At 57.6% G+C, this 111,451-nt stretch carries 116 protein-coding genes and 10 pseudogenes (1 of these 126 cut by a window edge); 70 read left to right on the forward strand and 56 right to left on the reverse strand.

Going from position 1 to position 111,451, the window contains the following annotated elements; all coding sequences use genetic code 11:
- Positions 1–54 precede the first annotated feature (54 nt).
- The 3 genes from D8896_RS16305 (at position 55) to D8896_RS16315 (ending at position 2,557) form a co-directional block, all read left to right on the forward strand.
- Positions 55–921 carry a cbb3-type cytochrome c oxidase subunit I gene (locus tag D8896_RS16305; protein ID WP_205596876.1) on the forward strand — a complete coding sequence of 289 codons (867 nt, stop codon included), beginning with the start codon at positions 55–57 and terminating at the stop codon, positions 919–921.
- Positions 922–998: 77 nt separating this feature from the next.
- Positions 999–1,232: a YgaP family membrane protein gene (locus tag D8896_RS16310; protein ID WP_121823190.1), complete on the forward strand. Its 234-nt coding sequence runs from the start codon at positions 999–1,001 to the stop codon at positions 1,230–1,232.
- 401 nt (positions 1,233–1,633) lie between these two features.
- Positions 1,634–2,557 carry a sulfite exporter TauE/SafE family protein gene (locus tag D8896_RS16315; protein WP_121823191.1) on the forward strand — a complete coding sequence of 308 codons (924 nt, stop codon included), beginning with the start codon at positions 1,634–1,636 and terminating at the stop codon, positions 2,555–2,557.
- A 51-nt stretch (positions 2,558–2,608) separates the two neighbouring features.
- Here D8896_RS16315 and D8896_RS16320 read toward each other — a convergent pair whose 3' ends face one another.
- The 6 genes from D8896_RS16320 to D8896_RS19560 all read right to left on the reverse strand — a co-directional run bounded on the left by D8896_RS16320 (position 2,609) and on the right by D8896_RS19560 (position 6,300).
- On the reverse strand, positions 2,609–3,004 hold the full coding sequence (locus tag D8896_RS16320) for a hypothetical protein (protein ID WP_121823192.1): 396 nt from the start codon (positions 3,002–3,004) through the stop codon (positions 2,609–2,611).
- Positions 3,004–4,044, reverse strand: a complete 1,041-nt coding sequence (locus D8896_RS16325) for an NAD(P)/FAD-dependent oxidoreductase (RefSeq protein WP_121823193.1) — start codon at positions 4,042–4,044, stop codon at positions 3,004–3,006. The genes D8896_RS16320 and D8896_RS16325 overlap by 1 nt, the downstream gene beginning before the upstream one ends.
- The gene (gene trxA / locus D8896_RS16330; protein ID WP_121823194.1) at positions 4,045–4,404 is read right to left on the reverse strand and encodes a thioredoxin; all 360 of its coding nucleotides are present in this window, start codon (positions 4,402–4,404) and stop codon (positions 4,045–4,047) included.
- A 154-nt stretch (positions 4,405–4,558) separates the two neighbouring features.
- Positions 4,559–4,963: a helix-turn-helix domain-containing protein gene (locus D8896_RS16335; RefSeq protein WP_121823195.1), complete on the reverse strand. Its 405-nt coding sequence runs from the start codon at positions 4,961–4,963 to the stop codon at positions 4,559–4,561.
- A gap of 150 nt (positions 4,964–5,113) precedes the next feature.
- Positions 5,114–6,148, reverse strand: a complete 1,035-nt coding sequence (locus D8896_RS16340; protein ID WP_121823196.1) for a sulfite exporter TauE/SafE family protein — start codon at positions 6,146–6,148, stop codon at positions 5,114–5,116.
- Complete coding sequence (locus D8896_RS19560) at positions 6,148–6,300, reverse strand: DUF7512 family protein (RefSeq protein ID WP_162991606.1); 153 nt, start codon at positions 6,298–6,300, stop codon at positions 6,148–6,150. The genes D8896_RS16340 and D8896_RS19560 overlap by 1 nt, the downstream gene beginning before the upstream one ends.
- Before the next feature lie 266 nt (positions 6,301–6,566).
- Here D8896_RS19560 and D8896_RS16345 point away from each other — a divergent pair, with 266 nt between their 5' ends.
- Positions 6,567–7,412: a universal stress protein gene (locus D8896_RS16345; RefSeq protein WP_121823197.1), complete on the forward strand. Its 846-nt coding sequence runs from the start codon at positions 6,567–6,569 to the stop codon at positions 7,410–7,412.
- Positions 7,413–7,500: 88 nt separating this feature from the next.
- On the opposite strand, the gene D8896_RS16350 is transcribed toward D8896_RS16345, so the two are convergent.
- Both D8896_RS16350 and D8896_RS16355 read right to left on the reverse strand, forming a co-directional pair.
- Positions 7,501–8,802 carry an MFS transporter gene (locus D8896_RS16350; RefSeq protein ID WP_121823198.1) on the reverse strand — a complete coding sequence of 434 codons (1,302 nt, stop codon included), beginning with the start codon at positions 8,800–8,802 and terminating at the stop codon, positions 7,501–7,503.
- 3 nt (positions 8,803–8,805) lie between these two features.
- Positions 8,806–9,918, reverse strand: coding sequence for an MBL fold metallo-hydrolase (locus tag D8896_RS16355; RefSeq protein WP_121823199.1), 1,113 nt, complete (start codon positions 9,916–9,918; stop codon positions 8,806–8,808).
- Positions 9,919–10,007: 89 nt separating this feature from the next.
- On the opposite strand from D8896_RS16355, the gene D8896_RS16360 reads away from it, so the two are divergent.
- A complete protein-coding gene (locus D8896_RS16360; protein ID WP_121823336.1) occupies positions 10,008–10,742 on the forward strand; it encodes a helix-turn-helix domain-containing protein in 735 nt (244 codons plus the stop codon).
- A 15-nt stretch (positions 10,743–10,757) separates the two neighbouring features.
- Here D8896_RS16360 and D8896_RS16365 read toward each other — a convergent pair whose 3' ends face one another.
- The 4 genes from D8896_RS16365 to D8896_RS16380 are packed head-to-tail and all read right to left on the reverse strand — an operon-like array spanning position 10,758 to position 14,157.
- On the reverse strand, positions 10,758–11,933 hold the full coding sequence (locus D8896_RS16365; protein WP_121823200.1) for an inorganic phosphate transporter: 1,176 nt from the start codon (positions 11,931–11,933) through the stop codon (positions 10,758–10,760).
- A 9-nt stretch (positions 11,934–11,942) separates the two neighbouring features.
- Complete coding sequence (locus tag D8896_RS16370) at positions 11,943–12,401, reverse strand: YeeE/YedE family protein (protein WP_121823201.1); 459 nt, start codon at positions 12,399–12,401, stop codon at positions 11,943–11,945.
- Entirely contained in the window at positions 12,398–12,955 is a 558-nt protein-coding gene (locus tag D8896_RS16375) for a YeeE/YedE family protein (RefSeq protein ID WP_121823202.1), read from the reverse strand. Before D8896_RS16375 ends, D8896_RS16370 begins: the two co-directional genes overlap by 4 nt.
- A gap of 8 nt (positions 12,956–12,963) precedes the next feature.
- Positions 12,964–14,157, reverse strand: a complete 1,194-nt coding sequence (locus D8896_RS16380) for an MBL fold metallo-hydrolase (protein ID WP_121823203.1) — start codon at positions 14,155–14,157, stop codon at positions 12,964–12,966.
- Positions 14,158–14,406: 249 nt separating this feature from the next.
- Between D8896_RS16380 and D8896_RS16385 the strand changes: the two genes are divergently transcribed.
- Genes D8896_RS16385 through D8896_RS16395 form a run of 3 tightly spaced genes read left to right on the forward strand, consistent with a single transcriptional unit; the run spans position 14,407 to position 15,455 of the window.
- Positions 14,407–14,652: a sulfurtransferase TusA family protein gene (locus tag D8896_RS16385; protein WP_121823204.1), complete on the forward strand. Its 246-nt coding sequence runs from the start codon at positions 14,407–14,409 to the stop codon at positions 14,650–14,652.
- Positions 14,653–14,654: 2 nt separating this feature from the next.
- Positions 14,655–15,227 (forward strand): DsrE/DsrF/DrsH-like family protein, encoded by a 573-nt coding sequence (locus tag D8896_RS16390; protein ID WP_121823205.1) that lies wholly within the window; start codon positions 14,655–14,657, stop codon positions 15,225–15,227.
- Positions 15,228–15,233: 6 nt separating this feature from the next.
- Positions 15,234–15,455, forward strand: coding sequence for a HalOD1 output domain-containing protein (locus D8896_RS16395; protein ID WP_121823206.1), 222 nt, complete (start codon positions 15,234–15,236; stop codon positions 15,453–15,455).
- 147 nt (positions 15,456–15,602) lie between these two features.
- On the opposite strand, the gene D8896_RS16400 is transcribed toward D8896_RS16395, so the two are convergent.
- The 13 genes from D8896_RS16400 to D8896_RS16460 form a co-directional block, all read right to left on the reverse strand.
- The gene (locus D8896_RS16400) at positions 15,603–16,598 is read right to left on the reverse strand and encodes a cytochrome d ubiquinol oxidase subunit II (protein ID WP_121823207.1); all 996 of its coding nucleotides are present in this window, start codon (positions 16,596–16,598) and stop codon (positions 15,603–15,605) included.
- Positions 16,591–18,039, reverse strand: a complete 1,449-nt coding sequence (locus tag D8896_RS16405; RefSeq protein ID WP_121823208.1) for a cytochrome ubiquinol oxidase subunit I — start codon at positions 18,037–18,039, stop codon at positions 16,591–16,593. Before D8896_RS16405 ends, D8896_RS16400 begins: the two co-directional genes overlap by 8 nt.
- Before the next feature lie 373 nt (positions 18,040–18,412).
- Positions 18,413–19,531: an aminotransferase class V-fold PLP-dependent enzyme gene (locus D8896_RS16410; protein ID WP_121823209.1), complete on the reverse strand. Its 1,119-nt coding sequence runs from the start codon at positions 19,529–19,531 to the stop codon at positions 18,413–18,415.
- A gap of 17 nt (positions 19,532–19,548) precedes the next feature.
- Positions 19,549–19,857 (reverse strand): thioredoxin family protein, encoded by a 309-nt coding sequence (locus D8896_RS16415; RefSeq protein WP_121823337.1) that lies wholly within the window; start codon positions 19,855–19,857, stop codon positions 19,549–19,551.
- A gap of 149 nt (positions 19,858–20,006) precedes the next feature.
- Complete coding sequence (locus D8896_RS16420) at positions 20,007–20,633, reverse strand: DUF1641 domain-containing protein (protein ID WP_121823210.1); 627 nt, start codon at positions 20,631–20,633, stop codon at positions 20,007–20,009.
- 2 nt (positions 20,634–20,635) lie between these two features.
- The gene (locus D8896_RS16425; protein ID WP_121823211.1) at positions 20,636–21,781 is read right to left on the reverse strand and encodes an NAD(P)/FAD-dependent oxidoreductase; all 1,146 of its coding nucleotides are present in this window, start codon (positions 21,779–21,781) and stop codon (positions 20,636–20,638) included.
- Entirely contained in the window at positions 21,778–22,014 is a 237-nt protein-coding gene (locus D8896_RS16430; protein WP_121823212.1) for a sulfurtransferase TusA family protein, read from the reverse strand. Before D8896_RS16430 ends, D8896_RS16425 begins: the two co-directional genes overlap by 4 nt.
- Positions 22,015–22,141: 127 nt before the next feature.
- Entirely contained in the window at positions 22,142–22,735 is a 594-nt protein-coding gene (locus tag D8896_RS16435; RefSeq protein WP_121823213.1) for a class I SAM-dependent methyltransferase, read from the reverse strand.
- Positions 22,736–22,740: 5 nt separating this feature from the next.
- Positions 22,741–22,956, reverse strand: coding sequence for a YgaP family membrane protein (locus D8896_RS16440; RefSeq protein ID WP_205596864.1), 216 nt, complete (start codon positions 22,954–22,956; stop codon positions 22,741–22,743).
- 93 nt (positions 22,957–23,049) lie between these two features.
- Complete coding sequence (locus D8896_RS16445) at positions 23,050–24,300, reverse strand: M20 family metallopeptidase (RefSeq protein WP_121823215.1); 1,251 nt, start codon at positions 24,298–24,300, stop codon at positions 23,050–23,052.
- Positions 24,297–25,649, reverse strand: coding sequence for an FAD-dependent oxidoreductase (locus D8896_RS16450; RefSeq protein ID WP_121823216.1), 1,353 nt, complete (start codon positions 25,647–25,649; stop codon positions 24,297–24,299). The genes D8896_RS16445 and D8896_RS16450 overlap by 4 nt, the downstream gene beginning before the upstream one ends.
- Before the next feature lie 265 nt (positions 25,650–25,914).
- Positions 25,915–26,328, reverse strand: coding sequence for a thioredoxin (gene trxA / locus D8896_RS16455; RefSeq protein WP_121823217.1), 414 nt, complete (start codon positions 26,326–26,328; stop codon positions 25,915–25,917).
- 40 nt (positions 26,329–26,368) lie between these two features.
- The gene (locus D8896_RS16460; protein WP_310732962.1) at positions 26,369–26,833 is read right to left on the reverse strand and encodes a helix-turn-helix domain-containing protein; all 465 of its coding nucleotides are present in this window, start codon (positions 26,831–26,833) and stop codon (positions 26,369–26,371) included.
- A gap of 160 nt (positions 26,834–26,993) precedes the next feature.
- On the opposite strand from D8896_RS16460, the gene D8896_RS16465 reads away from it, so the two are divergent.
- Together D8896_RS16465 and D8896_RS16470 are read left to right on the forward strand one after the other, a co-directional pair.
- Positions 26,994–27,434, forward strand: coding sequence for a DUF302 domain-containing protein (locus D8896_RS16465; RefSeq protein ID WP_121823218.1), 441 nt, complete (start codon positions 26,994–26,996; stop codon positions 27,432–27,434).
- Between the two features lies 1 nt (position 27,435).
- A complete protein-coding gene (locus tag D8896_RS16470; RefSeq protein WP_121823219.1) occupies positions 27,436–27,996 on the forward strand; it encodes a class I SAM-dependent methyltransferase in 561 nt (186 codons plus the stop codon).
- Between the two features lie 103 nt (positions 27,997–28,099).
- Here the strand turns inward: D8896_RS16470 and D8896_RS16475 are convergent.
- The 3 genes and pseudogenes from D8896_RS16475 to D8896_RS16485 all read right to left on the reverse strand — a co-directional run.
- A pseudogene (locus tag D8896_RS16475) lies at positions 28,100–28,804 on the reverse strand (RNA-guided endonuclease TnpB family protein); the annotation flags it as partial.
- A 268-nt stretch (positions 28,805–29,072) separates the two neighbouring features.
- On the reverse strand, positions 29,073–29,726 hold the full coding sequence (locus D8896_RS16480; RefSeq protein ID WP_121823220.1) for a potassium channel family protein: 654 nt from the start codon (positions 29,724–29,726) through the stop codon (positions 29,073–29,075).
- A 4-nt stretch (positions 29,727–29,730) separates the two neighbouring features.
- Positions 29,731–31,185, reverse strand: a complete 1,455-nt coding sequence (locus tag D8896_RS16485; protein WP_121823221.1) for an APC family permease — start codon at positions 31,183–31,185, stop codon at positions 29,731–29,733.
- A 493-nt stretch (positions 31,186–31,678) separates the two neighbouring features.
- On the opposite strand from D8896_RS16485, the gene D8896_RS16490 reads away from it, so the two are divergent.
- Together D8896_RS16490 and D8896_RS16495 are read left to right on the forward strand one after the other, a co-directional pair.
- Entirely contained in the window at positions 31,679–32,008 is a 330-nt protein-coding gene (locus tag D8896_RS16490) for a GNAT family N-acetyltransferase (protein WP_121823222.1), read from the forward strand.
- 115 nt (positions 32,009–32,123) lie between these two features.
- On the forward strand, positions 32,124–32,411 hold the full coding sequence (locus tag D8896_RS16495; protein ID WP_121823223.1) for an amphi-Trp domain-containing protein: 288 nt from the start codon (positions 32,124–32,126) through the stop codon (positions 32,409–32,411).
- Between the two features lie 216 nt (positions 32,412–32,627).
- On the opposite strand, the gene D8896_RS16500 is transcribed toward D8896_RS16495, so the two are convergent.
- A complete protein-coding gene (locus tag D8896_RS16500) occupies positions 32,628–33,071 on the reverse strand; it encodes a DUF3592 domain-containing protein (RefSeq protein ID WP_162991607.1) in 444 nt (147 codons plus the stop codon).
- Between the two features lie 717 nt (positions 33,072–33,788).
- Here D8896_RS16500 and D8896_RS16505 point away from each other — a divergent pair.
- From D8896_RS16505 to D8896_RS16555, 11 genes and pseudogenes are all read left to right on the forward strand, one after another.
- Positions 33,789–34,232, forward strand: a complete 444-nt coding sequence (locus D8896_RS16505; RefSeq protein ID WP_121823339.1) for a hypothetical protein — start codon at positions 33,789–33,791, stop codon at positions 34,230–34,232.
- Positions 34,233–34,414: 182 nt separating this feature from the next.
- Positions 34,415–34,960 (forward strand): hypothetical protein, encoded by a 546-nt coding sequence (locus D8896_RS16510; protein WP_121823225.1) that lies wholly within the window; start codon positions 34,415–34,417, stop codon positions 34,958–34,960.
- 70 nt (positions 34,961–35,030) lie between these two features.
- Positions 35,031–35,324, forward strand: a complete 294-nt coding sequence (locus D8896_RS19895; protein WP_121823340.1) for a hypothetical protein — start codon at positions 35,031–35,033, stop codon at positions 35,322–35,324.
- Positions 35,324–35,705, forward strand: a pseudogene (locus D8896_RS16520) (DUF7558 family protein); the annotation flags it as partial. The gene D8896_RS19895 and the pseudogene D8896_RS16520, both read left to right, overlap by 1 nt.
- An 86-nt stretch (positions 35,706–35,791) precedes the next feature.
- The gene (locus D8896_RS16525; protein ID WP_121823226.1) at positions 35,792–36,151 is read left to right on the forward strand and encodes a MarR family transcriptional regulator; all 360 of its coding nucleotides are present in this window, start codon (positions 35,792–35,794) and stop codon (positions 36,149–36,151) included.
- On the forward strand, positions 36,148–36,489 hold the full coding sequence (locus D8896_RS16530; protein WP_121823227.1) for a type II toxin-antitoxin system PemK/MazF family toxin: 342 nt from the start codon (positions 36,148–36,150) through the stop codon (positions 36,487–36,489). Before D8896_RS16525 ends, D8896_RS16530 begins: the two co-directional genes overlap by 4 nt.
- Positions 36,490–36,632: 143 nt before the next feature.
- Positions 36,633–37,228, forward strand: a pseudogene (locus D8896_RS16535) (DUF7437 domain-containing protein).
- Positions 37,225–37,735 (forward strand): annotated as a pseudogene (locus tag D8896_RS16540) (hypothetical protein). The pseudogenes D8896_RS16535 and D8896_RS16540 overlap by 4 nt, the downstream one beginning before the upstream one ends.
- 203 nt (positions 37,736–37,938) lie before the next feature.
- The gene (locus D8896_RS16545; protein WP_121823228.1) at positions 37,939–38,781 is read left to right on the forward strand and encodes a hypothetical protein; all 843 of its coding nucleotides are present in this window, start codon (positions 37,939–37,941) and stop codon (positions 38,779–38,781) included.
- A gap of 70 nt (positions 38,782–38,851) precedes the next feature.
- Positions 38,852–40,282 carry a ribonuclease H-like domain-containing protein gene (locus D8896_RS16550; RefSeq protein WP_121823229.1) on the forward strand — a complete coding sequence of 477 codons (1,431 nt, stop codon included), beginning with the start codon at positions 38,852–38,854 and terminating at the stop codon, positions 40,280–40,282.
- A 3-nt stretch (positions 40,283–40,285) separates the two neighbouring features.
- Positions 40,286–42,730: a DEAD/DEAH box helicase gene (locus D8896_RS16555; RefSeq protein WP_121823230.1), complete on the forward strand. Its 2,445-nt coding sequence runs from the start codon at positions 40,286–40,288 to the stop codon at positions 42,728–42,730.
- A gap of 294 nt (positions 42,731–43,024) precedes the next feature.
- On the opposite strand, the gene D8896_RS16560 is transcribed toward D8896_RS16555, so the two are convergent.
- The gene (locus tag D8896_RS16560) at positions 43,025–43,411 is read right to left on the reverse strand and encodes a hypothetical protein (RefSeq protein WP_121823231.1); all 387 of its coding nucleotides are present in this window, start codon (positions 43,409–43,411) and stop codon (positions 43,025–43,027) included.
- 26 nt (positions 43,412–43,437) lie between these two features.
- On the reverse strand, positions 43,438–43,932 hold the full coding sequence (locus tag D8896_RS19775; protein ID WP_205596866.1) for a hypothetical protein: 495 nt from the start codon (positions 43,930–43,932) through the stop codon (positions 43,438–43,440).
- 619 nt (positions 43,933–44,551) lie between these two features.
- Here D8896_RS19775 and D8896_RS16575 point away from each other — a divergent pair.
- From D8896_RS16575 to D8896_RS16590, 4 genes are all read left to right on the forward strand, one after another.
- Entirely contained in the window at positions 44,552–45,451 is a 900-nt protein-coding gene (locus D8896_RS16575; RefSeq protein WP_121823232.1) for a replication factor A, read from the forward strand.
- Positions 45,452–45,666: 215 nt separating this feature from the next.
- Positions 45,667–46,800, forward strand: a complete 1,134-nt coding sequence (locus D8896_RS19565; RefSeq protein ID WP_162991608.1) for a homing endonuclease associated repeat-containing protein — start codon at positions 45,667–45,669, stop codon at positions 46,798–46,800.
- A gap of 391 nt (positions 46,801–47,191) precedes the next feature.
- Positions 47,192–47,434: a hypothetical protein gene (locus tag D8896_RS19570; protein WP_162991609.1), complete on the forward strand. Its 243-nt coding sequence runs from the start codon at positions 47,192–47,194 to the stop codon at positions 47,432–47,434.
- 2 nt (positions 47,435–47,436) lie between these two features.
- On the forward strand, positions 47,437–48,984 hold the full coding sequence (locus tag D8896_RS16590) for a DNA cytosine methyltransferase (RefSeq protein ID WP_121823235.1): 1,548 nt from the start codon (positions 47,437–47,439) through the stop codon (positions 48,982–48,984).
- 85 nt (positions 48,985–49,069) lie between these two features.
- Here the strand turns inward: D8896_RS16590 and D8896_RS16595 are convergent, their stop codons facing one another.
- Together D8896_RS16595 and D8896_RS16600 are read right to left on the reverse strand one after the other, a co-directional pair.
- Entirely contained in the window at positions 49,070–50,725 is a 1,656-nt protein-coding gene (locus tag D8896_RS16595) for a DUF2357 domain-containing protein (protein WP_121823236.1), read from the reverse strand.
- 2 nt (positions 50,726–50,727) lie between these two features.
- Entirely contained in the window at positions 50,728–52,344 is a 1,617-nt protein-coding gene (locus D8896_RS16600) for an McrB family protein (protein ID WP_162991610.1), read from the reverse strand.
- A gap of 146 nt (positions 52,345–52,490) precedes the next feature.
- Here D8896_RS16600 and D8896_RS16605 point away from each other — a divergent pair, with 146 nt between their 5' ends.
- The 4 genes from D8896_RS16605 (at position 52,491) to D8896_RS16615 (ending at position 55,203) form a co-directional block, all read left to right on the forward strand.
- On the forward strand, positions 52,491–53,480 hold the full coding sequence (locus D8896_RS16605; protein WP_240452053.1) for a transcription initiation factor IIB: 990 nt from the start codon (positions 52,491–52,493) through the stop codon (positions 53,478–53,480).
- Between the two features lie 28 nt (positions 53,481–53,508).
- Positions 53,509–54,054: a type II toxin-antitoxin system death-on-curing family toxin gene (locus tag D8896_RS16610; RefSeq protein ID WP_121823238.1), complete on the forward strand. Its 546-nt coding sequence runs from the start codon at positions 53,509–53,511 to the stop codon at positions 54,052–54,054.
- A gap of 2 nt (positions 54,055–54,056) precedes the next feature.
- Positions 54,057–54,194, forward strand: a complete 138-nt coding sequence (locus D8896_RS19575) for a hypothetical protein (RefSeq protein ID WP_162991611.1) — start codon at positions 54,057–54,059, stop codon at positions 54,192–54,194.
- A 139-nt stretch (positions 54,195–54,333) separates the two neighbouring features.
- A complete protein-coding gene (locus D8896_RS16615; RefSeq protein ID WP_121823239.1) occupies positions 54,334–55,203 on the forward strand; it encodes an SWIM zinc finger family protein in 870 nt (289 codons plus the stop codon).
- On the opposite strand, the pseudogene D8896_RS16620 reads toward D8896_RS16615, so the two are convergent.
- Positions 55,200–55,751, reverse strand: a pseudogene (locus D8896_RS16620) (DUF7342 family protein). The gene D8896_RS16615 and the pseudogene D8896_RS16620 sit on opposite strands and share 4 nt — an antisense overlap.
- Before the next feature lie 136 nt (positions 55,752–55,887).
- On the opposite strand from D8896_RS16620, the gene D8896_RS16625 reads away from it, so the two are divergent.
- The 11 genes from D8896_RS16625 to D8896_RS16675 all read left to right on the forward strand — a co-directional run bounded on the left by D8896_RS16625 (position 55,888) and on the right by D8896_RS16675 (position 63,235).
- Positions 55,888–56,769 carry a biosurfactant protein 1 gene (locus D8896_RS16625; protein ID WP_121823341.1) on the forward strand — a complete coding sequence of 294 codons (882 nt, stop codon included), beginning with the start codon at positions 55,888–55,890 and terminating at the stop codon, positions 56,767–56,769.
- A gap of 138 nt (positions 56,770–56,907) precedes the next feature.
- Positions 56,908–57,096: a hypothetical protein gene (locus D8896_RS16630; protein ID WP_121823240.1), complete on the forward strand. Its 189-nt coding sequence runs from the start codon at positions 56,908–56,910 to the stop codon at positions 57,094–57,096.
- 91 nt (positions 57,097–57,187) lie between these two features.
- Positions 57,188–57,568, forward strand: a complete 381-nt coding sequence (locus D8896_RS16635; RefSeq protein ID WP_121823241.1) for a hypothetical protein — start codon at positions 57,188–57,190, stop codon at positions 57,566–57,568.
- Positions 57,569–57,635: 67 nt separating this feature from the next.
- Positions 57,636–58,298, forward strand: coding sequence for a DUF6735 family protein (locus D8896_RS16640; RefSeq protein ID WP_121823242.1), 663 nt, complete (start codon positions 57,636–57,638; stop codon positions 58,296–58,298).
- Positions 58,299–58,438: 140 nt separating this feature from the next.
- Positions 58,439–59,656, forward strand: coding sequence for a hypothetical protein (locus D8896_RS16645; protein WP_121823243.1), 1,218 nt, complete (start codon positions 58,439–58,441; stop codon positions 59,654–59,656).
- A gap of 95 nt (positions 59,657–59,751) precedes the next feature.
- Positions 59,752–60,168 carry a hypothetical protein gene (locus tag D8896_RS16650; protein ID WP_121823244.1) on the forward strand — a complete coding sequence of 139 codons (417 nt, stop codon included), beginning with the start codon at positions 59,752–59,754 and terminating at the stop codon, positions 60,166–60,168.
- A gap of 103 nt (positions 60,169–60,271) precedes the next feature.
- Entirely contained in the window at positions 60,272–60,763 is a 492-nt protein-coding gene (locus tag D8896_RS16655; protein ID WP_121823342.1) for a hypothetical protein, read from the forward strand.
- A gap of 3 nt (positions 60,764–60,766) precedes the next feature.
- Complete coding sequence (locus D8896_RS16660) at positions 60,767–61,132, forward strand: DUF7568 family protein (RefSeq protein WP_121823245.1); 366 nt, start codon at positions 60,767–60,769, stop codon at positions 61,130–61,132.
- A 72-nt stretch (positions 61,133–61,204) separates the two neighbouring features.
- Positions 61,205–61,600: a DUF7567 family protein gene (locus D8896_RS16665; protein ID WP_121823343.1), complete on the forward strand. Its 396-nt coding sequence runs from the start codon at positions 61,205–61,207 to the stop codon at positions 61,598–61,600.
- A gap of 55 nt (positions 61,601–61,655) precedes the next feature.
- The gene (locus D8896_RS16670; protein ID WP_121823246.1) at positions 61,656–62,240 is read left to right on the forward strand and encodes a hypothetical protein; all 585 of its coding nucleotides are present in this window, start codon (positions 61,656–61,658) and stop codon (positions 62,238–62,240) included.
- 44 nt (positions 62,241–62,284) lie between these two features.
- Positions 62,285–63,235 carry a phenylalanine--tRNA ligase subunit alpha gene (locus D8896_RS16675; RefSeq protein WP_121823247.1) on the forward strand — a complete coding sequence of 317 codons (951 nt, stop codon included), beginning with the start codon at positions 62,285–62,287 and terminating at the stop codon, positions 63,233–63,235.
- Positions 63,236–63,271: 36 nt separating this feature from the next.
- On the opposite strand, the gene D8896_RS16680 is transcribed toward D8896_RS16675, so the two are convergent.
- Positions 63,272–64,636, reverse strand: a complete 1,365-nt coding sequence (locus D8896_RS16680) for a restriction endonuclease (protein ID WP_121823248.1) — start codon at positions 64,634–64,636, stop codon at positions 63,272–63,274.
- 583 nt (positions 64,637–65,219) lie between these two features.
- Between D8896_RS16680 and D8896_RS16690 the strand changes: the two genes are divergently transcribed.
- From D8896_RS16690 to D8896_RS20170, 6 genes and pseudogenes are all read left to right on the forward strand, one after another.
- Positions 65,220–65,549, forward strand: a complete 330-nt coding sequence (locus tag D8896_RS16690; protein WP_240452056.1) for a hypothetical protein — start codon at positions 65,220–65,222, stop codon at positions 65,547–65,549.
- A gap of 587 nt (positions 65,550–66,136) precedes the next feature.
- Positions 66,137–66,316, forward strand: a pseudogene (locus D8896_RS20165) (DUF6166 domain-containing protein); the annotation flags it as partial.
- 49 nt (positions 66,317–66,365) lie between these two features.
- The gene (locus tag D8896_RS16705) at positions 66,366–66,644 is read left to right on the forward strand and encodes a ribbon-helix-helix domain-containing protein (protein ID WP_121823251.1); all 279 of its coding nucleotides are present in this window, start codon (positions 66,366–66,368) and stop codon (positions 66,642–66,644) included.
- Positions 66,637–66,900 (forward strand): annotated as a pseudogene (locus tag D8896_RS16710) (type II toxin-antitoxin system RelE family toxin). Before D8896_RS16705 ends, D8896_RS16710 begins: the two are co-directional and overlap by 8 nt.
- 128 nt (positions 66,901–67,028) lie before the next feature.
- On the forward strand, positions 67,029–67,457 hold the full coding sequence (locus D8896_RS16715; protein ID WP_205596867.1) for a sigma-70 RNA polymerase sigma factor region 4 domain-containing protein: 429 nt from the start codon (positions 67,029–67,031) through the stop codon (positions 67,455–67,457).
- Positions 67,457–67,606, forward strand: a pseudogene (locus D8896_RS20170) (HNH endonuclease); the annotation flags it as partial. The gene D8896_RS16715 and the pseudogene D8896_RS20170, both read left to right, overlap by 1 nt.
- A 313-nt stretch (positions 67,607–67,919) precedes the next feature.
- On the opposite strand, the gene D8896_RS16725 reads toward D8896_RS20170, so the two are convergent.
- Positions 67,920–68,477, reverse strand: coding sequence for a hypothetical protein (locus D8896_RS16725; protein WP_205596868.1), 558 nt, complete (start codon positions 68,475–68,477; stop codon positions 67,920–67,922).
- Between the two features lie 265 nt (positions 68,478–68,742).
- Between D8896_RS16725 and D8896_RS19585 the strand changes: the two genes are divergently transcribed.
- The 4 genes from D8896_RS19585 (at position 68,743) to D8896_RS16730 (ending at position 70,844) form a co-directional block, all read left to right on the forward strand.
- Positions 68,743–69,186, forward strand: coding sequence for a hypothetical protein (locus D8896_RS19585; RefSeq protein WP_162991613.1), 444 nt, complete (start codon positions 68,743–68,745; stop codon positions 69,184–69,186).
- Between the two features lie 222 nt (positions 69,187–69,408).
- Entirely contained in the window at positions 69,409–69,912 is a 504-nt protein-coding gene (locus tag D8896_RS19590; RefSeq protein ID WP_162991614.1) for a hypothetical protein, read from the forward strand.
- Positions 69,913–69,954: 42 nt separating this feature from the next.
- A complete protein-coding gene (locus D8896_RS19595) occupies positions 69,955–70,302 on the forward strand; it encodes a hypothetical protein (RefSeq protein WP_162991615.1) in 348 nt (115 codons plus the stop codon).
- 242 nt (positions 70,303–70,544) lie between these two features.
- Positions 70,545–70,844 (forward strand): hypothetical protein, encoded by a 300-nt coding sequence (locus D8896_RS16730; RefSeq protein WP_121823253.1) that lies wholly within the window; start codon positions 70,545–70,547, stop codon positions 70,842–70,844.
- A gap of 781 nt (positions 70,845–71,625) precedes the next feature.
- Here D8896_RS16730 and D8896_RS19600 read toward each other — a convergent pair.
- On the reverse strand, positions 71,626–72,030 hold the full coding sequence (locus D8896_RS19600) for a hypothetical protein (RefSeq protein ID WP_162991616.1): 405 nt from the start codon (positions 72,028–72,030) through the stop codon (positions 71,626–71,628).
- Positions 72,031–72,090: 60 nt separating this feature from the next.
- Here D8896_RS19600 and D8896_RS16740 point away from each other — a divergent pair.
- The 4 genes and pseudogenes from D8896_RS16740 to D8896_RS20035 all read left to right on the forward strand — a co-directional run.
- Positions 72,091–72,396: pseudogene (locus tag D8896_RS16740) on the forward strand (DUF6610 family protein); the annotation flags it as partial.
- A gap of 70 nt (positions 72,397–72,466) precedes the next feature.
- Positions 72,467–72,814, forward strand: a complete 348-nt coding sequence (locus D8896_RS16745) for a hypothetical protein (protein WP_121823255.1) — start codon at positions 72,467–72,469, stop codon at positions 72,812–72,814.
- Between the two features lie 87 nt (positions 72,815–72,901).
- Entirely contained in the window at positions 72,902–73,849 is a 948-nt protein-coding gene (locus D8896_RS16750) for an ArdC-like ssDNA-binding domain-containing protein (RefSeq protein ID WP_121823256.1), read from the forward strand.
- 89 nt (positions 73,850–73,938) lie between these two features.
- The gene (locus D8896_RS20035; protein WP_259372655.1) at positions 73,939–74,064 is read left to right on the forward strand and encodes a hypothetical protein; all 126 of its coding nucleotides are present in this window, start codon (positions 73,939–73,941) and stop codon (positions 74,062–74,064) included.
- A 115-nt stretch (positions 74,065–74,179) separates the two neighbouring features.
- Here D8896_RS20035 and D8896_RS16755 read toward each other — a convergent pair whose 3' ends face one another.
- Together D8896_RS16755 and D8896_RS16760 are read right to left on the reverse strand one after the other, a co-directional pair.
- On the reverse strand, positions 74,180–75,436 hold the full coding sequence (locus D8896_RS16755) for an RNA-guided endonuclease InsQ/TnpB family protein (protein ID WP_121823344.1): 1,257 nt from the start codon (positions 75,434–75,436) through the stop codon (positions 74,180–74,182).
- Positions 75,437–75,652: 216 nt separating this feature from the next.
- Positions 75,653–76,399: a hypothetical protein gene (locus tag D8896_RS16760; RefSeq protein WP_121823257.1), complete on the reverse strand. Its 747-nt coding sequence runs from the start codon at positions 76,397–76,399 to the stop codon at positions 75,653–75,655.
- Positions 76,400–76,905: 506 nt separating this feature from the next.
- Between D8896_RS16760 and D8896_RS19605 the strand changes: the two genes are divergently transcribed.
- Positions 76,906–77,079 (forward strand): hypothetical protein, encoded by a 174-nt coding sequence (locus D8896_RS19605; RefSeq protein ID WP_162991617.1) that lies wholly within the window; start codon positions 76,906–76,908, stop codon positions 77,077–77,079.
- Positions 77,080–77,588: 509 nt separating this feature from the next.
- A complete protein-coding gene (locus tag D8896_RS19610) occupies positions 77,589–77,903 on the forward strand; it encodes a hypothetical protein (protein WP_162991618.1) in 315 nt (104 codons plus the stop codon).
- A gap of 176 nt (positions 77,904–78,079) precedes the next feature.
- On the opposite strand, the gene D8896_RS19615 is transcribed toward D8896_RS19610, so the two are convergent.
- Entirely contained in the window at positions 78,080–78,454 is a 375-nt protein-coding gene (locus D8896_RS19615) for a hypothetical protein (RefSeq protein WP_162991619.1), read from the reverse strand.
- Between the two features lie 187 nt (positions 78,455–78,641).
- Here D8896_RS19615 and D8896_RS16765 point away from each other — a divergent pair, with 187 nt between their 5' ends.
- On the forward strand, positions 78,642–79,850 hold the full coding sequence (locus tag D8896_RS16765; RefSeq protein WP_162991620.1) for a hypothetical protein: 1,209 nt from the start codon (positions 78,642–78,644) through the stop codon (positions 79,848–79,850).
- Between the two features lie 269 nt (positions 79,851–80,119).
- On the opposite strand, the gene D8896_RS16770 is transcribed toward D8896_RS16765, so the two are convergent.
- The 4 genes from D8896_RS16770 to D8896_RS16785 form a co-directional block, all read right to left on the reverse strand.
- The gene (locus D8896_RS16770) at positions 80,120–80,413 is read right to left on the reverse strand and encodes a helix-turn-helix transcriptional regulator (protein WP_121823259.1); all 294 of its coding nucleotides are present in this window, start codon (positions 80,411–80,413) and stop codon (positions 80,120–80,122) included.
- A gap of 339 nt (positions 80,414–80,752) precedes the next feature.
- Positions 80,753–81,064, reverse strand: a complete 312-nt coding sequence (locus tag D8896_RS16775) for a coiled-coil domain-containing protein (RefSeq protein WP_121823260.1) — start codon at positions 81,062–81,064, stop codon at positions 80,753–80,755.
- Between the two features lie 60 nt (positions 81,065–81,124).
- The gene (locus D8896_RS16780; protein ID WP_121823261.1) at positions 81,125–81,493 is read right to left on the reverse strand and encodes a hypothetical protein; all 369 of its coding nucleotides are present in this window, start codon (positions 81,491–81,493) and stop codon (positions 81,125–81,127) included.
- 182 nt (positions 81,494–81,675) lie between these two features.
- Entirely contained in the window at positions 81,676–82,536 is an 861-nt protein-coding gene (locus tag D8896_RS16785) for a poly-gamma-glutamate hydrolase family protein (RefSeq protein ID WP_121823262.1), read from the reverse strand.
- A gap of 267 nt (positions 82,537–82,803) precedes the next feature.
- Here D8896_RS16785 and D8896_RS20040 point away from each other — a divergent pair, with 267 nt between their 5' ends.
- The 6 genes and pseudogenes from D8896_RS20040 to D8896_RS16810 all read left to right on the forward strand — a co-directional run bounded on the left by D8896_RS20040 (position 82,804) and on the right by D8896_RS16810 (position 86,043).
- Positions 82,804–82,929, forward strand: coding sequence for a hypothetical protein (locus D8896_RS20040; RefSeq protein WP_259372656.1), 126 nt, complete (start codon positions 82,804–82,806; stop codon positions 82,927–82,929).
- Between the two features lie 25 nt (positions 82,930–82,954).
- A pseudogene (locus tag D8896_RS16790) lies at positions 82,955–83,623 on the forward strand (metallophosphoesterase family protein).
- Positions 83,624–83,657: 34 nt separating this feature from the next.
- Complete coding sequence (locus D8896_RS16795) at positions 83,658–84,266, forward strand: hypothetical protein (RefSeq protein ID WP_121823263.1); 609 nt, start codon at positions 83,658–83,660, stop codon at positions 84,264–84,266.
- A 151-nt stretch (positions 84,267–84,417) separates the two neighbouring features.
- Positions 84,418–84,648 (forward strand): hypothetical protein, encoded by a 231-nt coding sequence (locus D8896_RS16800; RefSeq protein WP_121823264.1) that lies wholly within the window; start codon positions 84,418–84,420, stop codon positions 84,646–84,648.
- 371 nt (positions 84,649–85,019) lie between these two features.
- The gene (locus D8896_RS16805) at positions 85,020–85,466 is read left to right on the forward strand and encodes a hypothetical protein (RefSeq protein ID WP_162991621.1); all 447 of its coding nucleotides are present in this window, start codon (positions 85,020–85,022) and stop codon (positions 85,464–85,466) included.
- Between the two features lie 199 nt (positions 85,467–85,665).
- Positions 85,666–86,043 (forward strand): hypothetical protein, encoded by a 378-nt coding sequence (locus D8896_RS16810; RefSeq protein ID WP_121823266.1) that lies wholly within the window; start codon positions 85,666–85,668, stop codon positions 86,041–86,043.
- A gap of 139 nt (positions 86,044–86,182) precedes the next feature.
- Here D8896_RS16810 and D8896_RS16815 read toward each other — a convergent pair whose 3' ends face one another.
- The 5 genes from D8896_RS16815 to D8896_RS16835 all read right to left on the reverse strand — a co-directional run bounded on the left by D8896_RS16815 (position 86,183) and on the right by D8896_RS16835 (position 95,538).
- Positions 86,183–86,617 (reverse strand): DUF1810 domain-containing protein, encoded by a 435-nt coding sequence (locus D8896_RS16815; protein WP_121823267.1) that lies wholly within the window; start codon positions 86,615–86,617, stop codon positions 86,183–86,185.
- A gap of 3 nt (positions 86,618–86,620) precedes the next feature.
- Positions 86,621–86,950 carry a hypothetical protein gene (locus tag D8896_RS16820; protein WP_162991622.1) on the reverse strand — a complete coding sequence of 110 codons (330 nt, stop codon included), beginning with the start codon at positions 86,948–86,950 and terminating at the stop codon, positions 86,621–86,623.
- 69 nt (positions 86,951–87,019) lie between these two features.
- Entirely contained in the window at positions 87,020–88,894 is a 1,875-nt protein-coding gene (locus D8896_RS16825; RefSeq protein WP_121823269.1) for a vWA domain-containing protein, read from the reverse strand.
- Positions 88,895–88,896: 2 nt separating this feature from the next.
- A complete protein-coding gene (locus D8896_RS16830) occupies positions 88,897–90,072 on the reverse strand; it encodes an AAA family ATPase (RefSeq protein WP_121823270.1) in 1,176 nt (391 codons plus the stop codon).
- A gap of 126 nt (positions 90,073–90,198) precedes the next feature.
- Positions 90,199–95,538: an outer membrane protein assembly factor BamB family protein gene (locus D8896_RS16835; protein WP_162991623.1), complete on the reverse strand. Its 5,340-nt coding sequence runs from the start codon at positions 95,536–95,538 to the stop codon at positions 90,199–90,201.
- A 584-nt stretch (positions 95,539–96,122) separates the two neighbouring features.
- On the opposite strand from D8896_RS16835, the gene D8896_RS16840 reads away from it, so the two are divergent.
- Positions 96,123–96,431 (forward strand): hypothetical protein, encoded by a 309-nt coding sequence (locus tag D8896_RS16840; RefSeq protein WP_121823272.1) that lies wholly within the window; start codon positions 96,123–96,125, stop codon positions 96,429–96,431.
- Between the two features lie 368 nt (positions 96,432–96,799).
- On the opposite strand, the gene D8896_RS16845 is transcribed toward D8896_RS16840, so the two are convergent.
- Together D8896_RS16845 and D8896_RS16850 are read right to left on the reverse strand one after the other, a co-directional pair.
- Positions 96,800–97,372 carry a metallophosphoesterase gene (locus tag D8896_RS16845; RefSeq protein WP_121823273.1) on the reverse strand — a complete coding sequence of 191 codons (573 nt, stop codon included), beginning with the start codon at positions 97,370–97,372 and terminating at the stop codon, positions 96,800–96,802.
- A 155-nt stretch (positions 97,373–97,527) separates the two neighbouring features.
- The gene (locus D8896_RS16850) at positions 97,528–97,863 is read right to left on the reverse strand and encodes a hypothetical protein (protein ID WP_121823274.1); all 336 of its coding nucleotides are present in this window, start codon (positions 97,861–97,863) and stop codon (positions 97,528–97,530) included.
- 164 nt (positions 97,864–98,027) lie between these two features.
- On the opposite strand from D8896_RS16850, the gene D8896_RS19620 reads away from it, so the two are divergent.
- Positions 98,028–98,327, forward strand: a complete 300-nt coding sequence (locus tag D8896_RS19620; protein ID WP_162991624.1) for a Fic family protein — start codon at positions 98,028–98,030, stop codon at positions 98,325–98,327.
- Between the two features lie 299 nt (positions 98,328–98,626).
- Positions 98,627–98,851 carry a hypothetical protein gene (locus D8896_RS19625; protein ID WP_162991625.1) on the forward strand — a complete coding sequence of 75 codons (225 nt, stop codon included), beginning with the start codon at positions 98,627–98,629 and terminating at the stop codon, positions 98,849–98,851.
- 35 nt (positions 98,852–98,886) lie between these two features.
- On the opposite strand, the gene D8896_RS16865 is transcribed toward D8896_RS19625, so the two are convergent.
- The 4 genes from D8896_RS16865 to D8896_RS16880 all read right to left on the reverse strand — a co-directional run bounded on the left by D8896_RS16865 (position 98,887) and on the right by D8896_RS16880 (position 106,979).
- Positions 98,887–103,359 carry a hypothetical protein gene (locus D8896_RS16865; protein ID WP_121823277.1) on the reverse strand — a complete coding sequence of 1,491 codons (4,473 nt, stop codon included), beginning with the start codon at positions 103,357–103,359 and terminating at the stop codon, positions 98,887–98,889.
- The gene (locus D8896_RS16870; protein ID WP_162991628.1) at positions 103,356–105,266 is read right to left on the reverse strand and encodes a VWA domain-containing protein; all 1,911 of its coding nucleotides are present in this window, start codon (positions 105,264–105,266) and stop codon (positions 103,356–103,358) included. Before D8896_RS16870 ends, D8896_RS16865 begins: the two co-directional genes overlap by 4 nt.
- Positions 105,253–106,203, reverse strand: coding sequence for an AAA family ATPase (locus D8896_RS16875; RefSeq protein WP_121823279.1), 951 nt, complete (start codon positions 106,201–106,203; stop codon positions 105,253–105,255). Before D8896_RS16875 ends, D8896_RS16870 begins: the two co-directional genes overlap by 14 nt.
- Before the next feature lie 224 nt (positions 106,204–106,427).
- Entirely contained in the window at positions 106,428–106,979 is a 552-nt protein-coding gene (locus tag D8896_RS16880) for a metal-dependent hydrolase (protein ID WP_121823280.1), read from the reverse strand.
- Between the two features lie 173 nt (positions 106,980–107,152).
- Between D8896_RS16880 and D8896_RS19635 the strand changes: the two genes are divergently transcribed.
- Positions 107,153–108,523 (forward strand): hypothetical protein, encoded by a 1,371-nt coding sequence (locus tag D8896_RS19635; RefSeq protein WP_162991629.1) that lies wholly within the window; start codon positions 107,153–107,155, stop codon positions 108,521–108,523.
- Position 108,524: 1 nt separating this feature from the next.
- Positions 108,525–108,977, forward strand: a complete 453-nt coding sequence (locus D8896_RS19640; protein ID WP_162991630.1) for a hypothetical protein — start codon at positions 108,525–108,527, stop codon at positions 108,975–108,977.
- A gap of 86 nt (positions 108,978–109,063) precedes the next feature.
- On the opposite strand, the gene D8896_RS19645 is transcribed toward D8896_RS19640, so the two are convergent.
- Positions 109,064–111,451, reverse strand: the 3' portion of a protein-coding gene (locus tag D8896_RS19645; protein WP_162991631.1) for a hypothetical protein. The gene runs 789 nt beyond the window's last position; only the last 2,388 of its 3,177 coding nucleotides appear in the window; the start codon falls outside the window, past its right edge; its stop codon occupies positions 109,064–109,066.

Raw genomic sequence — 111,451 nt, forward strand, 5'->3', positions numbered from 1 at the left:
TTTTAGCTAACTGAACCGCTTTGCTTGTGAAGCGGGAAATCTTCGACATGAACCATCGGTGGTTTCCCGCTTCATTCCACTAGTTCTGACGGTCGAAACCGACGCTGTCCAGCGATTCACCAGAGCCAATTGTTCGGGTTCAAATTCGTGGTCTACTCGACGCTCGCAATCGGCGTCCTCTCGTTTGGTGTCTGGGCACACCATATGTTTGCGAGCGGAATCGATCCCAGGCTCCGGGCGTCGTTCATGGTAGTTTCTCTCGCAATTGCGGTCCCAACTGCCGTAAAAACGTTCAACTGGATCGCGACGATGTGGAACGGACGGATCCGCCTCACAACGCCGATGCTGTTCTGCATCGGGTTCGTGTCGAATCTGATTATTGGCGGTATCACCGGCGTCTTTCTCGCAGCAATTCCCATTGACCTCATTCTCCACGACACCTATTACGTGGTTGGTCACTTCCATTACTTCCTCATGGGCGGAACCGTCTTCGCGGTCTTCGCCGCGATATATTACTGGTTCCCGCTCGTCTCAGGGCGAATGTATCAGAAGACTCTCGCAAAGTGGCATTTCTGGTTGAGTATGCTGGGCGTGAATATCACGTTCTTCGCAATGCTTCTGATGGGGTATCTGGGAATGCCCCGCCGATACGCAACCTACGAATTAACGGTCGGTCCGGTCGATGTACTCACGGCTCTCCATCAAACGGCTACGCTGGGGGCAGTGATCATCACGGTTGCCCAACTCATCTGGTTCTATAATATGGTCACGTCTTGGCTCGAAGGGCCGCGAGTACCGGATGCTGATCCATGGAATCTCAAAGAAAATGGGCTCCGAACAGCAGAATGGGCGTGGTTCGAACAAAAACGCGAGACCGCGTTGGCTGACGGGGGCGAGGAATCGGACGAGGACTGCAAATAATAATTCCGGGATATCGGGTTCGAGTATTGTACACTATTGCCAAATACTTAATAGACTAAAGGACCTTTCTACATGATATGGAAAAGAACGTCGGCGGTCTCGACAGAACGGCACGGCTCGTCCTCGGCCCACTCCTCGTTGCGGTCGGTGTCGCAGTAGCGGCAGGCTATCTCGATATCGGACTCGCAGGCACGATTGGGTTGGTGGTCACTGCACTCATCCTCGTCGCAGGTGTAATCTTCGTCGTCACTGGAACGACGCAAAAGTGCCCGGCAAACCAGGTCGCTGGGATCAACACGCACGACAAGTAGAACTGATGGACGCAAGACACTCGTCGTCGCCAAAATCGACGGTACGGCTCTACGGAAGCACGTAGGCAGGCGGAAATGACGGTGACCAGTGTTCTGGTTTTTTAGCTCGCCAACCCGCTCGTGGAGACATCCGGCTACTTGAATTGTTTCTTCAATTTCCGAACCAGTAGTTTATTCGCCCACCCTGACCGACATCTACCTGAAAAATATGCCTTTTTCCAAGACGGGAGAAAAATACGTATAGAACGGGTTTTCAGGAGCCAGAGTGGTTAGTATTACCATTCACACCTATTCGAGTGCACGCAAATAGCTGTGGATATCGCCGTGACGGGGACTGGAATACGTCTCGCGATATTTCTACCTGTAATGCTGAATTCGGATTCGCTTGAACGGTGGTACCTATGAGTACTCCAGAGTCACGGATAGATGTCGAACGGTTTGTCTCGAACTTTCTCGAGTTCCAGTACCGCGAGGTGATGATGGTCTTCGCGACGCTTGCTGTCGTGGCAGGATCTATCGTCTTCTTCCCCGGATTTGATAAACTCAGTAAGGGCCTGCAAGCCGATATTTCGCTTACACTGATGGCGGCGTTTATTCTCGTTGCAGTTATCGCTGGGGTCGTCAAGGGGATGGTGGGCTTCGGCTATGCACTCATCACGACGCCCATCTTCGCCTCTGTGATCGATCCAACTTTCGCAGTCGTTGTCCTGGCTATTCCTCCGTGGATGATCAACATGTTCCAGATCGGAGAGACCGACACCGGTTTATCCTTCATCCGCGAGGAATGGGTTCTCGTCCTGCTAGCTATCGTGGGGTCGGTAATCGGAGTCGCGTTCCTTGCCGAATTTAACACGGGTCCAATCGTTCCGTTTCTCATCGGCCTCGTAATCTTTGGCTACGTCGTCTTCCAGATCGTTCAGGGCTTCGTCACCGTCGAAGAGACGCACAATCCGCTAGGACTCAGCGTTGCGGGGTTCCTCGAAGGGTTCCTCCTGGCTGTCGCGAACCTCGGGCCGCTGCTCCCGGCGTACTTCCATACGTTTGAGCGGGACACCGAACGGTACATCGGCGGCCTCTCGATGGTTCTCGGCACCGTATTCACAGTCCGGATTATCCAGATGGCCCTGTTCACGGACCTGCTGACAACCTATCGGCTGTGGCTCGGATCGGTGATCGCAGTCGTCACCATCGTCGGCCTCCTGCTCGGAACGTACCTCCGCCGTCTCGAAGTGGACGAGGAGAAGTTCAACTGGTTCGTCGTCGCGTTGCTGTTCGTCATCTCACTCAATATCTTCCGGAACACGATTCCAGCGCTCTTCCTGTGACCCGGACGTAGTTTTCGGTACGAAACGTCAGCGACATCCGACCAAAAGAGCTCACTGGCCGGCGTCGTCCGTCGTGTCGTCGATATCCTTCTCAACGATGTCTTTCCGCGAGACAACTTCGATCACCGTCTCCGAACCGATTGCAATCCCGCCTTCGATATCTTCAACGCGGAGTATCACGTCTTCCGGACTCGTACAGCCGCAGTTGACGAACTCTTCCCACTCGTCGCCGACAGCGACAGGTCCTGCATGGGACCACCGAAGGTACCGACGGTACGTGTGTTCCGTCATATTCTCCCGGAGCCACTCGCTGTCTGCGACCCACCAGTCATCGGTGTCGTCTGGATCAGTCTCCGGTGACCGGAACGAAACGAGGACCCGATCCGCCTGATCGTCGACGGAGGCTGGGTCTGTCGTGTTGACATCGTGTCGGACACTCGACCCCATCAGTCGTCGGCCTCCGTAGCAACTGCTTCAGGACTCTCAGCCGACGCCGCGTCTACTGATTCGAGCCACTCCTCGGCGTCCAGGGCGGCCATGCTACCCATGCCGGCGGCGGTGACCGCCTGCTGGTACTCGCGGTCCATCACGTCACCGGCCCCAAAGACGCCGTCGGCGGCCGTCGCCGTCGTCGCCCACGCATCCCCTGCGGTGGACGTTTGAACGTACCCGTTGTCGTCGAGGTCAACGTGGGTGTCCCGGAGGAAGTCGGTGTTGGGCTCGTGGCCGATAGCGTAGAACACGCCACCAACCTCGACCTCCTCGACTTTGACGTCTTCACCGGCTTCGTACTTCTGGGCAGGGTAGCCATCCAGGTGGAAGACGAGCGTCGCACCGGTCACGCCTTTCTCCTGAGACCCCTTGATCGCCAAGAGTTCAGTGTTCCAGACGAACTCGACGCTATCGTGATTGCGAGCGCGGTCAGCCATGATTTCCGAAGCTCTGAGTTCGTCGCGGCGGTGGACGACGGTCACGGAGTCAGCGAACTTCGCGAGGAAGAGAGCCTCTTCCATCGCGCTGTCGCCGCCACCGACGACGAGAACATCGTCACCGCGGTGGAACGCGCCGTCGCATGTCGCACACGTCGAGAGGCCATACCCCATTAATTCGTCTTCTCCCTCGGCGCCGACCCAGCGAGCGCTCGCTCCCGTCGCGACGATCAGCGCGCGGGTCAGGAGCGACTCACCGGTCGAGATCGACAGCTCCAGCGGCTGTTCGTCGAGCTCCGCAGACTCGATGCTGCCATGCCGGAACTCGGCGCCGAACTGCTCGGCCTGCTCTTTCCCTCGCTGGATCAGCTCCATCCCACCGACGCCGTCCGGGAACCCGAGATAGTTCTCAACGTCGGTCGTCAGCGTCAACTGCCCGCCCGGCTCGTCACCCTCGAGCACGAGTGGGTCGAGATCGGCCCGAGCCGCGTAAACGGCTGCCGAGAGACCAGCAACGCCCGAACCCGCGATGACGAGATCCTGTATTTCCTCAGTCATTTACTCGGTGTACCTCCCGATCAGGGAGCGCAGTTGCTCTTCACCCTGCACCCCGACGATCTCCTCGACCTGCTCGCCGTCAGCGAACAGAATCAGGGTCGGGACGCCCCGAACGCCGTATGCACCGGCAAGTTGCTGGTTCGCGTCGACATCGACCTTGGCGACAGCAGCATCAGTCTCCGCGGCCAGCGTCTCGACGACCGGTTCGAGCATCTGGCAGGGACCACACCAGTCGGCGTAGAAGTCGGTGAGGACGACATCGTGCTCGGCGACGACCTCATCGAGTTGGGACTGACCATTGATGTGAAGCGGTTCACTCGTGGTAGTGGTGCCAGCGTCGGATGCAGTATCGGTTGCCATCACCAGTACGTTGGCACCGACGGTAATTAAGGATTTTGGACAATACACACAATACTAACCAATATAATTTCACGCAGCTCCGTGAGTGTCTCTGGACTACAGGAATCCCAGCCCACCAACAAAACGGGTGAGACCTGAGACAAAAAGAGGAGAGTTAGCTTTCAGCAGCGGGAGCGGAGGTGTCGGACTGCTCGTACTTGGTTTCGAACTCCTGGATGAGCTGGCCCATCTTCGCGTACCAATCGTTGAGCATCCGCTGCATTTCGTCCACGATCTGCGACGGATCCGTCGGCGAGTAGACGTGGTAGTAGCCGCCCTGCTCGTAGTTGACCTGATCTTTCTCGATGAAGCCCGTCTGGAGCAGCCGCTGGACGGCCCGGTACGCAGTCGACCGTTCACGATCGACAGCCTCGGCGATTTCGTCGACAGTCAACGGCTCTTTGGCGTCGACGAGCGCCCGGAAGCACTCCTTGTCGAGTTCTTTGAGACCGTGGAAGCACTCGAGCAGTCCCTCGCACTCCATGTCCCGACGGAGTTGTTCAGACATCGAATCTGGCATTGTTATCGCGTATCTGTACGTGCTGGGCTGTTAAAAGACTTGTGTGCGGAACCTACAATCTTGTACGAACCCGTGGTCGAAACGGAGGGAGACAAAAATCTCGGCCGGACAAAGACTTGTGTACTATGGCGGAAACAGCGGGAGTGCTTGTCAGTCAACGATAATGGAATCAGTGTCGGCAGAGGTCGTCCGAAGCTCCTGGATGGAGCTGTAAACGACCGCACTACTGACGAGGAGTGCCGCACCGAGGATGATGACCAGTGCGACTGAGTCAAGGAATGGCATCTCGATGACACCGCCGATTTTGCGCACGGCGACGGCAATCGCTCCCAGCAGCAGCATCACGCCGAAGTACACCTTGATTTCATCCTCGTCGACGATACTCGTCGCCGCAGCGCCGACCCGGGCCCCGAGGGCGCTTCCCGCGAGCAGCGGAGCGACGATCGCGAGATCAACCGCACCGTCGAGTGCATAGAGGAAGCTCCCGATTCCGCCGGAGAAGACGATCTCGAACAGATCGGTTCCGACCGCGACGGGGACGGGGACGCCCACGAGGTAGAAGAGGGCAGGCATCCGGATGAAGCCGCCACCCACACCGAGGAAGCCGGACAGCAGTCCGGTGGCGAACGCGACGGCGAGGATCATCCACAGCGAGACCGTCACGCCGCCGCGAAGCGTCATCATCGGCGGAACCTCGTACGACTGGATCTGCTTCGCGATATCAGGGATTTCATCCGGGTCCAACTCACCATCGACATCGGCATCGTGGCTGATGCCGCCGCCATCGTCTGTGAGCGCTTGGCGGGTAACGAACAGGCCGATACCACCGAGCAGGCCAACGTACGCAACGCTGACCACGGTATCAGCCAATCCGAGGTCCTGCAGTAAATGAAGACCCTGCTTCCCGACTTCGATGCCTGCCGTGGTGCCCGCGATCATCAGCACCCCGAGCTTGTAGTCAACTTGCCCGAGATCGCGGTGTTTCAGCGTCGCGATGACCGACGTTCCAAACACGAAGGCGAGCCCGGATGCGACGGCGACGTCGGTCTTGTAACCCATCACGAGCAGCGCTGGCGTGACGAGGAACGACCCGCCCATTCCGAAGAACCCGAACAGGAGGCCGATGAGCAGGCCGAACCCGGTGAACATCACGAGTAGTGATGCAGCGATGCCGAAGATCTCCATCACTGGTCACCTCGAATTGCAGCGATGATCTTCGAACCGACAAGCTTTTCGAGTGCTCCATACCCAATATAGAGCACGACTGCCTCCAGTAGCACGATTCCGATAACGGTCGCTGCTTGTCCCCATCCGCTCAGCGATTCAACACCGGTCATTATACGCCACCCCTTCTTTGACGATTAAACTTGTCTGTTTCATACTTCTCTGCGCAATTCTACGTAGCCGACTAGAGTACAAAATGGTTTTGGGATTATCACACAATACTATATCCGGGTAACCAAGAGGGGAGTTCCGATAACTTAGAGAGAACATATACGCCAAAGCAGCTCTGGAGATCAGCCGGTGCAAGTCGGACTAACACCACGGACAGCGCTCACCTGCCAAGCAAAACCATGTTGTCGGAACACGACTAATACCCGGTATGAAGGGCCTGTGCGCGACCGACCTGTCGGCTGCAAGCGAGGCCGCCATAGAGAACGAAACCTGCCTCGACTGCCTGGGACGTATCGGCGTCGACACGATCCATCTAGTGACAGTCGTCCCGGCGAACGTCCACTCCGGCATGCCCGGGGTGAATTTCGAGGAGCGACGCCAACAGGCGCTCGACCAGTATCGGACGGTAATCGAGTCCGCCGGGTTCGACGTCGAGACCCACGTCGTCCGTGGGACCCCCTATCGACGTATCAACGGTATCGCTGAAACCGTCCACGCGGACCTCGCAGTCGTCGGTTCCCGGGGCCAGAGCCCACTCGAGAATCGTATCATCGGCTCAACCGCCCGCAACCTTGCGCGGACGACTGTCGTTCCGTTACTGGTCAACCGCATCGAGCGGGGGACCGACGACCCCGAGGTTCTCCGAGAACATCTCTTCCAACGGATGCTCTTCGCGACGGACTTCTCCGAACACGCCGACCGGGCGTTCGACGCCTTCTCGTACCTCCGTCACGCGACCGAGGAAGCCACGCTGGTTCACGTGCAGTCGCCGAAAGACGAAGGCGTCGACGCCGATCCCAGCCCAGAAGAACAGCTGACCGAGTACGCGAGTACGCTGGAAAACTGGGACATCGAGACACGAATCGAGGTCCGGTACGGAGATCCTGCCGACGAAATCCTCGCCGTGGAAGCAGAAGTAACGCCGTCGACGATCCTCGTCGGGTCGAAAGGACGAAGCCGTATCCGGCGACTCCTGTTGGGCAGCGTTTCAGAGGAGATCGTCGCACAGGCGACGGGAAACGTTTTCCTCGTTCCGCCGCCCCGGGCAGTCTGAGAAAGACACCACCAGGGCCCCGATATCGCAGAGCGTCGGCAGCTCAAGCGGTTCTCAGATTGCTTGTGAAGCCCACGAGACGGGACCATCACGGATTCTTCAGTCTTCCTGTGACGCCTTTCCCCACTCCAACTCTCGCAGGCGCAGGCGGCTCGTGCGTACCGAATTCGGGATGGGTCTCCTCCATCCAAACGTACACCACTGTACCTGACACGAACATCAGCCCGGCAGTCACGTAGAACGCGGCCGCCGCATTCACGAACTCCATCGAGAGTCCGATCAGGACCGCGCCGACAGCGTACCCGGAGTCCCGCCACATCCGGTAGACGCCCATGCCCGCCGATCGCCACGTCGGGTGGGCCGCATCGCTCGGGACCGTCATCAGGTTCGGGTACAGCAGCGCCATCCCCAGCCCGGAGACGCCGGCTAACACGACCCACGGGAGGTAGCTATCGACGAGCACCATCCCGAGGACGCCCGCGCCCGCGAGGAACATCCCGGCGATCACGGGCGGACGCCGACCGATGCGATCCGCCAGCCCGCCTGTCGCGATCTGGAGGAAGTACATCGCGCTGTGAACACCGACGACGACCCCGACCGCTGCGATGCCCAGCCCCTGGCTCGTGAGGTACAGCGGGACGGCGATCCAGAACAGTGTGTCGACGAAGTTCTCGATGTGGCCGGCCTGTGCGGCGGCGAACAGCGTCCGGTCGCCGTAGGTCGCGCGCTTCAGCACCTCGTCGAACGGCAGGTTCGCATCGTGGTGGTCGTCGTCCCCTTCGGCTTGGGCGTACTGGACGGTCTCCTTGATCAGAAAGATCGAGATGAGGAACGCCAGCACGACGACGATAGCCGGGAAGTAGAACGGTTCTGGCCGCAAGCTCCACTGGCCGGCGATGATACCCGTGATCCAAGCTCCAACGGCGACACCAGTATAGCCGAATGCCTCGTCGATGCCGACCGCGAGCCCGCGCTGGTCAGGGCCCGCGAGGTCGATCTTCGCGTTGATCGCCATGCTCCAGGTCAACGCCTGGTTGATCCCCAGCAGGACGTTTCCGACCGTGATCCAGCCCCAGCTCGGGGCGAAGATCAGGATAATCGGCAGCGGGAGCGCCGTCGCCCACCCGGCGATGAGGACGGGCTTGCGGCCGTACTCCTCGCCCCACTTGCCGGCGTAGAGATTGAGGAACGACTTCACGATGCCGAACGACACGACGAACGAGCCGATCACGAGGAACGACTCGACGCCGAGGACGTCCTCCCCCAGCAGGGGGACGACGGTCCGTTCGGAGCCGATGGTCAGCCCGGTCGCGAAGACGAGCAAGACGTGCAGCGAGAACTGCCCGAGGTGCTCGCGGATCCCCTGTTTGAGTTCAGTTGGCGTAGTCATGGATTACTCGGCCGCACAGTTGTTCGGGCCCAGTTCCAGCTCGGCCAGTTCGTCCTCTGGGACCGACTCCCGGCCGACGTTCGTCCGCTTGACGCGTTCGAAGTTCGGCGGGTGGTCCGGAATGTCCGACGCGAGCTCCTCAACGAACGCCTCCCGGTTGCGGCCGAGGTCATCGTTCCGTTCTCTGACCTCCGCGAGCGTGGCAGCCACCGGCGGTTCAGGCGAGCCCGGATCGTGCGCCGGCAGGATCAGGGCGTCATCAGGGCGGTCCAGCAACCGCTGGAGGCTCTCGTACAGCGTCGCGGCGTTTCCCTCGACGTCGGAGTCCTCAATACCGGCCTCGACACCGAGTTCGACGCGGCCGACGCTATCGTGGAACAGGGTGTCGCCGGTCAGAAGCGCCGCGCCCTCGAGGTCGAAGGAAACGCTTCCTTCGCTGTGGCCGGGCGTGTGGACGACATCGATGTCCAGGCTCCCGACCGTCACAGTCTGTCCATCTCCGACCGGCGTCGCGTCGAGTGCGAGCGCATCCTTCGGGTGGAGATAGTACGGAACGTCGTGGCGGTCAGCTAGGGCTGCCGCGCCTGAGACGTGATCCGCGTGGGCGTGCGTGTCGAAGACAGCAACGAGATCGGCGTGGAACTCCTCGAGGACAGTGTCGTACTCGTCGAGATAGTGTGACGGGTCGAAGACGGCAGCTTCGCCGTCCGAGACGAGGACGTGAGAGAGACAGCCTTTCCCCGGCCGGGCAACTTGCACGAGGGTGTCATCACTGTCTACGGGGACGTTCGCGTGCCGGTGGACGCGGCTCCAGCCGTTCATTCCGTCCGTCAGGGTCACCGCGTCGTATCCCAGTTCCCGGAGGACTTCTGTCGCAGTCTGAGAGACGACGCCTGCCGCACAGACAGTAACGATTTGTTCGTCACTGGGCAGGTCAGAGAGCGGCTCCATGGCTTGTTCCGGGTCGTCAGTCAATTCGTCATAGACATCGACGTGACGGCTTCCCGGGATGTGCCACTCCTCGAAGTCCGCTTGATGGCGAATATCGAGCACAAGTGGCCCGTCATTATCATCCTGCAACTGTTCACCGAGTTCCTCGGGCGATATCTCCTGCATCGGTAGTCCAGGATAGCAGGTATATTCGCATATGGGTACTGCCGGACATGACCGGCACTGCTAATTACACCGAGTTCGAAACTACTCATATGGGACTATACGAGGCGTCAATTCGGGTCAAACACGAATGCCCGTACCGGAAGATATCGGAGCGATACCCGGATCTGACGATCCGCGAGTGGCCGTTGAGCGACTGCCAAGTGCTTGAGATCACGACGGAGACAACGCCGACCGACGAACTACTCAACGAAATCAACGAGATCGGTACTGTACTGTATGAATCGGCAGACGACAGTGGATACCACGTCGTCACCCAGTCCTGTCTCTGCTCGCTCGAAGACTCCGTCATCGACCGCTTCGAGGACCACAACTGCTTGTATCAATCACCGACGATATACCGCCAGGGTTGGGAGCATTACACGGTCGTCGCGTTCGATGGCGAAGACGTGCGCGAATTGCTCGAATCGCTTCGTTCGGACAGAGAGATCGAACTCCTCTCGAAGACGTCGATCTCGGAGACACAGATTCCGCACAGTATGCTGGCGCCGGCAAATCAGCTGTTCGAAAACATCACTGACCGGCAACTGGCCGCGCTCCAGCTCGCCCTCGAAAGTGGCTACTATGAACAACCTCGGAAGACGTCTCTCCGCGACCTCGCCGAACAAACTGCCGTCGCTCGCTCGACGTACGAAGAACATCTCCGAAAGGCAGAAAACAAACTGCTCACGAATGCAGGCCAATTCCTGCGGCTGGTCACCGCAACCTTAACGACCGACCCGCTGGGCGTCGAGAGTGGTCGAGAGCCCGAACAAGCCGCGGACTAACGCTGTCAGTAGCGGCTACAACAGCAGCGTGCCAGCTGCATACGCGAGCACGAACGCAAGGAGGAACGACCCCATCCACGCTCCAACGGTCATACCGATTTTCCGGGCATCCACCGCTTCCCGACCCCCCACCGCAGCCCCGCTCCCGATAATGGCGCTGACGACGATCTCGTTGAATGAGACCGGGACGCCCAGCAGGACGGCCAGCTGTGCGATCAGGAACGACGGCACGAGCGCTGAGATCGAGCGGCGCGGCCCGAGCGACGAGTAGTCCTGTGCGAGCGACTTGATCATCCGGGGCGCACCCGTCCACGAGCCGACGAGCATCCCGAGGCCGCCGCCGACGAGCACGGCGAACGTCGAGACCATCCCGACCTCATCGAGCAGCGGGAGCAACGGCCCGACGGCGAGCCCGACTTGGCTCCCACCTGCGGAGAACGCCACGAGCGATCCGAGTGCCAATAGTACCCGACGCAGGCCGCCGTGTTTGTCACGGCTGACGTCCCACCAAACGACGGCCGCGACAGCCAGCGCGGCGAGGCCGGTAATGCCGACCGCCGAGACAAGTCCGTCGACTGCCAGCACCCGCTGACCGAGACCACGGACAGTTCCAGCCGCACTCCCGTCACCGAGAAAGCTGAACTGGACGTTCACGAGGACGGCCCCGACGAGGCCGGCGAGGACGGGAATACTGCAGCGTTCGGGGACGTCGGGACGCGGAAGGAGGCTCGCGATAGTGAACGCGATGCCGCCACCGACGAACGGCGTCAGCACCCAGACGGCGGCGATCTGCTGGTACTTTGCCCAGACCGGCGTCCCACCGAGCGCGAGACCGACGCCGATGACGGCGCCCGTCACGGTGAACGCAGTCGCGATCGGATAGCCCGTCGTGATGCCGACCGCCATCAACCCCGCGCCCAATACGAGCACGAGGATAACGCCGGCGACGGGCAGGCTGATGCCGCCGACGAGACCGCTCCCGACGGCTTCCGAGACGTTGCCACCCTGGGTAACGGCACCGGCGAAGCCGAAGACTCCCACGAGTAGCGCGGCGCGCATCGTCGCGATGGCGTTCGCTCCAACGGCAGGGGCATACGGCGTGGCGCCGCTTGAGCCGGCGCCGATGACCCACGCCATAAACAGGCTGGCAAGCGCTGCACCGGCGAAGAGGGCGATGAGAGCGGGGTCCATAGAAATGGGTTAGTCTGCGCCCGTCGCGGCGGTGTCACGCGCCTGACGCCGGCTCCGCCAGTATCCCTGGGCGTAGGCGCCGACGAACATGCCGGCGAGCGCCCAGAGGATGGTGACGTTGCCGACGCCGAGGCTCGCGTAGGCGGCGCCCGGGCAGATGCCGGAGAGCCCCCAGCCGACGCCGAAGACGGCACCGCCGACCAGGACGTTCCGGTCGAACGGCTTCAGCCGGCGCTCGTAGGGGTCGCCCGTCAGGGGCGCAGCGTCCCGAATCCGGGGCAGCAGGGCGAACGCGATCCCGGAGACGATGGCGGCCCCGAACATCACGAACGGGAGGCCGAGATCCTCGAACTGGAGGAAGTTCAGCACGACCTCCGGGCGCGCCATGTGGCTGAACCCGAGCCCGAACCCGAACACGATGCCGCCGACGAAGATCAGCGGCTTGAACAGCGGGTGGCGGTCGCTCATGGGCTCACCCCCAGCGCGGCGACGACCTGTGCCGTGCCGATCGCCACGGTCAGGAACGTCAGCACGCCGACCAGCGATGTCTTCGACGCCGAACCGACGCCACAGACGCCGTGCCCGGACGTACAGCCCTTGCCGATCCGGGTGCCGATGCCGACGAGGATGCCGCCGACGAACAGCCGCCACGGCTGGACGTCAGTCTGCCAGAGCGTCACGCCGGCGACTTCGTAGAGCTGGCCGGTCGTCCCAGGCTCGTACAGCGAACTCGTGACTAGGCCGGACTGGAACGTCGCCGCGAACGCCAGCCCGCCGAGGATGATGCCGGCCGTGAACACGAGCCGCCAGTCGCGCGAGCCGACGTACTGCTGGAAGCGGGACTGGTCGGAGACGTACGACAGCGTCGACTCCAGGAACGTACTCGCCCCGGCTGGGATTCCCGTCCCGATGTAGATCAGGACGGTGCCGAGCCCAACGAGCAGTCCGCCGACGGCGTAGCGACTGATCCCGTTGGGGAACAGGTCGGCAGCCGCTTGGAGCAGTACTGGGTCAGCAACCATCGGCGTCGTCAGTCACCCGCGAGGGAGTCCTGGCTGGCTGCGCAGTTGTTCGGGCCGAGCTCGAGCGTGAACGCTTCGTCGTCGTCGACGGCGTTCTGGCCGAGGTTCGTCGCGATGATGTCCTCGTAGTTGGCCGGCCGCGGCGGCATATCCGAGAGGATCAGGTCGACGAACTCGTCCTCGTTCATGGTGAGCGCGTCCATCTCCTCGACGAGCTCGCCGATGGGCGCCGTGAAGGTGCCGTCGGAAGCGGGTTCCGCGGCGTCGCTGAAGTGCGCACCGCCGATCAGCGTGTCGTCGGGCAGCGTCAGCACGCGCTCCTGTAAGGACTCGTAAAGCATACGCGCAGCATCCGGCGCACCCTCGTCCCCTTCCTCGAGGTCAGGGCGAGCGACGCTCTCGATGAACAGCCCGTCGCCGGTCGCGAGCAGGCTGTCGTCGACGAGGTACGAGGTCATTCCGGTCGTGTGACCCGGCGTGTACACGGCCCCGATGGTGGCGTCACCGACCTGGAACGTGTCGCCGTCCGCGGCCGTGGTCAGCTCGTCCGCGTAGGTGACGCCGCGGTCGACCGCCGCCTCGGGAATGACGCCCTCCACGCCCTCGGCGTCCAGGTCGCGAACACCAGAGATGTGATCGGCGTGAACGTGCGTGTCCAGCGCGTACTGCAGGTCGACACCAAGGTCGTCAGCGTCCGCGAGGTAGCGGTCGGTGAACGCCCGCAGCGGGTCGATGATCGCGGCCTCACCGTCATCGTACAGCAGGTAGCCGAGACAGCCCGAGGAGGGACGCTGGTACTGCAGCAGCGTGCCGGCGCCGTCGTAGCCGGTGACCTCGACGGCCTCGTAGATGCTCGCCCAGCCGTTCATGCCGTCCTCAAGGTGGTCGACGGCGTACCCGCGCTCGGCGAGGGTGCCCGCGACATACTCGCTTGCGCCGCCCTTCGCACACAGGACGGTCACCTCGCGGTCGTCAGGGATCTGCTCGAGGATGTCCTCATCGATGTCGTCCTCGAGGAACTCGAAGTACGGGACGTTGATCGACGTGACGTTCTCGCCGTCGATACGCCACTCCTCGTAATCCGATTGCATGCGCGCGTCGAGGAGCGTGACCTCCTCGCCGGCGTCGATACGATCCTTCAGCGTCTCCGGGTGGACTGAGTACACGTCGACGTCCGGAGTCGGGAAGTCGTCAGCGTTCATGTTGTGCAGTCGCTTCTACTGGGTGGTCGCACAAAAGTATTTGGATAGTAGTTCCATTTTTGGACAATACTATTCTGGGAGACTCTACGATTCAACCGAGTCACACCGCCTGTATAGGGATTATTACCAGTTCAATGCCTCAGATAGAGCGTAGAGTAGTTGGTGGCTTCCACAAAAATCGACAATCTTTTACTTGGGGAAGGGGTATTGTGCGATAGCTCCAATATAGACTCACGGAGCAGATACCCAATGAGTGCTGAATTCGACATCACGGAGACACTCGACGTCAAAGGCGCATCGTGCCCCATGCCAGTAGTGAAGACGAAGTCCGCTATCGACGACCTCGTGGAAGGTGAAATCCTCGAAGTGCTGGCGACCGACCCCGGAAGTATGAGCGACATCGACGGCTGGGCGTCCGGGACTGACGGCGTCGAGCTCGTCGACCAGGAGGAAGGCGACGACGTGTTCAAACACTACGTCCGCAAGACGGAGTGACGATGAGTACGGACACATCCGACGCGTCGGCTGGCGAGGCGCCCTCGCGTGCGGAGCTGGCCGCACGCGTTGACGAACTGGAGGACGCCCTCGCCGAAGCCACGAGCGAGGACGACGGCAAGAAGATGAGCATCATCGCGACGAAGGGGACGCTGGACATGGCGTACCCGCCGCTCATCCTTGCGAGCACCGCGGCCGCCTTCGGCTACGAGGTCACGGTCTTTCACACGTTCTGGGGGCTGGACATCCTTCACGAGGAGCGCTCGAAGAACCTCAAGCTCAGCTCCGTCGGCAACCCCAACATGCCTGTACCGAACGCGGTCGCCGCGCTTCCGGGGATGGACCGCGTGACGACGAAGATGATGGAGCGGAAGATCGAGGACAACGACACCGCAACCATCGAGGAACTCATCGAGACGAGCCTCGACATGGGCGTGGAGTTCCAGGCCTGTCAGATGACCATCGAGCTGATGGACTACGACGAGGACGACTTCTACGACGGCGTCACCACCGGCGTCGGCGCGGCGACCGCCCTCCAGGACATGGCCGACGCCGACATCCAGCTCCTCGTCTAAACTCTGATGAACAAACTCGAGAATCCGATTCCCCAGATTGTCGATGCCGTCGCGGAGGCAGCGGGCGTCGAGCCAGTCACACTCGATCCGCCGCTAGCCGAGGTCGTCGATCCGGATGCGCTCGAAACGTTGGTCGAGGATTCGAGGGCGTCTGACCTCGAAGTGCGATTCGCGTATCGTGGTCACGATGTCGTCGTCGACGACAGCGGTCGTGTACAGGTCGACTGAAGCAGACTGTCGTTTCTCTCACTGCACCCCGTACTTCACCGAATACCCCCTCAGCGGTCCCGTTTGGTTTCAACGGATACTCGGCGGTGAGACCGGCCGTGTGTATGATCGCCCAAGTTGTTCCGGAAAGGCAGGTCTTTGAGGATGTCAGCCCCCGTAGCCATCACCCTCTATTGGCCCGCTGAATACGCCGTAGAGGAACTTGAAGTACCACAGTACCAGCAGTAACACCGGGAATCCGAGGACAGTTACGAGGTTCAGCGCCAGCGGCGATACGACCGCTTCCCGAATCAGCAGCCCGGTCGGCGGATAGATCGTCGGGTACAGCAGAATTGCGACCAGAATCGTCAACAGTGTGGGGAGCGCCAGCGCGCTCGCCAGCCAGACCCGGTACTGGCCGCGTTTGGCCAGCAAGCTCCCGCCCAGCCCCACGACGACCGAGAGAGCGACGACCGCGGCAACGGGAAGCGAGAGGACCGTGTCGGCAGCCCCGCCCGCGTCGGTCAGGACGACAGTTCCAAGCAGCACGACCACCCCAACAAGGTACGCCAGTGTTGCACCGATACCGTACGAACGCAGTTCCGACGCCAGGCCGGGCTCGGTTTTGGCCGCGAGGAACGCCGCACCCGTGACGACCGAGACGGCGACCAGCCCGACGCCAGTCAGCACCACTGGCAGCGTCGCGCCGCCGAACAGCCAGCGGCCGGCGAGCATCCCGAACAGCAGCGGCGCGACCACGCTGCCGCCGACGAAGGCGTAGTCTGCGTAGCGCTTCCATCGTTGTTCGTCGCGCTGCTCGCGAAGTTCCGGGCCAAGTCCCCGGAACACTAACGCGAGGACGAACCCGATTGCGAGCAGGTAGTTGTCCGCGAGGAGGCGGGAGTAAACCCGCGGGAACGCCGCCAGTAGCATCGTCCCGAAGGCGACCAGCCACACCTCGTTAGCGTCCCAGACCGGTCCGAACGCCGACAGGAACGTCTCCCGCTCCTGTTCGTCCGTTCGGGTCGCATACAGCATTCCGATGCCGAAGTCGAATCCGTCGAGGACGACGTACATCCCCAGTGCGAACAGCACGGCACCAAACCATATCTCCGGCAGCGACTCAACGAGGTAGGAGTCGACGGGTATCAGCTGGTCAGTCATCGTCGCTCACCACCGGGATCGGACCGCGCCAGCGGCCCTCATTCGACTCGCGGACACCGAGCGTCTGGAGTTCTTCCCGGACGAGCCACTTCAGAACGTACAGGGCCGTCAGAATCAGGCCGACGTAGACGACGACGAACACGAATAGGGTCAGTGTCGCTTCCGTCCCGGTTAGCGTCGAGGAGACCGCCTCGCTGGTCCTGAGTTCGTCTTGGATGACCCACGGCTGGCGGCCGATCTCGGTGACGTACCAGCCGGTGAGCAACGCGGCGTAGCCGAGTGGCGATGCAGCGATCATCGCCTTCAGATAGCGTGTGCTGTCAGACAGCCGCCCGCGGTACATGAGGTACCCGCCCCATAGCGCCAGCCCGATGAACAGGAACCCGAGCCCGACCATGAAGCGGAACGACCAGAACACGAGTGCTACGGGGGGGTTCTCCTCGTACTCGTTCAGTCCGATGACCTCGGCGTCGAAGTCCCCGCCACTGGCGAGGAACGACCCGACTGCGGGGAGGCTCACGGTGAAGAGGTTCTCGGCTCGCGGGTCGGTGAGTGCGTCGGGGGACTTCGGGAACGCGAGCAGGTGCAGGTCGGCCTGACCCGTCTCGTAGTGGGCCTCCATCGCGGCGAACTTCTGTGGCTGGGTGTCCGCGACGTGGCGGCCGTAGGCGTCGCCGTGGACCGCCTGGAACGGTGCGGAGACGATCAGGAGTACGACAGCCAGCTTGAGTGCGGTGTTCCAGGCTTCAGCGTCGGGCTTTTTCCAGACGATGTACGCCGAGACGCCCGCGACCAGCAGTGCGACTGAGATCACCGACGCGTTCATCATATGAACGTACATCCAGGGCATTCGCGGAGTGAGGAACGCGGCGACCGGGTCGGTTAGTTTGGCGACTTCCATCCCGTTGCGGGTGACCATCTCGTAGCCCCGTGGGGTCTGCATCCAGGCGTTGACGATCAGGATCCAGAACCCCGACAGCCAAGCGCCGAAGCCAACGAGTACCGACGAGATGATATATGTTCGATCCGTAACGCGGTCGCGGCCGTACAGCAACACCCCGAGGAAGACGGCCTCCAGGAAGAACGCCATCTTCGCTTCGAACGCCAGTGGGCCGCCGATCAGTTCACCGGCAACCTCGGCGAACTGTGGGAAGTTCGTGCCGAACTGGAAGCTCATCGGGATCCCGGTGACTGTACCCATCACGAAGCCGGCGGCGAACACCTTCACCCAAAACGAGCGCAATCGGGCATACTGCTTCTCGTTCGTCCGTACGTCTTTCCACGTGAAGTAGATAATAAAGGGTGCAAGCCCGATCGAGAGAGACGCGAAGATGATGTGAACGGAGATCGTCCATCCGAACTGCATGCGGCTCGCGATCTCTGGGGAGAGCAACGCCACCCACCCCAGGTCGACGGTGGACAGCAGTGTCGTTAGACCCATACACCAAATGATACGGGACATTAGGTCATGAGTAGTCACACGATTCTCGATTTGCGGTGATCAACACAAAATTTTTATTTGTAGGACACTCTCCGCCCATTTCAGACAACTTATTTTTCTATATATTTATTTATTTATGCTTTGGTAAACGAGATGGATGGAATCGGATTTCTCGAGGTGACGATAACCAGCACTGTGGCGAGAAAACCAGTCCCATCGAAGGAGGAGAGGGCAGGTCGGCGATGGAAACCCGGCGCGCCGGCAGCGAGTGACGACAAAGAGCCAGTGTCCCAAGGGGGACTGATTCTGAATTCAACGTGACGAAGTGCGCAATCCGAAATGGAGTTTTTTGGTTTGTAACACGGTAACTGCGTCAGGTCCACTCCGAGTCCAGCGCGTCGAGTAACTGATCGATCTCAGCCCGGGTGTTGACCGCGTGGACCGACGCGCGGACGGCCTCCGGCGTCGGCAAGGCACGAACGACGATACCCTCTGACGCGAGTCTGTCGACCGTCGCTTCAGGGTCATCAACGTCGATGGTCACGAGCCCCGACTCGGGATTCCCCGGGCTGTACAGTCGCTCGTCGGGAATACCGTCGGCCAGCCGGCCCGCAAGCTTTTGAATTCGATCCGCGATACGGTCGACCCCGACCTCGTCGATCACGTCGATCGCCTCGGCCAGGGCGACGTGGGGGGCCGGGTTCGACGATCCAACCTCGAATCGTCGGGCGCCGGCGGCGAACTCGTAGGGATCCGCCATCGGTGTCTCGACGCTTCGGTATCCCACTGTGGACGGCTGGAGCGACTCAGCGACCTCACGATCGACGTACAGGAAGCCGCCACCCCACAGGCCCAGCAGCCACTTGTGTCCCGCCGCCGCAACGACGTCCGCGCCCCACTCGGAGACATTCATTGGAAGCTGACCCGGCACCTGAACGGCATCAACGAGCGCAAGCGCACCGGCCTCGTGCGCGATGTCAACGAGCTCAGTGACGGGTAATCGCGTCCCATGTGTCCATGTGACAGCGCTGAAACACGCCAGCTCCGCGTCATCGACGGCCAGGGCGAAGTCGTCGAGATCAACGCGGCCGCCCTCGGTCTCGACGACTCGGACCTCAACACCCTCGCGTTCGAGGCGCTGCCACGGAAGCATCCCCGCAGGGTGTTCAAGATCGGTCCGGACAACGGTATCGCCGGGCGACCAGTCGATCGCGTTCGCGACAGCGTTGATGCCTGCGGTCGTACTTTCCACGAGTCCCAACTCGTCAGCCTCCGCGCCGACGAAAGTGGCGACGCGCTCCCGTACTCGGTCGTACGCATCGAACGCGCCTTCGTAGGGGTCGTTGCGAGTGCTCGCCTCGTACTCGTGGGAGCGAACGAACTCGTCGGCAGCTTCAACGACGTACCGTGGACTCGGGCCGTGAGCACCGAAATTCAGGTAGATGTCTTCGTCCAGTGCGGGCGTGTCAGCCCGAAGTTCGGTAGGAGTCATCAGTCGGTCTCTCGGCATTAGTCGCTGTACGTCCCGATCAAGTCACGCAGTGACTGTTCAGTTTGGCCACCCCGGAGCTGTTTCACCGGCTGGCCATCCACGAACAGAACGAACGTGGGAGTACTCTGGGCACCGAACTCGATTGCGATCTCGAGGTGAGACTCGATATCGATCGTCGCGACCGCCGCATCCGTGTCCGCTGCAATCGTTTCGAGCATCGGCTTCATCCGCTGGCACGTACCGCACCACTCCGTGTAGAACTCCACGAGAGTGACGTCGGTGTCTCCGACGACCGATTCGATGTCGCCATCCCCGAGCGAAATCACACTCTCCGTCTCCGCTATCTGAGCTGTCATTATAGACGCTACGTGCCGTGTGTTTAATAATCTTGGGACTATCGCACAATATAAATTCGAGCGTGGAAGTGAGCGACCGGGAAAAATTCCGCTAACAAGGGCGAGCCAGCAGTTGTTCGTTACTGGGATTCGTCGTTGGTCCGTTCCCGGCCGATCGCTCCTGCCAGCTCCAGCAGGTATCCGAGTCCGTACTGGACATCAGGGTCGCGTAGCCCTCGGAGCAAGCCGACGGCCCCGACCTGCTCTGGCGGTTCCTGCTCCGCCTCACCGACGCTCGACAGCAGCGTTTCGATACCGTTACGAGTGGCATCTTCGGACGCCGTCTGTGCGACCTCGCCGAGCGCGGCGCCCGTCCCGGCCAGTGACGTGACCATCTCGTCATCGAGCGCCGCAGTCCCTAGCGACGCGACCTCGGCGAGTTCAGCCAGTTCGTCGAGTGTCCCGGTTTGCTGGAGGATAAGCAGCGTGTCTAACGCGTCTCGAAGTTCGTCGCCGTTCTCACCAACAGCCTCGGCCAACGCCACTGTTTCGTCAGTTGCTAGCCCATCTGCGGACTCAGCGAGTGTCGCTCCGGTGGCCGAGAGTTCGCGGACCATCTCGTCGGAAAGCGCGCTCTCCCCTAGTGAAAGTACCTCCAACAGTTCGTTGACAGCGTCGAGATGCTCCACGAACTCGGCGACTGCCTCGGGGTTCTGTTCGATCGCAGTCTCGAGGTCAGTTGGCTCGGCTGCCTCTCTCTCGGACATGGTCAGAGCAACCCTCGCGCAGTCAGCCAGTAGGACTCGTTGTACGCCAGTTTCGACCAGTGCAGTTTCTGCGAAGGCGGTGCTGGAGACGGCGGGCTCTCGTAGTCGAACTCGACGAACGACGCCGCGTTCAGCCCCGTCTCGATGAAACAGAGCGTCTTGCCGTCGTAGGTCGCCGTCGGCGGACGACCACGAAGCTCGCTGGCGAGGCGCTGGCCGACAACGCTGGCCTGGTAGTGCGCGACGCTGCCCGCGTTCGGGACACCGGTGTCAGCGGTATCACCGAGCGCGTACACGTTCTCGGCAGCCTCGGCCTCGAGCGTGTGTTTATCGACGTCGACCCAGCCATCGTCGCCCAGGCCAGCCTCCTCGATCAGGTCGATACCGGCGTGAGGCGGGATCGTCACGAGGAGGTCGTAGTCGAGGTCGGTTCCCTCCATCGACGTTATCGTCTCTGCCTCGGGGTCGACCGACTCGGCGTTGAAGAGCGTCTCGACGTTGATGCCGCGGTCGTCCATAATCGGCTGAGCCCACTCGGCGATATGTGGGTTGCCGTGGACGCGCTGGACCGGGTACGTGTAGGTGATGTCGACGTCGTCCCGGAGGCCGCGCTCGCGGAACCAATCGTCGGCCATGAAGACGAACTCGAGTGGCGCTGCCGGACACATGTGAGGGGTCCCGATGACGCTCAACACCAGTTCGCCCTCCGTGAACTCCAGTAGTTCCTCGCGGAGGGCAGTCGCTCCCGACTCACTGTAGTAGTTGTATCCGCCCTCAGCGAGGCCGGGTATGTGACTAGGTTCTAGCGTCGATCCGGTCGCCAACACAAGATAGTCGTAGTCGACCGATGTGGAGCTACCACTGAACTGGAGCTGCTGGGACCCGGTGTCGATATCGGACACGCGGTCGATCTGCAGGTCAATCGCGTCGTCGACGAGTTCGCTGAGCGGACGACGGCCGTCGTCCGGCTCACGCTGGCCGAACGGCACGTACAGCCAGACCGGCTTGTAGACATGATCTGGGTCGTCGTTGACTAGCGTGACGCGGACATCGCCGGCGGCGATTTCCGGTTTGAGTCGGTCAGCGAGGTCGTTCGCGAGGACTGTTCCACCGGTCCCGCCGCCGACGATGACGACGTGCTCGGTCATGCTTTCTCCACGTAGAACGCGTTGTAGTCGTCGAGCTCATCGACAGCTAACAGTTCGTTACCGGCTTCCTCGGTCCACTCGGGGACATCGGTGAGTGACTGGTCGTTGTCGCTCAGGAGTCGAATCACGTCCCCGGATTCTGCACTCCGAATCTTTCCGATGAGGTCCATCAATGGACCAGGGCAGGCCGCGCCTCTGGCATCAACGGTCGCGTCAGGTTCGATGTCAGTCATAAATATCTCACACGTGGTGGTTGGGGGTGGAGGGTTTTAGTATTGTGTATTAGTTCCAAGATTCTGAAATACGTAGTCGTGTTAGTCAGAAAGAGGCAGTGAAAGGCTCATATGAAAGTGGGAGCACCTATCGCTCGAATACAACTCCGTAGTGATACGGCGGCAGATCGACCTGCCGACCGAGTACGAACGGGGATGCCGAGCGCACGGTATCGTTGGTCTCTCCGGGTGCCATTCGAAGTTCAGTCGGGGGGCCACGGGGCTGACCCTCCACAGTCGTCGTTTCGCGTGGCTGCTCGTGCCAGTTGATGATCACCAGACTCCCGTCTGGTTCGATTGTGTCGAACGCGTTCTGGACGAACGTCGCTTGTTCGTCGATACCGTGGAAGGTGTTTGCTACGACGAGTGTGTCGACACGTTCGGGGAGTACTTCGGGCAGGTTGCGAGCGTCATCATGAATTGGAACGACGTTCTCGATGTTCTGCTGTTCTGCGAGGCGATCGAGTTCAGTGAGTAGGACTTCGTCAAGATCCAGCGCGTACACCGATTCAGGCTCAACGATGCGGGCAGCCGGCAGTACGAAATACCCGCTTCCACATCCCACTTCGGCAACCGATTTGCTCGTCCCGATGCCGAGTTTCCGGAGTGTCGCACCGGGCGTCGGCCAGAGCTTACTCCACCAGTCCCAATCGGGCTGGCCGGTGTTCTGGAACCGCTCCATCGCTATCAGGGGCGGGACGTATCGATGCCCAACAAGCGGTACAGGAGACACACTCGAACGAGTCCGGTGCCGATAAGGATGAGGCCCACGAGGGACAGTGCTGCACCGATCGTCGGCTCGAGTCCAAGGAGACCGCTGAGTGTTGCCAAGCCGATGAGCCCGACCACTAACCCGACGACGATCCGAGTCTTCCTGTCCGTCGCACCAATATTGTTTTTCATACCCACAAGTACGCAATACAACTACCTAAGTCTTTCTCGACGAACAGCTGCCACCTGAGACGTTTGCAGGCATATCCGTCGGTCACCGGGCCGCTACTGAGTGATCTGGGATCGCCACTCGGCAGGAAGCTGTGTGTAGACGACTGCGTTGTCGACGAGCACGTCAACCGGGACATACTCGTCGGGCGCGTGGACGGTGTCGGTTCCAAGCGCGAATTCGACGGTTGGAATCCCCGCATTCCGGAGTTTCTTGGCGTCCCCGCCGCCCGTACCACTCCGCCGGTAGACGCGCGTCTCCGTGACAGCCGCTGCCGTCGACGCGACGGCTTCGACAAGTGGGCTGTCGGGAGCCTCGGCAGTCCCGACACTCCACGACACGTCAGCAATCGTGATCCCCTCACAGTCGGCAACGCAATCCCGGATCCCCGCGAGCACGTCGGAAGTGTGGACACCAGCTGCCAGCCGCACGTCGACCTCGGCACGGGCGGACTGCGGGACGCTATTGATAGCGTCGCCCCCTTCGAGGATACCGAGATTGATCGAGGGGTACCAGAACAGCTCACGAGCGACATCCTCGCCCATCGACGGGGCGTAATATTCGACCGATTCCTCGATGATCGGAGCTACGTCAGCGGCGATCTCGAGTCGCTGGGAGCCGAACCGTTCACGCATCGTCTCGACCGCGTCGTAGAGTCGATCGATCGCATTCACGCCGAGTGGTGGCCGTGAGCCATGGGCCCCCTCACCGCCCGCTTCGAGCGTCAACCAGATGCTCCCCCGATCGGCAACTGTCACCGAGTGGCGGCCCGCCTCGCAGGTCGGTTCACCGATCACACACGCGTCTGCGTCGAGTTGGCCGTCCTCTAGCAGCGCCGGCAGCCCGGCGTCACCGCCCACTTCCTCGTCGCTGACGAAAGCGAACAGGAGATCGATTGGCGGATCGGCGTCGGTGGCTGCATACGCGTGGATGGCGAACAGCATCGACGCTACGGCCCCCTTCATGTCGGTCGCGCCACGACCATAGACGCGGTCGTCGACGTGTTCTCCCAGTGGGTCGTGTGTCCACGCGTCGGCATCGAACGGCACCGTGTCGAGATGCCCGTTGTACAGCAGCGTCTGGTCCGCCTGCCCGGGAACCCGTACGAGGAGGTTCGGTTTCGCCGGATCGGCCACGACACGCTCGGTGTCGACTGAAAGTGGCCCGAGGGACCGCTCGATTTCGGTGACGATATCGCGGGTGTCGCCCGGCGGGTTTGTCGTATCGATTGCGAGCAGGTCGAGGGCAAGCGAGATCAGATCCTCACGGTGTGCCCGGACGTACTCGGAAGGACTTTCGTCGCTCATTCGCCAGCCAGCTCCACTTCGAGGACTTTCGCCGCCGTCAGAATCGGATCCCAGACGGGGCTGAACGGCGGCGCATACGCCAAGTCAGCGTCCCGGAGTTCAGTCACCGTCATACCGGCCGTGAGCGCCGTCACGACAGTATCGATGCGCTTCGCGCCTTCCCGGCCGACCACGCTCCCGCCCAACAGCTGGCCAGAATCCCGGTCGGCCACTAGCGTGACCGTAAGCTCCGCACCACCGGGGTAGTAGTGAGCCCGCGTCGGTGCCGATATCGTCACCGAGACGGGGGTGAAGCCGGCCTCCCGTGCCCGTTCCTCCTCGAGGATCCCAGTTCGGGCGGCACCCAGGTCGAACGCCTTGACGATAGCCGTCCCGGCGATCTCGCCGACCGGCTCCGTATCACCGGCGACGGTCTGTCCGATCGCACGGCCAGCACGATTGGCCGTCAGCGCCAAGGGCACGTGGTCCGGCTTGCCAGTCACGACGTGGCGTGCCTCGGCGCAGTCGCCCGCAGCGTAGATATTCTCGTAGTTCGTCCGACCGTACTGGTCGGTCGCGATCGCCCCGGTTTCCCCAAGCTCGATGCCGACATCCACCGCGAGGTCGGTGTTCGGTTCGACACCGACGCCGACGATGGCGACGTCGGCGGGATTTGACTCGTCGTCGAGCGTGAGGCGCTCGACCCGCTCGGCACCTTCAAAGCCTGACACGGCGGTGTCGAGGTGCAGTTCGACTCCCTGCTCGCGGAGGTGGTCCTCGACGACCTCGGCCACCGCGTCACCGAACGGCTGGAGGACGTGCGGCAGCATCTCGTAGAGGTGGACGTCGACGCCGCGCGCCGACAGCGCTTCGGCCATCTCGATGCCGACGTAGCCGCCGCCGACGATAGCCGCGGAGTCCGGCGAGTGTTCGGTGACGTAGTTCTCGATGGCATCGGCCTCATCCATGTTATGGATCGTGAACACCCCATCGAGGCCGAGGCCGTCGAACGGTGGTTCGATAGCGCTTGCGCCCGTCGCGACGAGGAGGTGGTCGTAGGGCTGGTCGAACGTTTCGCCGTCACCCTCGACGGTGACGGTTTCACCCTCAGGGTTGATGCCGACGACCTCGTGACCTATCCGGAGATCGATATCGCGCTTCTCACGGAACTCTTCGGGCGTCACGGCGACGAGGTCCTCCAGGTCGTCGACCTCGCCCTTGACGTAGTAGGGCATCCCGCAGGCGGCGTAGGACACCCACTCGCCTTTCTCGAAGACGACGACGTCCAGCTCCGGGTTTGCACGCTTGGCTTTGCTTGCGGCGCTCATTCCCGCAGCGTCACCACCGATGACCACGAACGTGTCGCTCATATCTGAGAGTTGGTACGGGAGAGTCAAAAGTATTTTGTAGTTTTTACAATATTACTACATACTCATTCCTAGCTCAAAACGGCCTTACTTGGAGAGTGGTGGAAGGAGGCATCGGAGGCTGGAGTGGTCAAGCAGTACAGCGGTCACTCATCAGGAACGCTCATACGACGGCGATCAGCAGGTGGCCGACGAGCGTCAGCAAGCCAACGAGTGAGTCGTCCGGATGGCGTCCATCCGCGTCAACAATCCCATCAACAACAAGGACTCACGCGTGCGTTTCGATCACTGAACGAAGCTGTGCTTCGTCCTGCATTCCGACGAGCCGTTCCGCTGGCTGACCGTCAGCGAACAGGAGAAGGGTCGGGACGCCCTGAACACCGTACTCGGCGGCGAGTTGCCGGTTCGTGTCGATATCGATTTTCGCCACGGTCGCACTAGTCTCGGCCGCGATCGTTTCGATGACTGGTTCGAGCATCTGACACGGGCCACACCAATCGGCATAGAAGTCGGCTAGTACGGTGTCGTACTCAGCGACAGTATCGGATAGCTCGGTGTTGCCGTTGATATGAATGGGTCCAGACGGACTCTCCGAGGTGGACTTCTCAGCACTATCCGGTTCAGTTCGATTTCGAAGCTCCGCCAATTTCTGTCGTCGGATCTCCTCGATATCTTCAGCCATTAGGTACCCGTTCGAACCGAATCGACTTATGTATTTTGTATTAATCGCACAATACTACCCCACCAGAGAGCTGAACTAACGGGTGATAGGGACAGGACTGCAGCGGCTGGTTCTCTCGGTTCTCAGAGTCCGGTCTATATCGATCTTCGAACTCCTGAATAAGCAGTCCGATGGCCGTATACCAATCGTTGAGCAATCGCTGGATGTCGTGTACAACTTCCTCGGATGTCCGCGAACGATACACGTAGTAGTACCCTCCATGATCGTAGTTTACTTGCTCCAAAACTACCACGCCGGCCTCAAGGAGCCGAGAAATCGAACGATACGCAGTCGAGGGTTCACAATCCATTCGTTCTGCGACGTCGTCGCCGGTGAAACCCTCCTCTACCTGTTGTAGCAGCTGAAAGACCATCTGATCCCGATCGTTGAGCCCGTGAATGCAACCCGGGAGGTCGAGGCACCCCAGGTCGCGCTCTAGGTCCTCACGCATTGACGTGACCACCATGTCCGAAGATAGGGTGACAGAGACGATTAAAGCTGTTCCTGAATACTACAATACTCCGTTGGCCGAGCAGGTACCAGATCGATTCATTTCCAATGAAGATACGCTTTTGCGGGAGAATACCCGAAGAGACTTTGTTCTAAAGACCCAAGATAATACACGAATGACGCTCCCAATCGACCCGACCCAGATCGATCCGGCGGACATCGGCGAAGAACAGGCGACCCTCGAGATGAGCCACGAGGACGCGATCGAACACGTCCGGGACGTGTTCACGGACGCCGGGTTCGGCGTCCCCGTCGAGTTCTCGCCCTCCGAGATGCTCAACGAGAAGGTCGACGCGGGCCGCGACCCCTACTACGTGCTCGGTGCGTGCAACCCCGAGGTAGCCGACCGCGCGCTCGACGCGACCGACAACAAACTCGGTGCGCTCATGGCCTGCAACGTCGTTATCTGGGAGCAGGAACCCGGCAAACAGGTCGTCTATCACGTCTCCATCATGCGCATCGCCCGCCTCGTCGGGATGGCGCCGGACAACGAGGAGATGGCAGACATCGTCGCCGACACCGGCGAACTCGTCGACGAAGCGTTCGCGAACCTCTAACATGGGATATCACACGTTCGACGCCGACCGCGCCGACAAACTTGAGGACGCACAGCGACGCTACCGCTTCCTCTCGACGGAAGAACTTCTCTGGGCACTGTCAACAGATGGCGACGAGACGGTCGCAGATCTCGGCAGCGGGACCGGGTTCTACACCGACGACGTCGCACCAGCTGTCGACCACGTGCACGCCGTCGACATCCAGGAGACGATGCACGATTACTACCGGGAGAAAGGCGTCCCCGAGAACGTCGACCTCGTGACGAGTGGCGTCGATGATCTCCCGCTCGATACGAACAGCCTCGACGCCGCATTCTCGACGATGACATACCACGAGTTCGCTGGGGAAGAGGCGCTGGACGAGATCACCCGCGTGCTAACGGACGTCGGTCGATTGATTATCGTCGATTGGGCGGCAACGGGGAGCGGAGACCACGGGCCTCCACTTGATGAACGATTCAGTGGTGCGGAAACGGCGAACGACCTCCGCGAAGCTGGATTTCACATCGAGCATACTGCCGTCCGGACGGAGACGTTCCTCCTTATCGGCGAGCTCAGATAGAGGACTACGCCCGTTTTCGGAGGATTCCTCGTACGAACGGCCGGATCGGTGTTACGCCGAAATGCATACGTTCAAGCTCAACGATATCGAACGTCGAATCAGCTGCGATTCGCTTGCTACCACTCTTCTGCAGGCGTTGTTTGGAGGTGAAGTAGGTTTTGCGGAGCCGACGAACGGTCTTGCCGTCGTCGGTCCACAGTTCGTGGCGAACAGGAGAACCGTGCTTTTCGCGGTGACACACCGTGACGAAACTCGCTTCCCCGATGTCCACGCCGATGGGCGTTTGCTCGTTGGTGGACGCCTCAGATTTGTCCTCCACTTCGCGGGTAGCGGTGACGAGGAGATACCACGTTCCGGCCCGCTCGAACAGCCGACTTTCACCCCATTTCAGCACCGCCTGCGTACACCGCTTCGAGCCATTCCCGCTGGTCGGGATTGATATGTACCAGTATGCAGATGTGGTAATCCTCGTGGTGCGGGATTTTGACGTACCACTCGATAGCGTTCTGTGGCTGGTGATCGAGTTGTAGTCCCTCGTTAGTGAACCGTCCCGGGCGATCATCGTGCAACTCGTCGGCGTCGTAGCTGTTGTGGAGTTGTGGGACGTACTTCTTGATGGCATTTTTCGCGTAGGCGCTCAGGTCGTACTCGACGACCACGTCGTTGGCCGCTACCTCTGTGTCACAGCCAGCGGCGAAGGCGGCCTGAAGCGCCGGCTGGTACGTGTCCCGCGTCTCTCGAATTTCTGACGCTTGTGGACGTTCGGGTCCACAAGTTTCAGTTCGAGCGTTTTTGTGATCTCGCCCATCGTCGCCCTACTTAATCACTCTCTTGTGAGAATCACATGTTTCAGCCATTCGGGGTGGAAGTAAAACGGTGAGAAGTCCGGCACTGCAATGGAACAGTAGACAGTCTCATTCTGCCCGCCTGTTGGCCTCTCGGTTCCTGCTGGCGTGGCCTTGTTGAAACCTTTTGTGGGTGATATGTTTCAGCGGGGTGCTGCATACAGAACGCATATTCAGCAGTCGGAACAAGTGTTTGCTGACAAACTCCGCCGCCTGAAACGGAGACAATGACTACCCTCGCATCAGATTCATCACTTCGTCGGCGACATCTGGTTCAACAGCGACGACGTAGCGACTGCCGGGTGTCAGAGTCGTGTCGGATCGAGCGATTCGGTTGCCATCGTCGTCGGAGACAATCAGTGTCCCCGCGGGAAAACGCACGTCAGCCAGTTTTTTTCCAGCGGCCGGCGCTCCCTCCGCGACTCGGACGAGCAGAATATCTAGGTTGCCCGTTACGTCTGCCAGCGTCTGCACGTCGCTGCCGAGAATCTCGTTTGCCGCCACCCGGGCACCGGCCCGCTCGGGGAACAACACCGCGTCCACGAGCCGAGTGTAGGACTCTCCGGCCACGCGGTCGATACGTGCCACCGTCCGGATTTCAGGTGACAACTCCCGGGCAGCCAGACAGACCGCGAGGTTCAACCCGGTTTCACCCGTGAGCGCTGCGATCACGTTGGCTTGTTCGATGCCGGCCTGTTCGATGATGTCGGGGTTAGTCGCATCGCCCTGGATGACCGTCGCAATCCACTCGTCAGCTATCTCTGAGACAACCCTGTCGTCCTGTTCGATGATCGTTACGTCGTGCCCGAGGTCGGCGAGTCTCTCCGCTGTCTGGAAGCCGACGCGCCCGCCACCCGCGATGAGTATGTCGTAATTGCTGGTCATGTGTTTAGTCTTCACCCGACAGTGATATTTCCGTGTTACTCTCGATTGGTCCGCGGTCCGGTTGCGCTTTCAGACGGTCGAGCGCAACGTACACGAGGCCGCCAAGCAGGATCCACGCGGCGCTGAGGACGAGCGCCAGCGGATCAGTCCGCATAAGATATTCCACGAGCACCCCGGCCAGAAGCAGGTTCAGCGCGATACCGAGCAATGCCGGAACCGGGTAATAGGGCATCTTGTAGGGGCGGTTCATATTCGGTCGCTCCCGCCGGAGCCGAATCACGGCGACGTTGACGATGATGAACGAGAGCAGAAAGAACAGGCTCGCCATGTTTCCGGCACTCTGTGTCGGCAGTGCCACTGACCCGAGCATCACGACTGCGCTGGTGAGGATTGCCACGAACGGGGTTCCGTATCGGTGGTGAATCTGGCCGAAGGAAGGCAGCAACTGTCCTTCACGGCCCATTGAGAACGCTACCCGCGAGGAGGCGATCACGACCGCGTTTAGGGCTGTCAGCGTCGAGAAGACCGCCCCGAAGACGATGATTGCCCCGCCGTTCTGGATGATCGGCAGTCCGGTCGGCATGAACGATGTCGCCGCCGCGGCGATCCCTGCCTCGCCGGCGTCGGCGAGGCCCTCCGCCCCGAGCGTGCCGACGGCGACGGTGACGACCGCCAGATAGACGATGACGGTCGCAAGCAGACTCACGAAGATCGCTTTCGGGATGTTCTCACGGGGGTTCTCGACTTCCTCGGTGACGGTCGTGATGAGGTCGTATCCCTCAAAGGCGATGAACGTCAACCCCATGGCTGGCAGGAGTGCGGTCGCACCCGCACCTTCTGAGAACAGCGGCTGGAACTCGGCCCCGGAAAACATCGGGGAGGCAAGACCGAAGCCGACAAACACAACGAGGATACTCACTTTGATGATGGTGAAGACCGTCTCAGCGCTGCCACTGGCAGCCGTCGAGACGGCGTTGAGCGCAACGAGACCGAGAACGGCGACGAACGCCAATAGTAACGCAAGTGGCACGCCCACGTCAACGACCGGTATCACGACAGCACCTACTTCGTCAGGCGGCGGAACAACTCCATAGACGTGCAACAGTTCTAGAAAGTTCGGTGCAAAGCCAAGCGCGTAGAGCCCCCCCGCGATCATGTAGGCGAACCAGAGCATCCAGCCCATGATGAACGAGGAAAGATCCGCAAAGATCTCCCTAACGAAGGCGTATCCGCCACCGCTTTTCGGGATCGAGGCGGCTAGTTCCGCATACGAAAGGCCGGTGAATGCGGTCACAACGCCGTTCAGCGCGAAGACGAGGATCGCAGCCGGGCCAGCGATTTCGGCGGCCAGCCCCGTCAGCACGAAGATCCCGGCTCCGATCATCGCGCCCATTCCGATCATCGTGGCGTCGAGCAACCCGAGTTCGGCTTCCGGGGATCGGGTCTGGTTCTCACTCATTACTCGCACTCACCATTTCGCCCGTCGTGCATAGTGTGGTGCGGTATTTTGGTTACTTATTTATCAACCGGGGTGAGTTCTTTGATATCGGGAATCATACCGGTATTTGATACTGATATCTCTGCGCGGTGCTGGTCGAATCCAGTAGTCTCCTACGAGAACTCTCTGCTGAACTGATCCTCTGTATCTCGCACGCCGAATGTGTCATCATCTGAGGGTTTCAACACCGAGCGCATCGTACGTCTTATATTAATCTTGGCGCAATGCCTCTCAGCGGCTGCGTGATTGAACATCACGTTCGGGGAGAAACTTGAAAAGTTCCTTCCGGTCAGGACGAAACCCACAGTCTCACGGTAGATTTATACACTAGTTTCCACTCCTGTCGTAACTTCATCCCCGTACCAAGTCCCACAAGCTACTTTTTCGTCCCAAACCACCGATACTGCAAGACGGTCCCCATAATTTCAGGTATACCTGGAACTGTATGCGAAAGATGAGTGATCCAGACAAGATCGACCAAGTCAGTACTGAAGATGTCGAGTTTACCGAGGCCACACTAGGATACGCGATTCTCGTATATGGGACATACGTCGGTGCAATCGAAGGCTTTCCCGGGAAGCTTGAGCATATTGAGGTAGAACCCCACTGGGAAGGGAAAGGGATTGCACGAACTGCACTTCAGGAGTTTATATCTCTCAGCCAGGATCACGGCATTTCGGAAGTGACGGTGAATAATGCCGTACATCCGGCTATGGAACATATCCTCAATACAGAGGGATTCGAGGAGACCTCAGATGATGTTGGCTGGAAGATAGAAATCTGACTCGTGTAAGATACATAGACCAGTTCTTGGGGCCTACGATTATACTTCTCTGTGGGCACCTCTTTTGCAAAGTACAGGGGATTCACTTATCGGGCCAGGCAGCGTATCGTTCAGTATGCCTGAAGAAGTGCTGTTCAAATCGGAGAGCGACCAAAGTCGAGAAGAGATTGCATCGTACCTCCGGAAAGTCGCGGACAATCTCGAAAGCGGAGATCCCATCAACCTGAAAACAGGCTCCGAGTCTGTAACACTAAATCCCCCTGCTCGACCAACCTTCGAGGTCAAAGCTGAACGCGAAGGTCCGGCTGGCAACATGACTGAACGCAGTATCGAGTTCGAACTCGAATGGGACGAGAACGACGGTGAGGATGGCAGCAAAAGTGGTCAGTTAGAAATTGAGTAGTCACTCCGCCTATCTATCTAACGGGGGATAGCTTGGAACTTGTCGGGGACTCCGTCGTTCCCCGACACTGGTAGAGACAGGATACCCACATACCAGCCCGACACACAAAAATACCATAATATTGTTACGAATCACGTGCGAGACTTAGAGCCAGAAGATGAAGCAGTGATTCAGCAACCAAGCGGAAGGACATCACCCTAACGGAGCGGTTCGAAATTAAGAAGCGACGGATTTGTAGACTGGTCTTCCGATCAGGAATAGGCCTAAGATGCCGGATATAAGTGGTAGAGGGCTACTCTTTTTCTTAAGATACGATTTCGAGGGTGAGCCTTGCACGACATAGGCCGTGGTTGTCTCCCCGACATTGTACTGGTCAATTCTGTCTTCCGCGGCAGTCCTTGTGTCGGACGCTTTTGTTCCTATTCCCGGGCTGATGTTGTCGGAAGTGTATTGGGTTCCGTTGTACGTGTAGCTGTAAGTGACGTGGGGTGTGTACCTGTCCCCCCTTTTTGAGGAATCCATGGTGACTTCTTTGCTCTCTACCGTGGCTTCAATCTGCACCCCGGACGAGAGGCTTTGTTGCTGAGAGTATGCCATGTATCCAGCAACTCCGAGCAGCACAATCCCCAGTATTATACTTATCAGAGACAGCTTCGACATATTCGTCATTGTTTAGACTACTGAATGTTAATTTTGACGTGTTTCTCACTGCGTAACACATGCAAACCTAATTAACGGCCAATTCTTCCTCGAAGGTGTGAAACAAACATCGGGAGCTTTCTGCATTTACCCCGATATTCAGCAAACCGGTTGTGTGAGTTGGGAGGGTTTCAGCAGTGGGACTCCCCTCAGAATGTCGAAAATTATTCTGCGAACTAGGATCCGGTTCTTCTGAACACCCGTCGAGCAATTTTCAGCGGCTAAGACAACCAGGATCTAGGGGAATCGGGGTGTTTCACGGCTCGAAGTGCTGCGCTGCGGGAACCTCGATGGATTCAGACTTGGTGAAGCAGTGGTCCCAAGGTATCCAGATACGCCCGAAATCATCCTCGTTACCCCGCCGTCGAGCAATTTTTGAAATCACAGTTTTATCTCGGAACTTGTCGAGGTGATTTCTACGTTCTCAAATCGGCCCGACGAGGTTCTTCTGCAATTTGAGTCCGTTATTTCGCCTTGTATATCGCGGGTTTCGTCCAAAGAAAGAGGCGATATGCAGTGTGCGAAGGCCGCCGGCTCTCTCAGGCCGAGGGGCCATCACAGAGGTAGCGGAACGACGGAAGTATCAGATGTAGCGCATAGGTTGACGGGGTGCGTTTCGGTGGTGTCTGTCGCCCCCGCGAGAGGGTGGCGGGGCGCATCACGTGCCCCCGAGAGACGATGGCTTCGGAACGACACAGCAAGACACGAGCAGCGCATCACGCAGGAACCACCCCCGACGGTGAGGCGCCGTGGGTGGCCCTCGAAATGACGGTTCCGACCGACCGGGATCACGCGTCAGTCGTCGCCCTCGTGGAGTGTACTCTCGTCGAGCTCACACACGAGGCCGTGGGCGTCGTCTTCGTCGCTCACCAGGTCGGGCGGTCGACGCGGACGCAGTACGTCACCCGCGACGACGTCGGCGAGCAGCTCCAGAAACGGCGCTTCGACGATCGGCTGGGCTGGCAGGAGACCACCATCCCTCGACGAGCCGTTCGCAACGAGCTCATCACCCAACTCACGCGGTCGCCCTCAACGTCAACGGCGGAGCAGTCAGGTGTAGAAGCAGCCCGTGAGTCAGACACCTTCGTCGTGAAGCCAGTTCGAGAGCTCCGAACACCGTAGCGGCTAGACTTAACCAACATTCTCGGCCGATACCGGCATTGTGTTGGTTAACGCAGGGGGTTGGATCCACTTCCTCGCCCCCACCCACCGCCCGACCCTCGAGTGAATGAATCCTGGCGACCGGTCGGCTCGAACGGCCGTCACGACGGATTTTATCGGCCCGCTCCTCCTCGAGAGCGAGTATGGTCGTCGTCGAGGAGGTCACCAAACTGAGCGAGCGCCGTACCCAAACCTCGTCCGAGGTGTTTCCGGAGGATTCGTTGACGTCGATTCGGGAAGCCGTCGAGGCCGTCCCAGCAAGCGTCTTCGACGGCTCGACGAAGCACACAGAGGTCGGCGGCTTCGATGCCGCGATCGCCGACAAGCTCTCGCAGTACGAGTACGAAGGGGACGCCGCCGGCAGCTACAACCCGAACTGCAAGCTCTGGTCGCATCAGGGGTTTCACTACAGCGTTGACCTCTACGACGCCGACGCCCGTATCGCCATCGAGGTCGAGAAGAGCAAGCGGAAGAACGTCAGCGACGACCTCCTCAAGTTCCAGAAGGGGTACCGCACCCAGAAAGATGGCCGGCCGAAGATCGAGTTCGGCTGTCTGGTGGTGCCGGTGAACTACCTTGGTCGACATAACCTCTACCAGCACAGCCTGACCAAGCTCGACTTCATGAAGGGCGTCCTGTTCATCGACGACGTCGCCGTCATCGGCTATTGCGACCCCCGACCGGACTGATACTGTCCGCCCTGACTGTTTGTCGGCGCCGAGAGACATGCAGCGCGCAACAGCGGGCGCTGCGTGATCCATTAAGGCAGGTCCCGATCCGCACGACGACACGAGTGCCGACTACGAACGGTTCGAGAAGGAACAGCTCGCCCAGGACCGCGACGCCATCGGCGTCGACACGGCGGACGTCGACGACTCGACGGCCCAACGCCTGGTCAACGACCTCGTCGACGCGGACGACGTCACTCCGGTTCCCGAGGACCAAGTTCTGGTTCACGAGCCGAGCGGCACCGCGTTCGACTCGACGACACAGCTGGCCGTCTTCCACCGTGGCTGGGCGGCCGGCCGCGACGCCGACGGGGAGGACGAGTGATGCAGCAGACCCTCGTCGGCTGTGCGTTTTGCGACGCGCCGCCCGGTACCGAGACTGGCGAGGCCCATACCTGGGGGCAGGACGAGCGGGTCACCCACCCGATCTGTGTCGACTGCGCGATTCAGACGGAGCCGGATCCCGACGAGCGCGATCACGTCGCCTGTGACGGCTGTGGGCTGGTCGTCGATACGCTCGCAGCGTCGCCGGCGTGAAACGCCGGCTTCCAGCGGGACCTCCGGTCCCGCCCGGCTCACGCGATTCCGTGTCGATCTCGGGCATCTGGAAGGCCCGTTGCAGCTGTGCGCCCGCTGTAGTCCGGGTGGCCTTGCGACGTACTGGACGCGCGACCTCGAGGAGCATCTCGTCGCGACGCCGGTGGAGTGGTCCCATCTCTCGGTCCGGAACCTCACTAACCCAAATACCAAACATACCAAACAGCTATGTTCCAACAGTTCCAACACTACTTTATGTCGAGCGGCACCATCGATATCGAGGAGTTCGAGAACGCCGACGCCGACGACTTCGAGGAACGGACCGATACCGAGCGGATCGTGCTGTTCCTCGACGAGCACGACGACCGGGCGTGGAAGGCAGCGACGATCGCCGAGCGACTTGGTCTGGAGACCGACGCTGTCAGCGCGCTCCTCTCGCGATTGAAGGAACGTGGGCTGGTGCGGCACAAGCGCCCGTACTGGGCGATCACGGACGACGAGGAACGGCTCCAATCTGCCTACCGGCTCCACCGTCACCATGAGACAGCGGATGACCAGTACGGCGAGGAGCGTCTCGAGGACCTCCAGACTGACGACATGGAGGACGTGCAGTGACGGCGTTCGAAGATCTGGACCGCGGTGACATCGTCTGGGCGAGTGACCCGCTCTCGGAAAAAGGGCGCCCGATGCTCCTGTTGGGAGCTCCCCAATTCCCGGCCCACGGTGCGCAACTCATCACGGCCCTCATCTCCACGCAGACCTATCACGAGGAGTCGATCACGCTCCGAGACGGCGACTACGAGGGTGACCCACTAGGGGAACGAAGCCACGTTCTCCCGTGGTCGACCGCGACGCTCACCAGTGCTGCGGATGTCGACCAGTATCTCACCTCGCTGGCCGACGAACGCATCGAAGACGTGGCAAACCAGTTGACCGACTACATTTCCGCCTGAGACCACCTTCTGTCGTGGTAGCTATCACCTCGTCAGTACGTCCTGTGTCAGCTGATTCTCGACTGGTCGCGATACGCGATGCCAGTAGAGTCACCCCAAACAGTCTTTGCTGATTCGCTGTAAACTGTAATCGAGAACGGCCCGTGGTACATACCGCAAACCGCGGCGACGGCGACATCGTCCAGGACTTCCTCTCGGTCGCTGACCTCCTCGAGGAGCCACAGCTCGCCCAGCTGTACGCGTACCTCGCTCGGGAGGGGGAGGCGACCGTTCAGGACGTGATGGACGACCTCGAACTCGCACAGGGGACCGCCTACAGCTACGTCAACCGGCTCGTCGACGCCGGCGTCCTCACTGTCACCGACGACGAGCAGCCGCGCCGGTACGCCGCCCGGGAGATCGACCTGACCGTGCCGACGACCGCGGGCGACCGCGAGTACACGATCACGCCGGCGCTCATCGATGCTGTCGGCCGCCGTGAGACTGACGCCGACATCGACACCCACATCGACCGCCACGGCGTCGCCGGCCTCGCGACCGCGCTCACCTACGCGGTTGCTCGGGAGCGCGGCGAGGTGACCCACCGCCTGATGGCCGAGGATCTGGACATCTCGCCGCTGGCTGCGGAGATGATCCTCCAGGCGCTCCGCCCCCTCGTCCACGAACATTACGAGATCGAGGAGGCCGGGGCAGGGTCGAGGGGTTGGCCATCGACGGCGACGGCGCTGACGACGCGTGAGCCGGCTTCACATCGCCGACACCGGCCTGTTCGTCGCAATGGGGACAGCCCTCAAACAGCCGCTATCAGGCCGTTCGGCGGTTCGCTCGCCGGAACCACATCACCTTCGTCCTGCCCGAACGGGTGTACGAGGGGCTGACCGTCGACGACCCCGATGTCGAAGCCCCGTCGGTTGACGCCGCGATCGACGAGGGTTGAGCGACAGTTGCGTCACCGCTGGAGTTCTCCGAGCCTGTCGTCTCGCGGGTGATGGATGGCGTCCAGCGGTATATCGCGAACGTCGACGACCGACCCGCCGACGATGTTGAACGGGCGGACGCTGCCCTCGCCGCCCTCGCTGCCCAGCATCTCAGCGCGGGGTCGGCGACCGAGGTCTACATCTACACGACCGATATTGCGGCTGGGGAGGGAGCTGAAACCGTACTCGGAAGTGAGGGCTACGGGGGTTCAGTGACGTTCGTGAACGGGTTCCGGTTCATCGAGGACTTAGTCGCCGGTGACAGCTGAGCCTATTCGGAGTCGAGGTCACGAGCGTCGAGCTCGCGGGCGAGAGACTGGTCTCCCGTTCGCGTGATATCGTGTTCGTCGACGAAGCTGGCATCCTCTGGATCCACTTAAATGAGTAGTTAATTTTCCAACTATTATCGCAAGAGGGGAGCCGATTTCAAAAAATGGAGAGCCCTATGGGGTATGGACGTGTACCAACTGACATGGCTGGGAGCCAGGGACACACAACAGCGCTCTCGGAAATCGCTCGGAACCAGTTATCGCTGCTTGACTCACTAGCGGATGAAGACACAGATCGAATCATACCGCTGAATTTGCTTGATACACAGCACTACTGCGAGCAGAAAGCACAGTTTCAACGGGCACAGGGGTGGGACGATGAATCACTCCCAAAGCGCCTCGTTCGGGGTCGGGAACAACATAGCGAGCTAGCTGAAACCACGGCATCAAGCGATGATGAGTATACGCTTGAGGATGTTTGGGATGATATACAATCAGGAGACGTCTCGCTCCTCTATCCCCCACTCGCGTACGAACTGGTGAACATGGTTTTGGTGGGTTGCCCGATGTTTCTTCGGTTCGTGAACAGCCAGCCATCGCAATTAACCCTCGTTCGAGGAGTGACGAAAGAAGCGTACACAGAGCGACTCTTCCCGAACGAAGAGTTCTTGCTCTGGTGTCACGGCAACCTGCTAGATCGAATTGGATTTGATGTCTCGGATCTTTCGGTTCGCTATCTCAAATACCCGCAGTCTAAGTTCGACGCCGTCGAGGTAAGCAGGGCACAGCTCTTGCTTGCCGCTGAGGACGGTGATGAGATCTCCGTGAAGCTTAACGAGGGGTCCACGCTTCACCCACATATCCGGCGGCATCCCATTTCGTACGAACGGGATAGTAAACGAGGCAAGCAGCTCAGAGCATTCGCAGCATTCTGGCGAGACGGTGGCGATAACCCAGACGGTGCGAATCACTGGAAGCAGTGTGTCAGCTGTCGCTTCCGTTCACAGTGTGACCTTGCACTCGCAAAAGGAGAGAAGCGTAGGTGACTCCGATGAAGAGATCAATCACAATTCTCCGAGGAACACACAGCGCAGAGCAGCCACGGAAGTCTCGTTCATGATCGGGCTCACAGTCTTACCTGAACTGACGATTGATCGGTGCGAGAGGAATCAACTCCGGGACGTCATCCATTATTTCGATTCAGAGGTAGTGTTTACTCCGAATCAAGTTCACCAGCGGTTCCTCACCGACACAGTTGGTGATTCCGTAGAGGTGATGACGCAACCCCTCGCAGATAGGCGAGCCACCCAGATCGCAAAGGACAGCGACACACGCTTGATCTGGGCCGCTACGCCGAGCGCTCTTGAGGAAACCATCCAGCTGACCCAAACCGGGACACCAGAGAATCGCCGAGAATGCTACATCCTCACCGACCAATTGAGTGTCTCTGTCGACCTGATCCACTTGGAAGCCCACCTCGATGGCTTGGAGGAGTATCGAACTCCCTTCATGGAACACGGTGCGCTTGACGACTTTACGCACCTCACCATCGAAGCAAATCCCGAATATCGCGCGGAGTGGGACGGGATTGACGTTCAAGGCGTGATGCCTGGGGCAAACAAACAGCAGGGGGCGAGTGGAGCAGGCGTCGCTCATTTCGAACTCCAAGAAGACGGTATCGTTGGGGGGAAAACCCGAGAACTGGGCAAATTTGGTCTTCAGGCAGTCGATCAAATCGGGCGATCACGAGCAGAGACGCTGCGGGAGGCCGGAATTCAAACCCGTCAAGCACTCGAATCGGCCTCAGTGAATGAGGTTTCAAAGCTTTCTGGGCTTGGCCAGAAGACTGCCAGAACCGCTATCGAATCTGCACAGGTAATCGAACAAGGAGAGGTACGGAAAGCTCCAGGAGCAAGTCTCCCCGAGAAGGAACCGGTCTTCATCGACATCGAGACGGATGGCCTCAACCCGACGATCATCTGGCTCATCGGCGTCTATGTCCGTGACCGCTATATGTCGTTCATCGAAACCGATCCGAGAAAACCGGAAGTTGCACTGGAAGCGTTCCTGTCTTGGCTCTCAGAGTTCGGAAACAATCGACCCATCGTCGCCTACAACGGCTGGAAGTTTGACTTCCCAGTAATCGAAGAACACATCGGAGAGCACTGTCCACAGTACCTCGACTTTTGGACGAGTACGCATCGGTTCGATCTCTACGATTGGGCGGTTCGAGAGAACAATGCGGCCCTTCCAGGACTGACGAACAAACTGGAAGACGTGGCAACAGCACTCGGATGGGACCCACTGGACACGGGATTAACGGGTGCCGAAGTTGGCCGGCTGTTCCAACGATATGCAGCAAACCCGTGTGCAGATACTGAGTTAGATTGGGAACGCCACAAGCGCTACTGTGAGGACGACGTCCGCGCACTCGCCTACATCTACGAACAGGTTGCAACAGCCACACACCGAATGACGGTGACCAGTAGTGGGTCGGGTTCGACGACGAACGACTCCACATCTCAAGGAACACTCAGCGATTTCTAACCAATGAGCGATAACAACACCCCAACACTCGATACGGTCCTGAATACCGAAGCGCTCGAAGAGACGTTTCCGGACTACGAAGGTCAGCTTGCCGATACGATCACCGACCCGCCGAAGGAAGCAGAAAGGGTCCCAGCTACCGAGGTGCTTCCGGATACGCTCGCAGAGAAGATCGATCACGACCTCTACAGCCATCAGGCAGCGGCGATCCAGGAGTTACAAGCGGACAACAACGTGACAGTCTCCACATCCACGTCCTCCGGGAAGACGTGGATCTATACGCTCTACTTCTGCATTCGGAAGCTGCAGAGTCCGGACGCCCGTGCACTGTTCCTTTACCCGACGAAGGCACTCAGCGCGGACCAAGAACGGACGATCAACGACCTTTTCGACAAGCTCGGAATCGACGCTCTCGCCGAGACATACGACGGTGATACGAAGGACGACCGGAAAAAGCTCATCAGAGACCGCGTCGACGTCGTCATTTCCAATTTTGCGGGAATCAACCAGTATCTGGACTCCCACATGAAGTGGCGAGATGCCTTCCAGAACTGTGAGCTCGTGGCCATCGACGAGTGTCACACATATACTGGTGTTCATGGGATGCATGTCTCGTGGGTTGTTCGTCGACTCCGCCGATTACTGGAACACTATGGGTCAGCTCCCCAGCTCGTCTGTTCAACGGCCACCATTGGGAACCCACGTGAACACTCTGAACTGTTGACAGGGGCCGACTTCGAAGTGATCGATGAGGACGGGAGCCCACACGGTCGCCGAGAGATCGCGTTCTGGGAGCCACCACTTCAAGAGACAGATGGCGCCGTCGATGGATTGGCAGAAGACGAGATCATCCCCTCGATGCGACGGAACGCCGACGATGAGGCCGCGGGGGCACTCGTCCATCTAGCGAAAAACGACGTTCAGACGCTGATGTTCACTGACTCGCGGCAGGGCACGGAAATCGGTGTGAAGCGCGCGATGAACGCTGCTCGGAACCACCCCGGAGGCCAGTACGTCAATATCGAGCCCTATCACGCTGGGCTTAGTAAACGGAAACGCCGTTCCGTGGAAAATCAGCTCGGCAGCAACGATCTCGATGGAGTCATCTCCACGAGTGCACTAGAGTTGGGGATCGACATCGGGTCCATGGACGCCACAGTACTTGCGGGGTATCCCGGGACTCGGCAGTCCTTCTGGCAACGCATCGGTCGTGCGGGTCGTGGCACGACCGACTCCCTCTCCGTGTTCGTGACACAGTCCGATGCTATCGACCAGTACATCCTGAACAACCCAGAATACGTCCTCGAAGAGAACGTCGAGGATGCCGTGGTCGACCTCTCGAACAACCCAGTCTATGCCAAGCACGTTCTCTGTGCAGCATCTGAACGGCCGCTAACGCAGTCCGATGCGAAGTGGTTCGGGTCAGAGGACCGGTTGGCTCGGACCATCGATATGTGGCAAGCGGCCGGACAGATGGTGGGTGACCTAGACCGTGGTGCGCAGCACAACGGATCCGCTCGGCCCCAGAGTGACATCTCGATGTACGCCACGACTGACGAGCAATACGAGGTCCGTCAACTAGACGGCGAAATCGACATGGAACCCCTCGATAAAGAACGGGTTTATCGGGAGTTCTACCCCGGTGCCTTAGTTCTACATGATGGTGACCAATATGAGGTTCAGGAAGTTGTAGAAGATCGAATCCGTCCGTATGTGACCCTCGAGGAGTCACACTCACCAAACTACACCCAGGCGATCCACGATAAGCGGATCACCGACTTGGAAGTCGAACGATCCTACGAGCTCGATAACGGCTATCAGCTCTGTGCCGGAATGGGGACAGTTCACATCAACTACAGCGCCTACAACGTGAGGAACATCCATTCCGGCGAGATGGTCAATGCCATGGTGCCTATTGACCTAGATCCGATTTCGATTCGAACGCAGCTTATGTGGATCGCGTTCCCGAACGAGGCAGTCGATCAGGTTCTACGAGAGATTCCAGTAGAGTCCTATATTCGGCCGACCGAGAAGTCTGAGTTCCCCTCCATGGGCGAAGAAAAGTTTACCATGGCCGGTGGGCTCCACGGAGGCGAGCACGGGATGATCAAAATGGCACCCTTGGAGCTCCGTCTAGACAATAGCGACATGGGTGGATTGTCTACTCTTCGCCATTCCGAGGTCGATAGCCCGGTTTGGTTCATCCACGACGCTGTTGAGGGCGGTATCGGATTCTCCCACAGCATCTACGAGAACTTTGAGGCGGTTGCTCAGCGGACGCTTGAGCGGATCGATGGCTGTGACTGCGGCCGTGATATCGGCTGTCCAGCCTGCTTGATGAGTAGTCAATGTGGAAATCAAAACGAACCGCTCCACCGACCAGCCTCTGTTGGGTTGCTCGAGAAGGCGCTGGAACAGGTAAGAAGAATTTCCAACCAATCAACCTGACTCTCTGACAACCTGCTACACATTTTTATCACCAGTCGATTACTAACGCATGCGTAGAGAGCTGCTTACCTTCGCTCATGAACACCGGCCACGGTATTTCGATCCAGACCAAAATACTGAACGTATGACAAAGCAAAGAGATTTAGAAGCCTCGCCGGACGTCCTCGTACCCGTTAGCAGACGCTCTGGTCCTCCAGAGTGGATGTAGATCCGCTGGTCGCTCGATTTTCAGACACATGATCCTGAGTTTGCTGCGTATAGAGAATAGATATAGCACTGAATACGGGGTAGCAATCACAGTACTGTATGAATCTCATCATCAAAGTTATAGAGCGTTCGGTCCAACTCCCAAGGTTCCAGGCCGAGTTCGGCCGCGATGGCCTGTAGAAACTGCTCGTGATTATCATAGTCCCGCTTTTCAAACGGATAGCCGCTCTCCCGCAGGATTCCTTCTATCCGACTATCGATGGCGATGAACTCTCGGAAGTCTTCAAGATAGAGATCCATAGGGATATTTCGGGCATACTTATCTCCAATCCAATCGAACTGCTTGAGAAACTCCATTTTCGCCTCCACACCATCTCTCTGTTTAAACGCCTCCTTCACCCCTTTTGGGTCGCCGTAGGATTCTTTGATGAGTTCGAAGTTACTCACCATCGCCTCCGCTTTCGTCGGATGCATTGCCACATTCCCGTACAGTCGGGATTCTAAATACGAATACCGATGATCTGGATCAACTTGGTTGAGTGTTCGGAAGGCAACGCTACCGTAGCGGTGTTCATCGATGCGCCGTCGTCGTCAACGACAATCTGTGATCCATAGGATCCCCGCAAAGTTGAGAGACTGAGTACGATCTCGAACCAAATAATATCGTCTCGCTTCCACCATCGCCTTCCTTTCTCCTTCAGTTCTTGGAGCTTGTCCTTGACAGGGTATTCGGTCAAAACCTCGTCTACAGCGTTAGTGAGTGTCCGAAACGCTCCCCACTCCTCACGGCCGTATCTGTTCCCGTGGGCGTCGTGGACCCAGTACGAATACGAACTCTTTGGCGCTGGCAGTTCAACGTCGGGGGTGTCGGACTCATTTAGAACATCCACGAAATCATCACTATCGGGGGGCTTCATTCCGTCTTCAATGATAATAGCATACCCCTCCTCTGGCCAGAGTTTCTCCAGTTCGTCTAAATTGGGATAGTCCGCCATATCTCATTAATTGCCATTCATCCCACTTGAAATGAGGGATAGTCTGGATGACTTGATTGATAAAAATGGAGTGGCGGCCTACAATCTTTGTACTCCTGCCAGACTTGCGCTGTGTATTCAGCACACGGTTTCTATCAGTGCTCGTGGACTTCAGTACGAAATAGCGGTTCTGATAAGGAGGCGCACCGAGGGATATCCTCTCTGGTTACATAACGGCCCGCCCCGCTCGCCGCTGCCGCCCTCCGCGTCGCTCGCGACCGACCATTCCGGGCGGTCTGCCTGCAGTAGCGGGCGGACTGCCGGGCTAAAGTGCATGTGCCCTCGACGCCAGCGCTTCACCCGTTCGGGTCCTGTGGACCTCGGCTCCGCCGACCGCGACGGACGTAGTTGCGTCGCGGCGAACGGGGAATGCGCTGGCCGCTCGCTCCGGGCGGGTCGGCGCGCGGTGCTGGTTGGGGCCATCTCATGCAGGCGCGCTCTCGCTCGCGCCCGGTAGGGCGCTCGCGAAGGCGCGAGCGAGAGCGCGCAGATGGTTCTGTCGGTCGTTGTCGTCGGAAAACCGCGATGTTGGAGCATCGCGGTGTCGGCGCGTGAGCGCCTTCGGAGTTGGTGAACTCCAATGTCTAGTAACAACGCTAGCGGAAAGGTCGTTACGGTGGATGAACAGGCATTCGAGAAAGCGGGCGGTCAGGCGGTCGATGAAGACGGCTTCCCGGTCGTCGACGAGACGCCGGAGTTCGAGGCGGCGGTCGAGCAGGAGACGCAGGCGAAGGTGGATGCGAACCACCCGGACGGGATCGCGGACACGAGCAAGGACCGGATTCACGGTGTCAGCCTCGAACAGGAGGAGCGCATTCGGGCGCGGGACGCCGAACTGGAGCGCATCAGTGCCCAGGCCGAGCTGGGCACGCAGGACGGTCGGGAGCAGCGCACGCGAGCGGTCGCCGCACAAGGGAGTAAGCAGCGCCGGCGGGAGTTCCAGAAACGGGCCGCGAGCGTGGACCCGATGGCCGACCCCGACCGGGATGATCCCCGGGCAGCACTCTCCCAGGATGAACTGGCGACAGTGAACACGGAGGCAGACCGACTCGCGACGCGGGTGGATGGCTGGTCGCGTGCGGCGATCAGTCGACGCCTGGCCGACGCAGCCGTCGACGGCCGGGACCTGACGAGTGCGGTCGTGCGGGTGTTCGAGGAGTTGCAGACGGCGCCGGGGCAGGTGGTTCCAATCGGGAAGCTCGAGGACGTCGATCGCAAAGAAGTGAGTGTCGAAGGTCAAATCGAGGTGCTTTGGGATAGTGACTCGCCAGCCATCGCTCAAGTTGGCCTGATCGCAGACGAAAGCGGGAAAACGAAGGTGACGATCTGGGAGAAATCGAATGCCCCCTGGGTCGAAGAAGGTGAACGGGTGCGCATCCACGGAGCAGCGAGAAATTGGTACGAAGGACGCGTTTCACTAGCCGTCACTGGCTGGTCAACCCTTCATTTCCCGGAGCGTGGCCGCTGGTGGGACGAATAGCCAATCGGAGCAGCCTTCTTTTTTTGCTGTGTGCCGGACCGACCCTGACCCCGCCGCCCCACCCTCCGCTCCGTGCTCGCTTCGCTGCGCGCGCAGCCACAACCACGAGACCCGGTCTGAGATTTATCCCTGAAATCGGGGGAAACAGTGCGCGACCGGGCGTGTTTGTCCCACCCCACGAGGGGTGCGGGCGTGCCCAACGCTCGGAGCTACGCATGAAAGTCGAAGGAGACTACACGTGCGACATCTGCGGCGAATCGTTCGAAACGAACGTCGAGATTGCTGCCCACATAGCAGGCCACAAGCGGTCAATCACACCGGACCACATCATTGAGGAGCTCAGACGCGTCGCCGAACAAAAAGGCCGAACGCCGATGCAACCCGAGGTTGAGGAAGAGACAGAGTTCACAGCTGGTGCCGTCCAATCAACGTTCGGGAGTTGGGAAGAAGGACTACACGAGGCGGGGCTTGAACCACTCGATCAATCCTACTCAGAAACGGAGGTAATCGACGACTTACAGCGCGTGGCCGAGATGCTCGGTCACTCTCCGTCAGTGTCGGAAATGAAGGCACATGGGGAAGTGTCTCCAGCTGTGGTGAAACGACGATTCGGATCGTGGAATACCGGACTGGACGCTGCAGAGCTATCGACAACGAAATCGGCCAAGGTTACACCGAAAGAAGTAATCTCAGCGATTCAGACTCTCGGAGAGGACCTTGGGCGGCCACCGACCGCTTACGAAATGGATGAACAAGGAGCGTACGCAACGAAAGTCGCCCACCGGCGATTCGGTAGCTGGAACGCTGCACTTCAGGAGGCAGGTTTTGACCCACATACGCGACGAAATATTCCGGATGAAGAGTTACTGACGGAGCTCACTCGGCTCTGCGATGAACTGGGGCATGTCCCCTCAACTGTGGATATGAGAGAACACGGGGAGATCACGATCTATCCGTACATCCGACGATATGGATCATGGAAGCGGGCTGTGGAGGCAGCCGGGATGGAATATCGCGGCCATCCGAGCGGCCCAGATCACCCCACTTGGAAGGGTGGCTACGGGGACATCTCATACGGCCCAAACTGGTACAAGCAGCGCAAACGCGCCTTGGAACGGGACAGCTTCGAGTGCCAGATGCCGGGCTGTCCGATTGACCGCGAGACCCATCGCGAGCGCTGGGACCGTGACCTGAACGTCCACCACATTACGCCGCTTGGTGCATTCATCGATGGCGACGGAGTACTGGATTATGAACGGTCAAACCGACTTGAGAACCTGATTACGCTCTGTCAGCGCCACCATACGATGTGGGAGGAGTTCGCTCCGCTCCAGCCCGATATTCGCTAACCGCTCAGAGAGGTGTTGCTCGCCCCCACGATGGGGGGCAGGGACAGCAGCGAATCCGTTCCACTATGGCCGACGACACGACACTCACGGCCCGCGAACGGCTTCGCATTCACCTCCGCGAAGCCCGCCACACGACCGACTCGCCAATCGTGGACGCACAGTTAGCGGCCGCACTGGACGCCTGGAACGACCTACCGCCGCCACCCATACGGGAGTGTCCCGTCTGTGGGAAAGTCGGATTGTCAGAACGGATCCGACAACACAGGTGTGGGTCAAAATGATAGAACAGTTCAGCCTACGTTGTGCATAAGCGCTTACTCAAATCGAAGTGCATAATCAATAAGTATATGAGGTAAGTAAGTGGGTTTGAAGTAATGGAGGGACCAATCTGATGGCGATAGCTGTGGTCGACGAGGAAAAAATCGAGAGACTCGTGGAAGCACTCAGGGACGCCGAAGGAGGTCCGTTAATGGTCCGAGAGGTTGCTGACCGTCTCGACGTTTCGCGCAATACTGCTAGTAAATACGTAGATGTCGCAGAAGCCACTAATGAGGTAGTAACGGACAGATACGGCCCTGCTCGCCGCGTCTGGCTACCTGAAAAAGCTCCATCTGGAACAGCGGAGGGTGCATAGAGATGACTCCTGTAGACGATTTCAAGGCTGTCGGTGAGGATGGACTTATCAGAAATAAACTGGATCGTATGCGCCAGACCGGAGAGATGCGCGTTCTTGATTTATTCGCAGGTTGCGGCGGCCTCTCACTGGGCTTCGAGACCGCTGGCTACGAAATAGTTGGCGGCATCGAGAAGAACGATTACGCCGCTTCAACGTATGCGGAGAATATCCATCGAGAAGCATCTTCAGCGGTGAAGAAATTCCATTCAAAAGCTCGAGATATCTCCGAGGTTGACCCCGAGGAGTACGTTGAGGAACATCCCAATCTGAACGAGGTCGGACGCGATGTAGACGTTCTGGTCGGCGGTCCCCCATGTCAGGCCTACACCCGGGTGGGACGTGCAAAGCTAAGAGATGTCGCAGAGGACCCAGAGGCCTTCCTCAATGACCCGAGAAGTAACCTCTATCTACAGTATCTGGAATTCGTTCAGAAGACCAAGCCAGCGGTGATTCTGATCGAGAACGTTCCGGACATTCTGAATTATGACGGGCACAATATTGCTCGGGAAGTAGCCGAAGTACTGGATGAGCTTGGCTACTCCCCTCGATACACTTTGCTAAACGCGTCATATTATGGGGTTCCCCAGATGCGTGAACGGATGTTCCTTCTGGCCTATCATGAAGACGTCGCCGCAGACCCCGAGTTCCCGGAGCCCACTCACTACCATGAACTACCGTCCGGGTATCAAGGGTCACGGGATGTAGCTCTTCAGGAGGTCGAGACACCACAGACTACTCTGGAGGACCCAACGAGGAAGAAGACGTACTTCTCTCCCATCCCTGAACCCGAAGATGATCTCCCGTCCGCTGTGACTGCCCACGAGGCAATTGGTGATTTACCCGAGATAACCCGGCACCTTCGGGGAGAACTAGAGCGAGGGGCAAGACGGTTCGATGATCTTTCACCGTACCCTGGCTCCTCTCACTCCGATTACGCAGAGAAAATGCGAAACTGGCCGGGATTCGAGAGTTCAGATGGCGTCTGGGACCATACCATCCGAAACCTCCCTCGTGATTACCCCATCTTCCGACGGATGAATGAGGGGGACGAATATCCCGCGGCTCACGAACATGCAATGGATCTGTTCCGCGAAAAACTCCAAGAACTGGAAGAACAGGGTGAAAGGCCTGAACCCGGGTCAGAAGAATACGAGGAGCTAAAAGACTCCATAGTTCCCCCCTACAGCACCGACAAATTCCCCAACAAATGGTGGAAAATGGAGAGGGATAATCCAGTCCGGACGCTCATGGCTCATCTTCAGAAGGACAGCTACACCCATATTCACTACGACGATGAGCAAGCCCGGACCCTCTCCGTGCGCGAAGGCGCTCGTTTACAATCCTTCCCAGATGGCTTCGAATTCGAGGGTACAATGAACCCGGCGTTTCGCCAGATTGGAAATGCCGTCCCTCCGCTACTGGCTCTCTCACTCGCAACGAAGATCTCGGAGGTGCTTCCGGTTTCCGATGACGGGAAGAGTCGACACAAAAAGGTTCATTCTGCCTGACTAGTCTACTTTTGCAGGTATTGCTAAAGGAAGAATAATATCCCCGTCAATTTCGGGGCAAGGTAATATGATGCCACCCTCTGCTTCAGCTCCCGTAGAAGGAAATACCGGCATCGTCACAGAGCTTCTCGATGCTATCTCGAATCTCTTCCAAACTCATTCCTGGCTTGAGCGGTGCGGCACCAATCGAGAACTCATTCCTGTAGCTGTCGTCGAATAGCCGGTCAGGTAACGACGCCGTTCTCCAGTCTGGAACAGGTTCTGCCTCATGTGGAGACAGGAGAAAGCTGCCGGAAACCAACCTGACGATACTCCCATCTTCCTTCTCCCGAACTATAGCATCCCGGTACGTGTGCACCGAGGAGAGAGCTTCATTCAGTCCAGCATCAACACGGTATTTCGCATCCAGAATGAGCATTTCTTGCGGCTCATCATCACCTATAATAGCAATATCTGGTCTCATCAGTCGTGAAATTGAACCCACCCTATCGTCTTCCCTCCAGTATTCCCCGAAGCTCTTCTGATAGGCCAGTATGAAATCATCCCCATACTCCAGCGTCACACTATTTGTCGCGAGAACTAGTTCGCCAGGGCCAGTCTCCTTGAACAGGTCCGAAACGTCTGGGTCATCAACTCGGGTGTCTTCGGCAAGGGCTCTTGCGATACGAAGGAAACACCACAACTCGTAGAGGTCGTAAGTTCTCGAAATAGGTACCTCAAGGGCGTCTCCCGTTACACGGGACAGACCCTGTTCTATTTCTTGATACAGGTGAAAGAACTCCCGATAATGGGGTTTCCGGCGGTATATAGAACTGATAGTCGGAGTATCAGAAATATCGGCGACCGATTCAAATAGCGAAAGTTCAAGCAGCTGACTGAGCCGGTCAGACATTCTCCGGCATCGTGCCGCCCAGCGAGACCTTCGACGACCGAGTTCCGAGTCATCAACAGCAGCCTCAAGACAATCTGAAACTGCCAGCAACCAGTCTTTCCAGGTGACAAGAGCAGCTTTAATCTCACGATGCTCCTGAATGTCGAGGCCCGTCTCAACCGATTGCTTCCGAATGGTTGCAGGATAGATACCGTCGAGACTCTCTGGAAGTGAACCGGGTTCCCGTGTTTCCTCTAGAACCGTTCCCGACCGCAGTGACTTGACCAATTCTCTCCCTGTAACCTTTCTCGCTTCATGATGGCTGACCTCCTGTTCCCGGCTTTTCAGTACACGAACCGGATTTTCATCGATTTTGTTGACAACCTCTACGATACGCGGGAGTCGTGACTGAATATATTCGAGACGGGCGATTGGGGGAAGTTTATGATGGAAGCCCTGTCCGATTCCAGCCCGATACGGCCCAATAGAAAACAGGGCGGTCGTATCTTCGAGAATATCCTCAATCATCCGGTTGTAGCGATCACGGGCGAGTTTGGCAACTTGCGGATCGATTTCTATTTCCGCCCTGGCACGTTTTCCGGTAGCGAATCCGATGTCGATTCGAACGAGCCCGCTATAGAAACCAGGAGACCAAGCCCATCGGGCAGTTCTGTCATCGGGACTCCGCAGAGCTTCAAGCGGTGTTCCATCAATGGAGAGTGTGGTTTCATCAGGGGATTCTACATCAACCAGTTCGAACTCGTACTCCTCGTTCTCCTCAATAATCCCGGAGGGTATATCGCAGGTGTCGGGCCATATCCGCCACCATTCTCCCGATGACTCCCGTTTACGGACACGAAGCTCGGTCATGTTCACCGCATGCTCTGGAAAGAGCCCATCTCATCCAATTCATCAAGGAGTCTGGAAACGATCTCCTTGCATTCCGGCATGTTCTCAGTTTCAAACTTGTCTTGGAGATCAACGAGGAGTTGCCGCTCACTCTGTGACCCATTCAGCTTTACAAGTATCTTCTGTGCGACTGCGTGGTCGAGATTTTCGCGGTCGCTCCCGAGGTCCTCATCCTGTGCAAATCCTACGTATCTCACAATCTCCTCGGTAACTCTGTAACCAAACCCGAGACCGTGAGGCTCCAGGAGATTCCAGATGTCGACGAGGTGGTCCTCAGATGCCTCGATTGCTTCACTGAGCGATGGGTTGTCGTCTTCGAGGTGATCGAGAAAGCCCTCTATGTCCACATCGGACATATCGACCGTCACGGCCCGGTCCAGAACCTTATCGCTGAATGGGTGAGTGGTTTCATCTATATTCACTGTTCCAGTAATATACAGGTTGTCAGGGACGGTTAGCTCTGGAGGGATATCTTCTCCTGTGCTTCCAGTCACCGGGTCCGAATTCTCGTGCAGGGTGATTGGTTCCCCTGTCTCAATTGCGCTTAAGACATCAGAGAAATAGTACTCTACTCGCGCCAAATTCATCTCGTCGATAAGAACGAAAACAGGAGATTCCGGATGCTCGTTGGCAGTGAGTACAGCTTGGAGGAAGGGAGGGACTATGTACTCTTCCGAAAGCGGATCATAGTACCCAGTCAGACCACTTGGGTCGGTCCAGTCAGGCCGAACAGGACAGATGAAAAAGAGAGGGTCATCTTCGTCTTCATTATTAATTCCGTGGACTGCACGGGCATACATCATTGCTAGGCTCGTTTTCCCGGTCCCCGAAATTCCAGTGAGAATCACGAAGTGTTTCCCGTCCAAGTGGTTGAGACCAACGTGATACTGTCTTAGTTGCTCGTCGAAAAAGTAGCCACCCTGGTTCTCGATACCGGTTTTTATTTCATCCAGACCGCGCTCCTGGGGGGACTGGCGCATACCATCGGGTAACGGTTCAGGCTGCCAGACCTGTATCTCCTCCAAGCTACTCCCGCCAACCATTCCCTTGAGATAGCTAATCCATTGCCTTGCGACCAGACCCTGGCGGGTGGGTGACGTCGGGGGATAGACCGTCACAACCAGTTTGTCGATATTGACGGCCGGTTCTAGTTCAGGACGATGTGGATTGAGACTGTCGAGATATCCGCTGTTGTGCAAGTAGACCTGCCCATCCTCTGCAAGATAGGGTCGAACATTGTTGTTCCGGTCGCTGTGTGGAACATCAGTACCATCGCTCCCATCCTCGCCAAACTCTTCCATTCGGTCTAGCCGGTCACAGAATGTGGAAAAGTCGTCATGGAAGAACGCCGCAAACCACAGTTCCTTCGAGGGATGGAATGTATATTGTCCGATAAGAACAATCCCGTCTTTCGAGGGATCCAGACTCTCAAGATTTACCGTACCGAGCTGGAAACCCCCTTCGAGCGGGCGAGGAGCGTTCGAAACCCCGAACATCTTACTGAGGGCCGTGTTATCTGTAAAGTCAGAATCTCTCTTGATCCGCTCTACAAAGTCCTCTTTGCGGTCGCCAACTGTCATTGAATATCCCCCGATTTAAACGGAGGATACTTAGAAGGTAGTGTTCAGATTAACTGAACCGAGGACCGTACTGGATAGCGTTTATTGTTCCCTCAATGGGTGAGGGGCTCGCTGTACGGGCGAGTTCCCGAAACACGGTGAGAACGATGGCAATCAGAGACATCTATGAGACTGGCTTCGACGAGGACATCCAGACGGACTCGAGCACCAACCAGTGTCCCGAATGCGACGGCTGGGTCACCACGAACGCGGTCGAAACGGTCTGCGAGGACTGTGGCCTGGTCATCGATGAACAGCGTATCGATCACGGGCCGGAGTGGCGGGCGTACGACGACGAGGAGCGCGAGCGAACGGGTGCTCCACTCACTGCGGCCCGCCACGATCGCGGCCTGTCGACGGAAATCGGTCGCGGCACCGATGCCAACGGGAACGAGATCTCTGGGCAGAAGCGACGGCGACTCGCACGGATGCGCCGTGAGCAGACCCGGGGCCGCTGGCGGTCGAAAGCGGAACGGAATCTCGCCCACGGCCTGGGCGAAGTGCGTCGGTTGACGAGTGCCCTCGAGCTCTCCGATTCGGTTCGCGACCAGGCGTGTCAGCTCTTCCGGAGCGCCCAGAACGAGGATCTGCTTCGTGGCAGGTCCATCGAGGCCATCGCCGCGGCCAGCGTCTACGGAGCCTGCCGGTGCAACGGCCGCTCGCGGTTAGTGGACGACGTCAGCGAGATGGCCCGCGTCGCGGAGTCACGGGTCACGAACGCGTACAAAACGCTGAACGAAGAGCTGGGCCTCCCCGCTGAGCCCGTCTCCCCCAGCATGTTCGTGCCGCGCCTCGCCTCGGACCTCGAGTGTCCGGACAGGATCCGACAGCGGGCCCGAACTCTGGCGGAGCAGGCCGAGGAGCGCGGCGTCACGACGGGCGTCCATCCGGCCGGGTTCGCAGCGGCCTGTCTCTACAAGGCCGGTCGCGAGGAGGGGCGATGGTTGATGCAATCCGAGGTTGCAGGAGCCGCGAACATCTCAACGACAACGATTCGGAACCATCGAGACACACTACAACAGCTGGACGATGAGCATAGTGTGGGTACCAAGGGCGATACAGAAAGGCGAGGAGCGTCTGCAAAAAGCAGAGGTTAGATAAGGATTGTAACAGAGGATATCGATAATGGACGAAGAACCGGAGTCAATCAGCTATTTGTCGGCTGATGATATCCGTGACATTCACGAGTTAATCGTGGAGTCAGATGCGGACACGGCAGCGGGCATCTCTTCACCAGGTGATATCGAATATACCGTCGAACATATCCAAGAAGGCCATTTCGGGCAGGTTCCCGAGTCGCTCCACGAGAAGGCATATCATCTGCTGCGACTCATTGCGGCGAATCATCCATTCGTCGATGGCAACAAGCGAACGGCGCTCATGTCGACCCGAATTTTCTACGCGCTGAATGGCCGCCGCTTTGACTACAATCGGGAGATCAAAGAGATTCTGAAGGCGCTCGCGACAGATGAGGGCAGTGTCGATGAGGACGACGTGATCGAGTATCTACGAGCGCACACAGAGCCGCTTGCCCAAGAGTACGAGGCGACCATCAACCTGTGGCTGGCACGTATTGAGGGCACAGAACAGCTACCCACGGAGCACGACACAGTCGATCAGGAATCCAACGAACCGAACGATTATGACGACGACGCCCATAGTGAGGGGTAAGGATGGCCGCTGAAAGTGAGCAGACCGAGGTTCCCGATGAGATGTCCCCCGAGGAAGCACGGCAGTATCTCATCCGGTTCCTCGGACGCCAAGACCTCGATGAGCACGAGGAAATCTACGACGAGCTCGCGACCGAGTAGGACTCTCTCTAAGCTGCGGGTTCTACGTAGTCCTACAACAGTAACGTGACATCTCTCAGAGTGAGACTGTTCCGACCCGGAGCGAAAGCTAGGTCGACGTATCGGTTTTCCCGTTCGCGCTGGACCATCGTCCACACATATGGACGTAACTGAGGACACAGTTCGAGATGTCTGCACGGACGCAGTCTTCGAACGCGGCGAACGATATCTTGCTGAGAGTCGTATCCACGAGATCCACCGCGTCGACAGCACCGTCACCGCCGTCTTGAGCGGCAGCCGTCAGTACGATGTTCGTGTTGACCTCGCCACCGACGGGTTCGCCCCGTGGTGTGATTGTCCGTACGACGGGCCGGGTGCGTGCAAGCACGTCGTCGCCGTATTGCTTCGGTGTGTCGACGACCCACCACCAGACGAAGGCGATCAACTCGACGCCGCACTCAATGGCGCCGACGCCGACGAACTCCGCGCGTTCCTGCGTGACGTACTCGCGACCGATGCGGATCTCCGCGCCCGGTTTCTCGCCCGCGTCGGCGAGCCGACGAGCCAGTCGGCTGATGAGCTTCGTGCCTCGATCGATCGGCGGTTCGAAGAGACGAACCCTAAGTACCACGTCGTTTTCGACCCCATCGACTTCACGCAGTGGTTCGATCTCGCGAACAAGTACCGCGAGCAGGGGCGGCACGCGTCGGCGGCGACCGTCTACCGGGCACTCGTCGAGTCGCTCGACGACAACATGGAGCGCGTCGACGGCGCGTACGACCACTTCTCACGTGCATTCAGTCGGGCGCTCGACGGATATGTCGACTGTGCCGCGACTGCGGTGCGCGACGCTGATGCGGTCACTGACGCCGTCGCATTCCTTGAGGAGCGGGCGACATCGGGAACACCGTTCCTCGCGGAACACTTCGAGAAGGCAGCAGTCGATCTCCGGGAAAGGGCGGATGAGTCGTCCTGCGATAGCTGTGTCGCCTTCGATGACGCCCACAAGTTCGAAGATCACGAGAATTAGTTTGTATCGCGGGCAGCCACGTCGATCATTTGTTCGCGAGCGGCTTCGACATCCGAGTAGAGTGCCAACGCGTGCTTGATGAGTCGGCGGTCTTCCAGATTCTCCTCCCAGCGCGTAATCATGTCACGGCGCTCGCGGAGCTCGGCACTTGCGAGATCGCCGTCGGCGAGCGACTGTTCGAGCTCTTCCCACGTCTCGACATCGTAGGTCGCCTGCCACTCCTCAATCTCCTCGGTGATCGCGGCCAATTCGCTGCGCAGCTCCTCGCGCGTGTTCTCCTCGATGAGCGTACGGATTTCCTCGAAGAGCAGGCGCGTGTATTCCGGCTGATAACGCGTCGTCTCGCCGGCCTCGACGCGACGCAATTGGCCCTGGTCGACGAGATCCTGGAGCTCCTAGTTGGTCGTGCTCCAGGCGGCGTCGGCCTGCTCGCTGATCCAGTTAACTGAGCGGGGTTCCCGAAGTGACTCGGTGACCGCCCGAATGCGGTCGCGGGCGCTCATCGACTTATCCCACGACTGAACGCCATCTCGCGGAGATTCGGACATGCGTGGCACCTCTTGCAATAGTGTTCGTGCCTTACTCTCATATATGATTGTACCTTCTCACATAATCGAGAGTTTGTTACGAGCATAGGCGTCCGGACATTGAAATACGAAACCGACAGAAGTGATGAGCCAACCGATGCACAACAGATATTCTGATTTTGAAGAACTGCGGCCGACCGGCGAGGCGTCCCACATTCCGGACACGAGGCTGGACGACGGGTGTGAAAGTGACCCTCGGCGGCAACGCATCGCGCCGAGTTCTGGCGGCTATCCTGATGCGACGACGGCCGCCGGTGGCGAGTGCAAGTCGTGTGGGGCGTCAGTCCCAGACGGCCAGACGAAATGCCGGTTCTGTCTCACCAACCATCTCGGGAGTGGCGCCACTAGAACGAACGAGACAGCGTCGACGACGTGCCTCGGCATCGTCCACTTGGTCGTCGAGTCGACCACGTTCTACGGCGCCGTCGCGAAGGGCGGCGCCGCGGCGAACCTCCTCTCCGCCAACGAGGCGGAGCCGGTCGTCGACGACTACACGCTCATCTACGACCTCGACGAGGCGCCGGCGCGCCAGCTGGCCGAGCAATGGCCCTCACTTCCCGACGCGGTACAGGTGTCGTCAGAGGAGGGAGAGCGGCTTCTCAGTGTCGCCCGTGACCGGACTGGGTGGCACGGGCAGGAAGCGTCGGAGCGTCAGGAGCAGGCCCCGACGCGGCTCTACGACCAGCGTGGGGACGGCATCCGCGACGCGTCGCGTCTCGACGCAGTCCTCGCCGACGCCGACGACGCGGTGCGGCTGGTTCCAGCGATAGCGCTGACCGAATCCGCCGGCGAAGCTGGGGCTGATCGGCAGGAGTCGTCGATACCGACGACGCAGGAACTCGACTGTCAAACCTGTGGACGGGCGACCGACCATCAGTTCAAGACCCACGAGTCGGTCCCGGATGAGGCGTGGACGGGACAACCGATCTGGGAGTGTCGGGTGTGTGGCTCGGCTCGCTACGGACCCAGTCTCGAGTAGCGCCAGTGCTGGGCGTTGATTAACCAACACCCTGCGAGTAGCGTCGAGGGTCGTTGGTTAAGGCAGCGAGCTCCTGCAAGCCCGACGCCAGTCTCGATGGGGTGTCTTTCCGCGCCGGCGAGTGGTGAGGCGCTTCCGATGGAGCAAGAGTTCAAACAGGGCTACCGGATGCATCGTGTACTCAGCAATCTCAACCGACTCGACGTCGACCGATTGGACGACGCGGATCGAGAGCGAGTCGAGACCGCGAGAGACCTCCTGGAAGAGGTGAGCCTTCTCACGCGGCCGGGCGACAGAGTCGGGGCGGACGCCCACGCAGACTCCTAACTGGAGTCGCCGGCCACGCCCAGGGAGGCACCTCTCGCGTCGGTTTATCGCCCCCGACAGGGGTGCGGGGGCGACCCCGTGAAGTCCAGACATGGTGACACTACAAGCTGCGACAACGTCGACTGGCGCGATCGTATCGGATCCGCAGGCAGTCCGCGAGCTCTGTGAGAGCTACTGCTTCGGGACGCTCGACTGGGAGGTGACCGAAGACGGAGAGCTCACCATCTGGGGGTACGACGACTTCGAGGTGTACGAGGCGCGGGAGAACGGCCTGACGGACTACGAAGGCGGGATCGTGACCCACGAATTCCTGCGAGAACTCGCCGACCACCTCGAAGCTGACGAAGAACTCGATATCCAGGCGGCGGGGTTCACCAAGTGCCGCTTCCCAGTCCTGGCCAAGCGGTACGTCGTTCGCGATGGCGAAGTCCTCCACGCGGACCTCAGTTCCCTCGACCCGATCGATGAGTAGCGTTGTTCGTCCCCCGAGAGGGGTGCGGGGCGATCCAGTCGCGGTCGCCCCGTGAGGTGATTGCTCGATGGGACATCGCGCACTTGTTGCGTACGAACGCACGGACGGACAGTACACGCTCCACTACAGTCATTGGGGCGCAGCGAACCTGAAGCTCAAACACCGAATCTCGGCTGAGTCGCCGTTCGGTGGCGACGACACCGACTCCAAGTGGGCGAAACAGCTCCTCGCAGAGCTTGCCGATGGCCTCGAGGCAGATGCAGTCGACGGCTACCTCGCTGACGAGGACCGACCGTCGACGGTCGTCGAGCCGAAACCCCGCGCCACCGGGCTCACCCTCGACGAGATCGTCGCTGACCATCTCGACTACCTCCACCACGAGGCGTTCTTCGTGGTGTCGACGACGTTCGAGGTGACCGCCTATCGGACGCTGTGGTTCGGGCTCCAGTACGACTCGGAGACGGTCGAACAGGGAGAGACCGTCGGGAACGGCGCGCTCGCGACGGTGCGCTGGTACGACGGTGAGCCGGTCGGCGACGGCCACCTGCAGGGCCAGTTCGCGGCCCTCAAAGACGTCGTCGGCGACATGTTCGACAAGGGCGTCTTCACGCCGTCGACGGCGAGGCAGTATCTGAAACGGAAGCTCGCTGAGCGGGTCGGGGACCGACAGGAGCTGCTCATTCCAACCGGAGAGTCACCCTTCGAGAAGGCGAGCCTGAACCACTCCTAGTTGGCTCTGTTTGAACCCTCAGCCACTGGTAGTTTTCTGAAGCCGTGCTGAATACAGGGAAGTGACTACTCAGCGGTATCGGTCAGCAGTTCATAGGGTGGGGAAAGTACCAATATATTGGGCCAGTGAATTTCTCTGTAATGGCAAGGAATCGAAGTGCTCTATTCTGTGATTACAATTTCCTCGACCTGAAAAGAGAGAAGCAGGAAGAGATGAAGAACGAGATCTCATCACTCACCTCGGAAGAGTTAGATGAGAACAGTACGGACTCACTAGCGATAATTTTCTCTTCAAAATATACTCCTTCTCAGATCGAACTTCACGATGTTATCAAAAAGGACGGAGGACAGGTTGAGAAAGAAGTTCAAAACAGAGCTGGGATTCCAACCCCCGGTCGAGGCACACCGACTAGGAAATACGAGAGGCTGAAGGTTAAGTTCCAGTTTGACGGGGATAAGAAACTATTCCGTTACAAGCCTAGCAGCTACAATTTCAGCCCTCCATTGTACGACAAGCTCAGAAAGAGTGAGGTTGTAAGATACTTTGATTTCCGGACGCAGAACCGGGATGCGGAAGAGGTGAAAGAGGAGCTTCACTCTGATATCGAGGATTGGAAGGATGATGTCCGGTTGTGGGTTGAGAACCTGAATTCCGACATCAGGCAGATGCGGGAGAAATTTGAAAACAAAGCTCGTTCGGCGATTGAAAGGCGTCGAGGCGAGGTTGAAACCAAGACAAAGGTTATGGAGGATCTCGGTGTCGATACAGGTGGTTCTGGAAGTCAGGGGTTCGTAGTCCCTGAGAAGAAGCGGAGTATTGAGCTTCCGAAGCTTGAGGACAGCAGTTCTCCGGATATTGTTCCAGACAATCATTATTTGGAGATTCTCGGGATTATTGATGATCTGGGAGTGAATATCGAACGATCTGCTGAAAGGGTTCGAGATCTGGATGAGGAGTCCCTGCGTGATATTTTTCTCGCAGGGATCAACTCTCACTACGCCGGGATTGCACAGGGCGAGTCTTTCAACCGAAGTGGAAAGACTGATATTCTGCTTCCGTACGAAAACCGGAATTTGTTCGTTGCAGAGTGCAAGTTCTGGTCTGGACAGGCTCAGTTCGTAGACGCTATGGACCAGCTCTTGGGGAATCTAACGGTCCGGGATTCGCATGCGTGTTTGATGATGTTCTCTAGGAGAGCGAGGTTCGACGAGATACGTAGGAAGGCGGAGAAGGCGACGAAGAGTCACAAGCAATTTGAGACAGAGTTACCGGATTACGATGATCACGACGTGTACCGATTCAACATCGACTCAGGTACACCAGTCAGGGTCGCTGTCAAAGTATTCAACCTGAAATAATCGAGTGGGGCGACATCCTAGTTCAAGCTACTTCGTGGCAGCTGCTGTTTTTCAGGGGCCGGAATGGGTGAGCCCCGCCGTAGGCTCGTGATTCGATGACCTCAGACGAAGACCCGTTTCACGACTGCGAGTTGGATCCCGAGGCGATCCTCGGGACACACACCTTCGAAGGCGTCCTGTTCACCGACGAGACGGAAACCCCGGTGAACGTGCTCACCGGCGAGACACCGGCACATTCGCAAGCAACCGTCGAGGAAGCGAAAGAGTTCGCTGCGAGTATCGACACGGAAACGCCCCAGATCGCGCTCCCCGCATCCGTCGAGTCGCAGATCGAAACACAGAGCAATCCCTACACGGCGGCCGCATTCTTCCACTTCAAGGCGACAGGCTCGCTCGAACGCCACCGTGCTTACCACGCCGCCTACGAGTCGGACGCGTTCGCGGTCGACTTCGAGGCCGACTACGAATCGGGCGACCTGACCATCACTGTCGAACGAACGGACGAGGCCTGAGAATCCGCTGTCACGAGCAGGTTTTTCGAGCGCCGGCGATAGGTGCCGGCGCGGCTGGAGCGAGCAACGACCCCCGGTGCGTCGGCGTTTCGAGGTGTTCGAGATGCATATGGTGATATACGCACTCGTAGAGGCATCGATGCACGACGACGCGCTGTCCACCGGAAAGTCGGTGTTCGACCGCCTGGTCGGCGCGGACCCACACGCCGGCGCCGTCTTCGATTACTATGTGACCTTCGACGAGGAGGACACGTCCGTTGCGGGGAAGGCACGATGGGGGGAGTTGCCGACGGCAGCCCCCGTCGACTCCGATGACGGCCAGGACCTGCTCGAGCGCGGCTGGGAGGCGACGAAGGAGGAATTCGAGCGTAATCTCGACCGGGTGAAGGAGGCCATCGACGAGCTCTCCGACGAGGAGATCATGCGCGACGAGGACCTCGCCCGACACGCCTTCCACCAGGTCGGTGCGTACGACGGCCCGACGATCTTCCTGTACACCGAGCACGGAACCGGCATTCGCCACCGTGGACAGCTGGATCGACTCCTCGAGGAGAGTGAAGAGCTCTGGATCGTGCCCGCTGACGTCCACTTCTGAATAATGCCTCCCATCACCAACTGGCGACGCGAGAGCCGCTCGCCGACGCTTGCGTATCGGAACATCGAGACCGGTGCGCGAGCCGTCCTGTATCGTGCGCCGGACTCCTACCGGTACAAGTGGCGCGGGGTGATTCTCGTCGACGGCTACCCGGTCTGGTCGCGGGGATACGAGACGGAGGATGCGACATCGTTCCGTGACGAGCTCCGGGAGCGGCCCGCTCCAGTCCTCATTTGTCCGGAGTGTCCGAACGACGACGTCCTCATCGGCGAGAAGGCAGTAGACGGGGCGAAAGTCCAGCGGTGGTACGACTGCTCTGACTGTGGGTACGAAGCCCCCTCACGCATCGTCTACGGCCCTGAACGCTGAGAACGTACACACGCAGGGTATTTTTCAGCCGGGGCGGAGAGAGTGACCCGGTCGAACCGGGTCGGTCCAACAATGAGTCTCGAAGTACTCGACCGACACAGTGAGGCACTGTTCGAGTTCCTCTGGTGTCCCGTCTGCGGGCAGGAGGTCTTCACCCACATCCCCTTTGAGGGGGTGTTCTGCAAGAACTGTAACACGCAGGTCGTCCTCCGGGAGTCCCGAGAAACCCGTGGCTACGAGGAGGCTGTGCTCGCGTGCTTCGACACCGACTCGACGTGGAATCTTCATGTCGACGAGAAGCTCCGTCGCGACCTGCCTGACGGCTCGGCACGGGCAAAAATCCTCGGTGCACCGGGAGCCTACAAAGTCGACTGGTGGAGTCCAGCACCTGGGGAGGATTGGGAGCCGGTCGAGCGTGGTGAATTCGACGACATGGAGGAACCGGACGAAGTTTCACATCTCGCGTAGTGGATTGCAATCCCGCTACGACTGTGTGGTGTTGTTTCAGCGCCGGCGAGTACCGATGTCGACACGGAGCCAACTCCGATTCGTCCAACGAGTCGAACAGACCGGTGAGACAGATGGCAGCGCCGACCGCGTCGCGCAGGTGTACCGGCATTCGGACGGCTACCCGGGGAGCGTCCTCCGGGATCTCGCACAGCTGAAAGAGCTTCTCGATGCGACTCGTGCAGAGCGGGGACCGGGCTACACGGCGGCGACGTTCGTGTTCCTCGACAAGCTCTCGACGGTCGAGCTCTATCTGGATGGCGACCCAGAGCGAACGATCGACGCGGCTCAGCCAGCGGATCTCCTCGAGCCGTCCAATATGGAGCACCTGGACCAGCCGCTGTTCCTGCTGGGCCACGGCGTCGAGAATCCGGCCGACGGCATCCACGGCGACGAGGAGTACCTCTACGTCGTCGAACTCCCGACGGAGAACCCGTTCGACGAGCCGACCGAGTGGACAGTCAAAGTGAGCGGTCACTCCGCGTTCCCCCGCTGGGACGGCCCGACTGACGAGGCCTTCGAGCAGGCGAGCTGGCAGTTCCACGGGTCACTCGAGGACGCGCTCGCAGAACTGGTCCGGGACGAAGCAGTCGTCAAGTAAAATCCCAAATCGTATTTATATAGTTAGGGTTTAGAAAGACCCGGATGATTTCGAAGGCCGGACTCGCTGTGCTTGACGCGCTGAGTACCGGCCGTGACGCAACACCTGAGGAACTCGCGGCCGAAACCGGATATTCACGAGAACATCTGTACGACGTACTCGACGAATTGCTCGCAGCGGGATTGCTCACAGAAACCCGTGGGTCCAGCAATCAGCGTCGTGTCCGCATCGCGGAACATCCAGTTACCGAAGCGTATCGAACGCTGCAGTCGGAGTTCAGCCACGTGGAATGGACGGAACTGCTCTCCCCAGCCACACTCCGCGTGTGTTGGTATCTCGATAGACCACGTTACATCGCTGATATCGCAGACCGGCTCGGAATCACTCGCCAAGGTGTCCACAGCGCGTTATCGCCGCTCAAGCACCGAGCACTACTCTCCAGAGCCGATTCGAAGTACGCCCTTCATGACGAAGTCTCGCCGCTGTTGGCGTTCGCCCGGGCTACTGTAGAGCACGAACATCGAGCCCGAGTCCGGGAAATCGCCCCCAGCGCCACGATCGCGTGGTGCGATCCGAACCGATCCCTCGTCCGCGTACAGACCGCTGAGGATACGGACGCACTCCAAGCAGCTCCGGACTGGGAGATGACCGGACTGGGCCGGTTTGCAGCGTATGGTCTACAGTTTTTCCTCGCCGGCGAGCCTCCGTTCTGGTATGCTCCGGACGAGGAGCTAACGGCTGCTGAAGTCGTATGCCATACGCTCCTTCTGGATAGCGGATCTCGGCGGGTCAGCTATTCGATGCTGCTGATCGAGGCGGAGGACATCGATCAGGAGACACTCGTCGAGACCGCACAGTGGTACGACTTAGAACCCACTGCGAAAGCGTTGTATCGGCCACTTCGGGACAACTTCGACAGGACAGATGATCTGCCAGTCATCCTCCCAAAGAAGGACGAATATATCGCGCTCAAAGAGCAATACGGCGTCTCGTAACCCTAACCCCGCAGCCTGGCGGAAAATTACGACGGGTTAGATGATGCCGCCGATCACGAGTAGTCCGACGACGAGCAGCAGCGTCGCAACCACGCTCCCGCCAGCAAGCAGCTTGTTCTCCATCGCCTTCTCGTGGAGGGGCATCTCGGCGTACTCCTTGCGGAACGCGCCGAGGTTCTCCTCGTCGTAGAAGTACTTCCTCTTCAGCGCGAACCGTTCGGTCACCGCACAGCCGGTACAGACCGGCTCCCCTTCGAGCCGTTCGGTCTTGATGTGGGTGTCGCAGGCGATCGCCCCGCAGTTCGGACAGTAGGTGTACGTCTCGTCGACGCCGCTCGTTTCGCAGTGGACGCAGCGATGAATCCCGTCCTCCAGAGTGACCCGTGAGGGGCCAGCAGCATAGTATTCGTACGGATACGAGTACTCCAGTATCTCTGTCGTCTGCCGAACCTCAGGGAGGTACACCGGCTCAATCGATTGCACTGAGATGTCCGAGCGGTTCGGCTCACAGGTCTTGTTGTACGTGACGTTGTTGTCGCCGGTGTAGGTCACCGTCGTCGTGTGGTAGTCCTGGAGCCGCTCGACGGCCCATTCCTTGTACTCCGTCTGGGTCTGGCCGAAGCGGCGCTCCTCGACGTCGTCGAAGACCTCCCCGAACTGGTCGACATCGAGGTCAACCGTCGCGTGGAGGTTCTCGGTGACCAGCGTCGCGACTTCGTCGTCGGCCACCTTCGGATGGCCGCGCTCAGCGTGGACAACGAACTGTGTGCGGTCGTTGATCCGGTGGATGACACCGACTGAGGTCTCGAAGACAGCGTTCGTGTCGGCGGTGATCGCAACCACCGGTCGGAACGTCACTTGCGAGTGCGGCACCGGCAGATCCGCGGCCTCAATATTCTCGATGTCGCGGAACGCCTCCTGGACAGGTGCGTCGACATCCGCCGCCGGATCGTACGGTCGGAGCGTCTCGTCACAGAGGATTTCGATGCGCCCGTTGTAGAGATCGAGACCGATTTCGTCGGCGATCTCCCGAAGGTCCTCGCCGTCGATCAGCTCGATGGGATAGGGATCGTCGTTCCGCTGGAGCCGGTCAGCGTACTCCTCGGCAGGGTTCGTAAATCGACCAGTGGTGGCGACCATCCCGCGCTTTGGACCGTCGAAGTCGAACGTCGCGATGGCCGAGTGCAGCTTCTGGACGACCGGTCGGCCGACCGTTCCAGTGTGCTTGCACTCGACGATTATCGCCCTTCGCGTGCCGTCGACGACCTCCTCCATAATGATGTCCCGCCCCTCGTCGGCCGTCCGCTCTGCCTGGCGGACGTTTTCGTAGCCGAGGTTGCGGAAGACGTCCTCCATCAAGTCCTCGAACTCGAATCCAGAGAGGTCGTCCAGTACAGCCATCCGAATGTAATTGGACAGTATCTTGCTATAACTAAATACGTTGCCGACGGTGGCGACGAAGTCGCAACGATGTGAGCACTGGTGTTGTTGTTCGTCCCGCAAGGGGTGCGGGACGAAACATCCGTCCCGGGTTACCAATGAATTCTGAGAGCAACAGCGAGATCGCTCCCGACAACTGGTGGTTGCAACGCCGAACAGATGACGACCATTTCGTGTTCGCCTACGAGTTCTCGAAATCCGTGCTTTGCCACGTCCAGCACCCCTCGGACTGGCTGGTCCGGATCGATCGAGCCGATGGGACGATCCTCTTCAGTCAGCACGACCTTCGGTCGCGAGCAGCGGCGTTCGACCTCGCCAAGAGCGTCATGGAGCTCTGTACGATGCTCCATCGGGAGGTCGTCACGGAGCGAAGTCAAGCGCAAAAGCCGATGTACGTCGGTCCCCGACCAACCGGGGCCGCGAGTGCGAGCACTCGGCAAACCGGACGCAGTCCAGACACCGCCCGTCGACCATCGAATTCCCGGCCCCGCCAGCCCCCGACGCGACCACGAGGCCTGGGACACCGGCAGGGTGAGAGGAGTTCGTGCAGTACCTGCGTGAAGAACTCGAGGGCGACGAGTGGCGACTCCCGACCAGCGACATTTCGGCCGATATCTGGTCGCGGGACATCGACATCGCTGATGAAACGCCCTCACCCGAGGACGTCGACATCACAACGGTCGATTTCGACGAGATGACGTTCGCGGTCGAGCGAGCGCTCTGTGAGAAATACGACATCAGCATCCACCAGAGCGCCGACGATCGCCGCGAGGAACTGGAGGCCGCTCGCGAGACAGCCCAATCTGGGGCAGATGACTCCGAAGAGTCGCTCAACCAGACTGGTGGTTTCGAGTTCCCCGCAGCGTCTCAGTAGGACCAAACGATTCCCAAACGTTACCGATACGGTGGCTCCACGGTAGCCACGGCCCGAACCTCGGACTCCTCATAGACGGGTTCGTGGATCGTTTCGTTCCCCGTCAGGGACTCTGACTTCATTCGGGCACCACGGACATACTCCCACAGAATCTCCCCGGTCGTACGTTCATAGCGAAGCCACTGTCGTTCGTCGTCACCCATCCCATGATAGATAACGACGTCAAAGGTCCCATCGTCCCAGAGACGTATCTTGCACGTTCGCGGCCCTGGTAGTTCTTCTAACGCGAGGTCGCGCATACGATCGACAAGCGGTGCGAGCGGTGCCATCGGTGAGATTCCGTCGGTGTACATAGTTGTGCTGTCCCGTCCTCCCGCAGCCACGCGGGAGCAACGGTCAACAAACTGAACGGATTTAGTCACGTCTCTACCGGGCGATTAGCAGGCGAGAGCCGTACCCGGGACTGCGAGAAAACGTGACGGAATCGACTGCGAAGAGCACCATGAAAAGCCTACCGGCGGGGTTGTGATGGCCTGGTTTTTGTACCCCCGAGAGGGGTGCGGGGGTCACCACCCCGCGACGTACTGATGAACGGAAAGGCACGACGCCCCACGTCGAACGAAGTCCAGGCAGAAGCACTTGCTAACCGTCGCGACGACTCCGTCGAATACGTCGGCTTTCGCGTCGACGGCCACGCCGTCGTTCTGAATCTCGCCGAACACCAGCGTCTCACTCCGGATCGAAGTCTCGATCTGGTCAACCACAGTACAGTGAGTCAACCGAAGCTACTTACGTGATACAGACGTATCACAGCATATGAGCACCGACAGTGACGCCGGCGGCGACGGAGAAATGGAGAAGATCAACGTCCGGGTGCCACAGTCGCTGCTGGCACAGATTGACGAGGTCTGGGAGGAACGGGGATACGCGAACAAGTCCGAATTTATTCGCGATGCACTTCGGGATGCCGTCAACCCGCCGACCCAGCTGTCTGAGGAAGCACTCGAGCATCTGGCTGAGAGCCGCAAACAGCGCGAGCAGGGCGAGACGGTATCGCAGGACGACGTGAAGGACCGGCTGGGAATCGATGACTGAGGTCGAGTGGACACCGAAAGCACTCGACTTGCTTGAGGGACTCGACACCGAAGCCAAAGAGCGACTGGTCAAGAAATTCGACGAGGCGAAAGACTGGGCCTCCCATCGCCTCGAAAAACTCAGCGGCTATCCGTACTACAAGCTCCGCGCCGGCGACTACCGTGCGATCATCACGTGAGATTGAGACGAGGATATCCTCATCGTCGAGGCGGTTGGGCATCGGCGGAATATCTACGATCGCCACCTCCCGCCGTAACCTATCCTACTTACGGAGCTGCTCCGGTCGGTGACGAATCCGATCTGAAATTCAAGTACGATTCCGGTCGGTAGTGTTTATTGCCCCCGATAGGGGCGCGGGGGGGTTCCACTCCCCGTCATCGAGCTATGACCGATTCAGAGTACCCCTGGCGAGACGAATCGCGCCTCTACGAACTCTACTGGAAACAAGAGTTGAGCACGGTCAAGATCGCGGACGAACTGGGCTGTACACAACAGACAGTCTCGAAGTGGATACAGAAGTTCGACATCCCTCGTCGGGACGCACGCGAGGCGGCTCCGAACCAGCGACGGCATCCCGCCGTGTTCACAGACCGTGGCTACATCATCTGCGCCTCGAACTATCGTGGAACCACAGACTCCGTCGGGATTCACCGGCTCGTAATGGTCGCAGAGTGCGGGTTCGACGCTGTCGCGGACCACTTAGCCACCGTTAACCAAATTACGGGATCAACCAAAGGGAACGAAAATGAGCGAAAGAGTTCACCGCGGCTCTTCTGTCTATCAGCGAGAACGCGACAAAGCACTACGTCGTGATGACTGGGAGTGTCAGTCGTGCGGGGGTAGCAGTCGGCCACATCGGTGAACCAGAGGTATCTGTCGCACACGTCTATTGCAAGACACCACTATCCGACGGTGGCGTTCATAATGTGGACAACCTCACAACACTCTGCCCGGGCTGCCACGGCGACATCCACGGAAAAGACGTTGGCGAACGTCGTTTCGATGCGCAACCGTATCGAGATGCGGAGCGGTTGCGTGAAATGTATCATGGTGAGGAACTCACGCAGGCCGAAATCGCAGATCGGACCGGCTGTCATCGACGAACGATTGCGACGTGGTTCCGTCGGCACGAGATCGAAGAACGGCTTGCCGGCGTGCGGAAGATGGTAGGCAATAGTGGACCGTGGGACGATGAAGAGCTACTGAAGGGACTATACGTAGAGGAGAAACAGACGCTTACTGATATCGCAGATCAACTCGGCACCTCAGAGGGCGTCACTCGCCGGCGAGACTCCCAATCTTCTCGATGTTGCGTAACGCGACTCGACGGCCCACCTGTGTATCGTGGGGGCAGTGTGCCGAACAGTGCAGGTCGAGGACGACACACGAGTCCGTATCGACCAGTACCGTCGTTTTCAGCGTCCGTATGTGGCGATCCGAGCAGTCATTGTAATGGCTGGATGCTGCTTGTCGATCGAAGAACCTGGCATCCACAGCGCCATGCTCGCCGGAATCATAGGCAGACGCTGACCGGGCAATTAGTTGTTGCCAGACACGGGTGGGCACCCGCTCGAACGACCGCCACAGCGTCGAAGGTGCCGGAAACTCGGTTCGGGCCAACTGCAAGAGGGCGCGAACCCGATCCATCTCACTCGCCCAACCGACAATTTCGCGGTAGGTGGCATCCATGTGGACACGGAGAAAATGCAACGTGAGATGCTTCCAGCCGGCAAATCCGTTGCCAACCAGGTCACTCACCACCGCCGTGGGGCTGGCAGCACAGCGCTTTTGAACGAGCGATACTGCTTGTTTAACGAAGCTGAAGAGTGGCATGGTACACTCACTCTCTACTTCGCTCTTACCTTCAGAGCGATGCTATCCGCTCGCCGTCACCGGATTCAACGGAGCAGTTGAGAAGGAAATCAACGAAAAGTTCAGAGGCCCCCGGAGGACCTCTACTCCAGTATGCAGCAGGAAACGTGCCTCTTGTCCTACTTACCCCAATGTTACCACCTTGCTATATAGTAACAAGCTGTATGGACCAAGGAATACGCATAGACTCAGATATTATCCACCAAATCGTGGTCGAAGAGAGAGGATGACAAACCCGTATACTGAATTCGAGAAACTGGTCGACAAACTCAACGACATCAAACCGTATCTTACCAAAATCGTTCAGAAGGAGCGGTATACAACCTATATGGAGACTGCTGAAGAGACAGGAGTGTTCACAGCGCATCAGTCACGAGTTCTAGGAACGCTTGGGCTCCACGAGGACGAACTCGGAAACCCTCCACCTCCAGCTGTGGTTGTCCAATCCCGAGATCCACCCATGGTCGGAGAGAAATACTTCAACATGATCGAAGCAGCTCGAAACCAGACAAACAACATCCCTGAAAAATGTCAGATCGAAAGGAGCTCTGGCAGCAGCACATCCAAGAGGCCAGAAACCACTGGCAGTAACAACATCAGCAAACTGAAAGGTGGCCTGAACATTAGAGCACCGGCAGTAATTATTTACCAATACACTACCAGTTCTTAACCAGCAATGGCAGTTGTGAATGTGGTGTGCCCGTACTGCGGAAAAGAAGCGAACGCATCGATTCCGCGTGACGCCAAGCTATATGACGTGAAGAAAAAGAGCAGATACTGCAGTGGAACCGGCACATCAACTACATCGTGCCAAAACTGCAGCGCAACGTTCGCAACTTCCTATACACGGGATTAACCCATAATGCGGATTCCACAGCCCAAGTTCGGGTCTATGCCCGACCACCAAATGAAGCGGGAAATAGGGTTGATGGACGAGTTGGAAATCCAGAAAGCACTCAATCTCCCTGCAGCATACGACGCCGGCCCTCGAGCACAAAGAGCACTGAAGAAAGAACTGGATTGGCGGGAGCAAGAGAGAAAAGCTGCTCTCTATACCCAGCAGGACCAGCTTCGCAACTCGGGATTCGATAATGGACTCTCCGTTGACCTCAATGACGGTCTACCTGACCCTGTAGCAGACCCACTCCCAGATCCCGTGGTAAACCACGTAGATAACGTCACATTTGGGGATTTCCGACCTAAGAAAATAGAACCTCTTCCAGAGGAAGTGATAACCCCAGATACATCCCCGCTCAGTTCTGTTCCGTTTGTGGACTACGACTCGGCTTCACCGAGTTCCATCGATAGAGAAGAGAACGGTATTTCGGTCAAGTTTGAGGTGTCATTTGACGATAGTTTTGACGACGAATTTAGATCGGAGTTCAAGACAAAATAATATATTTCAGCTTCGTCTCTGATTTGCAGTACGCATCACAGTTTGGAAACCACTTCCCTGATGTTTCGTTCATACACCCAGTTCAGCAACCTGAAAGCCGACTACAAATCTACAAGCGATCTCTGGAGAACAGATTATATCCTTGACCACACGATAGAAGGTGACGCCGTGGAACTAGCCGCGGTACTTGGTTCTCTATTAGCAGCACGAAGTATTCCGTTCCGGTATCTGACCGTACAGGCGGAAAGTGATTGCGTTGCACATTTCATGGTAGAAGCCTTGTTTGAAGAGGCAGATATGGAGAAGCTTCGGGGTGAGGCATCTTACTATTATCGCGGGGATTTTGAGGAGCTTGCTTGGAAAGATTATGAAGATGGCAATGGCTATTAGCTGCTGTGCAATCCTGCTGTTTCACAGGTTGTCAGCACTCAAAAGATAAAAAAGCGAAGCTTTATGATCTAGATCTGATGGCAGAATTTAATGGCACTCTGACATATTAAAAGACTACGTGTACCCAGAGTAAGCGACAAGAGAGTTGTCGAAATACTTGACGGGGAGGACAGGAACGTGTAGCAGCGGTGCTTCCCACATCTCCCAAAAACTGATACCAATAGCTTGGATATACAAGACCAATGCCTACAAATCTGCCGCCGGGCGAGGCCATTGATCCAGAACAAGAAGTGGGGATCACACCGGACGGCGACCACTTCCACGCAATGGCGAACGACACGAATTCCTATTGTGGACTCCAGTACAAAGAGGCTCAAGAGAGCCGCGGTGAGAGCATCATCTACAAAGTTCTTCCCGAGGTGAAGGTTTCAGCTGGGCATAGGTGGCCGTGCAGTCGGTGTATGGATTTGGGCGGTTTTCGCATCCTTGATGAAGACGAGATCGATTACAGTGCAATCTTTGAAAAATACGATATAGTTTGAGAAGAGTTCACGCATTGTCTATCCTGATTAGAATTAGTAGTTTCTGTACCAATCCTAGATTTGCTTCTCAAATCTATATAATATTCAATCCACGTTTTCCATAACTTTAATTGGCGGCTCCACAATTACCACCCAATCCGGATCATCCGATCCTTCGCCACTCCAATACTTTTCGCCATGGCTAAATATATGACCAAAATGCTCCAATTTTCACCAACTCCATATCCCGTTTATCAAAATTACTGCATTCGATCTTGACAATCTGAGAGCTCAAATCTCGATTTAATAACGAGAACTCTCTTGCATCGTCTAAATTCTCAAACCCAAAATAGCTTTGAAATCTTCAATTCTGGTCCTCGTATTCTAACAAACGATATAGTTCAAAGATGAACTCATAACTAACAGGAGTCGGGGTTAAATTTGTAGTAGAAATATCGTCTTCTTCCGAATTATACGCTTTCGACACGGCTGATCTCGCTTCCCAACGTTCATTTAATCGATCAACGTCCTCTGTGATCATTCCTGCCTGAGCATATCAAGCACCGTGACTCGATAATCCTTCTGGGTATAACTCTTGCAATACTTCCGTATTATACTTCGGTGAACTGGCGACAAGGTTCTCACTAAACTGACCTGGAAAATGTAGCTCATCGTTGACCCTTCTTGAAGCTCGCCGGTACGATCCACGTGGTAGAACGTCACCATAGATAATTCAACTGGGACAGCATGAAAAGTGATGGCCATTGATCCAAGAGATCTGCAATCCAGATCTCCTCTGAATTTAGCTATGATCTAAACACGAATCAACGGCAAATTCTAATGCATCCGCTATGTTTTCCAGGTTATGGTCATCTCTTATTTGGGCGAGCCTCCTTCTCGTCTCCTTTTCCAACAAAATCTCCTCTTCTTCCTTTGAATTCAGATAATATGTTTTTTCTATTTTATAGTTTGTTTCAGGGATTGTAATCTCACTAGCCAGATTTATATAATTCTCATCCCGGATTGAGATATCATATGTACCGGGAGAAACAGACATTTCTATTTCAAACGTTTTTGTGAACTCCTCTTCCCCTATGATCACTTCGTCAGCTGTGACAAACTTCGGTCCATCACCTCGAGATATCTCTGTAATACTTGGTTGCTTGTAGATTCGGACGGTCAATTCCGAGTCATTCTGCTCGATCATCAGCACCAATATTATATTCTACCTACAAATATACATGTGTGCCAACAAGTGACATTCTTTATGCGCCAAGGCCTCGCTCGTGTCCGCGAGTTCTGGAACGCCCACGGTGTCTGGTCCGAAACGGCACCGCAAAACGAGGGGCTCAACGTCGAGTACGAGGGACCGAGTCCTGCCGATCTCGAGGACGCCGCCTGTACCGAGTACGGGACGAACGTCTGGCGAACTCGCCGCGGCCCGTACGTCGCCGAATACGATACCGGCGCAATCTGTGGATACTGCAGTTACGAGTGCTACTTTAGCCACCGTCATCGGAACAACCTGGAGGAGATCGCCGGCGAGCAGAGCGTCTCCCTCCCGCCGGCGTGACTTCACGACCTGTTTTTCGTGCCCCAGAGAGGGCGAGGGCTCCTTCGAGAGCCCTCAGAAGTGACTTCCAGTGAGTCAACAACAGAGTCCCGATAACGTCTCGATCGACGAGATCCCGGTCGATATCGACAACACGCAATCAGGGGAGGTCGATTCCGCCGACGTCCCCGACGAAATCGAATCCATCACCCGTGGGCTCGCCGGTGAGCAGCCGCCGACGAATCCCATAGTGGTTCTCAAAGCGGCCCGGTGGTGGTACATTCACGGCAAGGGCGGTACGGATCCCGCCTTCCAGTGGGCCATCGAGTGGGCGCGTCATCTTGCGACCGACACGCCCAGTGACGTCGAGCGGTTCGACGAGTTCCTCGAGTACCTCGTCTCGGTTGGCTTTGCGGACGAACGCCACGAGCTCCGCTGACCGACAGAGCGGTTTTTTGGACGCCCCTGAGGGGTGCGGCGCGGTCTGAACAGACGCAGTCGCTGTGAACTTGATTCGGTGAACACAATGGCTACGATCAGTGACTCGTCGGTCTCCTTCGACCAGACCGACACGCGATCAGACGAGATGAACAGTACCATCGAACAGTGGATCGACGACCTCGTCGCCGGCGTCGACGACGCGCAGGCCAGCGAAGAGTTCCAAGAGTGGCTCGATGTCCAGAGTCGTTTCCACGACTACTCCTACCGGAACACGCTCCTCATCAAGCGGCAGTGTCCCGAGGCGAGCCGGGTGGCGGGCTACCGGACGTGGCAGGAGGAGTTCGACCGGCACGTAAAGGAGGGCGAGTCGGCCATCTGGATCTGGGCGCCGATCATCACCAACCAGTGCCCGGAGTGCGAAAACTCGCCAAGCTACCACGAGGACAGCGACTGTGACTACGACGAGACACCGCCTGAAAAGTGGTCGGAGGGCCTCGTCGGGTTCAAGCCTGCGCCGGTGTTCGACGTCTCCCAGACCGAAGGTGAGCCGCTTCCCGACCTGGACACGGAAGCGACCGGGGACCCCGACGACCTCGTCGGTCGGCTGACTGGAGCCGCCGACGAACTTGGTGTGACGGTTCGGATCGTTCCCGACGAAGACTGGACCCACGGCGAGGCGAAGGGTATCTGTGAGCAGTTGAGCCTCGTCGACGTCCAACCGCTCGTAGAGGTGCGTGATCGGGCGAACGAGGCCGACCTCGCACGGACGCTGATTCACGAGTACGCCCACGCCCTGCTCCACTTCGACGTCGACGACGACACCGAGCGGGCGAAACGCGAGGTCGAGGCCGAAGCCGTCGCGTACGTCGTCGGGCGCTACTGCGGGCTCGACACGAGCGGATCGGCGTTCTACCTCGCTGCGTGGGAGTCGGACGATCCCGAGGTCGTTCGCGAGCGCCTCGGGCGGATTAGTCGAACGGCAGAGGAACTCATCGACGTTCTCGAGGACGAATCCCCGTCCTCCCTCAGTTAACCAACGTAATGACGGATCCCTTCCGCTCTGTTGGTTAAGTTTTCTGCGCCCGCGGAGGGGCGGAGGCGCGGTCTGACCTCGGTCGACTCATGACTGACGACTATCTCACAGCGGTTCTTGAGGAAGCCGAGTACGTCGCCGAGCAGCACGACCAGATCGCTTGGACGCTTGACAATCAACCCTACAAGTACCTTCGGTACGCCATCCTCGGGTGACAAAGTGAAGGACAGACCACGCGTAGAGAGCGATCGACGGTGTTACTGTCGGCTACGGCAACGAGATTGACATCCTCCTCCGCCTGAAGGCGGAGGAATCCCGAGCGTTGGGATATTACGGTTTGCAGTCTCCCTGTTCTCTCGGTGTGAACCGTCCGCTCTCGCGGTCGAACAGGAAGACTCCGGGCTGTGCCAACCAGCCGTTACTCATATCCCCCAACGGGGGACTCTGAGTTATCTTTCTGCGAATGTTCACCGCACCGTTCACGTCGGCGTTCATCGTCGTCTCGCACAACGAACAGACGTACAGACCACGTTCCACACGATTCGAGTCCCGAATCTGCCCACAACACGAACACGTCTTGCTCGTGTTCTCCTCGTCTACACGATCAACGAGGATACCGTGTGCCTCGGCCTTGTATTCGAGCAGATTCGTGAAGCGGTCGAACTCCCATCCGTGGAGTTTCTTGTTCCCCGACGCACCCCAGTTCCGCGAGTCTCCGTTCTCATCCTCGCGGATGTCACTGACGTCGCCAACCGCTATCTTCTCCACGCCTTCTTCGACACACCGTTGCACGATGTGTTTGCTGAGGGTGTGGAGGAAGTGGTCTTTGCGCCGGGAGAGTTTCTGCCGAGCCTTCCTCGCACGCTCCGACGGCCCGTTCTCACCTTCGGTCTGGTACTCCTCGCAGGTGAAGTAGTGCTTGTCCTCTTTCAGCGTGTTCCCCGGATACAGTTCACTCTCGCCGTCTTCGTAGTCGATGGCGAGGTAGTTGCTGATACCGAGATCGATTCCCGCCGTGTTGTCGCCCGGTGCGTCTTCGACTGGAAATTCTTTCTTGCAGACGAGGTGGAGTTCCCACTCGTCGCCGTTCCAGACGGCACGCACTTGCTGGATGTTCTCGACTTCTACGTCGGGACGGGTTTCGTATTCTGCGAGGATGAAGTCAGACCGGCTCTCTTTCAGGTTGAAGCCTTTCGAGAGACGGAGTTGGCCGTGCTTGTTGTCGTGCTTGATGGCTCGTTTCTTCCACGTCACGGTGGAGCGAGGGTGTCGGTCGCCACGTTTCCGGTAGCCCGGTGGATTGTTGTCGTCGTCGGAGTTGTACCAGCCGATGAACGCCTCAGCAAGTTCTTCGAGAACTCGCTGACTTGACTGAGAATGGAGGTCATTGTAGCGTTCGTGGTCTTTCAACTCCGATTTCAGTTCGGCTTCGTCGGGTATCTCGCCGTCGTCATCCCACCGTTGTTGGATGTAGTAGTGTCCGACGTTCCACAGTTTCGAGGCGGAGAACCCGCACTGGTCGAGGTCGTCACGAACCTGTTGGTGGTTCGTGATGCGTGCGACGTAGGTGCGGGTTGTCTCCAGCATCGTTCTGCGGTACATAATCAGTTATGAAGTGTTCGTATTAAAGCCAACGACCGGGCGCTGAATATCCGACGGGAGGGGCGTCGGTGGATTGCGGTCAGAGTGTCGGATTCATCCCGCGCCTAAAGGCGCGGGTATTCTCCTTGTTCTTTATAAGATGGTGAAAAGTTGATCTTGCTTTCTCTAAGTCAGAATATAAATTATTCTAAGAGGAGTAAGTCAGAATAATCTAATCGGGAAATCCGCATCACTGACCACGTTCAGTAGATGCTTTTGAATCGTCGGTTCAGTAACCTGTCCAGTAATAATAGAGCGGGCACCAATTCCACATTCGTTAGTAGCAACCTCTAATGCGAATCTAAACGCGGCTACGTAGCAAAGATCGGGGAGTGTTTCAACGACCAAAGAGTCGAGGTCGTCGGAAGGGATCTGACGTCGCTTCCGTTCGATACGTTGCTTGTTTATTTCCATAAAGTCCGAGGCCAGCACGGTATCGTTGGCGACGATTCCGAGTGCGCCGTATAGTTCCTCTCTACTTCTTGTGTAAAAGAACTGTGGAACAGCACTCTCCGGACTACTGAAATCGATGCTCTCGAATTGCTGGCGGAACGACCACTCATCATGCATGTGGTCCCCAAGTAGGTGTGCAAATTCCTCCCAGGCCTGATGCATCGGTAGTGGGCGATACTTCTCCCAGATGTGTTCAATACGTTCATGCGATGGACTGGCTCGGCTACGTAACTGTTGGATATTTGCCTGAGCAGTTTGGGGGCTCGAGAGGTATATTTCGCCGTCGGAATACTTTCCCACGTCGTCAACAAAGTTGACAACTATCGGACGTGGGAATGCGTGGGCATCGATCTCCCACTGGTCAAGCAGCGAAGAGAATTCGTCGTCCAGAACAGAGAGATCGGATTGAGTGATAGTGTCCTCCTCTGTGTTCCCAAGTTTGAAATACCTCGACATTGGTCCGTAACTCCTCATTCAGAAAATACAGCTAACTTAGAAAAAATCAACGGGTGAAATACCCCCCTTTGATTCTAATAAACCGAATCGTTGCACTCCGGGAGTGTGTCCGGGAAACCATTGTTTGAATTGAGAGTTCATTGTATTGGCCGTTATGGCATGAGTCCAAGTGTTGCGTTGTTCCACTGAGGATCAAGAGTAAGCCATAGCGACTCACTGATGGGTATGCCAGAAATCGCCCGTCACCTCAGGGTAGCGATTTCTACGAGGTGGATTGCTCGGAGCGAGGGGCAAATCCGAGATGGCGATGAAGCTTGATGCCCAGGTGCATCTGATAAGACGAATACACCGTACCAATCGATCCGTAATCTATTACAGCAAGAACGAACAGACACCGTTGGAGATCGGCTTCAAGCATCTCTTCGATGTAGAACCAGCTACTCCGAACACGACCCTATTACCAGCCATCATCTATTAGAACCCACGGAGTAGTGTGTGTACTAAAGATGGAGTTCGTTCTTGAGAGTACAGTGGCGATGGCTACCATCTATGCCACGATTGCGCTAGTCTACGTCAGGGAATACGTCGAATGGGAGACTAAGTCGATAGTTCAGGCAGTAATGAGGATCGTTGGATACCCCGCTATTGGTTATACGCTTACATTTGTAGCTCTCGGATGATATAGGGGCAGAGTACAGAAATGAGGGGAGCAAAGCCCACGTAACGCCCAAGCCCAGCGCTGGCGGGTAAATGACGTCCGAAAGGCCGTTGACCAAGCTGACCCCAAAGCCGAGATCGGATACTTAGTTACTTTCAATGGTCCAGAATTGCTCCGCATATTGGATCGGCGTCGACAGATACCGATGCTTCGACGGGGGCAAACAGGTCCGAATCCCCACCGCTAGTATCCGAGTGTGGAAGAACTAATATTGGCAGAAAAGAACTTTCTGCATTGGACTGGTCGGCGGCTCCGAACTGACCAAAACACTGAATTGCTCCATCAGCGCCTACTATCTGTATTTCAACCGGCTGTATCATTCGAGAGCCGTGACGACGGCGACGATCCGTTCGATCAGGCATCGTCGTCTCGACATAATTCATCGCCCCCAGCGCCCGGTAATCACGATTCACCGACTAGACTAGGTACTAATTATTTATTTGGCGCGGCGGAATCAGTGGCTTGGACACAATGGCACTTGCTGGAACTGAGGAGGTCACGTTTAAGGGACATACTGGAAAGACAACCATCACCTGCAAGATCGACACCCAAGCCCAACGTACGACAATTGATCACAAGATCGCCGCTCGAGTCGGGCCGGGCCCAGTCACAACAAGCGTGATTGTGAACGGCGAAGATCGACGGCCAGTCGCGAAAGTCTGGGTGGAGTTCAAGGACTTCGAAGAGATAGTGGAGGTCAGTCTCAGCGACCGGAAACAGAAGACCACCAACGCGCTGATCGGCCAAGACATCCTCGACGAATTCACCGTCGACCTCTCATCATGATCGTAATCAAGACCACACGTCCATCACAAAAACCCCAGATCAGTTAGGCGTTTTCGCATTAAGGATTCTATCTGCTCTATATTCCCAGTATGATTGGTTGCGGCATGCTTGGTGTAGTGCTCGATAGAGAGATTGGCCAGTTGGAACCGTTCCTACCGACGAGGGGTCCAAGTAACTCAGATACGCCGAAGTGGTTCGTCACGGGAGCGTTTCGTTTTCGATGTCACCGTGCAGTCCAGCGTCACTGGCTCACCGTCTGGCCCACCAAACTCCCAGGGCGGATCGGATGTAGGAACATCAGCGTCGTAGATGGCTGGCAGTTCGACACCGAGCCAGACAGCGATCACGGGGAGCGAGAGATCGCTGTGGGTGTGAACGAGCGCACCGAACAGCGGCCCATCTTGCCAGTCCGAGACATCCCCTCGGTCTTGCAGCCACATTGCGAACAGCGATCCCAGTGACGATGCTCGATCAGCCCCGTGATACAGCGCATATTGGTTTCCATGATGGATCTCCCACTTGTAGGAAACCGGATCGTGATTATCGGCCATGCGGATTCGTTCAGTCAGCAACGCTATATTTGAAAGTGCTGGTTTAGCAGGTCTTGAGCCGTTATTCGGACAAGCCGAGTCATCGGATTTCTCGTTTTTAACCCCAGATATATCATCACTGAGCAGGCCTGAGAGGAGGGTATACTTCCACAGAAATTTTAACAGTAGTGCGATAGTTGAAAGTCACGTGACATCCTCACACTCACACTGGAAGCGGACGCTCCCCTTGTTTGACCGAAGTGATATCCACGAACTAGATGATCTCATTACGGGGTTGCAACGCTGGACAAGTGACGTTGCGAAAGAAGAACTGGATCAGTTGGTGACGCTGGCCCGTCAAGATCGACTTGTCACGGTGCGCCTTCATATCGGGGACGGACTACCAGCGACACTCCCGTTCCGTTCCGAAGTCGTAACTGATGCGAAAACAGTGTCCGGTCGGGTCTGGCAGAATGTTTCGGAGTTCGTATCGGGGGCCGGAGAGTGGGGGCAGATTCAGGACGAACTTCAGACACTCGGCAACCAAGCCTCCGATGCCAATCCAAGTGAGATCGGATTCGCATGGCAGGAAGTGCAGCCGACGCAGCAACGGACGAGTCAGATACGGCAGGATGCATACGAAGGGCCGCCGTGGGAACGGGTCCAAGCAGTTGTTGAGCAGGTATCAGAAACGGGTTTGATCGACCGAGATGCAACGCTCGCGGTTGTTGCATGCGACCTGTACGGGTTTACCGTCAATGACGTTGCCAACCGTACCCAGTACAAAGCGTCGACCGTGTCCGAGGCACGGGAGCGAGGACGAGAGCGATTGTGGGAGATTCGAACGGTCAAATCAGCGATCTCGAAGACCCGTCGGTGCGACTCACTGGTGACCTCGGTAAAGACGCGGATCCAGCCCGATATTCTCGATGATCCTGACGCAGTTGCATTCGAGGGGCAGGGACACGATCCTGAGGATTCGCACGTCGGGAAGCTGTACAAGATCGAGGGGACTGACACAGAACCGGGGGAGGGCTTGGAGATCGTCGATAGTGTTGAACGGTTCGATGGCGACCGGATAGGCGGGTACCTCACCCGACGGATCGGCAACCAAACTGAGGAACCTGAACGGTCCCTCATTGATGCGTCCGAACTCGACCGATTACGACGGAGCAGCAGACTCAAAGAAAGTGAATTGACGTGGATCGCAGAGTCAATTGCGGACGCGATTCACATCTATACAACCGATGAGGCTGTCGAATCAGCAGCACCGAAATCGCTAGAAGCGACAGTAACGGATCTGCTTGCGGACGCAAACAAACAGTTCTCAGATGCCGTGGTGGAAGAGCTCGTTTGGTGGATGCGACGAAATCCTGATATCGAGGTCAGCATTCCTCCTCATCTCGACCCTGAATGAACTGTTTGTGCCGTTTTTTCTCTGTGGCTACCGGAATGTATCGATCTAAATCAAGCAGGAAATCGACAGGGAGACCGTGTGCAATGGCACGTTCATGCGGCACAAAGTGTACAAACGCCATTAGACGATACTAATCGCATAGCAATCGTCAGCACAACCCCGTGTTCCAATACTTTCAGAGGTACAGATGCTGCGTCTGAGCCCTCGACAAGGCTGTCGTACTGAGGCACGACACGTACGTATCCAAATTTGAGTCCGCTGAAACACGATCAGGTCTCTATCGTTTCTCTATTATCTAGATACTGCTGTTCCCACTCCAGTCTGTGCTCTATTTCTCGCTCGCCCCGAGTCGTCAATACGTACTCGTTGGTCCGCCTATCCTTCTCGGATTTGTTGATCAATCCTTTGTCCACCAGTGTATCCAGGTTCGGGTAGAGCCGTCCGTGGTGAACTTCCGACTCGTAATAGTCCTCAAGTTCTGCCTTCAGTGCGAGACCATGTGGTTCTTCCAGTCCAGCAACTGTGTACAGCAGGTCACGTTGGAATCCGGTCAGGTCGTACATTGGTAATGTCTCTGTATGAAGATAGCAACATATTGGGGCTTAAGTATCGGGGATAACTCGGAGGCGGAGAAGTGAGAGCAAACACATCGTGCGGTGGGATCGGTCATTCACCAACTCCGCTAGTAGGGCTAGACCTGATGAGTTCCATTTTGATATGGAGACAGAGCAACATCAAGCGGATCCAACCAACCTCTCATTCACATACAGGGCATTCGAAGACTTGACTGTGAGGATCGCGGTTGATCCATCGTTTTCGTTCCCCACAGTTACTGCAGAACTGTGCCTGTTCCTTGCAGGCATCGCTGCATCGACAGTCTTGGCCAGGCAGGGGATCCATGACTAATCATCTCCAAAATCCGGGTTCCGAAAGTTTTCTTGCATCTCGTCAGTATCGGGTGTACCATCCCAATCGGTACCTTCCAATCGATTTATACATTCCTGAACGGTACTGCGGACGTGTTCCATCTCCTCGTTTCTGGCTGAGATCCGGTCTTGAATCTCGTTCAAGTCCTGTTTCAGTTTCTGGTTCTCCTCCCGAGTCGTTTCAAGTTCTGCCTCAAGAGCCTCGATCTGGTTTTGGAGGCGATCGACGTGCTGTTTGAGGTCCTCCTTCGAATCGTTCTTGTCCGGTGTGTCTAGAGTGTCAGTCATGATTTGTCGTCGGTAGCGTCGAAGACAATACTCTGCTCCTTCGTGAATTCTTTTCTGTTCTCATTCATTTCCTAATTCTTCGCCGACGCCGTCCACATCTTGAGTCACATCGTAATCTAAAGCGTCGTTCAATGGGCTACGGTCCGGAAGACCGTACTCACTGTCCTCAGCTAGGTATCGTTCTTCAAACTCCTCTATCTGTTCCTGCACCGACTCCAATGATTCACGTATCGCTGCGAAGCTTTCGGGCCCGCCGCTACCATGTGTAGCCTTTGGTTCGATCTCGTTGAGTTCTTGTCTCAACTCCTCTTTCTGGGGCCCTTCTATGCGTTTAGCAAGGAGGTCGATCTGGGTGTGTAGTTGGGCAACGTAGGCCTTCACCTCTTCCTTGCTGTCGAACTCGTTAGGAATTTCGGGGTGATCACTCATTGCCTCTTAGAAAAGCTATGTGTATCGAATGGTTTGTGGTTTGGGTGTATTCGAGCCGTTATACAATATTAATTAAATACACGGTCTTGGACATCGAAAATAGGGGTGTAGTATTGATTTCTGACAATAATAAGAACACAAGTGCCGAGATGAAGAGATGACTGTGGAGTCTCGTTAGATACTTACATCTGGTTTTGGATAACTGAATAGATGGAGTCAACAGCTTTTTTCCGATACTTATAGCCAATAATAGGCTGCATCTCAACTTGTAGACCTCCTTCGTCGTTACAAAGCTTATTCACCAGATTGCTGTCAGAAACACCTTCCCACCGCATGTTCTCATGGTTGTGTCTAAATTCGTATCTATCCTTTATTCTTTCATCCAGTTTGTCGCTAATTTTCTCTCTAAATCCTTCTTTGACACCTCCCCCTATACCAGTATAGCTTTTATTTTGAACGTGAAAAGAGATAACCAGATCATATGCCCTATCTCGTACTTTCCCAAGCCCAGGATAGTTGCCAGATGTCAATCCAGGTTTACTGGCATGCCACCGGTTGAAACTGTTTGGTCCAAACCCGTGTAGGCACCACAAACTTACATTGTAACCGTTTTTATCAAGTTTTTTGTATAGACGTATAGCTGCATCATCAGTACCAAATTCGATATCACCGCCATGCGGAGCGTAGATCAGTATCTTATTTTGTTCGCCGTCATCCCAAACAGTCTCAGCTAATGAATTATTTTTCCGGGCTTCAATGTAGTCTTCCTGTGGGATGACTTTAGAGAGTGTTACCCGTTCGTGATGTTCAAGACCTGCCTTTTTGCGGGTCTTTTTCGGGACCCTGAGAGGATATTTTTCGTTTTTATGGATCTTCCTGATCCGGACGTAGCATGGACAACCGGAGTCTCGGTTAATGCGAATGTGGTCGTTTTCTCCTACATTGAGCTGGTTGGCGAGATCAGGTGAGAGGCTACAGCTCCATCTCTTGCCTATGACGCTACTGTGTCCGGATTTTGATTTATATACCTTTGTCGACACCATTTGTATATTCGTTTATTATGAGTCAAGGAATATCTGGTGGTTAGTAAGAATGTGATCTGGGTGATCATCAACTCCTCTATTTCTCAACCTGGATTGATAAGGTAGTTGTTTTGATATTCTCCCAATAACTGAAGTGGGGATGATCTTGGAGAGAAACTGTCTCTTAAGCTGAACCGACGATCTCTCCCTAGGTGGGGCGCATAGCAAGAACTATTTTCGACGAGACAACAATATCATCGCTTACAACGGAGAATAGGGGCGCTCAATATGTCGGAGAGCTACTTCGCGGCGGACAATCAGGGCATACAGATCGAGATGCCGAGGAGCGTTGCTCACAGGAAGTTTCACACGGTTCCAAAGGCGGTCGCTGACGTCTTCACGGAGCTTCTTTAGGCAGGCTTTCAGATACTGTATCAATATGAAGATCGGATTGATTTCCGATATCCATGGGAATCTCCCGGCACTGCAGGCCGTGCTCGAAGATGTTCCCGACGATGTCGACGAACTCGTGTGCCTCGGGGATATCGTCGGATACGGCCCGTAGCCGTCCGAATGTGTGGAACTGATACAGGAGCACTGCTCGATAGTGATTCAGGGAAATCATGACCGTGAGGCCCTCGACCCAGAAGGCTACACGGAGAACGACCATGCAATGGCTGGCCTGCGGTATGCACAGGAAGAGTTGATCAAGGCGAATCTGGTGTGGTTACGGAGTCGGCCACGGAAGACGGAGTTCCGTGACGGCGAGATCCTTCTCGTTCACGATCATCCGGAGTATATCGACCGATACGTCACCCCCCGACAGTTCCCCAAGATACGGTCGTACTTGGATGAGTACGCCGCCTGTTTCCTCGGGCATACCCACATTCAACACGAGGCGATGATTGATGGCCGCCTGATCCTGAATCCCGGGAGTGTGGGCCAGCCCCGTGACGGAGACAGTCGAGCTGCCTACGTAGTTGTCGACACCAACTCCTGGGAATCTGAATTACATCGAGTCACGTACGACATCGGAAAGGTTCAGGAGAAAGTTGCGGAAGTGAATCTTCCCAGTGAGGTTGCGGAACGATTGGAGAGCGGCCGATGATGAACCGCAAGACAAACTGCGATAGCATGGTGAAATGACCCCGAACGTTGTCATTGACGACCTGAAGGCAGTCCTGCAGGGAGGGCACGGTATCCAGGAATCCGAGTACCGCGAAAAACGATTATCCGCAGCCCTCTCACTGCAGGGCATCGCCTGTACTGACACAGCAGAAGCCGAGAAGGCGTGGCGTGTTTTATCTGCCGCCGTAACTGAATCTGATTTCCGTGTAGCTCTGCAAGCGGCTCAGGCGCTGGCGTACGTCAGTGGTGGAAGGTCGGCTGACTGGCAGAAGGTCGTAGGAATTTACTCTGAAGCAGTCTCTTCCGGTGACCGGCTCCACAGAGTCGCAGCCGTCGAAGGCAGTCGCAGAGCGATAGAGCTGAATCCCGAGGTCACGGCTGATGTCGTGGGGATACTGGGTGATGCCGCTGAAAAAGGGCTCAGTCACATCGTTGAGAAAGACGCTGCTGCTGACGATATGAGCGATATTACTGATGACATGGTGAGACAGGAGCGGAGCGCTTGGAAAGCCTTGGCTGGGCTGTCAGAGGCTTCTAGATACGATCCGGAGGCAGTGAAGCAGGCCGTGGACGAGGAGGTAATACAGCGTTTCTTGAATCCGAGTCTGTTGAAACCCTATTAGTCAGATACTATCCGCCTTGTAACAGCCGATAAGTGGGTTGGCGAATCTATCGCAACTTCGTCTCAGGAGACGTTGAAGCCAATTTTCTAAAACTGTTCTATGCTACCTCTCGTGATGTACTTATTTGCATTACCCGGTGATTGAGTGGAGCATGAGTGACGACGATTGCGACAATAAGAACAATATCACGGAGGACCAAGTCCGAAAAAGGTTCGAAGAGCTCTACGGTGTCACTATTGAGGAAGTCATAGGAGCACTCAAACAGAGTTTAGAGGAGGACCATCGTCTCCTCGAGGAGATGGAAAAAGCAGGCTTCACAGAAGAGGAAAAAGATTCGATGCGGGAAATCCAGAACTACGTTGACGAACGTGAGAGCTCTTGAAACTGGTATAAATAACTGATCTGTACTCCCGCGGACAGTGGCAAATCCATCATTTTTGAGGCGTTCACTAGGTTCTTTAATTCGAAGTCTAACGGACGGGAAACCAGGGACAGTACCACCGGATGACTCTCGGCAGTAAACAGGGATAGCTGAGTATCCGGGCGTCTACAGGCGGAACAGGCCGAGTCTCTCGGATCTCGACCGGTGGCGGTTCTCAGTCACAGGCAGAATCATCAGCAGATCACCGAACAGAAGTTCGGCAAGTGGTGGAATAGACTCATTGAGACTCTCAGCATAGCATGGTTTCAGGGATCGGCACACAACTCCAGTTTTGGCAGTAATGATAAATATTGTATAGCGTACTAATGGACATGGATACAGAGGATACTCGGTTTGAGACCGTTTGCCGGTTGATAAACAAGATGTTAGAACAGCGGACCGGGAACTCGATTGAGTTCGTGTTCGAAGAGGATGAGGTGGAGGAACTGCTCGCTGCACTTGAATATTATCGGGAAGCAGTAGACCCCAGTTCAGGTGATATCATAATCAAGACCGAGTACCGATGTCCGTGTTGTGGCAGCGATGAAGAGTTTCGAGCGCAGGACGGACAGGTTTCGGTGGCGGAGGAACGCCCAGAGATCGGTGTCGAGATCGCCAGGGTACACGGCATTACGCAGTGCAGCGAGTGTAAGTTCCAGATCAAGTTGAAACAATACAAACCACTCAAACGGGACGGTTTCAATGCGAATGTCTGGGAAAACCTGTACGAAAAGAAGTACCGGCAAAGGGAAGCGGTAGCGAAACTGCAACCGTGGTGAAATACCCCTGCCTACTCGCTCGCGCTGACGTGGTCGCTCCTTGAGGAAGGGGTCTTACCCGCCTGCATTTTAGATAACTATTATTGGGTGGTGTACACAATCTCACAAGTCACCATGGTCCGTAACAGCAGTTCTGCTAGCATCACAAGGTGTCGGATTTCATACGATAGGTCGGCTTTCCGGCGGTTCATTCCTGGAGATGAGTGAGGACATAATTGAGGAGTACCCGAACGGCTGCCGAATTGTTCATGAAGAGCGGAACTACCCCGATCTGTATCACTTTGAACGGCCGGATAGAAGAGTCAGATCTTTCAAAAACCTTGAAAAAGCCCGTCTGTACGCCGATGTGTACGAGGTGACGGACGGGTTCAACGAAAAGGACACCGGAACACTAGGCGTCCCCCCAACGGTCGCCCGCGAACGTGACGACATCCGGATGGCGTATTTTGCAGCGACAATGTCAGTGACTTATGCGGCGCGTGCATTCGAAATCGATGTGGAGAGTACCCTCCACCACGTACAGTGTGTACGTGAACGTGCCGACGAACAGCGTTCTCAGGAGACAAACGACAAGTAGCGACAGCGTGGTACTACAGCCTCTATGTCTACGCCAACATCAAGAAACTCCGAATGGATATTCGTCCAGCCGGGTCGTATCTGATGCTAATTTTCCCTGTTCCGGATGTTCATCATAACCGACAACCGAACCCAGATCTTCATTCCCCAATGAATTCTAATGTCTTCTGATCAACTTCTCCGTTGTAATACCGGTCCAGAGCTGTTCTGAACGGGTCTGGATCATCTGCAACCGCTTCAAACAGCGTCATAGATGACTGAAATTTCAAGTCATCCGGATGTCCGAAGATGTCGTTTGCCGACCGTGCTTCGATTCCGTTCACTATCTCTGTACAGTCATACAACCGTCGGCCTAATGTCGAATGTGATAGATAGGCTTCGGCCTCGTCTCGTGACGATATCGCATAGCGCTGGGCCATCTGGCTATTGCCGAGACCCGCGACTTGCGGGAAAACGAACCACATCCAGTGGGTGCGCTTACGACCCGACCGCAACTCTTCTTTCACCTGTTCTATCACGGGATCCTGTGCCTCAACGAACCGTTGTAGATCATAGGGATCGGCTGAATCAGCCATCCTTTATCGAGAATAGTCGTTTCCGGTGATATCACTAACCGTATCAGCGACGCTCGAGTCAAGACCGCCTCTGTCGCTTCGTGTGTGTTTGATCTCAGAGAGTCTGTTGGACAGCTGATTTAGCGTATCGATGATTGTATCAACCTCTTGTTGCTGGGTCATCGGTGAACCATCGCGGTCCTGGTCCAGTTCCTCAATCAAGTTTTGATCGTCTATCTCGGACCGTTTTAGCGCCGCTTTCAGGTCATTCATCTCTTGTGATAACTGTTCAATGTGTTCGGAAGCTTCTCTTGCAGAACCAAACTGGTCTGGGATGTCCAATCCGTCGGTCATCGGTATTGTACAGATGTATCTCCCTATGCTATTGTATCTGTTCTCTGTTTAGCTCACTCACAGGAGGGTTTAGGATATTAGTTGGCGAGCGAGTTCCCGGACTGTCGCATCGATCGTACCGGTATCGGTGTACACGATCCGATCGAAATACTGTGCGTGCTCGCCCGGCTCACCCTGTATGTAGACCGCATAGACGTTGAAGTTGCAACGGTCGATTTGCTCGAAGAACGCCTCCGTATCACCGGGTTCACCGTCCGTGACGACGATCATGAACGAGTGGTCGCCCGAGCCGGTTGAGATCCGGTTTCGGGCGATCTCGACGGTCTCTGCCAGCGGAGTTCCCCCAGTAGCCCGCCCGGACATGATGTGATCGGCGAAGCGTTCGGGCGCTCCACCGAACGGGAGTTCCAGCCACGGAATGTTTTGCCAGAGCGAGAGCACGGACACGTCGATCCCCACAGCATGAAACGCATGGACGAGCTGTGCAGTTGCGATTTCCGCGGCCTCGATCTTGGACCGCACCATCGATCCTGACCGGTCGAGCACGAGCAGACAGCTGTAATCCCGCTGGTCGCCACGGACACGGCGCTTGAAGACGCGATCGCGCCCATGCGCTGCGCTGACGAGCTGTTGGGGATCTATCTGCCCCGTTCGGTGCCCGGATTGTTTGTCCGCTCGGCGACGTCGGCGCAGGGAGGATCGGAGGTCGTTTGCTAACGGTTGAGCACGACGCTTCGCCTGCTCCCATCGCTGTCTCTCCCCGTCCCCTTCATCGATTTCCGTTACGCCGACTCGCTGGAGGTCCGACTCGCTCGACTGCACGAGGTCGAGTAACTCCTCCGCTTCGCGTTGGAGTGAGGACGTAGATCCGTCGCTGTCGAGGAGCAGGTGTGGGCCTGTTGTACGCGAGGTTGGACTGACCTCCGAATGGGGTACCGGACGTTGGTCAGCCTCTCCTGAGCCAGGAGAGTAGTTCGACCGGTGATCCCCAGTATCGTCGGGGCTGGTACCCGATGCCCCCGGTTGCGTTGTGCGTTGGGTCGGGTCCGGGAGCGCCGTTGCCCGCTCCGATCGGTTGAGCACGTAGTCGCCCGCTTCCACAGGCCTGAACGGCTCTGTCTCGATCCTGATTGACTGGATGGTCGGTAATTCGACCAGCCTGTCACGGACCGTCTCGAAGAACTCGTAGCCGCGGTCGACACGGTCACGGCCACTGGGGAGCGTCAACAGGTCGTCGATAAACTCCGGGATCCGGTCAGCGAGGGCCGTCACCACGTCTCGACGACCACCGTGGACGTGGTGGGACTGGTTTTGCGGATCCACGATCGCTTGAAACCGTGGGTCGGAGCCGAACCCCTGTTCGAGAACACCGATCAAGAGCGCCTCGTAAACCGTGTACGTGAATCGGTCCTCGCCCTCATCGGCGAACTGATCGAGATATCGTTGATGATCCCGTTGCTGTGACTGCCGGAACGTGTTGTTGAGCGTTCTGAAATCGTCTTCCAATGCGAACTCTCGCGCGAGCTGTGCCTCGATGACGACGTCTTCGGCGGCGTTGTAGAGCGTCCGGAAAAGGGTACGGTGACGGGGGATGATCTCGGACTGGCGCTGTTCGAACCGTTCGAAATCGGAGTACAAAACGTGCCCGAGTTCGTGAAACAGGAGCCCCATCTGGACACGCCGGTCCCACGTCGCTTCCGGAAGGTCCGTTTCGACCTGATCGTACTTTTCGACGGGGACGTGTATCTCGAAGTCGTGTGGATCTGACTCCGCCGCCGTATGTGCAAATGCGCCCGTTTGCTGGAACGTGACCCTGACCTGAAGAGCCGAGTCAGTAAGTACGTTCGCCAGCCGCTGTAGTTCCTCTCGTCGACGCTCCGACCGCCGGTCCGTGGTTGACAGCCGTGCAAGCGCACTGCGGGAGGTGTTCGGCGTTATTTCCATCGTCAGAGGCTCTTTTCGAGAAGCGTCGCAACGAGCGAGGTGTCGTGGTCGTCGACTCGTGCGAGCAGTTCGCTCTCGGCGGCTGTCCGCAGGTCCATGAATCCCGTTTCCATGAACGTCGCTATGCGGACGAGCTCCCGGGTCGTGATCGGTGTTGTGAGCTCACCGTTCAGATACGCCTCACGGAGCCGTGTGGCGAAGTCCACGAGGTCCTTGACCTGCTCTTCCTTTCGCCGGTCGATGTCCGTCCGCTCGAAAATGATCTCGACCTCGATCTCCGGCGGGACGTAATCGAGTTCGATATGTCTGAACCGGCCTTCGAAGGCGGCGTTCTGTTCGTAGGTGCCCTGATAGCCGGGATTGGCGGTTGCGATCACGCGGAACTGCTCGTGTGGCGTTATCACTTCGCCGGTCTGTGGGATGGTCAAAGACCGCGTGTTCTCCCGTTCCATGACGGCGTTGAGTGCGGCTGCCGTGTTCGCATCGGCCGCATTTATCTCGTCGAGCAACAGGACCCCGCCCTCGCGCACGGCCCGCGTAAGCGGGCCATCGACCCAGGAAGTCACACTCTCACCGCCGGGTGCGGAGACGAGCTGGAGATGGCCGAGCAGGTCCTCACGGTACGTCGTCTCCGACAGCGTGACTCGGTACAGCGGCCGGTTCGTCTGGGCACAGATGTACTTCGCCAAATAACTCTTGCCAACGCCCGGTGGCCCCTTCAGAACGACGTTCATGCCCGCATCGAGCGCCTTCGTGACGACTTGAACGTCAGTCTTGTCGGCGGCCGTCGTGCGCTCATAGTAGGCGTCTGCCGCGATATCGGGCACCTCCTCGTGGCCGACATCTTCCAACACGGGGAGTCGACCGAATCGCTCGTCAGTCGGTTGGCCAGCCTCGTCGACGGACTGTGATACCCTCGATGGGCCCGAAAGTTCGTCACTTGAATGGGCGGCAGCCTCAGCTTGCGGGCCCGTGCCCCGGAGTCGCACGTAGATAGTCCCGTCGGAGCGGTCTTCCACACACAGAATGGCCAGACAGTCCAGGATCGCTTCCTCGCTCGCGCCGTCGACCGCATTCGAGATCCGGTCGACGACATCGCCTCTTGCCGGCGGCTGTGGCGCATCGCTGATGATGGCAGTCGCAAGGGGTGCGATCACATCTGACTTGATATCCGACATACAGGTCTCCGTGTACTCACCATTTGAAGCAACCCACTTAAGTTACTGTTCGCGGACCGGTGTCGTTCGGAAACACTCTTGTCACCCCCCGACCCGATCATCTCCGGTGCGACTCCCGCTTGGCTCTCATTCGATTGCGATCACCGTCCCAGTCGCGGTAGCAACGTAGACCGTGCCATCCACAAGAACCGGACGCGCATCTATCGGCTCACGGGTCTGGACCCGCCACAGTTCCTCCCCGTTCGACTCACGGACACCATATAGAGTCCCACTTGCGGTCCCAACCACGACGGTCTCGCCGACGACTGTGGGGAATAGCGGACCGTCGTCGAACGGTACGCGCCACTCCTCACTACCATCGGTAGTGTCTATCGAATGTAAAACGCCAGTATCGGTGCCAGCGAAGAGTTGCGATGCAGTGACTGCTGTGGAGACGTTGTTCGCATCGCCCAGTTCCGTTCGCCACCGGACGGTCCCGTTCGAACTGTCAAGCGCAGCGATCCCGGCGTTCAGTGGGAACGCATACACGGTATCCTGAAGGACTGCAGGTGGCGACCGGATCTGTTGACTGTCGCTTTCGAGTTCAGTAGCCCAGTACTCGCCCCCGTCAGTCGGGTCGATCGCGTGGACGTGGTTTCCGCCGGACGTGACAAAGACGGTCTCGCCGTTGGTTGCGGGAGTAGAACAGTTGGACGTGGCTGTCTCGAAGGTCCAGCGTTCGGATCCATCAGAGGTAGTCCGAGCGAGAAGTTTCCCGTCGCCGGTCCCTACGAGAACCGTTTCATCGATAACCGATGGTGTGGTGTTAACGGGACAGCCCGTCTCTAGCGTCCAGTTCTCAGTGCCGCTCTCGGTATCAAGCGCATAAACTTCGGCCGATTCGGAACGGATGTGGCCGACGTAGAGTGAACCATCGGACAGCGTCGGTGACGATCGGACCGTGTGGGTACCGCCGTCGCCGAACAGCTGACCGAGTCCTGTCTCGAACTCGTCACCGCGTCTGTACTGCCACCGCTTGTCGCCCGCACCCGCGGATAGTGCCCAGATGTGGTACTCCCCGGCGATAAAAACGGTTCCATCGACCACGGCCGGGGATGCGTGTATCTGTTCACGGGTATCGAACGCCCAGCTTCTCGTTGTGCCGGGATCTGGCTGTGCTCCTCTCTGAACCGCTGTTCTGGCGTGGTTGTACTTGTTTGTGGGGACGCCAGCCGATCGAGCCTGCGGCGGCAACTGATCCTGGCTAAGCGCCCGCTCGATCCGGCGTTTTGCCTCCGTTGCCGCGGCTCGAACATCCGGGTGTGGATCGCTTTTACGAACTGTGATCCTGCGGAGATCCGCGTCCGTCCCGACGTAGCTCAGCGAACGGATGGCTGCAGCACGCACAGCTGGGTTGGGATCGTCAACCCGGCTGCGAATCCGTTCAACGAGAGCGGCCTTAAGCGATACATGCACACTGAGAATCTCCGCCAGGGTTTCGGCGCATGTCGCACGTATTCGGCTCCGCTCCACGTCGAGTGATACCGCAAGCGCCCGGGAAACAGGTTGGCGAAAGCGTTGGGTGTGTCCGATAGTTGCCAAACACTCGATCGCCGAGCGCTGTACTGACGGTTCGATGTCACCGATCCGCTCAGCAATGTGACCGATCCTGTCCGAGACAGCCGCAGCCTCCGCATCTGCAACGGCCTGAAATGCCTCTACCCCGTGCTGGCGGAGCTTCGGGTCGTCCGCCGAGAGCGTACTGTCTAGCGTCTCCAGAGTTCGCTCTCGAAGCCCGGGTTCCCCGGCCGCGATCAACCCGAGTGCGATAGTGCTTCCACGCCGCCGTTCCAAGCATGACTCGTCCGACGTGACTGCTTCTCCGAGGTCGTCGACGACCGGCTCGATATCGACGATCGATTCGAGGCAAACCGTTGCAATACCCTCAGCAGCTCGGCGTCGTACCGTCGGTGCAGGGTCCCCGAGCTGGTCCGTTAGCAATTCGATGGCTATGGCGGAAGGGAAGTCAGCTGACTGTCCCAGCGAAACCACTGCTTGGAGCGCTGCGAGTTGGATCTCCCACTCGTCGGTCAGGGCCTGTTCGATCGCCGCCCAGATCTCGCTGCGCGCGCTGTCAGTCGAGATAGCGGCGATGAACTGAGGCAACACCGCAAGAACCCGTTGCTGGCGGTCATGCGGCCCCTCTCCGAGCGTCGCCGCCATTTCGGCTGCGACATCCTTCGTGTATTCGGGACTGGCGTGCTCACAGATCGTCTTCGCAGCACGTTCGCGGAGGTCCGCATCGGCTGACCGTCTGAGCCAGGTCGTGACTTGCTCCGGGCGTGGCGTGACCACAGGGCCGGATGTCTGGTACGGTTCAAGCACTCGGAGAAACTCGGCGTGGCCGAGTTCGGTCAGGGTCGAGATCAGGATCGACTTGGCCTGTCGGCCCGTCTCAGATGTGCCTTCGAGACCGATGCGCGTGACACCTCGGTCGACACTATCGACTGCGTCCTGCGCTCGCGTCACATCCGTTGCCGGGTCGAAGACGTTCCCGATATCGATAAGCGGGTAATCCAGTCGCTTGTCACCCTCCGTGAGCCCGATTTCGAGGGCCCGCAAATAATGGAGCAGGCCCCCGCTGCGCATTGGTGGGAGCGTGTTTTCGTCCTCATCGTCGAGTGCACCACGAACCGCCGCAGGGGCCGACTCCGCAACCCGCAGTAATCGATCAGCGACGATCCCGTATCCGTAAGCGCTCTCCGTCCCGCGGAGATTCGCGAGAAGCGCCTTCGTTCCCCCATCGGTCGCCGCGATCACCTCTCCGGACAGTTGTCCGACTATTTCCAAAACACCGTTCGGAACCTCGTCTTCAGTAGCGAGTTGGTCGAGTATCCGCTCGGCAAACAGCGTCTCGCATTCCGGTGCCGCCGTGATCACATCTCGGATCGTTACTCTGGCGTGCTGCCGGTCGAACGGCGTCCAGTCCAGGAGCCCGGTGAGCGACTCCGCGATCGGAACAACCGTGTCAGGTGCCGCCTTTGCCAGCTCACCGACTGCGAACGTCGCGTGCGGAACTACCGGATGGGGGTTGAACAGTCTCGGTTCAAGCGTCTCCGTGACTGCGATCGAATCCACCGGTAGGAGGTCCGCCAGCTCGCCGATGGCTCGGATCGAACGCGCTTGGACGAACTGTGCATCCGCTTCGACTCCCGCTTCGAGATGGTTGAGGACCCTGGTACTTGCGAACTCCGGGTTTCGACGGACCACAGCCTGGATCGCCGTGACTGCCTGGCCACGTACCAGATCGTTTTCGGAGTCAGTAAACAGGCCAAGTAGCTCTGCCAGCAGTTGCAGATCTATGTCGTCGCCAGGGTGGGTCTCAGGGATGGCAACTGCAGCCCCATCCGGCGAGAAGCGAGAGACGATCTCGGGAGTGATTGGATCTGGTTGATCGACGGCGGTAATATAGCCGAGCACGTGGCTGATGCTGCGCGTACGCAGATCCGGCCGTTCACCCGCGATGCGCTGAAGTCCATCGAGAGCAACTGCGGCGTCACCGTTCGAATGGTTCACCAGTCTCCGGGCCACCCGGTCGACATCAGCCGTGGATACGTTCGCCACATCGATCTCGGAGACGAACCGGGGATTCGGCGGCCGATCCGGGTCGTTGTGTTCGGACCGGGCTCGCTCTGCAGCACGCCGGACAGCTGTGTTCGGATGACCTGCCAGCTGGTCGAGTGCGGTCCTGGCAGCAGCCGATTCGAGTTGCGACAGCGGGGCGGCGAGATGTGTGAGTGTCCGAGGCCCCGCTACATCTAAACAGTTCACCATCGAATCCGCAGCCAGCGGTGTCAGATACGGCCATTCAGTCAGCGCTTCTTCGAGCACCGGCGCAGCAGCGTCGCGTGCTTCCGGCTGTTCAAGCACAGTACAGAGCGTTCGGACAACGGCGGGGGCGACAGTAGGATGACTACCAACGAGACGGCCCAGAATCCGCTCTGTTGCGGCCTCCGTTTCCAGAACCTCATCCGATTCCGGGATTCGTCTGATCGTCGCTACGATACTCTCGATGGGTGGAAGCGCGGTCTCGGGATGATCCTCAGTAACGGCCGCAAGCGCCGCTCCGAACGCCAGCGGCGCCTCGGAGAATCGCTTTCGGAGCCATTCCACCGGCGGTGCCGCGTCCGTGGCGCGATATTCAGCGAGCGAATGCGCAGCAGCGAGTGCCGCCCACTGTGCTGGCTCCACCCGGTCTGTCTCAAGTACCGCCAGTATTTGATCACTCACTTCGGCAACTCGGTCAGGTGCCTCCTGTGCCACCGAGAGCAATGCTTCCGCCGCGTCCCGCCCACCCGCATCACTCGGATGACCAGCCCATTCAGCCAACGCTTCCAGCGAATCCGTAAGCTCTCTGGGCGACTTCGTCGCGAAGACACGGAGACAACAGCTCGCAGTTGCACGGGAGATACCGCTTTCATCGGCACTCCGTCGCAGTTGATCGCTGATAGCCGGGATCGCCCGGGGAAACGTGTCGTTGATGTCCACCAATGCGTTAGCGACAGCCTCAGCATTGCCTGGGTACTGGGAGAGCTGTTCCAGGAGGGAGGCGGTCACTTGCGGCGTCGTCGCGGGCCACAGCTGTCCCGCGGTTCCCAGGGCCCGAAGAGCTCGCACCTGCACGTCTGCAGTCTCATCATGACGGGCCCACCGGAGCCACCGGACGATCTCGGTTCGATGATCCGGTGACGCCATGCCGATGCTGAGAAGTGTGTCAACCGCCTGCTCGCGGACCCGGTCCGACTCGTGCCCGAGATGCACGGCGATGACAGCCAGATCGATCGCTTCGGCAGCAACCTGCCCGTGGGCTTCGATCGTTGTGAGCAGTTGCACCACTTCTTCGGGGTCGAAACCACTCTCTAGGAGCGCGGCGAGCCGGATGACCGTGGCACGTTCCCGAAGCGATGGAGTGGTCGAGACCACTGTATCGATCGCCGCAACCTTCGTTCGCAATCCGGTTGGGGTGTGGGCTGTGATACTGCGGATGAGTGCGTTCAGTCCGGCGACTGCTATGGCGTCGTCCAGAACTGCTACCGCCCCCAGTGCTTGTGCCGCAGCGTTGCGCTGTGCCCGATCAGCTGCGTGGACGCCGTCGATCAAGTGGCTACCGATCGTATCGATGTCGATCCGCTCCAGATACGATCGGCGTGCCTGTGTGGCGAGCTTCGCAATGCCGTTCGTAGCACGCTGTCGAGTCTCGTCGTCGAGGTGGGTCAACAGCTGCTCGTAGTCGGCCGACGGAGCGACATGGTCAGGGAGGATCGGCTCAATATTGGTGAACGTTCTGACAGCCGTCGGGACAGAATTGCCCTCTTCAAGCCCCTGTTCGATAGTCCAAACGGTATTGGCCGCGTGTCTGCGAACCAACGCCGGTTCGACGGTCGCAAGTCGGGTCATCGACCACCGTATCTGCTCCTCTTCGTCCATCTGTGCTGCCAACGTCGATATGATGGGTTTCAGCAGCGCTGGATCCCGTCCAGCGACTGCACACACTGAGTCGACAATCGTCGTCTGGGGGTTATGCCGTATGACCGTGGCGAGTTGCTCCAGCATGGACGTGATTCCCGGCGGATCCACTCGGAGGGTCTCCAGCAGTAGCTGTCCTTCCGAGGGCCGTCGACCCTGTGCTCGGGGCCCTCCGGCGGTCACGTCGTAGTTCTCAAGGGGTGCGGCCGGAGCCGACAGGTCCGCACCCAGGTCCAACAGAAAGGAGAGCCCGGCTGTACGGATAGCCGGGTTTGCAGATGTAACTGCAGATGCGACAGCCTGTCGTGCCGTCTCAGCCGACCTATCGCTGCGACAGTATTCTAAGTGAGACTGCCGGAGGGTCCGGTGGTCAAGAAGTTCGACAGGGGAGCGTTCAGAACCGTCGCGTTTGGGTGTGTCCTCAGAGATGAGTGGAACAATTGGTTCGCAAATAATCAATTTTGGCCTGCTTCACTCGCTCCATGCTTGCACACAATATCATCGAGGGCCAAACAGTCATGTAGCCTCAGTTGCATTGGCACAGTATGTCGAAGGAGGGAGGAGAGGACGAGGAAGAGGAAGACATCGATGTTGACGATCTTCTGGCGGAGATCGATCAGGGTGAAAAGGAATTGCTGGAATTGGTCGAGTCCCCGGAGGATAACACCGAAGAGATCAAGGCGGAGATAACGGCATTAGCAGGACTCGCAAAGAAGACGCTCAGGTCGTACGACACGCTGACGACTAGGATAGAGCAGATGACCGAGCAGATGGAAGAAGAAACGAACCAACTGCAGGAACGATCAGGGGAAGCAATGGAAAGACTTGGTATGGACGACTCGGACAGCAATTGACGGTGCCCTCACTCCGAAAGTTCGTACCGCGAAAATTCCTGTCCCCCACAATCGGGACAAATTTCCGTTCGTTGGTCAACTGACCGCCCACAGCGACGGCATTCGACAATGGTCTCCGTGCGACCGCCAGATAGTAACTGATCGAGGACTGCACGGATACCCATCGATCCCGGTATCTGACGGCTTGGTCTTAATCGTGATGGCTGTGGGCAGTCTCCATTCCGATCGGTGGGTTGCTGGTTCTGCCAGAAGCCTTACATGGCATGTAGATCAACCAACTAGTGGAAGGAACCTGTCACACGCTCCTTCCATCCCCTTGTGTGAGGATCCTCACAAACTGTTCCAGTGGTGACCAAAACGGGGTTCGCCTACTGGTCGGTCAACAGATCGGCTGCCTCGTCGATGTCTCGAAGACGGACTTGGGCAGTACAGGCATCGATGAGCTCGGAGATCTGAGCGAGACTCAGCGGCCGATAGTTCAGGAGTTCAGCGCTGACGTTGATTCGCTTCGCGTCGGTTCGGAGCAACGGGTATTCGTCGGTATCGTTGTTGTGCTCGTGTCCGTGAATCGCCCAGCCAGCCCAGCTGTTCGGAATGTTCTCCGGGCGGTGAGTGCAGTAGAAGTCCCGCTCCGGCCCCGAAAGCACGCACGACTCGACGACGGGGAAGGGCGCATCGCGCGGGTCAAGCCCCATGTCATGGTTTCCGCGGACGAGAAGGTCACCACTGAGCTGATCGAACCGTTCTATCGTCTCCGTACCGTCCCGCATATCCATAGCGACATCGCCGAGATGGATGAGAGTATCATCCGGATCAACTATCTCATAGTAGCGGTCGAGCATAGTTGAATCCATTTCACCGGGGGAACTGAACGGGCGGTCACAGTACTTGATGATGTTCGTATGCCCGAAATGGTGGTCTGAAATGAGATACCGAGTCATTTGTGTTCCGATATCGACTGTCAAACATGTAAGAATATCGGCTGAAAGTCCGTCAGCGTAGAGGCTTCCGAACGGCTTCTCCACTTTTTCTGTGGCAGGACCTTACGTTCCTCTTACGCTTCAAAGTCTTGGGCCGTAGTTTCGCTTAGTAGAGTTTATTTGCCGTCGTACACGTCCGACAGATCCTCAGTGAAGTAAACATACTCCCGATCCACCGTCTTGAACTCGGTATCGTTGAAGTTGACCGGTCCGGCGGAGATATCACCGGGATCGCGGATCGTTTCTCTGACTGTCTCGGTGTAGGCCAAGTCTTTCTCCTGTAAACTCGTCGTGACAGCATCAATACTGTACTCGAATGCCGAACTACGGAACAGATCCACAGCGAGACCCTCCTCCATCATGAGCTCGTGTGTATCTTGTTCCAATGCTTGGCCTGCGGTGAACACATCGTCCAGATACTGTTTTTCGTTGTCGTTCAGCGGCGTCGTCATAGCAGGCGTTATTGCCAGGACCCTCTTGTACTTAATTCCGATTCGGCGCTCGATCCCGTTTCGACGCACCTGTCAACGGCGGTCAAATACGTATTCGGCTGTCCGTAGTATCAGGTGTTTTTACCTACACACCGCGCAAACCGGATTGCAGGGTGAGTTAGAGCGTGGCCACTGTAGAAGAGTTCTTTCGGGAGTCCAACGCGATAGAAGATGTCTACAGCGACGCAGCCCTCGAAGACAGTTTCGATGCCTGGAACTACCTGACCCAGCAGGATGAGTTGACTCACGAAGTCGTTCAGGAAGGCCACCGGTTGATCCTTACGAACCGCCAACCAGAAATAGCGGGCCAATACCGTGACAGCCAGGTCTACGTGGGGGACCACGTCCCTCCCGACCCCGCGGTGGTTCATCTGAAGATGGAGAACTGTTGGGAGAGGTTCCGAAGACAGGTGCGGAAGCTGTGAAGTGGCACGTGTCCTTTGAGACAATTCATCCATTTCCAGACGGCAACGGGCGGATCGGACGCATGCTCTACCTTTGGCAGTGCCGTCAGATCGACGTGGAACCCGAACTGTGGACCGCGGAGGAGCGCCAACAGTACTACAGCCTCTTCGACGGACGGGACGGCATACTGGAATCCGAGTAGGGAACGAAATCTCACCCGGTTCACGGGGGATTGAACCCCGGGAGACCCGGTGACTTGTCTCTCGGCAGATCCATATTTTGATGGAGGGAGAGCAATTTTGACTCGCTGAGAGATCGTATGAGAAACATCGTGAACTGCCCCCACTGCGGAACGGAAGTCCAGGTATCAACAACCGTCGAGGAGACTGGCGTAGAGTACCACGTCGCTGGAACGCGGAAGGAGGCGAAATACGCGACAGCGTACCCGGTAGGCGAACCGCCGTTCAAGATTGCTACGACCTGTGGCAATGGACATCGGTTTTTCGCGCTGTACACCGCGTCGGGTAGTCCAGTAATCGAATAGTGCGGGCAGTTCCGCTCCCCGGACGGTGGAGCGGCTTACCCCCCGGAGTCAAGTCGTGCCAAACATTGGGACGCGTAATGGCGAACGTTCGGGTCGGGGTCGGACGTGAGTGCCTCTATCTGTGTGGCCACGGCACCAACGGAATTAGGGGCGGTATCAGCCAACTCGATCAACGCCTGCAGTGCCGCTTTCTGCACCGCAACGCCAGCTTCCGAGGCAAGTGTGACTAATTGGTCGACGGCGGTCGAACGGACGCGCAGATACCGGATTCCAAGCGTTTTGATGGCCGTACAGCTCTCACTGGGTTGTTCAGCATTCTGTGCCTGCTCGAAGAGTGCCGTGATGAGGTCCCGTGGTGACATTTCACCGCTGTTACAGAGTGGGATCAACTGGTCGTGAGCAACAGTGGCGACCTTGTCATTCGTGTCCGTGACCATCGAAAGTAGGCGGTCAATGGCGTCGTCCGGCGGGATGGCCCCCGACCGCCCCAGGTCACCGATAGTGTTCGTGGCGAGGCGACGCGTCAGCCACGCGTCCGCGGAGAGGGAGTTTGCTATCACCTCGAGTCCGGTATCTCGGGCCGACTCGTCAGCGACCACCGGCACTAACCGATCGAGGGCTGCGATTCGGGAGCGCTCGTCGCGCTCGGCCGGGGAGAGTTCAGCTATCGCCTCCGTGATCCGCTCACAGGACTGAACGCCGAAGTCATCGACGACGATGTCGAGCGCTTCCGTCCGGTCGTCGCCGCTCGCTCGAACCAGGAATCGAGCCGTGGCCGCCGGGGTCGGTTCCGGCCGCCCGACCAGATCGGGGAATTCCTGCAGAGCAGTCAGGTACTTGCCGTTCCCCGCGGAGGCGGCGGCGTTCGCCGCTGCCTCGTGGACCAACCGGTAATGGGAATCATCCCCTTCCTCGTCCGTGTTGGTGTACCCTCCAACGGTCACCGACCGGGTTGCTTTCTCGAGTACCGATTCGAAGCCGCTGCGACACGCCGATAACGCATCCGCATCACCGTGTTGCTCTCTAAGGACGACGGCGGTTCGGTAAATGGCGTACTCAGCGCGAATGAGGGGAATAGAGTCTTCGGTGATTGCTTTCCCAGCGTCCGCAAGCGGCTGGCTGACCGCATCGGGATGTTCTCGTGCGAGCCGATCCAGCAGTACGGTGGCGTGATGACACGCGAACGGCCTGGTCGTCGAACACAGAAACGACAGAAGCGTGTCAACGAATGGTTGAGCGTGATCGAGATCGTCAGAGGGGGTTGCGACGAGTGCCCGAAGAATACTGAGGTCCAGATGCGGTTCCTCGTCGTCGAGATACGGGAGATGGGGGAACACCTCCATTATCTCCGGCATATCGTGTCTGATGCGTCTGAGGCTGCTGATCGCGTTCTCTCGGCGGGTTCCATCGGCGCATTCGCCGATGGCTGCGATAGCGGGCGCAAACGGACCTACCGTTTCGGGATGCTCAATTGCGACAGAATCGATCGTAGCAAGCGCCGTGTCAGCAACGAACCGGAGATCATTCGTAAGCCACAGCAAGCGTGCACACAGTCGTTCAGGGTCGTCGTAGAGCGAGGTGTCGGCGCCGATGAACGCTGCCGTCTCCTTTCGCACGATCGGGTCCGGGTCGCCGAGAAGAACGTACAGGTGGGCTTTTGTCTCTTCATTGACCGTCTCGATATCGGATCCTTGAACCAGCGTGCGAAGCGATCGCACTGCCTGGCGTCGGATGATTGGGTCGGGGTCGTGTGCGAACGTGCGGAGATGGTCCGCTGTCTCTGCTGTCGCCAGGTCCAGCGAGGTGACGTTCGTTTCCTCAGGTAGTGGTTCCGTCAGCGTACTCGCTCGAACCAGGAGGTGCAGGACGGTCCTGTCCCGAAGGTCGGGTGACTCCTCTGCAACAGCCACGAGGCGGTCCGCGACGGCAGTTTCTCGCTCTTGCCGAGGGGTTGCGAGTTCGGTCGCAAGGGCATCGACGGCGTTGGTGCCGTCGATCGCCTCCACCGAGGGGAGTCCTGCCGTCGTCTCCGAACCTGTTTTACCGGATGTGTTTGCAGCCTCAGTTCCAGTAACGCGCTCCGCGAGACTGGTTGCGGCGTCCCGCACCGACGCCTTCGGATGGAACTGGAGGCGAGCAAGCTGATCGTGTGCGACTGTGCCGTGTGCCGCTGCCGCTGTGAGCCAGTCGACGATGGTCTCATCCTGCCCGTACGGGAGGATCGAAAGCGGGAACGAACAGGTATCGGGGAGAGCATGCGGAACGTTGTCCGCGACAGCGGTCAGCAGGTTGACCGTGGTGACGTTGCCGAACTGCTTCACGATACCGTAGACGTCGTCGTGGTACGAGGCCGCGATCAGCGACGCGGACTGTGGCTGCGAGACAAGTTGATCGAGCACGGGGTCGGGCAGTTCGGTGATGGCTCCCTCACACACCGAAGCGATACTCGATCCAAGCAGCTCATCGTGTTCAAGGAGGCCCCCCATGCCACGGAGGATCCCCGGGTCGTCGTTGACGAGGTGGAGAACCATCAGACGGGCGAACACAGCCACACGAGCCGGTGTCTCCGCGTACAGTAGCGCTCCCGCGACATGTCCCCGCAGAGCGTCCGACCGCTCCTCATCCCCGATCACGTGGAGCAGCGCCCGCTGGTGGGCCCCATTCAGCGTCACGCCCCCGTCGGCGACCCCGGATTTGAGCGCGAGCCCGAGTTCGGGTTGATCGACCCTGCCTATCTGCTCGATGAGGCGACCCGTAACCGGCGCGACAACACCGGGACAGCACCTGCAGATCTCGCCGATCGCTTCGGTGATACGGCCTTCCGATGGACCAGTTCTGTCCACCGTCGCAGCACTGGCGGCCAAGTAATCACACAGCCGTTGGACGGTCGCTTTAGCTGTTTGATCGTCCGGCCCTCCCGAAGCGGCGTCACCTGCCGCACTGACTACGTCCAGTGCTGATGGCCAGTGGGCAGCAGCGGCTGGATCTGTGAAGACAGAGAGCGCTACCGTCGCAGGATCAGTGTCCCGAGTTGCATCGGTGCGTTGGATTCGTCGCAATCCATGGAGTGCGTACTCGGGTGCAGTCAGGTCGGCAAGCAACTTCTTCAGAAAGTCGATCGAACGGGTCGCGCTGTCGGGGTGTTCAGTGCCGATATGCGTGACCAGCGCCACTACGGTCCCGAGCTCGGCCTCGTCCAACTGGTCGATATCGAGCCGTTCGACCGCATCGAGGAACGACTCACACGCGTTGCTCTCGATGAGTGCGTCGCCAGCGGCGGTCACGACATCCGCGGTGATGTCCTCGGCATCGTTGACCGGGGAGTTCTCAGCGAGGAGCGACCAGCAGGCCAGCTCTGCGCAGTGGCGGGCGGTTCGGGCGGGCGGGGACTGCGTGAGGCTCGCGCTCAGATACCGCACAGCGCTGTCTCTGACTGCCTGGGGAGCCGCAAGCGAGCGGCGGAGTGTAACTCGGTCGAGTGCTGTATCGCTCCCACCGTCAGCCATCAGTTCCAGAGTGGCGAAGGTGGTCTGTCGAACGTCGTCGGACTCGGCAGTCGCGCCCGATCGAAGGGTAGCCCGGTATTTTTCGCCCACGGTGGGCCCTCCACTGACCAGTCGACGAATGCTCTCGTATGCCGTGAGCCGGACGTCTTCGATCCGGTCACGGGCCGCGTCAGCCAGCGCCTCGTGGACGGCTGCAGGCGCTGTGTCCGGGATTCCGATGACCTCCTCTTCGACTGTCTCGACGCCGTAGAGCCGTCCAGTCGCTCGTGCTGCGGCGGTGCGAACCTGTTCAGACGGGTGGGACAGTAGTTCCGGAAGGGTATCAGTTGGAGGCACGAGCCACGGGAGGACGAGGCCGACTCGGCCGAGGTTGTCGAGTGAGCCCGCGATCGCATCCGTGCTGTCGGCATCCAGTCCCCACACCTGTTGAGCAACGAATGGACGCACGACCGCAGGCTCGTTCGCGCCGATGCGGGCCAGGGCGGAGGCGATCTCGACAACCTCGAACGCACCACGGGACTGACCGAACAAACCTTCCGCCTCGCGGTTCACGTCGACCCCCTCCGCGAGCGCAGGAACGCTTCGCCGCACGATCCCCGGCGCGTGGCTACCAAGGAGCCCGAGGACGGCACTCGCCGTGATCACCGATGCACCACGCTGCTCCTCATCTCGGAGAACGTTCTCCAGATGCGGGAGGACAGGATCGAGTCCAACCGGTTCGTTCACACAGACCCGCTGTAAGTCCGTCGCAAGACCGAATCCGATCGGGTAGCCGTCAGCAAGTGTGTCCGCGAGCGATTTGCCGGCCGCCAGATACTGCTCCTCGCTGTCCGCCACGTAGAGTACCCGGTGGAACGCCGTCCTGGCGACCGCTGGATCCTCCGCGGAAAGATACTGACACAGCCGATCAACTGCTCTCTCCGTCTCGAGTTCAGATCGTTCGTAGTCCCGGATTAGCTCCCACGTATCGGCGACACTCGCCAGGGGAGTATCGGGATTCACGTATACCCCCGGAACAGGTTCCGGACCAGATCCATCAGCGTTGGCCCGACATCGCCCGCCCCGGTGTACACGACGCGGTCGAAGTACGTGTCGTGGTCGTATTCGTCGTCAAGGTACACCCCAAACACGGGACAGTGGCACTGATCGACGGCACGTTCGTACGCATCGATGTCGTCCGCACGGCCGTCGGTGACCACCACGACGAACGGAACCGTACCGCTACCGTGGCCTGCACGGTGACGGGCTACGGTAATCGCATCCGACAGCGGGGTACTGCCGGCTGCCCGTCCGGACACTAACCGATCGGACCAGGCGGCGGGGCGCGCACCGAACGGGAGTTCCAGATTCACGACCGACTCGTAGAGCGAACACACGGATACGTCGACGCCGACCGAGTGAAGTGCCACCGCTAGCTGACAAACGGCGTCCTCCGCGGGGATGATACGGTTCGCCATCGTTCCGGACCGATCCAGAAACAGCTGGCAGGAGTAATCCTTGTCCTTTCCGGGTGTGAGCCGACTGAAGACCCGGTCTGACCCGTGGACTGCACTAACGAGCTCGCGGCTGTCGACGGTTCCTCGACGTGACCGCGGCTGTTTCCTGGGCCGTCGCTCCTTGCGGAGCCGTGAGTGCAACTGGTGTTCGAGTCGTCGAGCGCCCTTGCGTATCTCCGCCCATCGATCCGCCGGGCCACCCTCGTCCGTGGGTTCGAGAACCCGGATCCGGTCGACGTCCATGTCGTCGTCGGTGACCATCGTGACCAGGGTGGTCACGTCCTCCCGGACCTGTGCGTCCGGACTGAACCCGCCGCTTGCGTGGCGCCGGCGTACCCCGTCGACATCAAGATTCGTGATTCCCGGGTCGGGGTCCGTCGGGTCGATCGCCACACTACCGCTCTCGTCACCGCTCACCGTTTTGCCGGCACCGTTGCCGTCCGTGTCGAGTCGTGCCGCCTCCTGTGGCGACCAGTCGCTCGCAGCGACCACGTCCGAGGGCTGTACCTCCGGCGTCTGGATGCGGCTCCGCTGCAACGAAGGGAGATTCCGGAATATCGGACGGATCGTTTCAAAGAAGGTTCTGGCGCGCTCGACTCGCCTTCCGGGGTCGGGTTCGTTCCGCATCTCCGCCATGTACTCGTCGACCAGCGCATCGATCTCGACGGCGGTGTCTCGATACTCCCCTTTGAGCTGCCGCCAGGAACAAGCCGGGTCCAACAGCTCTCGACAGCGGCCACTATCGACTGTACCACGGTCCAGTAACGACAGCGAAAGCGCCTCGTAGACGGTGTACTCCTGAACTGGCGTTGCCCCGTCGCCCCCGCGCTCAACGGCCATTGTCAGGTTCGCCTCGACCGGCAGAACGGTCCGCACCGAGTCTGGGACAGCCGTCTCACTGAACTCCGCGACGAACTTGCGGTGACGGCGGTCTGCGATCCGAAACAGCGACGCACTCTTGAGGACGAAATCGTCGTGAATCCGGAATGCATCCGCCATCTGGGCCTCGATAGCGGCGTCCTCGGCTGCATTGTAAACGTGTTTGAACAGCGACTGCCAGCGCGGGTGTATCTCGTCGATATGGGTGGCAAAGCGGTCGAAGCCGGAGTACAACACGTGTCCGAGCTCGTGGAACAGGAACGCCACCTGCATCAAGCGATCCCAGACGACAGGGTCAACGTCCGACAGGACCTGTTCGTACCGTCGTGTCGGGATCCGGATCTCATAGGAATCGGGGGCTTCCTTCGGCCGACACGAAGCCTCCGACGATGTGAGTCGAACGTGGATATCCGTCTCTCGGGGTGTACAGAGCGACGCGATCCGCTCTAACTCCTTCCGGCGGGCCTGTGATGACCGACGTGGGGTCAGCGACGCGACTGCCGCGTCCGGATCCGTCTCCTCAGTCAGATACATCGCTGAGTTGTCTGTCGATGAGCGTCCGGATCAGCGACTCGTCGTACTCGTCGACGCGCGCGACGAGTTCACTCCGCGCAGCCTCGGTGAGCGTCATGAACTCGTCCTCCATGAACCGGGCAATCCGGATGATCTCTCGGCTGGTGATCGGCGTCGCTAGTTCCCCGTCGGAATGGGCTTCCCGGAGCCGCTGTGCGAACGACACCAGCCGTTCGATCTCCGGTTCTCGCTCCCGGGCGAGGTTCGTCCGGTCGAACACGAGATCAACCTCGATCGATTCGGGCAGGTAATCGAGTTTGATGTGGCGAAAGCGGTCCTCGAAGGCGTCGTTCAGTTCGTAGGTCCCCTGATAGCCTGGGTTCGACGTTCCGACGACGCGGAACTGGTCGTGTGGCTGGATCTGCTCGCCCGTTTGAGGCAACGTCAGCGACCGCGTCCCGCGCTGTTCCATAACCGCGTTCAGCGCCGCCGCGGTGTTGGCGTCGGCCGCGTTGAGTTCGTCGAGGAGCAACACACCACCGACACGCGCAGCCCTGGTGAGCGGCCCGTCAACCCACTCCGTGACCGTCTCACCGTCGTCGCCGCTGACGAGGTGAAGCGAACCCAGCAGGTCCTCGCGGAACGTCGTTTCGGAGAGCGTGATCCGGTACAGGGGACGGTTTGTCTGCGCACAGACGTACCGAACCAGGAAGCTCTTGCCGACACCCGGCTGTCCCTTCAACACGACGTTCATGCCGAGGTCGAGGGCACGCGTGACTACCTCGACGTCAGTCCGGTCGCTCTCGCCTGCACGCTCGTGATACGTCTCCTGTTCGATCTCCGGAACTCGATCGTGGCCGATATCGTTTAGAACCGTCAGTTCCCGGAACCTGCGATCCGTCGGTTCCCCGGCCGTCTCAAGCGCCGATCGGCGCTGACTCGTCTCCGCGTCACTCATCGCGGCCGAACACGCTCCATTTGGCGATGTTCGTCCTCAACAATAGCCACACACACAGTCGTCGCCCTCGTACTGTCCATGGATTGGGATGTCAACAGGTAATAATAAAGGTTATCGGTGCCCCTGTTTCACACGCAGCTGGAATCGATCGATAACGCCGTCTCGAATATATTCGCAGTCATGACACGATGATACTGAAGCAATTGATTCAGAAGTGTGGGGACCTAGAGGATATCTACTATCGCCGGCAGGATCGAATAATAGAGTTCGTGGACAACAGCAGCACCGAATGCCATCGCGCCTGCCGCCAGTAGTGCGGCATTCCAGGCTCTGTCATCCCATGTACAACGTTGGAGAGCAACTGTCCGTGAGCTCACCGGCCACAACGGTTTTACTTTGAACCCCCCACCAACACTTAGTGCATCCGTTGCGATATGGCCGACGAGACCGAGTGCGACTGTTCCACCGAAAAACAGCCACACATCAACTGGATGAACCACCCAAGACGAGAGTAAACCGTTCCTGATTGCCGTTAGCTGAATGAATCTTGTCGGATATGCGATTGTGCTCGCCAATATTACCGCGACTATAATAACAAACCAAATACTGTGTGTGAAGCCTCGGTGCTCTACAACAGGAATATTATGGTCCTGATCAGGGAGTTGCATGATGACTAACATAATCATAGTTGCCACAATCCCTAGCGGAAGTCCTAACCCGACAACTACGATTCCGCCTATGAATAATGTAGTTCCAAGATGCCCTTTGTATTCCATCAATAGCAGGTGTGGAACTCCTTAAATGTAAATTCTATTGCCATTTTGTCTCGGTTGCTCATCGTGTAATGGTGTGAAAATACATATTATAATTTAAATTATAAATATAATAAACACAGATCCTCTTTGGCGTTCACCCCAACTCTTATGACATCTATCCATAATGATCTGGTATGGCCTCAACACAGAACTGGCAAGGTCTTGGAGGCGGTGGACTCCGAATTATGTTCAAGATCGTTGAAGATCTTTACGAGAAACCGGGCTATGTCGTGGAAGTCGATACTGAACAAACACTTAAAGACGATCCAGTGTCTTCCCCATACACGCAAGGAAAAGAGGCAAAAGAAGAGGATAATGATAAACTGACCCCATATCTGCAGTCTGAGAACGGTGCTGCCGATATTTACTTAACCGGCTCAGATACGAACACAACAATACTGAGTGAACTCCGAGACGAGCACGATCATATAAATGATATTACCCAGGGACGAGGAAACTATTTTAAGACTATTGTGAAGGGTGTTACTGGGTCTGGTACGGGAGCCACGCCCGAACAGATGGTGGATATTATTGAATCTAACCCCGAGGTCAAAGAGAAAATACTCGAGATCATTCCTGAAAACGTCGGATTGTACGTGCCGGTTTTCTCATTAGATGGCGGATCTGGAAACGGAACATTCCGTAAAGTATTGGACTTCATGGACAAAGATGGAGAAATGGAACGCCGGAACTCGATGCCCTCTCAGACGATTCCAGTCGCTATTGCTCCTCACGAGATCGATCAGCGGGAAGCAGAGTCGCATCGAGTCTCCGAAAATATGGTCAAAACCCTCGAATTGGTCGAGTCAAGGCTCGATAGTGCAGGTTCCTTGAGTTCCTGTATACTAGTTGATAACGATGCAGCGGCACTAAACACAATGTGTAATAACTTTAGATATACATTAGACGAACTCAAGTCAATCAAAGATCCAATTCTAATTGAAAAGAACTTTCGAGAGCTAATTAAAAACGCAGGTACTGAGATTGTTCCCTACGAACAAGCAAACCAAGCGATTCGAGAAAGCCTCTTTCCATTCTTTATCATGAATATGGAGGGGCCGCACGGAGTTGAATTTGGAAAGAGTGGTGGTGGGGGATACGAAATTAGTGATTACAGTCGGTTCTTTGATAACTACACCATCCCCTCATTCTTGGAGATTCCAACTCGGAGACACGCAGACGAACTTCTACCAAACTACCGGGTTGAGGACTTCGCAGATGAGGCACGCTTCCTTACATTCTATACATTCTTAGCATCGTGTGCACCAATGCACGGCCCCGATATTAACAATATCAAGGTGTTCATTTGGACGGATCAAAACAACAAGATCGATAATGAGGTTAAAAGTCAAATTCGCAGCCAACTTGCCGAGATCGGGATCAACCGGAATAAAGTTACTGTAGACTCCGTTAAAGGGTTAACAGATCCGAAACACACGATGAAGATCTGGACGTATACAGGCGTCGATAACGCCGCTGAACTCATGAAAAACAAGTTTGAGTAAGATGGTAGTGGAACAATCTCCTATTATACTCGGTTTGCTCTCACTGATATCTGTTGTTAGTCTTGTCTCCCTGTATTATGCCATTCAGATCAACAATAGAGTGATTTATATAAGTGACAGCATGGAACCAGGGGGTAGCGAACAGGTCGATCCAGATACTCTTGAATCATTATCAACGCAGGTGGAAAATCTAAATAAAAACACTGGGGATTCGGATACAGACATCACAGATATCAAACAGCAAATTAAAGAAGTAAAGGAGATAGTCGAAAATACGGATACACATCGGGCCGCCGATGATGATCCAGAGGGTGAAAGTAGTGCTACTACGGAAGAAGGCAAGCAAAAAGATATATCAGATGCAACAGAAAGTTACGCTGAAACCGAGACAGAGGAGGATGTCGGGTTCGAACCGGACCGAATACACATTGAGGATCAGGACGAACCTGGTTGATACTATATGATTCCTTGAGTATTGAAGTATCTCTCGTATAAATAAATTCATACCCATCTACTGAATTTTACTATATAGTATTTTATTTATGCACTCCAGTCACTTATACTGTGTTCGGGCGGTTCAAGCACCACAGGTTTGCTTCGCCACTCAGTGAATTCAGCAGTTCCGTCGTCGGTTCGACGCCGAACGGCCGAAAGCTCCCTTACCTGTTTATTTGCTTCATCGTCGCACTCGTAGCGCGTGGTGACTTCGAGTTCGTACCGATGACCGAGACGGTCGATCGTCTCCATGATCGGTCCGATGGTCGTGTGTTCTCCCGAGTTCAGCGTCCGATTCACTGACTTCTCGGACGATACATCATCCCCGTTTACACCGAATTCCGTCAGTTCCACCTGTTGATCAGTAGTGTTCGTTATCCGGATATCGAGTTCAACCCGAACGTCAGAGAGATCATCTGAATCATCCTGTTCGGTGAGCGTGGCGTTGTCGACTTCGACCGAGAGTGGGTAGCTCTCCGTTCGTTCCACCACCGACCACAGGCACATAGATGCGCTGGTGTTGTCTTTGAATTTCACTGCCATCCGCATCAGGTCTGGGTGTTCATCAGCGTCAGAAACAGCCGTTGAGAACGAGAACCGCTGTCTGTCGTTAGCGGCTACCTGTTGCGTTCGTGGTGTGTGTGACTCATCGAGTGCATCGACATATATTTCTTCGATCTGATACTCCGTGTCCGTGTAATTCCATACTGTCACGTGGACTTTCCCACTAGGTCGGTCTTCCACCAACTGACCGAAAACTGCCAAGTCAGAGGAACGGGATTTGAGCGTCCGAGCATCTGTACGAGCACTCCCATCGCCATCTTCTATCCACAATTCCTGTAGGCCTGTTTGCTGACCCGGTTTGAGGTAATGGATCCGGTTCCATGTTTGCTGTTCACCGGGATGTATTGGCCCGATATCACTCAGACAACCTTCATCACTCAAGAGATCGAGGTCGGATGCAGTAAGATTTCCCTCGTTTTCGACCGTGACCTGTTCAACGATCATCTGGCCGGTAGTGTCCTCAATACCTGCTGTTTCAAGATGTGAAGTTAGCAACTCCTCCTCCTGATTGGAAAGCGATGCTGTGACATTTCGCTTTGGACCAGGAACAGTCGTGGTTCGCCTGTTGACCGTTAGCTCCGTCGACGCATCCGAAGCTTGGATCTCACCAACCGCTTTTGTATTCCCCGTGTTCGGTCTCAATCCGATCTTTGTCGATCCTTTCGATAGAAGTCGTTGAATCCATTTTTCTTTGAAGGGGAGAACGAAATGTGTCCTTCCTGGCGGAAGCTTTGTATCGAGATGGTACTGTTGCCCTCCGACAGCTAATTGGAGATCGTCAGCTAGCGGACTATCGAGTGTGTTCCGTACGACAGCTCGAATCCCGTTCTCACTCTGGACGATTGCGCCGGAGATGTCAAGATCGATCGCCGGTATCGTCGCTTCGACCGACTCGACTGCCTGCCCATCAATATGTACTTCGACATCGATATGTCGCTGTTGACGGTACGGAACTTGAATCGTGACAGAGACTTCGCCGTCCGTATCCAGTTCCTCGATCGAGTACTCTCGCACCTGCTCGTCCTCAAATCGGAGGTTGCCCGGACGTTTTCGGATTAGCGCTATATCGTTGATCTGTCGGTCGGTTTTGTTATCGACGTCCAGTTCGAGAATCGTTTCCTGATGGTCGATCCGAACGAGTGACAGATCGCAGTCAACGTTTGGATTCGTGAGATCTGAATTTGCTGTATCGGCACTATGAACATCCGACTTGAACGGGACCGAACGGCCCACTCCCAAGGTTTGTTCTGCATCCCCTGCCTCCTGAGAGCTTTCCGTCTGGGATTGTGAAGGGCCGGCAAAATCCACTAAGCTGTTTTCCGCTATTTCAGAGCTTTTTGTCTGTTCTGAGGCTGTACTTCCGCTTACCCTGTCTTGATTCGCGGTGGCCGTAGGCTTCAATTGTTGAGGTTCAACCGTGGCGTCGGTATCAGATTCTATCGAGCCTGACGGCTTCTCGTGCGTTGGAGTTGATCCCTCAACTCCATTCGAATATTTTGAGTCTTGGGGTGTAGCTTCTGAGTCTTCGTTGACAACCTCGAGAGGTTCGCGGTATACGGTAGTGTCAGTATGTGCAAGTCGCAACGCCACCGTCACTGTATTCCCAGCCTGCTGTTCGATCGAATCCGGAAGCGGAAGCACGATCTCGCCCTCAGTCCCGTTGACTGATGTTCGAGATTGTTTGAGCTGCTCGTCTTCGTGTGTCAGGACTTCATACTCGAACAGAACGGCCGTCTCGGATGGTTTTGTGTATGATGTTTCGAGAGTATTCTGTGGGGTCGATATTCGGTCGTCAGTGAGAGTTATCTCCGGAGTTGGGTCAGCAACACCGTACCGGATCGCTTCGCCGTCTGCAAGCGCGATACATAA

Origin of the sequence: Halostella salina (assembly GCF_003675855.1) — an archaeon.
GTDB classification, from domain to species: domain Archaea; phylum Halobacteriota; class Halobacteria; order Halobacteriales; family Natronoarchaeaceae; genus Halostella; species Halostella salina.

What these genes read in the sequence shown, in the direction of transcription:
- D8896_RS16310 (WP_121823190.1), top strand. Translation starts at nt 999, where the DNA reads ATGGAAAAGAACGTCGGCGGTCTCGACAGAACGGCACGGCTCGTCCTC.
- D8896_RS16315 (WP_121823191.1), top strand. Translation starts at nt 1,634, where the DNA reads ATGAGTACTCCAGAGTCACGGATAGATGTCGAACGGTTTGTCTCGAAC.
- D8896_RS16320 (WP_121823192.1), bottom strand. Translation starts at nt 3,004, where the DNA reads ATGGGGTCGAGTGTCCGACACGATGTCAACACGACAGACCCAGCCTCC.
- D8896_RS16325 (WP_121823193.1), bottom strand. Translation starts at nt 4,044, where the DNA reads ATGACTGAGGAAATACAGGATCTCGTCATCGCGGGTTCGGGCGTTGCT.
- trxA (WP_121823194.1), bottom strand. Translation starts at nt 4,404, where the DNA reads ATGGCAACCGATACTGCATCCGACGCTGGCACCACTACCACGAGTGAA.
- D8896_RS16335 (WP_121823195.1), bottom strand. Translation starts at nt 4,963, where the DNA reads ATGCCAGATTCGATGTCTGAACAACTCCGTCGGGACATGGAGTGCGAG.
- D8896_RS16340 (WP_121823196.1), bottom strand. Translation starts at nt 6,148, where the DNA reads ATGGAGATCTTCGGCATCGCTGCATCACTACTCGTGATGTTCACCGGG.
- D8896_RS19560 (WP_162991606.1), bottom strand. Translation starts at nt 6,300, where the DNA reads ATGACCGGTGTTGAATCGCTGAGCGGATGGGGACAAGCAGCGACCGTT.
- D8896_RS16345 (WP_121823197.1), top strand. Translation starts at nt 6,567, where the DNA reads ATGAAGGGCCTGTGCGCGACCGACCTGTCGGCTGCAAGCGAGGCCGCC.
- D8896_RS16350 (WP_121823198.1), bottom strand. Translation starts at nt 8,802, where the DNA reads ATGACTACGCCAACTGAACTCAAACAGGGGATCCGCGAGCACCTCGGG.
- D8896_RS16355 (WP_121823199.1), bottom strand. Translation starts at nt 9,918, where the DNA reads ATGCAGGAGATATCGCCCGAGGAACTCGGTGAACAGTTGCAGGATGAT.
- D8896_RS16360 (WP_121823336.1), top strand. Translation starts at nt 10,008, where the DNA reads ATGGGACTATACGAGGCGTCAATTCGGGTCAAACACGAATGCCCGTAC.
- D8896_RS16365 (WP_121823200.1), bottom strand. Translation starts at nt 11,933, where the DNA reads ATGGACCCCGCTCTCATCGCCCTCTTCGCCGGTGCAGCGCTTGCCAGC.
- D8896_RS16370 (WP_121823201.1), bottom strand. Translation starts at nt 12,401, where the DNA reads ATGAGCGACCGCCACCCGCTGTTCAAGCCGCTGATCTTCGTCGGCGGC.
- D8896_RS16375 (WP_121823202.1), bottom strand. Translation starts at nt 12,955, where the DNA reads ATGGTTGCTGACCCAGTACTGCTCCAAGCGGCTGCCGACCTGTTCCCC.
- D8896_RS16380 (WP_121823203.1), bottom strand. Translation starts at nt 14,157, where the DNA reads ATGAACGCTGACGACTTCCCGACTCCGGACGTCGACGTGTACTCAGTC.
- D8896_RS16385 (WP_121823204.1), top strand. Translation starts at nt 14,407, where the DNA reads ATGAGTGCTGAATTCGACATCACGGAGACACTCGACGTCAAAGGCGCA.
- D8896_RS16390 (WP_121823205.1), top strand. Translation starts at nt 14,655, where the DNA reads ATGAGTACGGACACATCCGACGCGTCGGCTGGCGAGGCGCCCTCGCGT.
- D8896_RS16395 (WP_121823206.1), top strand. Translation starts at nt 15,234, where the DNA reads ATGAACAAACTCGAGAATCCGATTCCCCAGATTGTCGATGCCGTCGCG.
- D8896_RS16400 (WP_121823207.1), bottom strand. Translation starts at nt 16,598, where the DNA reads ATGACTGACCAGCTGATACCCGTCGACTCCTACCTCGTTGAGTCGCTG.
- D8896_RS16405 (WP_121823208.1), bottom strand. Translation starts at nt 18,039, where the DNA reads ATGGGTCTAACGACACTGCTGTCCACCGTCGACCTGGGGTGGGTGGCG.
- D8896_RS16410 (WP_121823209.1), bottom strand. Translation starts at nt 19,531, where the DNA reads ATGACTCCTACCGAACTTCGGGCTGACACGCCCGCACTGGACGAAGAC.
- D8896_RS16420 (WP_121823210.1), bottom strand. Translation starts at nt 20,633, where the DNA reads ATGTCCGAGAGAGAGGCAGCCGAGCCAACTGACCTCGAGACTGCGATC.
- D8896_RS16425 (WP_121823211.1), bottom strand. Translation starts at nt 21,781, where the DNA reads ATGACCGAGCACGTCGTCATCGTCGGCGGCGGGACCGGTGGAACAGTC.
- D8896_RS16430 (WP_121823212.1), bottom strand. Translation starts at nt 22,014, where the DNA reads ATGACTGACATCGAACCTGACGCGACCGTTGATGCCAGAGGCGCGGCC.
- D8896_RS16435 (WP_121823213.1), bottom strand. Translation starts at nt 22,735, where the DNA reads ATGGAGCGGTTCCAGAACACCGGCCAGCCCGATTGGGACTGGTGGAGT.
- D8896_RS16440 (WP_205596864.1), bottom strand. Translation starts at nt 22,956, where the DNA reads ATGAAAAACAATATTGGTGCGACGGACAGGAAGACTCGGATCGTCGTC.
- D8896_RS16445 (WP_121823215.1), bottom strand. Translation starts at nt 24,300, where the DNA reads ATGAGCGACGAAAGTCCTTCCGAGTACGTCCGGGCACACCGTGAGGAT.
- D8896_RS16450 (WP_121823216.1), bottom strand. Translation starts at nt 25,649, where the DNA reads ATGAGCGACACGTTCGTGGTCATCGGTGGTGACGCTGCGGGAATGAGC.
- trxA (WP_121823217.1), bottom strand. Translation starts at nt 26,328, where the DNA reads ATGGCTGAAGATATCGAGGAGATCCGACGACAGAAATTGGCGGAGCTT.
- D8896_RS16460 (WP_310732962.1), bottom strand. Translation starts at nt 26,833, where the DNA reads ATGGTGGTCACGTCAATGCGTGAGGACCTAGAGCGCGACCTGGGGTGC.
- D8896_RS16465 (WP_121823218.1), top strand. Translation starts at nt 26,994, where the DNA reads ATGACGCTCCCAATCGACCCGACCCAGATCGATCCGGCGGACATCGGC.
- D8896_RS16470 (WP_121823219.1), top strand. Translation starts at nt 27,436, where the DNA reads ATGGGATATCACACGTTCGACGCCGACCGCGCCGACAAACTTGAGGAC.
- D8896_RS16480 (WP_121823220.1), bottom strand. Translation starts at nt 29,726, where the DNA reads ATGACCAGCAATTACGACATACTCATCGCGGGTGGCGGGCGCGTCGGC.
- D8896_RS16485 (WP_121823221.1), bottom strand. Translation starts at nt 31,185, where the DNA reads ATGAGTGAGAACCAGACCCGATCCCCGGAAGCCGAACTCGGGTTGCTC.
- D8896_RS16490 (WP_121823222.1), top strand. Translation starts at nt 31,679, where the DNA reads ATGAGTGATCCAGACAAGATCGACCAAGTCAGTACTGAAGATGTCGAG.
- D8896_RS16495 (WP_121823223.1), top strand. Translation starts at nt 32,124, where the DNA reads ATGCCTGAAGAAGTGCTGTTCAAATCGGAGAGCGACCAAAGTCGAGAA.
- D8896_RS16500 (WP_162991607.1), bottom strand. Translation starts at nt 33,071, where the DNA reads ATGTCGAAGCTGTCTCTGATAAGTATAATACTGGGGATTGTGCTGCTC.
- D8896_RS16505 (WP_121823339.1), top strand. Translation starts at nt 33,789, where the DNA reads ATGGCTTCGGAACGACACAGCAAGACACGAGCAGCGCATCACGCAGGA.
- D8896_RS16510 (WP_121823225.1), top strand. Translation starts at nt 34,415, where the DNA reads ATGGTCGTCGTCGAGGAGGTCACCAAACTGAGCGAGCGCCGTACCCAA.
- D8896_RS16525 (WP_121823226.1), top strand. Translation starts at nt 35,792, where the DNA reads ATGTCGAGCGGCACCATCGATATCGAGGAGTTCGAGAACGCCGACGCC.
- D8896_RS16545 (WP_121823228.1), top strand. Translation starts at nt 37,939, where the DNA reads ATGGCTGGGAGCCAGGGACACACAACAGCGCTCTCGGAAATCGCTCGG.
- D8896_RS16550 (WP_121823229.1), top strand. Translation starts at nt 38,852, where the DNA reads ATGATCGGGCTCACAGTCTTACCTGAACTGACGATTGATCGGTGCGAG.
- D8896_RS16555 (WP_121823230.1), top strand. Translation starts at nt 40,286, where the DNA reads ATGAGCGATAACAACACCCCAACACTCGATACGGTCCTGAATACCGAA.
- D8896_RS16560 (WP_121823231.1), bottom strand. Translation starts at nt 43,411, where the DNA reads ATGCATCCGACGAAAGCGGAGGCGATGGTGAGTAACTTCGAACTCATC.
- D8896_RS19775 (WP_205596866.1), bottom strand. Translation starts at nt 43,932, where the DNA reads ATGGCGGACTATCCCAATTTAGACGAACTGGAGAAACTCTGGCCAGAG.
- D8896_RS16575 (WP_121823232.1), top strand. Translation starts at nt 44,552, where the DNA reads ATGTCTAGTAACAACGCTAGCGGAAAGGTCGTTACGGTGGATGAACAG.
- D8896_RS19565 (WP_162991608.1), top strand. Translation starts at nt 45,667, where the DNA reads ATGAAAGTCGAAGGAGACTACACGTGCGACATCTGCGGCGAATCGTTC.
- D8896_RS19570 (WP_162991609.1), top strand. Translation starts at nt 47,192, where the DNA reads ATGGCGATAGCTGTGGTCGACGAGGAAAAAATCGAGAGACTCGTGGAA.
- D8896_RS16590 (WP_121823235.1), top strand. Translation starts at nt 47,437, where the DNA reads ATGACTCCTGTAGACGATTTCAAGGCTGTCGGTGAGGATGGACTTATC.
- D8896_RS16595 (WP_121823236.1), bottom strand. Translation starts at nt 50,725, where the DNA reads ATGACCGAGCTTCGTGTCCGTAAACGGGAGTCATCGGGAGAATGGTGG.
- D8896_RS16600 (WP_162991610.1), bottom strand. Translation starts at nt 52,344, where the DNA reads ATGACAGTTGGCGACCGCAAAGAGGACTTTGTAGAGCGGATCAAGAGA.
- D8896_RS16605 (WP_240452053.1), top strand. Translation starts at nt 52,491, where the DNA reads ATGGCAATCAGAGACATCTATGAGACTGGCTTCGACGAGGACATCCAG.
- D8896_RS16610 (WP_121823238.1), top strand. Translation starts at nt 53,509, where the DNA reads ATGGACGAAGAACCGGAGTCAATCAGCTATTTGTCGGCTGATGATATC.
- D8896_RS19575 (WP_162991611.1), top strand. Translation starts at nt 54,057, where the DNA reads ATGGCCGCTGAAAGTGAGCAGACCGAGGTTCCCGATGAGATGTCCCCC.
- D8896_RS16615 (WP_121823239.1), top strand. Translation starts at nt 54,334, where the DNA reads ATGGACGTAACTGAGGACACAGTTCGAGATGTCTGCACGGACGCAGTC.
- D8896_RS16625 (WP_121823341.1), top strand. Translation starts at nt 55,888, where the DNA reads ATGCACAACAGATATTCTGATTTTGAAGAACTGCGGCCGACCGGCGAG.
- D8896_RS16630 (WP_121823240.1), top strand. Translation starts at nt 56,908, where the DNA reads ATGGAGCAAGAGTTCAAACAGGGCTACCGGATGCATCGTGTACTCAGC.
- D8896_RS16635 (WP_121823241.1), top strand. Translation starts at nt 57,188, where the DNA reads ATGGTGACACTACAAGCTGCGACAACGTCGACTGGCGCGATCGTATCG.
- D8896_RS16640 (WP_121823242.1), top strand. Translation starts at nt 57,636, where the DNA reads ATGGGACATCGCGCACTTGTTGCGTACGAACGCACGGACGGACAGTAC.
- D8896_RS16645 (WP_121823243.1), top strand. Translation starts at nt 58,439, where the DNA reads ATGGCAAGGAATCGAAGTGCTCTATTCTGTGATTACAATTTCCTCGAC.
- D8896_RS16650 (WP_121823244.1), top strand. Translation starts at nt 59,752, where the DNA reads ATGACCTCAGACGAAGACCCGTTTCACGACTGCGAGTTGGATCCCGAG.
- D8896_RS16655 (WP_121823342.1), top strand. Translation starts at nt 60,272, where the DNA reads ATGCATATGGTGATATACGCACTCGTAGAGGCATCGATGCACGACGAC.
- D8896_RS16660 (WP_121823245.1), top strand. Translation starts at nt 60,767, where the DNA reads ATGCCTCCCATCACCAACTGGCGACGCGAGAGCCGCTCGCCGACGCTT.
- D8896_RS16665 (WP_121823343.1), top strand. Translation starts at nt 61,205, where the DNA reads ATGAGTCTCGAAGTACTCGACCGACACAGTGAGGCACTGTTCGAGTTC.
- D8896_RS16670 (WP_121823246.1), top strand. Translation starts at nt 61,656, where the DNA reads ATGTCGACACGGAGCCAACTCCGATTCGTCCAACGAGTCGAACAGACC.
- D8896_RS16675 (WP_121823247.1), top strand. Translation starts at nt 62,285, where the DNA reads ATGATTTCGAAGGCCGGACTCGCTGTGCTTGACGCGCTGAGTACCGGC.
- D8896_RS16680 (WP_121823248.1), bottom strand. Translation starts at nt 64,636, where the DNA reads ATGGCTGTACTGGACGACCTCTCTGGATTCGAGTTCGAGGACTTGATG.
- D8896_RS16705 (WP_121823251.1), top strand. Translation starts at nt 66,366, where the DNA reads ATGAGCACCGACAGTGACGCCGGCGGCGACGGAGAAATGGAGAAGATC.
- D8896_RS16715 (WP_205596867.1), top strand. Translation starts at nt 67,029, where the DNA reads ATGACCGATTCAGAGTACCCCTGGCGAGACGAATCGCGCCTCTACGAA.
- D8896_RS16725 (WP_205596868.1), bottom strand. Translation starts at nt 68,477, where the DNA reads ATGCCACTCTTCAGCTTCGTTAAACAAGCAGTATCGCTCGTTCAAAAG.
- D8896_RS19585 (WP_162991613.1), top strand. Translation starts at nt 68,743, where the DNA reads ATGACAAACCCGTATACTGAATTCGAGAAACTGGTCGACAAACTCAAC.
- D8896_RS19590 (WP_162991614.1), top strand. Translation starts at nt 69,409, where the DNA reads ATGCCCGACCACCAAATGAAGCGGGAAATAGGGTTGATGGACGAGTTG.
- D8896_RS16730 (WP_121823253.1), top strand. Translation starts at nt 70,545, where the DNA reads ATGCCTACAAATCTGCCGCCGGGCGAGGCCATTGATCCAGAACAAGAA.
- D8896_RS19600 (WP_162991616.1), bottom strand. Translation starts at nt 72,030, where the DNA reads ATGATCGAGCAGAATGACTCGGAATTGACCGTCCGAATCTACAAGCAA.
- D8896_RS16750 (WP_121823256.1), top strand. Translation starts at nt 72,902, where the DNA reads ATGGCTACGATCAGTGACTCGTCGGTCTCCTTCGACCAGACCGACACG.
- D8896_RS20035 (WP_259372655.1), top strand. Translation starts at nt 73,939, where the DNA reads ATGACTGACGACTATCTCACAGCGGTTCTTGAGGAAGCCGAGTACGTC.
- D8896_RS16755 (WP_121823344.1), bottom strand. Translation starts at nt 75,436, where the DNA reads ATGCTGGAGACAACCCGCACCTACGTCGCACGCATCACGAACCACCAA.
- D8896_RS16760 (WP_121823257.1), bottom strand. Translation starts at nt 76,399, where the DNA reads ATGTCGAGGTATTTCAAACTTGGGAACACAGAGGAGGACACTATCACT.
- D8896_RS19605 (WP_162991617.1), top strand. Translation starts at nt 76,906, where the DNA reads ATGGAGTTCGTTCTTGAGAGTACAGTGGCGATGGCTACCATCTATGCC.
- D8896_RS19610 (WP_162991618.1), top strand. Translation starts at nt 77,589, where the DNA reads ATGGCACTTGCTGGAACTGAGGAGGTCACGTTTAAGGGACATACTGGA.
- D8896_RS19615 (WP_162991619.1), bottom strand. Translation starts at nt 78,454, where the DNA reads ATGGCCGATAATCACGATCCGGTTTCCTACAAGTGGGAGATCCATCAT.
- D8896_RS16770 (WP_121823259.1), bottom strand. Translation starts at nt 80,413, where the DNA reads ATGTACGACCTGACCGGATTCCAACGTGACCTGCTGTACACAGTTGCT.
- D8896_RS16775 (WP_121823260.1), bottom strand. Translation starts at nt 81,064, where the DNA reads ATGACTGACACTCTAGACACACCGGACAAGAACGATTCGAAGGAGGAC.
- D8896_RS16780 (WP_121823261.1), bottom strand. Translation starts at nt 81,493, where the DNA reads ATGAGTGATCACCCCGAAATTCCTAACGAGTTCGACAGCAAGGAAGAG.
- D8896_RS16785 (WP_121823262.1), bottom strand. Translation starts at nt 82,536, where the DNA reads ATGGTGTCGACAAAGGTATATAAATCAAAATCCGGACACAGTAGCGTC.
- D8896_RS20040 (WP_259372656.1), top strand. Translation starts at nt 82,804, where the DNA reads ATGTCGGAGAGCTACTTCGCGGCGGACAATCAGGGCATACAGATCGAG.
- D8896_RS16795 (WP_121823263.1), top strand. Translation starts at nt 83,658, where the DNA reads ATGACCCCGAACGTTGTCATTGACGACCTGAAGGCAGTCCTGCAGGGA.
- D8896_RS16800 (WP_121823264.1), top strand. Translation starts at nt 84,418, where the DNA reads ATGAGTGACGACGATTGCGACAATAAGAACAATATCACGGAGGACCAA.
- D8896_RS16805 (WP_162991621.1), top strand. Translation starts at nt 85,020, where the DNA reads ATGGATACAGAGGATACTCGGTTTGAGACCGTTTGCCGGTTGATAAAC.
- D8896_RS16810 (WP_121823266.1), top strand. Translation starts at nt 85,666, where the DNA reads ATGAGTGAGGACATAATTGAGGAGTACCCGAACGGCTGCCGAATTGTT.
- D8896_RS16815 (WP_121823267.1), bottom strand. Translation starts at nt 86,617, where the DNA reads ATGGCTGATTCAGCCGATCCCTATGATCTACAACGGTTCGTTGAGGCA.
- D8896_RS16820 (WP_162991622.1), bottom strand. Translation starts at nt 86,950, where the DNA reads ATGACCGACGGATTGGACATCCCAGACCAGTTTGGTTCTGCAAGAGAA.
- D8896_RS16825 (WP_121823269.1), bottom strand. Translation starts at nt 88,894, where the DNA reads ATGGAAATAACGCCGAACACCTCCCGCAGTGCGCTTGCACGGCTGTCA.
- D8896_RS16830 (WP_121823270.1), bottom strand. Translation starts at nt 90,072, where the DNA reads ATGTCGGATATCAAGTCAGATGTGATCGCACCCCTTGCGACTGCCATC.
- D8896_RS16835 (WP_162991623.1), bottom strand. Translation starts at nt 95,538, where the DNA reads ATGGACGAAGAGGAGCAGATACGGTGGTCGATGACCCGACTTGCGACC.
- D8896_RS16840 (WP_121823272.1), top strand. Translation starts at nt 96,123, where the DNA reads ATGTCGAAGGAGGGAGGAGAGGACGAGGAAGAGGAAGACATCGATGTT.
- D8896_RS16845 (WP_121823273.1), bottom strand. Translation starts at nt 97,372, where the DNA reads ATGACTCGGTATCTCATTTCAGACCACCATTTCGGGCATACGAACATC.
- D8896_RS16850 (WP_121823274.1), bottom strand. Translation starts at nt 97,863, where the DNA reads ATGACGACGCCGCTGAACGACAACGAAAAACAGTATCTGGACGATGTG.
- D8896_RS19625 (WP_162991625.1), top strand. Translation starts at nt 98,627, where the DNA reads ATGAGAAACATCGTGAACTGCCCCCACTGCGGAACGGAAGTCCAGGTA.
- D8896_RS16870 (WP_162991628.1), bottom strand. Translation starts at nt 105,266, where the DNA reads ATGTATCTGACTGAGGAGACGGATCCGGACGCGGCAGTCGCGTCGCTG.
- D8896_RS16875 (WP_121823279.1), bottom strand. Translation starts at nt 106,203, where the DNA reads ATGAGTGACGCGGAGACGAGTCAGCGCCGATCGGCGCTTGAGACGGCC.
- D8896_RS16880 (WP_121823280.1), bottom strand. Translation starts at nt 106,979, where the DNA reads ATGGAATACAAAGGGCATCTTGGAACTACATTATTCATAGGCGGAATC.
- D8896_RS19635 (WP_162991629.1), top strand. Translation starts at nt 107,153, where the DNA reads ATGGCCTCAACACAGAACTGGCAAGGTCTTGGAGGCGGTGGACTCCGA.
- D8896_RS19640 (WP_162991630.1), top strand. Translation starts at nt 108,525, where the DNA reads ATGGTAGTGGAACAATCTCCTATTATACTCGGTTTGCTCTCACTGATA.